Raw genomic sequence first — 115,343 nt, 5'->3', positions numbered from 1 at the left:
ATAGTAAACCTTGAGGATACTTTGAATTATTATTATGATGAAACAAACTTTGCAGACATTTTTATCCAATTCTCAAAAGTACCAGAGTCTGCATTAGATAAAGTAAAGAAGATTAATGGCGTTAGCGAAGTAGAAGGAAGGATAGTCTTCGATGTACAGATAAAAACAGAAGATAGTGATGAAAAGGTTAAAACTAGAATTGTTTCTCTACCTGATAATAATATGATAAACAAATTGTATATTAAGGAAGGTAATTACATCGAAGCAAAAGATAAAGACGTTTTAGTAATTGAGCAGTTTGCTAATGCAAGGAATATGAACATAAACGATACCATAAAACCTTATATAGAAGGAAAGACTTTCGATTTAAACATTAGCGGTATAGTAGCAAGTCCAGAGTATGTATACCTTATGGAAAATGAACAAAGTTTATTGCCTATGCCAGACAAATTCGGCATTATATTTGTTTCACAAGAATTTGCACTACAAAATTTTGGCTTTAAAGATAGCTATAACGAAATATTAGTTACAGTAGAAGATAAAGACCAAGTAGATATGGTAAAAGATAAGATTGAAAAAGAGTTAGACCAATATGGAATTAAGAGAATATATACCCGTGAAGAACAGTTAAGTAATCGTATGGTAGAAGAAGAAATAAGTGGAGTAAAGAAAACAACTAGCACAGTACCGGTGATATTCTTAGGAGTTGCAGCAATAATAATAGCAGCTATGCTATCAAGAATGATACGAAATGACAGAATGTCAATAGGGATACTTAAGGCACTTGGATACAGCAACATAAATGTCCTTATGCACTATACTAAATTCAGTATGATAATAGGCTTAATTGGTTCAATAATAGGAGTCATACTTGGTACTGCTTTATCAGGCAGTATAGCAAAATTGTATGCACAATTTTTTAATATACCTATGCTTAAATTCAAATTTTATTATGTATATATGTTTTCAGCTATCATTCTTTCAATTATATTTTGTACTATAGCAGGTATATGGGGAGCTAGAAAGGTATTAAAAATATTGCCAGCTGAATCAATGAGACCAGAACCTCCAAAGCAAGGTGGCAGAATTTTTTTAGATCGTGTTGATATATTGTGGAGGCGATTATCCTTTAGCTGGAAAATGGTATTGAGAAATATACTTAGGAATAAAAAGAGATTTATATTTATTACATTTGGGATATCAATGACATTTGCTATAACTCTTATACCTTCTTTAATGAATAATGCTATGCATGATATATTTGATGATCATTATTCTGAATTTCAAAAGATGGATTATAATATTAACTTCAGTAAACCTCTTACCACCAATGCAATAAATGAAATTAAACACATAGTAGATATAGAAAAAATCGAACCTAAGATAGAATTTCCATTTGAAATAGTATATGGTACTAATAAAATTGTTGCTAATATTATAGGTGTAAATAGAGACACAGAGTTTTATGGATTCAAAAACTTAAATAGAGAAAGTATAAATTTACCTAGTGAAGGGATCGTACTTTCAGAAGGTTTAGCAAGATTTTTAGGAGTTGAAAAAGGTGATAAGGTAAAAATAAATACTTTTATTCCTAATAAGGATGATATTTATATAGAAGTAAAAGAGATTGTAAAACAATCTTTAGGAACAAATGGATATATGGACATTGACACTATGAGCAGTCAGCTTCTAGATAAAGGACTTATTACAGGGGTGTATTTAGATTCTCATGATGATGTGAAAGGAAAACTTGAAAATGTAAAGAACATATCGTCAATACAGTCCTTAGAAGACATGAGGTCTATATTTGAAGAATTTGTTGAGCTTACACTATATTCTATAGGTACTATGATAATATTTGCAGGGATACTAGGTTTTGCAATAATATACAACTCAACTATTATGAATATAGCTGAGAGAAGACTAGAGTTCTCATCACTAAGAGTTATGGGATTTTCAAAAAAAGAAATTTTTAATATTATTTCCAAGGAAAATATACTAATGACTGTATTTGGGATAATATTAGGAATACCATTAGGTCAGTCAATGGTGTCATCATTAGAAAAAACTTTTAGCACTGAAATATACACTATAGAGATGAACCCTACTGTTTCAAATTTTATTATGACATCAATTCTTACTATAGCCTTTGTAGCCTTAGCACAATTAGCAACTTATAAAAAAATAAATAAGCTTGATTTTATAGAAGCTTTGAAAAATAGAATCTCTTAAGGAGGACTTCATATGAAAAAAGGTAAAATCGGTATTATAACCATAGGAATTTTAGCTGTAATAGGTATAGGAGCTTTTGTTGTGAAGAGTAATAGTAAAGTAGAAGTTGAAGCATATACGGTGAAAAAAGATAAAATAACAAGCTATGTAGATGAAAAAGCTACAGTAATGGCTAATAACCAAAGAATTATATATTCAAAAAGTGCTGGAGAGCTGCTTAAATTAAATATCAGTGCAGGTGATACTGTTAAAAAAGGAGATGTAATAGCAGTATTAAATACTGAAGAAACAGATTTACAGATAAAAAGTCTACAGGCAAAGAAAGATGCACTTCTAGCTTCATACGATGAGGCTAAAAAGCTTCCAGATGAAGAGATTATAAATACTGCAGAAGCTAATGTGAGAAGTGCAGAGGTTTTATTTGAAAATGCACAAAAAGATGCTGAAAAAGCAGAAAAATTGTATGAGGAAGGAGCAATAAGTGAAGATAATTATCAAAATGCATTGAATAACCTTAAAATTCAACAAGAAGCATTAGAAATAGCGAAAAATGAACTTGTAAATATTAAAAAAGGTCCATCTGAAAATATTAAAAAACAATATGAAGCACAAATAGCCGAATTAGATTATCAAATAGATATTTTGAACAAGAATAAGGGTAATGCTTTAATCCAATCACCTATAGATGGGATTATATTGGAAACATTCGTAAAAGAAGGGACTTATCTGCAGCCAGGAATGCAAGTTGCAGAAATCGGTAACGATAAAGACCTATACCTAGAATCAGATATCTTAGTAAGTGAAATAGGTGATGTAAAAGAAGGCGGGAAAGTTGTAGTATATAGTGATGATTTGGATTTAAGCAATATTACTGGAACGGTTACAAAAATATATCCTAAAGCTATCAGTAAGATATCAGACCTTGGAATAGAACAGAAAAGGGTAAAGATAGAGATAGATTTAGATAATAGCTCAGATATACTTAAAGTTGGCTACGATGTAAATGTAAAAATTATTATACAAGAGAAAAATGATGTTGTAATAGTACCTGACAGTGCTATTTTTGACTATGAAGACGGATATTATGTTTATGTCTTAGCTGGAAACAAAGCAAGTTTAAGAAAAGTGGAAATTGGTATAGAAGGAGAAGATACTGTTGAAATAGTATCTGGATTAAAAGAAGGAGAAAAAGTAATACTCAATCCAAATGAAGATATAAAAGAAGGGGTAGAAGTAAAATATTAAATGGAAGGTGTGTTTGTTTGTTTGAGAGTTTTGAGAATCTACCAAAGGAAAAGAAAAATAGAATAATAAACGCATGTATTAAGGAATTTGCAAAAAACGGTTATAAAAAGGGTTCTACAAATGAAATAATAAAAAAAGCAAATATATCAAAGGGAATACTGTTTCATTATTTTAAGAATAAAAAAAATCTATACTTTTATATAGTTGACTATGTGATAAATCATTTTTATAGCATAATTGTAAAACATATAAAAGATATGAAAAGTGGAGATATTTTTGACATAATAAGAGATATAACTTTGATAAAGTTAAAAATATTTGCACAAGCTCCAGAAATGTATGAATTTATGGCTAAAGCATTCTTAAATCCTGAAGAGGAAGTAGAAGAAGGTATAAGAAAAAGGTATATTGAGATATATAATGATAGTTTTAAAATACTGGTAGAAAAATTTGACACATCAATGTTGAGAGAAGATATAGATAAGAAAAGAGCTATTGAATTATTGTTTATTTCAATAGATGGGATATCCAATAAATATATCAAGGAGTACAAAGGAAGAGAGAAAGAAATGATTAAAGAAGCTGACAAGATAGTTAAGGAATTTGAAGAATATTTGCATATATTGAAGGTGGGGCTTTATAAATGATTTAACAAAATAACAACACTTACTTAACTAGTTCTTAACTTTAGTAAATTATAATGTACTTGAAATCATTATTTTATTGTTTCCCCCTTCAACGAGTTAAGGAACGTTTAATTACGTATCTTAGCTCTTTTTTATTTCCTCTAATAATTATGCTTTTTTAAAAATATAATATATATAAACAATTTCCTCAAATATAAAGGAGGGGTTTTATGAATTATAGTTTTAAAAAAGCTAATATATATAAAATAGCAAATCTGATATTTTATATTTTAACTGTTTTAGTAAATGTATTAGCTAATGCTATTCCAATCAATGGTAAAACTACTGGAGAAATAGCTGACTCATATCCTAATCTTTTTACGCCAGCGCCTTTTACTTTTACCATATGGGGAGTTATATATGTAAACATACCCTTTAGTATTTACTTAGCTTGGATTACTATAGCTACTATAGCTAATATAACAGTCTTTTTGGTGAGCATTATTTGGAATACTTTTTAAGCATTTAACTTTTTATGATGGAGAGTATAAGGGAATAATCGTTACCATAATTATATCTATGATTTTAATTTTAATAGGCAATATTGTTGTTTTAAGAGAAAAACAGTGATATAATTGTGTAAATTATGGAATTGGTCGGGTGAAATTTTATGTATATGTATTTTATTTTATATGGATTATAACAACTTATTAGAGCTCCTCCTGAAATTTGATTTTACAAGATAGCATAATTATTACAAGATTCAAATTTAAGGAGGAAGAGTGATGAAAAATAAAGAGATGTTTGATTTTTTGATAAATGAAATAAATGAAAATTTCGAAGGATGGGATTTTTCTTATATAAGTTCTACTGGAAGAATGCAAGAGTTTCCATTAAGGTGGAATTACAGAAATAAGATACTTCCTAAGGTGAGAAGCGTATCTTCAATGCTTGATATGGGTACAGGTGGAGGAGAATTTTTATCTTCTTTGAGCCCTTTACCTAAAAATACTTGTGCTACAGAAGCATATGTACCAAATGTTCAAGTCGCAAGAAATAGATTGGAACCTTTAGGGGTTAAGGTTTATGAAGTAAAAGATGATGATAATTTACCATTTAATGATGAAAGTTTTGAGCTAGTAATAAATAGGCATGAGTCTTATTCTCCTTCAGAGATAAATAGAATTTTAAAGCATAAGGGAACGTTTATAACTCAGCAAGTTGGAGGCTTAAATGACAAAGAGATAAACGAACTTTTAGAAGTGTCTAAAAGTGAATATTTTACTTGGAAATTAAAAGTAGCTGTTGATGCATTAAAATCTGTAGGATTAAATGTGCTAGAGCAAAAGGAGGATATAACCAAAACTAGATTTTACGATATAGGAGCCATAGTTTATTATTTAAAAGCAATACCATGGCAAGTACCAGATTTTACAGTTAAAAGGTATTTCAATAAATTAGTTAATATTCACAATATAATTGAAGAAAAAGGATACATTGATTTTACATGCCATAGATTTTTAATTATTGCTATAAAAGGATAGAACAAAAGCGGAGGTGTGAGCACCTTCGCTTTTAATGTGAATACAAATAATAATTTTTATATTTAGGAAATTGTGTAATTACTGATGAAGCAAACTTTATAAATTATTTTATTATGCAACTTCCTCTATTGATAAAAATGACACTTTTTGATATTATAAAAATAATTAATGTAAAATTTTGTTATAATAGGTCGTTATTTAATAAACTCGCAAATTTTCTTAAATATTTATCATGTAATTTTCTCATTTGGTTTTTTAATAAAATCTATGGGGAGAGGTATAATATGGATGGCTTTAATATTTTCAAAGAGGATGAAGCTATAAAAGAGGAAAAAAATAAAGTTGGTAAATTTAGGCTTATGGTTCAAGATGATGATTTTGAAATTTTTGAATCTTATATTAGGTCAGGACGTTCTGTGATTTGTCAACCATATGAATGTGAGGATTCTATGAATGCAGTTTTTGTTCTTAAAGGTAAGCTTTACCACGCTGCAACGAATACATATATATCATCAGGCGATTATTATACCTTTAAAAATTTGAAGGAAACACATTATCTAAGTGTAGAGGAAGATTCTTTACTTTTGATGATTAGAAAGAAAGGTTTTTTTATTGAGCAGGTTGCTAAGGCTAGTAAGATTGCAGAATTTATGGACAAAATACAGAAAAAGGATGATTATACAGAGGAACATTGTAATCGGACAGGCAATTTGGCTGGGAAAATTGCATCTTATTTAAAACTTCCTGACAAAGCTATTCAAAATGTTTTGTATGCAGGCAAAATTCACGATGTAGGAAAGATTGATGTTCCCGACGAAATATTAAACAAACCAGGGAAGCTGACTAAAGAAGAATTTGATTTAATAAAAAAACATCCACAGAGAGGACACGATATTATAGTTGAAGAGATAGAAGATGCTGAAATTGCTAATATTATTTTGCAGCATCACGAAAAAATTGATGGCAGTGGCTATCCTTTTGGACTTAAGGGTAATGAAATTTGTATAGAAGCAAAGATTATTATGGTTGCTGACAGCTTTGACGCTATGACATCAGAAAGACCATATAGAAAAGCTATGAAAATTGATGATGTTATTAGAGAGTTAAGGTATTATTCGGGAAAATGGTATGAAAAAGAGATTGTTGAGGCGTTAATTAAAGTTATTTGAGGAAATTGCATAATTGCTGCAGGGTCAAAATTTTGCAATTTTCTTAGGTAATAATTAAGAAAAGGTGAGATTATGAAGATAGAGGAAAAATTACTAAAACAGATTACTGAAACAAAGTACCTTACTGCTGAAAATGCTTGGAGATATAGAACAATATTAAGGTTTTTTTATTTACAATATGGTAAGATGAAATATTGGATGTACAAAGAAGAAATATTCGAGGAATTGAAAAAGCACAAACATTTTTCAGATTATACCATGGACATGTGCAAGCAGGATTTAGATGTACTCGTTGAATGGGGAAATCTTGTACCTGTTCAGGATACATCTAAGGCAGCAACGGTAGAAGAATTTAAGAATAAGCAATTTAGGTACCAGCTTTCAGAGTATAGTGTTGAAATAGAGCGTATGACTATAACTCTTGAAAATTTAAAAGTTGAAAGTGCATCATTAGAACCTTCATTATTAGACAGATTACGGATTGAGCTTAGTAAATTTAAGAATATGGTATATGAAGATGATAATGCTGTAGGTTCATGGTGGAATTCGCTAAATGAAGATTTTAAAAGACTTAATCAAAATTACCAAGACTATATTAGAGATCTATACAGTTTAAAAGCTGAAGAACTTATGAAAACTAGAGAATTTTTAGTATTTAAAGACAAATTTATTGACTACTTGAGAAATTTTATAAAAGGATTACAGCAGAATACTTATGCTGTAGAAGCAATATTAAAGGAAATAAATGAAGAAGAAGAGAAAAAGGTTTTAGAAAAAGTATTTGAATATAGTAAATCTATTCCACGAATAGATACTGAAATAGATTTTGAAGGGATATGGGATAATATTATAGGAAGATGGACAAACTTAAAAAAGTGGTTTTTATCTGAAGAAGGACGAGAAAGTGAAGTTACTAAGCTTTTTGATATTACTAATGAAATAATTAGGAAAATCACTAGATTTGCATTTCAAATATCAGAGACAAGAAATAGTGCAGCAAATAGGAAAGAGGAGTATAAAAAACTTTGTGAAATGTTTTTAAAATGTGATGATATAGACTGTGCACATAAATTGTCTTCAGTTGCTTTTGGTGTTTTTAATACAAAACATATTAAAGGGAATATAATAAGGCAAACGGAAAGCATAAATAGCAGTGTATATGATGAAAAGCCATATGAAGTTATTATAAAACCAAGAGTGAGAACTTACAGAGAAAAAAGAGCAAGAAATCCTATTTCTGATAATACTGAAAAAAAGAAGAATATGCTTAAAGAGGTAATAAGAAAAAGAGAAGAAGAAAGAGCTATAATGAATAGCTATATTGAGGGAAATACAATTGACTTTGCAAAACTACCCAAAATTGAGGCTCATGCGAGAGTAACGTTATTAAGATGGTTAAGCAAGGGTAATAGCTCTCCTAATGGCAGGGCAAAAACTGAAGATGGGAGAGTATATAAGGTGATATTACCAGATAAAAATAAATATTGTGTGCTGGACTGTGAAGATGGAAGACTTCATATGCCTGCATATATAATACAATTTGAATAGGAGTTATTAATGTGAAAGAACTTGATATTTTACTAGAAAGATATTGGATACTTAAAGAACAGGATAAAGAATTGTACTATCATATAAGAGATATTGTGTCAGAACTTCGTCCCTTTTTAACAGAAAAATTAGGTTATCAAATAATAGTTACTCCACAGCTTATTAAACTTGAAAAGCTTCCAGGAAAGTTAGAAAGTTGGATGGGAATAGAGACTTTTGACGATAAGATGGAATATTGCTTTTTATGTTTAATGCTGATGTTTTTAGAGGATAAAGGTAAGGAAGAACAGTTTCTATTATCTGAAGTTACTGAATTTATTGAGGGTAGTTTTCCGGGAGATGAAAAAGTAGATTGGACTTTATATAGACATAGAAGATATCTCATAAAGGTTTTAAGGTTTGTGATTAATATGGGAATGATTAAAGTAGATGATGGAGATGCTCAGGGATTTGCAAATACTAAAGATGTTGAGGTTTTATATGAAAATACTGGTATATCAAAGTATTTTATGAGAAATTTTATTGGTAATATTGTTGGTTATGATAATATTGAGGATTTAGAAAATGATGAATGGATAGATGCAGACAAAGATAGGGGAAGAATAAGAAGAAATAGGGTCTATAGAAGGATAATCATGTCTCCTGCTGTATATAATGAGGGAGTAGATGATGCTGATTATTTATACATTAAAAATTATAGAAATATGATACAAAATGACATAGAAAAGTATCTTCAGTCTGAATTGCACGTACATAAAAATGGTGCTTTCTTAGTATTAAATGATGATAAAAATTATAAAAATACTTTTCCTGAAAATAAGGCAATTAGTGATATAGTACTTCAAATAAATAAAACAATAGTTGATAAAATAAAAGAAGGCAATTTAGATAAAGCAGAAAACGATACTATAACAGTTTCAAAACAGTATTTTTACAAATTAGTAGAGGAAACAAGAGATAATTATGTTTTAGGATGGAGTAAAGAGTATAGAGAAATGAAAATTGACAAGCTTTACAATGAAGTAATGAAATATATGAAAGATTTCAATATGATTCAAATAGATGAAAGTTTTAATGAAATAAAGATTATGCCTTTAGTAGGTAAAATCGTAGGGAAATATCCAGATGATTTTGTAAAATCACAAAAAGAAGGTGAAGATTAAATGGACAATTACAGATGGGTTATGAATAGAGCAGGGTTGGTTAACTTTTGGTATTATGATGAAGAGGAATTTCATTTTTCAGATGGTAAGCTTTTGTTAAGAGGTTCAAATGGTTCTGGAAAATCTGTTACTATGCAGAGCTTTATACCGTTGTTATTAGATGGTAATAAAAGTCCTGAGAGATTAGATCCATTTGGTTCAAGAGCAAGAAAACTAGAAAACTATCTCCTTGGTGAAGAAGAAACTGGGAAAGATGAAAGCACTGGTTATATTTATTTAGAATTTAAAAAGGAAAAGAGCCAAAAATACCTTACTATAGGAATGGGACTAAATGCACGAAGAGGGAAAGCCTTAAGTTCATGGGGTTTTGTTATAACAGATGGAAGAAGAATAGGTAAAGATATATTGTTGTACAAAAACATGGGCGAAAAAATACCATTAAGTAAAAAAGAGTTTAAAAACAGAATTGCTGATGGTGGGGAAGTAAGTGAGAGCCAAAGGGAATATATGGCTTTGGTTAATAAATATTTGTTTGGGTTTGATGAAATAGAAGACTACGATGAACTTATAAAGCTTTTAATTCAGCTTAGGACACCTAAACTTTCGAAGGATTTTAAACCTACAGTAATATATGAGATAATGAACAACTCATTACAACCTCTTTCCGACGATGATTTAAGACCAATGTCAGAAGCCATAGAAAATATGGATAATATAAAGAGTAGACTTGAAGAATTAAAGATGAGTCATAAAGCAACAGAAAGGATAAAAAATTCTTATGACCAATACAACAGATATTTAATTTTTGAGAAAGCCAAAAATTTTATAAAATCACAAGATACATTAAAAAAATTGATAAAAGATAAAGAAGAGCTGCAGCATAAAAAAGACATATACAGCACAGAGCATAAAAATGAAGAAGAAAGAATAATTGATTTAGAAATACAACAGAAAACACTAGAAGAAAAGAAGAGAGAATTACAAAAACATGATAGTTATAGAATAAAGGAAGAGATATCAAGGATAGACAGTGATTTATCAGAACTAAGCAAAGAAAAAAAACAAAAAGAAGATACGCTTAATAAGAAAAAAGAAAAAGAGAGAGAACTCTATCAAGAGATAAAAGAACTTGAAAACAAAGAATCTTACCAGTTAAAAATTATAAATAATAAATTAGATGAGATGAATGAACTTGCTGATGATATTAAATTTGATGAACATTATTATATGAAAGATGAATTGATAAAGGATGCAAAGAAAGAATATGATTTTTCTTATGTAAATAATCAATTAAATTTATATAGAGATAAAATAATTAAGGCAAGAAAAGCTTTAAGTGAAGAAAAAATAAAAAACGATGAATATGATAAAGCTCTTTTAGAGCTTGAAAGAAGCAAAGAAGAAAGAGATAGGAGTAACAAAGGATTAGAAGAAACTAGGCTGTTATTTTCAGAAACAAAAGAAGAATTTATTGAAAAAATGTATAGTTGGGAGAAAGAAAATAAAGAGCTAAAGATTTCAAAAGATACAAAAATAGAAATAGCGAGAAAAGTAAATATGTACGGTATTAACATTACTTATGATGACATAATAAGTGATATTAGAAAAGAGTACAATGATATTGAAAGCTTTTACAATATGAAAATAAATAAATTGTTTACACAAAAAGGGGACTATCAAGAAAAACTTAAAGAAAAAGAAAAGTTGTTAATTGAGTGGAAGAACAAAAAAGATCCTGAACCTGTAAGGGAAGCAAAAGTAATTCTTAACAGGGAAAGGTTAGCCAAAGAAAATATACCATTTATACCTTTTTATATGGCTGTAGATTTTCAACAGGATTTAACTGAGGAGGAAAAGGGCAGATTAGAGGAAGCTTTGATAGATATGGGTATATTAGACGCCCTTATTATACCTGATAAATATAAAGGCAAGGTATTTGAGATGGACAAAGATATGGCAGATAAATACCTTTTTGCTTCTCCAAAGTATTTGATGCACGAATTATCTCTTAAATTAAAGGCTGAAAAGTCTAATGTAAAAGGAATAACTGAACAGGATGTTGAAAATGTATTAAAAAGTGTGTTAATAGATGAACAGAAAGAAGTGACGTATTTAAATGAAAAAGGAGAATTTGGGATAGGCCTTATTAGAGGTAAGGTTAGTAATACTTATATCCCTAAATTCATAGGTGCATCTGCAAGAAAGAGATTTAGAGATGAAATGATACAGCTAATATTGTCTGAAAAAGAAGAAATAGAAAAGATGATATTAAAAATTGAAACAGAAATGGATAATATTAATCAAAAACTTAATACTTTAAAGGAAGAATATTCGTTATTCCCTGGAAAAAAAGATTTAGAAACAGCTTACTCACAGTTAAGACAAGCAGAACTTTATTATGAAAATTGTTTAAAAGAAGTAGAAAAAAAAGAACAAATAGCAGAAAAAACATATGAAGTATTGCAGGAAATTCGTAAAAAGGTGTATTCTCTAACTCATAATTTAGAATTACCTGCAAATTTAGAAGCATTTGAAGAAGCTGAGGAAGATTCAAATAAATACAAAGAGATGCTTAGTGAGCTAGAAAAAGAGCATATGACATTATTGCAATATGTTAATAATAAGCAGGCTGCACTACTGCGAAAAGAAGATATAGATAATGATATAGACGAGTATAGTTATGATTTGACCAAAATAAGTAGAAAGATAAAACTGAGTGAAGAAAAAAAGAAAAACTTACTTAATCAGCTGCAAATTTCAGGTTTTGAAGAAATTCAAAAGGAAATTAATAAGTGTATCGAGTTATTAAATAAATTGCCTAAGGAAATCAAAGAAGCTTCAAGAAAAAGTGAAAGAGCAAAAGCAAGTTTTGACCAAATTTGTGAAAGATTAAAAACTCTAGACGAAGATATAGATTTTCAAATGAAGCTAAATGAAATATATAAAGAAGGATTTAAAGAAGAGTATATGTTGGAATATATTTTCAAGAAAGACGATGAAGAAGATTTGTATAAAAGTGCAAAGAGGATTTATAATGAACTAAAATATATGGAGAAACAAGATAAGAATAAAGATGATTATATAAAAAATTTACAAGATAAATATCACGACAATCGTCAATATATGACTGAATATAGTTTGAAAATCGAATATATATTTGTAAAATCAACAGAAAATCAAGATGAGCAATTATCTGAAGCCATCTTAAACCAGAAAAGACTTGAAATAATGGGTAGAGTTAGAGGAAAATATGTTAATTTTTATAATCTTATAGATTATATTGAAGAGGGAATTTTAGAAAATGAAAAGCTATTAAGGGATAGTGATAGACAGCTATTTGAGGATATACTTGCTAAGAATATCAGTAAAAAAATTAGGGCAAAGATTTATCATAGTGAGGAATGGGTTAAGAAAATGAATAACCTTATGGAGTCGATGAATACTTCAAGTGGTTTGTCTTTTAGTTTAAGCTGGAGGAATAAAAGTGCTGAATCTGAGGAACAATTGGATACCAAAGAGTTAGTACAATTATTAAGAAAAGACGGAAATCTTCTTACTGAGAATGAGATAAACAAGCTATCATCTCACTTTAGATCTAAGATATCTGAGGCCAGAAGGGAAGCAGAAGAAGGCAGTAAAACTTTAACTTTTCATTCCCTTATGAAAGAAGTATTAGATTACAGGAAGTGGTTTGAGTTTAGATTGTTCTTTAAAAAGACTAATGAAAATAGAAAAGAAATGACTAATAATGCATTTGATAAATTTAGTGGTGGGGAAAAAGCCATGGCTATGTATGTACCTCTTTTTTCTGCTGTATATGCAAAATATGAAGGTGCAAGGAAAGACTGCCCACGCATAATCTCTTTAGATGAGGCTTTTGCTGGGGTTGATGAAAACAATATCCGCGATATGTTTAGATTGTTAAGTGAACTTGAGCTTAACTTTATAGTAAATTCCCAAATATTGTGGGGAGATTATGATACAGTAAAATCTCTTTCTATTTGTGAGCTAGTAAGACCTAATAATGCTAATTTTGTAACAGTATTACGGTATAATTGGAATGGAAAAGTTAAAGAGTTGATAACGAATGAAGGTGAATATTATGAGCAAAAAGAAGTTGCTGCGACAATGCAGTGATTATTTTAAGAATAATCAAGGATTTAAAAGGGCTATGGTTGAGATAAGAAATAAGTATAAATCTCTAGGTAAAATTGGTGGTACTATAACTCTTAATAATTTGACTATAGATGAAAAGGAAGCCTTAACTGGCTTCCTTAAAAAAAATTATTATAAAGACTCTGTTCGTATTAAAGTTGAGAAATTTCAAGATGCATTAGAAGACACACCTTTTAGTGGAATTAATTTAGTTGATGTATTAAATGAATATTTTGGAGAAGAAATAATAACTAAGCGAGACGAAAAAATTATCTATGAAAAAGAAAAAGAAGAGTTTTTTATGGATATCATGAATAAAGCCAAGAATACTAAAGCATGTGAATGGATTCAATATGTGTTAGATAGTAAGAAAAACGCATATAACATTTTCATACAGAGATATGCTGTAGATAGAGAAAGTTTAAAACACGATTTACATTTAGTAATAGATGGCATAAATAACTTACCTTGCTTTAAAGGGAAAAAAGAGAGGTTGGCATTATTTTCATCGAGAATAAGCAAAAATCCTCATACATTTGATGAAGGTACTGAATGTGGAAAACTATTAATATATGCTATAACTTATCTTTTATCAACAGAATATCCTAAAAATGCAGAGGAAAGGGCAGAAGTATTTTATAAAGTAGGAATTATCAAAGATGAAATATCTAATTTTACTATATGTAGTGGGTTAATAGCATATGTAGGCAAAAATATTCATAAAGGGTGGGAAGGGTTTTATAGATCAAATGAACCTATTCTTATATCTTTATGGAATTTAAGTGAGATTGAAAAGGTTATAAGTCCTAATGGTAAAATTTTTGTATTTGAAAATCCTACAGTTTTTAGTGAAGTATTGTACAGAACATCAGGTAAAAAAGTATCATTAATGTGTACTTATGGTCAGGTAAAGCTAGCATCGCTAATTCTTCTTGATATGTTATTAAAGCAAGATACGCAGATATATTATGCAGGTGATTTTGATCCGGAAGGATTAATTATAGCTGATAAATTGAAGGCTAGATATGGAGAAAAATTGACACTATGGAAATATAATATAGAGGATTATGAGAGTTCTATTTCAGAAGAAATAATTAATCAGAAAAGGCTTAAATGGATAGAAAATCTTAAAGATGAAACATTAATAAATATAGCAAGATATATAAAAGAAACTAAGAAAGCAGGTTATCAAGAGCTTTTAATAGATCAATATGTTGATGAGATACAAAAATATGTGTTTGTATAAAAAACTACCTCCAGTAAATAATAATTATATAAACTGGAGGTGGTTATTTGAAAAAGTTATTATATATTCCTGTAAATTCAAAGCCAGAAGAATTGTCCACTAGTAAAACTGTGGGACGAGAGTTTGTTAATCGGTTTCTGAATAAAAATCCAGATTATCAGCTTATAGAATTAGACCTGTACAATGAATATATACCAGAATTAAATTATAAATATTTTAAATGTAGAGCAGAAACTGTCTCTGGAGCTGATTATGAAGCGTTATCACAGGAAGATAAGAAAGCTGTAGATAGGATTAATCAATTATGTGACCAATTTTTGAGTGCAGATACTTATGTTATTGCTGCACCTATGTGGAGTTTATCATTTCCTTCAAGGCTTAAGAGATATTTAGATTGTATTATACAAAACAATAAAGTGATAAGAGTATCCCCTAAAAAGGTTGAAGGACTTTTAGACGACAAAGAAAGAAATATGGTATATATACAATCCGCTGGTGGAGATTATCCTATGATTTTTTCAAAAAAGATTAACCACGGAGTAAGTTATTGCGAAGATATATTTAAATTTCTTGGTGTTAAAAGATTTGAAAAACTCTTAGTTGAAGGAGTAGATACACCTAAAATTGGCAGAGAAGCTGCTATAAAAAAAGCATATAAAGAAATGGACAGTATAATAGACAAGATTTCTAAGACTCCATTGATGGTATAGAAAGAGTAAGATAAAATAAATGCCTATATTAATATAGGCATTTATTTTTATTTAGGAAAATTTAATTTGCAAAATTTTATCAGAGTTAAAAAAGGCAATTGACAACTATGCTTAATTATTATATGCTAAAGCCATAGGAAATCACGAACGATATTCATATATATGAACGAAAATAAAAATATGCAAATCAATAGGTTAATATCAAGAACTGTAGATATATTAGAACTTATAATAATTTTGATGAATTATTAAGGAATTTAAAAGATATTAGAAAAGGGGATATGCTATCTACGCATATGAACATAGTTTACATATTCGAGTACAATATTAAAAAGGAAGGGAGGTTTGGCAATATGAAACACATTTGGTGTTTATATTAAAGAAATTGAACCAGTCAGAATTTTTAGAGGAAACATTAATGAATACGAAGAGAGAAATTTTTTAAATAGGAGGAATAGTATGTTTGATGTAATTACTATAGGCGAACCTATGGTGGTTTTTATTGCAGATGAAGTAGGGGAACTTAAGGAAGTGACCAAATTTTCGAAAGGATTAGCAGGTGCTGAGCTTAATTTTTCTATTGGGTTATCTCGTTTGGGACATACTGTTTCATACGTTACACAGCTAGGAAAAGACCCGTTTGGAGAGTATATTTATGATTGTATTAAAAATGAAGGCAACATAAATATGGATTACATTAAGATGACATCTAAATATACTACGGGATTTTATATGAAATCTAAAGTGCGCAATGGAGATCCAAGTATATTTTATTATCGTAAAAACTCTGCTGCAGCAAATACAAATATGGAATTGGTTAAAAGTATAGATTTAAATGTACATAAACATTTGCATGTAACTGGTATTACACCGTCATTGTCAACTACTATGCGTGAAAACGTTATGCTGTTAATAAGGAATGCAAAAGAAAAAGGATTGTCTATATCTTTTGACCCTAACCTTAGACCTCAACTTTGGACAAGCAAAGAAGACATGGTAGAAACTATAAATTTCATTGCATCCTTTGCAGATTATATTACACCAAATATTGAAGAAGGAGAAATATTAACTGGTAAAACAGACCCAGAAGAAATAGCAGATTTTTACTTACAAAAAGGAGTTAAAAATGTGATAGTAAAGCTAGGCCCAAGAGGTTCTTACGTGAAGAATAATAGCATAAATACTATTGTTAAAGGTTTTGTTGTAGATAAAGTAGTTGATACAGTGGGAGCTGGGGATGCATTTGCAGCAGGAGTTATTAGTGGGGTATTAGAAGGAAAATCCATTGTAGATTCAGCTACTATTGGCAATGCTATGGGAGCAATAGCTGTTATGAATAAAGGTGACAATGAAGGTTTACCTACTTTATCTGAGTTGAAAAAGTTTATGTTGTCACAAGGGAGAAGTTATTAAGAAATTATAATTAGTATTAGGATAATTTTGTAAGATGAACAACTGAAACATTGGAATCATAATGTCTTGAAAAATATACTTTCATTGCAACTTATTCAAGTGCTATCATAATATATATTACACTAAATAGTACTTGGATAATGGAGCATAGAAAGTATATTTTTTTATTAAAACTTAAATATTTGAGCTTTGTTTGTCATAATTGCTTTTTAATGGTTAATATAGTAAAATAAAAATATTAGAGTTTTTTAGATAGCTGGGGAAATTGTCTATTAAATAGTACATATTGTAGTAATAATGCAATTTTCTCTACTTAATAAACTAAAGGGGGAACTTCTATGAATGTGCGTAAAGCTATTATACCTGCAGCAGGATTAGGAACGAGGTTTTTGCCTGCTACAAAAGCTCAACCTAAAGAAATGCTACCTATAGTAGATAAACCTACGCTTCAATATATAATTGAAGAGGCTGTAAATTCAGGTATAGAAGATATATTGATTATAACTGGGAGAAATAAGACTTCTATTGAAAATCATTTTGATAGATCTGTAGAATTAGAGCTTATTTTAGAAAAAAAGGGTAAAACTGATTTGCTTGAAGAAGTGAGAAAGATTTCAGACATGGTAAATATTCATTATATAAGACAGAAAGAGCCTAAGGGGCTAGGGCATGCTATTTATTGTGCTAAAACTTTTATAGGCGATGAACCTTTTGCAGTATTGTTGGGTGATGATATAGTTTACGCAGAAAAGCCTTGCCTTAAACAGATGATAGAAGTTTATAATAAATATAAGACAACTATATTGGGAGTACAAGAAGTTCCTAGTGATGATGTAAATAAATATGGTATTGTTGATGGAATGTATATAGAAGATAGGATATATAAGGTAAAGGGAATGGTAGAAAAACCAAATGTAGAAGAAGCACCATCAAATATTGCTATATTAGGAAGATATATCATTAATCCAACTATATTTGAAATATTAGAACATACTAAGCCTGGAAAAGGTGGAGAGATACAGCTAACAGATGCTTTAAAGGAGCTTGCAGAAAAAGAAGATATGTATGCGTATAATTTTGAAGGAAGAAGATATGATGTAGGTAATAAACAAGGATTTTTAGAAGCAACAGTTGAGTATGCCCTTAGAAGAGAAGATTTAAGAGAAGACTTTTTAAATTATTTATTAAAAATCACAGAAAAAGAAATAGAAGCAAAAGTATAAAGAAAGTAGGATTTTATGAAAAAGTTATTTTGGTTTATGATGATATTATGGATGGGAGTAATATTTTATTTTTCTCATCAACCTGGTAATATTTCTTCTATGCAATCTGGAAGAGTATTGGAGAAGATGGATTTAGTTACTATGGAACAGGTAGAAAACCATGATAGTGATATACGAGATTTACAATTTATGATAAGAAAGTTTGCTCATTTTACAATATATTTTATATTAGGGATATTTATTATTTTGGCTTTTAAATCAAGTAATTTTAATAAATATACTGTTAAATCATTTATCGTAGGAATTATATATGCTGTTTCTGATGAAGTACATCAGCATTTTATCCCTGGCAGGGACATGAAGGTGTTAGATATTTGTATAGACTCTATTGGAATATTAGTTGGTATATGTTTTATTATTTTTATTTTAAAAAGAAAGAGAATTTGCTTAAAGAGGGATTAAAAGAGTGTATTGTATCTTTTAATCCCTCTTTTATGTTTATTATTGTATTTATCTATATTTATGAGCAAAACTATAAATAAATACAATAATGTCTTAAATCCTCTAAAATATCAACTTAAGGTATATAAATATATCTTTAATATAATAGATTTTAATATTTTTAAACCTTAAAATCGATATAATATAGTACAATTTATGTATACTTGTATTTTCCCTTACTTGAGTTATTATGTAATTTTCTCATATAATGTTTTCACTTAAAAAGAAAGAAGTGATACAGTGATTTCAATAATAGTACCTGTATTGAATGAAGAAAGAAGTATTGAAAAGATACTTTCTCAACTAAACAATCTTGATGGAGAAAAAGAGATAATCGTAGTTGATGGTGGTAGTAGTGATAATACTGTAGAGATAGCTTCAAAATATAGTATTGTAGTACAAAGTAAAAAGGGAAGAGCAAAACAGATGAATAAAGGGGCTGAAGTGGCTAAAGGAGATATACTGTGGTTTGTTCATTCTGATTCAATAATATGTGAAGATTCATTGTTATGCATAGAAAATACTATTAAAAAAGGCTATATTGGTGGGGGATTTTCCCTATATTTTTATGATTACAATACTAGATTTATGAGATTTGTTTCAAAAACTTCTAATATGCGGGCAAGATATCTTGGGTTATATTTTGGAGACCAAGGAATATTTGTAAGAAAAGATATTTTTGATAAAATTGGTAGATATAAAGAGATTGAATTAATGGAGGATTGGGAGCTTTCTGAGAGACTTCGTAAAATTGGGAAGATGAAATTACTTGATATTAAAATAGGTACTTCAGCAAGAAAGTTTAAAACTGAAGGACAGTTTAAGACATTGTTACTTATGCATAAAATAAAAGCCCTTTATGTATTAGGAGTATCACCTTCAAAGCTAAATAGAATGTACAGGGAGGTAAGGTAATGAAAGCACTTATACTTATGACTAGAATACCTATACCTAATAGGACAAAAACTAGGTTAATGGATATTTTTTCAGGGAAAGAATGTGCAGAAATTCACGAATGTTTTCTTTTGGACTTATTTAATATGTTTAATTATATTAAAGACTATGTAGATGTTTTTTTAACATATACTCCAGAAGATAGCCTAAAAATAATAGATGATATTATACCTGAATATATTAGATGTTTTCCGCAACTAGGGGATGACCTTGGTGAGAGAATGAGAAATTCTATAGATAAGGTTTTAAAGATGGGGTACAAAGAAGTAATATTGATAGGCTCAGATGTACCTGATATACAGCCAAATGAAATAGAGAAGGCATTTTATGAGCTTAAAAATAATGATGTGTGCTTAGGTCCTACATTTGATGGCGGATACTATCTTATTGGTATGAAAAAATTACATAGAGAGTTATTCGACGGAAAGTTAAAGTGGGGTAAAAAATCTGTTTTTGAAGGAACTATAGATATAGCAAATAGTATAGGATTACAAGTTGGATTAGCAGTTAAGCATATGGATATTGATACCAAAGAAGATCTTTTTGAGTTTATAAAAAATGTACAAAAAGAAAAATTTTCATATAAGATTATACCTAAAAATACTATAAAATATTTAGGCAGATTATGGGGTGAGGCACTATATGCTGAGAGATAAACTCATAAATCAGATAAGTAAGTATATTGAAAGTGGTAAATTGAAAGGCATAATTTCCAAAGACAGCTATAAGATAAGTTTTCTAGCTCAAGGAGAATATAATATTAATTTTTTAGCAGAAACTGAAGAGGAAAAATATGTATTCAGGGTGAATACAGGAAGTCAGTTGCACTTAGACAATCAAATTAAATATGAATATGATGCCCTTAAGGCATTAGAAATAAGCAAAGTTACTCCTAAAGTTTTTTATGTAGATGATACTAAAAAATATTTTGATTATGGTATTTTAGTAATGGAATTTCTAGAAGGAAGACCTTTAGAATATGATAAGGATTTGAATAGGGCAGCAAATATCTTTGCTTGTATTCACTCAATAGATTTATCAAAAATTGATACTAGTTCATTCATAATCGAAGACAATATTTTTAACGATAGAATTAAAGAAGGGAAAAGACTTTTAAAGGATTTTTTTGTTTCTCCAATTATACAAAAAGAACTTAAATCTTTTTTTTATGACTTTTTAAATTGGGCTGAAAAGAATAAATATAAGGAAAAATATTTTTTAGATAATAAATGTCATGTTATAAACAACACAGAAGTTAATTCTCGAAACTTTATAATAGCTGAAGAAGAAAGCTACTTGATAGATTGGGAAAAACCTGTCATAAGTGACCCATGTCAAGACTTAACCCATTTTTTGTCTCCTACAACTACTTTGTGGAAAACTGATTATATTTTGAGTAAAGAAGAAAAGGATAGGTTTCTTAACGCTTATATCAAAGGAATTGGCGGGAAGGAAAATGATATAAAAGAAAGAGTCCGTTTATATACCCCATACTTATATTTAAGGGCTTTGTCGTGGTGTGCATATGCGTATTTAGAGTATCATAAACCTGATAAAGAAATAAAAAACAAAGATACATTTATAAAAATAAAACAGTATCTTGATATAGACTTTATGAGTAGTTTGTTAAATGAGGAGATTGCATAATTATTTTAGCATAAGAGTTTATTTTATTATGCAATTTCTTCAAATGATTATTAATATTTTTGATAGTGAGTAATACTATCATAGATAAATGCAATTATATTTATCTTAATTATTATGTTAAAATAACTCTGGTATATCGGGAAAGTTGAAGAAATTGTGTAATTGTACAAAAATAAGAGAAAACTTAAAGGAGATGATAATATGAAACGTTCTGTAATGATTTTTATTTTAACAATTGTATTAGTATTAAGTATTAGTGGATGTACAAATAATGAGGGCAATAAAGATACAGGAGTATCTACATATGAAGGATTTGCTGATACTAGTTATATAGTTAATGCTGATTGGTTAAATGATAATTTAGGAAAAGATGGTTTACTTATATTAGATGCTAGAGGAGAAAAAGCATACTCTAAAGGGCATGTACCAGGAGCTATAGCTATTACTTGGCAAGACTTTGCAGATATGTCAGGTGCACCAGGAGAAAATCCTAACTGGGGAACTGTACTTGAACCAACAGCATTATCAGAGAAATTATCGAACTTTGGAATAAGCAAGGATAAAGAAATTGTAGTATATACTACTACAGATGGTGGATGGGGCGAAGATGGAAGAATAGTATGGATGCTTAAAAGAGCAGGATTTGATAATGTAAAGATGTTAGATGGTGGATTTGAATATTGGAAATCAAGAGATTATGAAGTATCAAAGGAGTCTGTCAATATTACTCCAGAAAATGTTGAAATTACAGAATTAGATGAATCAACTAATATTGATACTTCAGATTTAGCAAATAAATTAGGTGAGGTAGTTATAATAGATACAAGAGAAGAAGACGAATATAATGGTGCTCAAAAATATGGTGAAGCAAGGGGTGGACATTTACCTGGAGCAATAAATATACCATTTACTAAATTTTTAAATGAAAATGGCACTTTGAAATCTGCACAAGAAATAAAAGCAATTCTTGATGAAAATGGAATTAGTAAAGATGATGAAATAGTAACGTACTGTACTGCTGGTATTCGATCTGCTCATATGCAAGTAGTATTAAGTATGATGGGATATGACAATGCTAAGAATTATGACGCAAGTTTTTATGCTTGGGCAGGAAATAAAGATTTAGACTTAGAATAAGGTCAAAATACTTTTCTAGAAAGGCTGTTGATAATTTGAAGACTTTAAGAAATGTTAAGAGGTCAACATTGATTAAAATCGGGGTAATTGTTGCTTTGATTTGTATTTATTTATTTGTTACTCCTGTAAAGGTAACTATAAATAAAGTTATATTTATTTTCAGTATGCTAGATGTAGAAGTAATAAAAGAATATATACTTTCTTTTGGCATATGGGCACCGGTTATATCGTTTTTTCTTATGATATTCCAATCATTGGCTGCACCTTTGCCTGCATTTTTGATAACATTTGCAAATGCAGCGTTGTTTGGATGGGTTAAGGGAGCTATTCTTTCTTGGTCATCTGCAATGGCTGGTGCAGTATTATGTTTTTATATAGCTAGAATATATGGGAGAAATACTGTCGAAAAGTTAACAAACAAGTTTGCATTAAAAGAAGTTGATAACTTTTTTGAAAGATATGGTAATTATGCTATTTTAATAGCCAGGTTACTTCCTTTTATGTCCTTTGATATAGTAAGCTATGCTGCTGGACTTACTCCTATGGGATTATGGTCCTTTTTCTGGGCTACAGGGCTTGGACAGCTTCCAGCAACTATTGTCTATTCGTATGTTGGAGGTATGCTAACTGGTGGTGCAAAGACTTTTGTAACTGGGTTACTTATATTATTCTCAGTAAGCATTCTAGTATTTTTATTAAAGAAAGTTTGGAATGAAAAAAATAAGAAGAATGTGGAATAAAGTTTCACAAAAGGGTGTTTTAGTTTGAAAATAAGTGAAAAAACCATGAAAAAAATAGTAGAAGAACAAAAATGTGTTGGATGTAATGCTTGCATGAAGGGCTGTCCTATGCTTGATAAATTTTGTGATTCTCCAAAGGATTTATTAAAAGAGCTATTGGACACGAAAACATTTGACTATAAATTACCTTATTCATGTATGCTCTGTGGTTATTGCACTAAGGTGTGCCCTAAAGGAGTAGATTTAAAGCAGCTATTTTTAGAATTGAGAAAAGATGTAGTTAACCAGAATAAAGGTAAACTGCCTAAAGAACTAGGAGTATCTTCTGTAGAATTGCATCAAAAACTTAGTTTTTCTAACTTTTTTACATCTGACATACAAAATCTTAAATCTGATACTATATTTTTTCCCGGATGTGCACTTATGTCATATAGCCCGGAAATCGTTAGAAATACTTATGATTATCTTAAAGAAAAGATATATGGCATTGGAATATACAATAAGTGTTGTGGTAATCCTACTAGAAGTTTAGGAAAAGAAGATAAGTTTAAAGAGTATTTTTCATTAATAGAAGAAGAATTCAAAAATAAAAAAGTTAAAAGAGTAATTACTGGATGTCAAAATTGTTTTATGACAATATCCAATAATACCAATATTGTAGAAGTAGTATCTTTATGGGAGATTTTAGCATCTGTTGGTATTCCAGAAGATAAAATAGGCATTGGAAAAAATATAGACCATGTATTTACAATTCACGATCCTTGTCCAACTAGAGATATAGATGTAATTCACGAATCTGTCAGAAGTATTATATCTCAACTTGGGCTTAACACAAAAGAAATGAAGTACAATCGGGGTCAAACACTTTGTTGTGGTTCTGGAGGAATGGTTTCTGTTACTCAAAAAGATGTTGCTAATTCACATACAAGAAGAAGAGCCAATGAAGCGTCAACAAATTATATAATAACATATTGTCGAGAATGTGTGGAATCTATGAAAAGTGGAGGGAAGGAGTCATTTCATATTCTTGATTTCTTATTTAGTGAAGATTATAATCACATAGATAGGAAACATAAAGGTTTGATAACAAAGTGGGTAAATAGATATAAATTAAAAAAATTATAGATTTGTATTATTGAGGAAATTGCATAATTATCACAGTGTAAAAATTTTACAATCTATAAAATATTTTATTATGCAATTTTTCTTTTTAAATATAAGGATGTGAACCATGAAAAAAAACGATAGCTTTATTAAATCATTAATAATAATTGGATTAATAATTATTTTTGCGCTATTGATTAATAAATTCAATATTTTTAAAGGGTATGGTCCAAATGAAATCAAGGCTTTTATTAATAGTAAGGGAGCTATGGCACCAATCATATATGTTGTAATATTGTCTTTATTACCACTATTATTATTTCCAGACTCAGTTTTAGTTATTGCAGGAGGAATGTTATTTGGGCTTTGGGAAGGTGTTGTTCTAACATCTATAGGTTCATTATTAGGAGGTATTATCGCATTTCTTATTTCAAGGGTATTAGGAAAAGCAGTTGTTAAAAAAATAATAAAAAGGGACATAGTTATATTTGACGGCAGTAGTAAGAAAAGTGCATTTTTTATAATTTTGATGATGAGATTGATACCTTTATTTCCTTTTAAAGTAGTAAGTTATAGTGCAGGACTTACAGATATGAAATTAAGAGATTATGCTCTAGCAACTTTTATAGGTTCACTTCCTGGTATAATTGTGTATACAAATCTTGGTGATAAAACTACTATGTTTGGAAGCAAAGATTTTTATATTTCTGTTTCGTTATTAATTGTTTTATTTATAGTTTCTTTTATACTAAAAAAATATTTCAATAAAAATAAAGGCATAAATAGTTAAATTGAGAAGCATACGAGTATTTTGTAAAAATAATAAGGTTATTATTTTGAAGCTTTTTTATTGAGTTTCAAGATAATAACCTTTTAATTTGTAGAATATATTTTATATATGCTTTTTTTTAATCAGCATTTCAATTTTAGTACGTGCTTCATTAAGAAGATTTATTATTAATTTTTCTTTTTCTTTATTATATCTGAAAGTTGGAATGGCAACACTCAATGCAGCAATATTTTCATCGTTGTTATTTATTGGTACAGCTATACATCGAATCATAAGGGCATTTTCTTCAGATTCCATTGCAATTCCAGTTTTACGAATTTCATAAAGTTGTTCCATTAAAACATCTATATCAGTTATTGTATTTTTAGTAACAGGAGTAAGTCCTTCAGGATATAGTTTAAGTATTTCTTCTTTTGTTTTATATGCCAGCATTGCTTTGCCCATTGCAGTAGAATAAGCAGGTAGTCTTCTGCCTGGAGCAGAAAACATTCGTACAGGTTCAGGTGAATCTACTTTCATCAAACAAAAAGCATCTCCACCTTTAAGCTCTGCAAAATTACAAGACTCAGAGCACTGTTTTACAATATTACGCATAATATTGAGAATATCGTCATGAATTCCAGATTGATTAGCATATTTCATACCAATTTCGAATGCTTTAAAACCAAGACTATATTTTAAACTATTGTTATCATAGCTTAAATATTCCCGGGCAGCAAGAGTATGTACTAATGGGAATATACTGCTTTTTGGAGCGTTTAATGCTTTAGAAATTTCACCTAGAGTAAAACTACCAGCATCGTCTCTAGCCATAAGTTCTAATATATCTAGTATACGTTCAGTAGTACGATGAGTTTTTTGCTCTTTCATAAAAATACTCCTTTCATTTATATAATTTTATTATTTCTATTACTGCATTAAATACGATGATATTATAGACCAGTGAAAATATTTATGCAACATTCTATATAGAAATATTTGCTAATATCAAAATTAATTATAACATCTTTTGATCCTTTTTATAATATTTTAAGAAATTTTCGCCTTATAGTAATTATGTAATTTTTAAATTTAAATAAATTGCATATAAAATATCCTTTTAAATTGTATAAATATATTGACAATTGTATAACAGTATAGTAAAATATAATCGTAATTAAGTACGGCGTTCATAAATAAGAACGAATAGATTTTAGGGAGGTAGTATTATGAAAGCATTAGTTTATGCTGCTCCAAATAAAGTAGAAGTCCGGGAAGTAGCTGACCCAAAACCACGACAAGGATATGCTAAAATTAAAATTAAATATTGTGGTGTTTGTGGTGGGGATAAAGGTATAGTAGCAGGTACTCATCCTAGAGCAAAAGCTCCTTTAATTGTAGGACACGAGTTCGTAGGTATAGTTGAAGAAATTTCCAATGGCAATAAAGAAATAAAAGTTGGAGATAGAGTAGTACCTTATCCATTAATATCATGTGGACATTGTTTTTCTTGTAGAACTGGAAATCCACATATTTGTCAGACATTAAAACTTCTTGGGATTGATGTAGATGGTGGCATGGCAGAATATGCTTATGTTGATGAAAACGTTCTTTTTAAGGTTGATGATAGCGTTTCCGATAAGGCTGCAGCATTAATTGAACCATTAGCTGTAATTGTAAGAGCAATACATCAGTCTGAATTTAAGCTACTTGATTCTACAGTAGTTATGGGGGCTGGCCCTATTGGAATATTAACTGCTATGGTATTAAAACATGCAGGTGCTTCAAAAATAGTAATTTCAGATATAGACCAATTTCGTCTAGATTTGTGCAAGGACTTAGGATTTAGGACAGTTAATATTAAAGAGGAAAATCTAAAAGAAGTAGTAGAAAAAATGACTAATGGAGATGGAGCAGATATTGTATTTGAATGTAGTGGAACTGAACCAGCAACTTTTGAAAGCACTGAATTGGCAAGAGTAGGAGGAACTATATGTATGACTGGAATTCACAAGGCTCCTCATAAGTTTAATTTTCCACAATTTAGTTTTAAAGAACAGAAAATAGTTGCAACAAGAGTTTATACAAAACGTGAATTTGAACAAGCTGTAGATTTGGCAAAAGAAATGGGTGATAGTCTTGAAAAACTTGTAAGTCATGTAGTTCCTTTAAAAGAAGGATATAAAGCTTTTGATTATATTAATGATCCAAAGGTTAACACTATAAAAGTGTTGCTTGATTGTACTGAAGTATAGTTAATAGACATAAAAAAATAGGAATCGATAAGGGGGAAAGTTACTGATATGGACCTTTTCAATGTTAAAGGTAAGAAAGCAATTGTAACAGGAGGATCTCGTGGGCTAGGCAGAGGCATGGCAGAAGCACTTTTAGAAGCAGGTGCAGAAGTAGTATTATTTGCAACTACTCCCAAAATTAAAGAAATAGCAAAGGAGTATGTGGATAAAGGCTTAAGTTGTCATGGTATTTCAGTTGACTTAGGAAAAAAAGAAGATAGAGAAAATGCATTTAATGAAGCATTAGAACTTTTAGGAGGACGTCTTGATATTTTAGTTAATGCAGCTGGTGTTCAGAGAAGACATAAAAGTGAAGAGTTCCCTATGGAAGATTGGGAGACAGTTATCAATGTTAATCTTACAGCAGTATTTGCTTTATGCCAATTAGCTGCTAGAGTGATGATAAATCAAAAAAGTGGTAAAATCATAAACATTGCGTCTATGCTTAGCTTTTTTGGTGGATATACTGTACCAGCATATGCAGCTAGTAAAGGAGGAGTTGCCCAACTTACTAAAGCTTTTGCTAATGAATGGGCAAGTTATGGAATTAATGTAAATGCAATAGCTCCTGGATATATGGCTACAGATATGAATACAGCTTTAATTAATGATAAAGTAAGAAATGAAGAAATACTTAATAGAATTCCAGCAAAAAGATGGGGTAAACCAGAAGATATGGCAGGAGTAGTATTGTTTTTAGCATCATCTGCATCTGATTATTTAAATGGTGCAATAATACCAGTTGATGGTGGATACTTAAGTAGATAGAAAATTAGGAGGAAAGAAAATGAAAGTCATTATAACTGATTGTGATCACGAAAATATAGATATAGAAACCAAAATATTAAATGAAGCTAATTTGCCATTTGAATTACTTCAATGCAAAACTGAACAAGATTTGATAGACAATTGTAAAGGAGCTAATATTCTCATTAATCAATATGCACCAATTACGGAAAAGGTCATGAAAGAACTTTTACCTGAATTAAAGCAAGTTGTTCGTTATGGTGTTGGAATAGATAATGTTGATGTAGATGCAGCAACTAAATTAGGAGTAACAGTTTGTAATGTTCCTGATTATGGTGTAAATGAAGTGGCTGATCATGCATTAGCTTTAATGCTTGCAATACAAAGGAAAATTGTATTGATGCACAATTATACAAAAAATGAAAAATGGGACTATGTTAGAGCTATACCAATTCATAGACTTAAGACATTAACAGTAGGTATAATAGGCATTGGCCGTATAGGAAAAGCCTTTGCTAAACGAGTAAAAGCACTTGGATGTAAAGTAATAGCATGTGATATTAATTTTGAGAAAAAAATTGATGAATCTACAAGATTTATCGAAGGCGTTACCATGGAAGAACTGTTAGAAAAGTCAGATATTATATCAATACATTGTCCTTTAGACGGTAATGTAGGGCTTATAAATGATGAGTCATTTGATCGTATGAAGAAAACTGCTTATATTATCAATACAGCACGAGGTGGAATTATAGATGAAGATGCTTTAGATAGAGCCTTATCTCAAGGGAAGATAGCTGGTGCAGCTTTAGATGTAGCTGAAAATGAACCTATGTTACCAGGATCAAAACTTTTACGTCATGAAAATCTAATATGTACTCCTCATATGGCTTGGTATTCAGAGGAAGCAGCATTAGAACTAAAGCGAAAAGTTGCAGAGGAAGCAGTTAGATTTTCAAAAGGGGAGCAGGTTTTCTATCCTGTAAATAAAATTAATTAATTATTATTTTTACACCTATTTTCTTACCGGTAGCTTTAGCATTAAATGTAAATGCTATTCACTTTGGCGTTATGATGGTTCTTAATACTGCAATAGGAACTATAACTCCACCTGTAGGACCAATATTATTTACCGGTTGTAAAGTAGCAAATCTTCGTATTGAAGATATAGTAAGGTATTTGTTGCCGTACTTTATTGCATTGGTTGTATTGTTGTTATTTGTTACATTTGTTCCATCATTAACATTGACATTACCAGGGTTAGCTGGGTATTTATAAAATAGAGAGAAGGTGTTTTTATGAATGAAATAATTAAGAAAATATCAGATTATGGGATATTACCTGTTATCAAGATTAATGATGCAGAAAAAGCTGTACCATTGGCAAAAGCTTTAATTGACGGTGGACTTCCATTGGCTGAAATTACATTTCGTACAGATGAAGCTGAAGAATCTATAAAAAATATAATTAGAGAATTCCCCGAAATGCTAGTTGGTGCAGGGACAGTATTGACTATCGATCAATTAAATAGAGCTATAGAAGCAGGTGCAAAGTTTATAGTTAGTCCAGGATTTAATCCTAAAATTGTAAGTTACTGTATTGACAAAGGAATTACCGTAATACCAGGTGTTTCAAATCCTAGTGATATGGAATTAGCCATGGAAATGGGCTTAGAGGTTGTTAAATTTTTCCCTGCAGAATTGAGTGGAGGAGTAGATTACCTTAAATCTGTTGGAGACCCTTATAGAAAACTAAAATTCATACCAACTGGTGGTATTAATACTAAGAACTTAAACGATTATTTATCACAAAAGAATGTTATAGCTTGTGGTGGTACATGGATAGTTAAGGAAAATTTAATATCGGAAGAAAAATATGAGACTATCACTAACTTAACTAAAGAAGCAATTAAGACTATGCTAGGATTTAAGATTGGACATGTAGGAATTAATGCTGAAAATGATAAAGAAGCTCAAAAAATAGCACAGGCTTTTGTATCACTATTTGATTTTGAATATCGTCCTGGCAGTTCTTCAATATTTACAGGAGAAGAAGTTGAGGTAATGAAATCTCCTTATCTCGGCAAGAATGGACATATTGCAATTAAAACTAATTCAGTTGAAAGAGCGATGGCTTACTTAAAAGCTAAAGGAGTAAAATTTAATGAAAGTACACGAAATGTTGATGAAACAGGTAAAATCAATGCTATATACTTAGAAGGAGAAATAGGAGGTTTTGCAGTTCATCTAAAAAAATAGGTTAATAATTTATAAAAAAAGGGAGCTTTTTTAGCTTCCTTTTTTTAAGCTGGTAAAACGTTTATCAGAAAATGATATAATATTATTAAAAGGTTGTTATAGAGTAATTATTGCTATAATCAAAGTTATTACTATGGGATAATTATATATACTTGAAAAGGAGTGAATAAATTGACTAAAGAAATAAAGATTACTGATATTGAAGGTATTAAAATAGGACATGCTCAAGACTTAGATGCTGCTACAGGTTGTACGGTAATAATATGTGAAAAAGGTGCTACTGCAGGGGTAGATGTTAGAGGAGGTTCTCCAGGTACTAGAGAAACTGATTTATTAAATCCTACTAATTTTGTTCAGCAAATTCATGCTGTAGTGCTAAGTGGTGGAAGTGCATTTGGTTTAGATTCTGCATCTGGAGTAATGCAATATTTGGAGGAAAATGATATTGGGTTTGATGTACAGGTTACAAAAGTACCTATAGTCTGTGGTGCAGTATTATTTGATTTGATGTGTGGCGATTATAAAGTAAGACCTGATAAAGAGATGGGTTATAAGGCTTGTTTAAATGCAACAAATAATGAATGTCTTAATGGAAATATAGGGGCAGGTACAGGTGCAACTGTTGGTAAGATTTTAGGGCCTGAATGGGCAATGAAAGGTGGCTTAGGTACTTATGCAGTACAAGTTGGAAATTTAAAAGTAGGTGCAATAGTAGCAGTAAATTGTCTTGGTGACGTAATAGACCCTGAAACTGGAGAAATAATAGCAGGAGTGTTAAATGAAGACAAAAAAAGTTTTGCTTCTACTGAAAAGATAATGGAAGAAAGATATGATAGTAAGAAGAACATATTTAGCGGAAATACAACTATAGGTGCAATTATTACAAATGGTAAATTTGATAAATCTCAAATGAATAAAGTAGCATCTATGGCTCATAATGGGTACGCAAGGTCTATGAGGCCAGCTCATTCAATATTTGACGGAGATACGATATTTACTATGGCCACAGGGGAAATAGAAGCGGATATAACTGTGGTAGGATTTTTAGCTGCTAGAGTAATGGAAAAAGCAGTAGTAAATGCAGTTAAGAAAACTAAATCATTGCATGGCTATAAAGCATACTGTGACTTAAAAAAATAGATTTCATTTCTTTTATATTTGAAAAATTATATAATTTAGAAAATTGCATAATTACTACAGGGTTAAAATTTTGCAAGTTATAAATTTTTAAAATTTAAACTTGCAAAATTTGATAATACATATTGTTAAATTGGTTGTATACCTAAACCTATTGCTTCGTGTTCAAATCCCCTTCGTGGTGAGCCAATTTGACCATATAATACTATGGATAACCATGTACCTGAGGATTTATCACCTGCCACAAGATTGCCCCTTACTATAGTAAATACAAGCCCTGTAGTTCTAAGTACATCTCCTAGCACTATCTGCCCCCTGCAATAACCACTAAAAGCTTCCATTATTGTATGATAAAGAGTATGTTCTTCATGATAATTTTCTCTTATTAAGTTTTCTCTAAAAGCTGATGTTTCTATGGCTGCTACTATTTTTTTCACATCCATTGCACCAGCTTGACCTTTGTAAAGCATATAACCCTTTTTTTCATATTTTTTAATATAGTTCTCATCATCGTCAGTAAGTGCGAAAAGTAATGCAATCTTGCCTATACCAATATTATCCATAGTAACCTCCTAATATTTTTACTATAATTCTAATATCTGCAAAAGCAAGAAACCATGTTTTTTATAATTCTTTACAAATTTGTGCTACATCCCTTATTAATTTTTCACTTGCAATTAATTCTTCGCATTTTCTTATGTCTTCGTACATTACTCTATCTTTTTCCACTTTTTTTATCTCTTTTCTGACAGAGTTGTAAGCTACTTCTGTACCTTTACCAAGTTTCTTTTTACCTCTTAAATCTATAGCTTGGCATGCTGCCATTATTTCCATAGCTATAACATTTCTTGAATTTTTTAATATTTCTCTTGCTTTTCTTGCACCAATTGTACCCATAGACACATGGTCTTCTTGGTTTGCTGAAGATGGTATGCTATCTACACTTGATGGATGTGAGAGGACTTTGTTTTCTGAAACCAATGATGCTGCAGAATATTGTACTATCATAAACCCTGAGTTTAGTCCTCCGTTTTCAACTAAAAATGCTGGTAAGCCACTTAATGCAGGGTTTACTAATCTTTCAAGCCTTCTTTCTGATATATTGCCTATTTCCGATAATGCTATACTCATAAAATCAAAGCATAATGCCATAGGCTGACCGTGAAAATTACCCCCTGATATGGCCTCTAGTGTATCTTTAAATATTAATGGATTGTCAGTAGCAGAATTCATCTCAATTTCTATTTTTTCTTTAACATAATTTATAGCATCTTTGCTTGCTCCATGAACCTGTGGTGTACACCTTAACGAATAAGCATCTTGAACTCTAAGTTCTCCCTGTGATGTTGTCATCTCGCTTCCTTCAAGTAATTCAAGCATAATTTTAGCAGTATCTATTTGTCCTTTATGTGGTCTAACTTCATGCACCTTTTTATCTAAAGCTGTAATGATTCCATTTTGAGCTTCAAAGGATAAACTTGCTGCTATATCTGCTGCTTTTAATAAATTAATAGCATCGTAAACTGTTAATGCTCCTATAGATGTCATTACTTGAGTTCCATTAATGAGTGCTAATCCTTCTTTTGATGTTAACTCTACAATTTCTATACCTGCCTTTTCCATAGCTTCTTTTCCTGTCATCCTTTGGCCTTTATACAAAGCCTCTCCAAGTCCAATCATAACTAATACCATATGTGCTAATGGTGCAAGGTCTCCGCTAGCACCTAAAGACCCTTTTTCAGGTATTACGGGGTGCACTCCTTTATTGAGCATTTGTAAAAGCGTTTCCAATGTAGATAATCTTATTCCTGAGTACCCTTTTGCTAAAGCATTTGCTCTAAGTAGCATGATACCTCTTACTATTTCTTCATCTAAAATATCTCCTACACCTACAGCGTGACTCATAATAAGATTTTTTTGTAACTGTTTTGTTTCTTCTTTTGAAATCATTACATCACTAAATTTTCCAAAACCTGTAGTTATACCATATACTATTTTCCCTTGATCTACAAAATCATCTACTACTTTTCTAGATTTGATTACATTTTCTTTTGCTTCATCACTTAACTCAACTTCTACATTTTTCCTGCATACCTCAACGAACTGTTCTAGAGTCAAACTATTACCATCGATCACTACTTTTTGCATTTATAAACCTCCTATCATTATTTTAAAAAACAAAAAAGCGAATTTCAACACTATAAAATGTTAAAATTCGCCTCCTAATATCTTAAACATCTTTAGACGAAAGTTATTTAGTTAAGAAATTGAATAAATTAATTTGTTCAATTTTAACTCACAGTATTTTTGCCCTTTAGTTTCACAACCCATTCTCTAATTATATTTTAATATATAATTTTTATTAAGTCAACATATGAAAACTAGATAAGGAACCTGCAAAATCTTTTAAAATATTTATTATTTAAATTCTTAAATTTAATAATAATTTAAAAAAGGACAAAAATTGTCCACTATACGATATAAAATAAAATTATATTAAATACTTAAATAATTTAGAGCAGGGGGTTTAAAATGAGGTATAGGAAATTATCTAGGTCGGAGGTATTAAGAATATTAAGACAAAAAGATAGAATTATAAAAAAACTATATAGAGAGAAACAAGAACTAAAGCATTATGCATCATTTGATAGTATGACTCATGCTTTAAATAGAGGAATTGGTATTAATATTTTGAAAAAAAAGATGATAAAAGCGAAAATTACTGGTGATAAATTAACGGTATGTTTTATTGATGTTGATGAACTTAAAAAAATTAATGATAATTTTGGACACAGTGAAGGAGATAGGCTTTTAATAAATATAGTAAAAATCATTAAGGGAAATATTAGAAAGAATGATTTTATAATTAGACTTGGCGGAGATGAATTTTTAATAGTATTTCCTCAGACTGATATAAAATGTGCTCGGGGCATCTTAAAAAGAATTTGTGATAAAATAACTAAAATAAATAGCAAGGGAACAAATAATTATAAAATGTCTATAAGTTACGGGTTTGCTCAATTTAATCCTAACAGTCAATTGAATGTAAAAAAACTAATCGACAAAGCAGACGAAGAAATGTACAAAAAAAGTAAAAAAATAAAGGATTTTAAACATAAATGTCAAAATAAAACGATATTATAAAAATTTTATGAAGCAAGGTGGCAAATTATATCATGGAAAGAAATAGGGCACAAGGAGTTATTTTTTTATTTGATATATTGCTGAAAGGAGGAATAGTAAATAAGCAAGATGTAGCAGAAAAGTTAGGAGTTAGTACAAAGAGTATATCTAGATATATTAGTGATTTAAATTCGTATTTTACTAATGAAGGTATACAAAGACGTGTAAAGTATAGTAGGCAAAAAAGAGGATATGTGCTTGAAACAACAGAAGAAAATATATTTACTAAAAAAGAGATACTTGCAATATCAAAAGTGCTTTTAGAAAGTAGAGGGTTTAATAAAAAAGAAATAAATATAATTATAGAAAAACTTTTAAACAATTGTGTTCATAAAGATAAATCATACATACGACAAGTCATAGGAAATGAGTTAAACAATTATGTTCCACCGAAACATAATGAAGATTTAATAGATAAGTTGTGGAATTTAAGTGAAGCCATTGTTAAACAAAAAAAAATTAAAATTGAATATACCAAAATAATAGATAAAGGAAAAATAAGTTTTGATTCCATAGAGAGAATATTAATTCCTCAAGGTTTATTGTTTTCTGAATATTATTTTTATTTAATAGCTTTTATTGATGGCAAAAATTATGAATATCCTGGTATTTATAGGTTAGATAGGATTAAAAGTTATCATGTTTTAGAAGAAGGATTTAGAATTAATTATAGAGATAGATTTAAAGAAGGGGAGTTTAGGAATCATATTCAATTTATGCAATCAGGGAAATTACAGACGATTAAGTTTAAATTTAAAGGTAAATCTATTGAAGCGGTTTTAGATAGATTGCCTACAGCTGAGATTATTAGCGAAAATAATGGCGAGTATCTTATAAAAGCAAAAGTTTTTGGAAAAGGTATTAAAATGTGGCTTTTAAGCCAGGGAGAAGCTATTGAAGTTATAGAACCTAGAGAATTTAGAGAAGATATGAAAATGACTATTTGCAATATGCTATATGCATATAATAATGAAAATAACTTTAATTAGATACAAATTTATAAATTATGGCAAAACTCCTGAAAATCTTATGAAACTATCAAAGGAGAATATAATTAATTTTATTATATTTTATGCATTAAAATAGTATTTTGGCAATAATTTTAATTATAGAGTATTATGCTCATTTATTAATGTGTTATATAGTATATTTGTTTTTATATTGGTTTATATGCTTCAAGGTAGCCTAAAAAGCTGAATTAAAGCATATAAACCAATAGGGATCTATAATTCATTTATGTACAACTTATGTTTTTTATTAAAAAAGAATACTCCTACTCCACCAATACCCAAATGTGAACCAAGTACACTACCTATTTTATCTATTAATATTTTATTATTTCCTATCTTTTTAATAATCATATCTTTAATTTCTAAAGCAGTTTCTAAATCATCTGCATGACTTATTCCTATAATTTGGTTTGGAAATTCTTTAATTCTTTGTTGAACTATATCTACAACTCTATTTAACGATTTTTTTCTACCTCTAATTTTTTCTATTACTTCCATTTTACCATCTCTAACGTGAAGAATAGGTTTTATGTTGAGCAAATTTCCTATTATAGCTTGACTTTTATTTATTCTTCCACCCTTTAAAAGCCAACTTAAATCGTTAATAGTAAAGATATGTTCTATATGCTCTGAATACTCCTTAGATGCTTTAATTATATTGTTAAAACTAGCACCTGCTTGAGCTAATTTAGCACCCTGCAATGTGATCAATCCTGAGCCTATAGCACCAGCTTTTGTGTCTATTATTTCCATCTTAACATTAGGGTACTGTTCTTTAAGTTCTTTAATAATCATAGCAGCTGTTTGATATGTGCTAGAAAGTTTTGAAGAAAATGAATAAAAAATGAAATCTGTACCTTTAGAAGCATATTTTTTAAATAAATCGTATGTTTCCTTAGGATTTGGCAGCGAAGTTTTAGGAAGTATTCCATTTTTCATGGCATTATATACTTCTTCAACTTTTATTGTAACTTTATCCCAAAATTCTTTTCCATTTATGTATACCCTAAGTGGTAAAACCTTTATACCATATTTGTCTATAATATGTTTTGGCAAATCACATGTGCTGTCAACTATTATTTTAGTCATACCATTTATCTCTCCTTATACTTTAATAATACCATAAAAGTTATTTTACCAAACAGCGATATATCCATCACAGCGTGATTCTGTTCCTCCGCACAATGTACCTTCTTCTGTTTTCCAGATAATTTGACCTCTTCCAAAGTTACCTGGTTCAGGGTCAATAACTATATCATGGCCTTTTGCAGTTAATTCTTGGATTATATCGCTAGGGAAATTCTTTTCTACTTTTATCGTTTTATCTTTTATCCACTGCCATCTAGGAGCATCTAGTGCATCCTGTGGATTAAGGGCAAAATCTATTGTATTTGTTATTACTTGAAGGTGACCTTGAGGCTGCATAAATCCACCCATAACTCCAAATGGACCAACTGCTTCTCCATCTTTCATTAAAAAGCCTGGTATAATGGTATGATAAGGTTTCTTTCTACCTTCAATACAATTAGGATGGCCTGGTTTAATGTTAAAATTTTTACCCCTATTATGTAATGCTATACCTGTTTCTGGTATAACTATCCCTGATCCAAAGCCTATATAGTTGCTTTGTATATATGAGACCATGTTACCTTCATTGTCTGCAGTACATAGATATACAGTTCCACCTGACTGTGGAGTACCTACAGTAGGCTGTAAGGCTGTATTACTTATTAATGAAGCTCTTTCTTTTGCATATTTTTCAGATAATAGATCTTCACAGCTATAATTCATATAGTTTATATCAGCAACGTATTCTTTAGTATCGATAAAAGCTAATTTCATTGATTCTATAAGTTTGTGGTAAGTATCAGCATTCTCTTTGTTAGACACTTCAAAATTTTTAAATATATTCAAGGCCATCAAAGCACTTATACCGTGACCATTAGGAGGAATTTCATATACTTCATAACCTTTATAATCTATTTTTATAGGTTCTACCCACTCTGGATAATAAGATGCTAAATCTTCTTTTCTAATGTATCCATTGTACTTTCTACTGAAGCTGTCAATCTTATCGGCAAGTTTTCCTCTATAAAATGATTCTGATTTTGTCTTTGCAATCTCTTCTAAAGTCTGTGCATGTAATTCAGATTTCCATACTTCACCTGGTTTTGGAGCATGTCCATTTGGGGTAAAAACCTTAAACCAGTTTTTGTACTCTTCTCCATTTAGCGACTTTTTATATATTTTGTAAGCTATATTCCAAAATCTAGATACTGTAGGAGTGACGGCATATCCATTTCTTGCTGTAATAATAGCTGGCTGTAGGAGTTTTTCAAATGGTAGTTTTCCGAACTTTTTTGATAATTCTGCCCATGCAGCTGGTACGCCTGGTACAGTAACTGGTATTAGCCCGTATTTAGGTATCTCGCTATAACCTTTTTCGATGAGTTTTTTTGATGAGATGAGGCTTGGGGCATATCCGCTGCTATTTAATCCGTGAAGTTTACCATTTGCCCATACTAATGCAAAGGCATCGCCTCCTATACCGTTTGAAGTAGGTTCTACAACTGTTAACATAGCTGCTGCTGCTACAGCAGCGTCTATAGCATTGCCACCTTTTTTTATAATTTCAAGACCTGCTTGAGCAGCAAGAGGTTGAGAAGTTGCGACCATAGCGTTTTTAGCATAAAGCAAATTTCGTATAGATGGATACTTTTTTGTTAGAGCATTAAATTTCATAACAAACAATCCTTTCTTATACTATTGAAGAAATTGCAAAGTTTTGAGTTTGTAGCAATTATTCAAATTTCTCTATTGTTAATAGAAGAGAGTAAAATTTCATGACATTACTTAATAATATTATACATCATAATAAAAGAAAAAGTGAGAAAAATTGAGCAATTTTTATATAGATGTGTAAACCACTTGACAAATTATATGGATTTGATAAATTATAATTAGCACTCCTCTTAATAGAGTGCTAACAATTTGGAAAAATCTTGGTGAAGGGAGAAGATTTATATGGAAAAAAAGGAATTTAAAGCAGAATCGAAACGACTGTTGAATTTGATGATTAATTCCATTTATACTCATAAGGAAATATTTTTAAGAGAGTTAATTTCCAATGCAAGTGATGCTATTGATAAAATTTATTATAAAGCTTTAACAGATGAAAATTTAACATTTAATAAAGACGATTATTACATAAAGATTATACCTGACAAAGAAAATAGGACATTAACAGTGCTTGATACAGGAATTGGGATGACTAAAGAAGAGTTAGAAGAAAACCTAGGGGTAATAGCTAAAAGCGGTTCTCTTGCATTTAAGAAAGAAAATGAAATGAAAGACGGCTTTGATATTATAGGACAATTTGGAGTAGGTTTTTATTCAGCATTCATGGTTGCTAAATCAGTTACAGTTATAAGTAAGGCTTTTGGTAGCGATCAAGCATATAAATGGGAATCACAAGGGGCTGATGGATATACTATTGAGCCTTGTGAAAAGGAACATTTTGGTACAGAAATAATATTAAAGATAAAAGATAATACTGAAGATGAGAAATATGATGAATTCTTAGAAGAATATAGATTAAGGTCTATTATTAAAAAATATTCAGATTTCATAAGATACCCTATAAAAATGGATGTTACAGAATCAAAACTTAAAGAAGGTTCAAAAGATGAATATGAAGATGTAGTGGTAGAAAAAGTTATTAATAGCATGGTACCAATTTGGAGAAAAAATAAAAATGAGCTTACTAAAGAAGACTATGAGAATTTTTATTCAGAAAAACGTTATGGCTTTGATAAACCTTTAAAATACATTCATATAAAAGCTGAAGGTTTAATAAGGTACAATGCTATATTATTCATACCAGAAAATATGCCTTATAATTTTTACACTACTGAATATGAAAAGGGATTAGAGCTGTACTCAAATGGTGTTTTAATAATGAATAAATGTCCAGATTTACTTCCTGATTATTTTAGCTTTGTAAAGGGTATGGTGGATTCTGAAGATTTGTCATTAAACATTTCTAGGGAAATGCTTCAGCATGATAGACAGTTAAAAGTAATCGCTAAAAATATAAAAGATAAGATAAAAAATGAGTTAGAGTTGCTTCTTAAAAATGATAGAGAAAAATATGAATCATTTTATAAGAATTTTGGTAGACAGTTAAAGTATGGTGTTTATAGTGATTTTGGACAGCACAAAGAAGATTTACAAGATTTATTGATGTTCTATTCATCAAAAGAGAAAAAAATGGTAACCTTAAGCGAATATGTAGATAGGATGAAAGAAGATCAAAAGTATATTTACTATGCTTCTGGAGACTCTGTAGATAGAATTGATAAAATGCCTCAAATAGAGCTTTTGTCGGACAAAGGATATGAAATATTGTATTTTACTGATGATATAGACGAATTTGCTATTCGCATGTTAATGAAATATAAAGATAAAGAATTTAAGTCTGTATCTAGTGGAGACTTAGGAATAGATGAAAAAGATGAAAAAGAGGAGAAAAATGATGAAACAGAAGAAAATAAGAAAATATTTGAATTTATGAAAAATACTTTAGGGGATAAGGTTAAGGATGTAAGACCATCAAAAAGGTTAAAAAATCATCCAGTATGTATTGCTACCGATGGGGAATTGACTTTGGAAATGGAAAAGGTATTAAATGCTATGCCAAATAATCAAAAAATAAAAGCAGAAAAGGTACTTGAAATCAATGTAAATCATGAAGTATTTAATGCTTTAAAAAATGCATTTAACAATGATAAAGAAAAGTTAAAGATTTATACTAATGTTCTTTATAACCAAGCTTTGCTTATTGAAGGATTAGCTGTAGAAGACCCTGTAGAATTTACAGATAATATATGTAAATTGATGAAATAATATGTTAGATTGTGCCATGTTAAAGGTTAAGAAAGCCTGTGGAAAATCTACTTCCCCTGCTCCGGTATTCAAGCACTATTTAGGGTATAATATTAGGGTAGTGCTTGAATAAGTCGCAATGAAAGTAGATTTTCCAAGGCATAATAATTAAAGTATTGAAATTGTTTACCTATAGAAGCTGTGTAACTTTTAAATTGATTTTTTTGATAAGCATATTGTACATTTAAATTATATATGATAAAATATGCGTGTAAATTAATAAAAGTGAATATACCTGCATCTATAAAAAGAGACATAAAGGGGACTGAGTAGGGTTTTATTATTATTTCAGTAACCTTTTTTTATTTTTTTCATATTTCATCTAAAAATATACTTTCTGCTTTGGTATTTAAGCAATATTCAGGGAAAAATACTAGAGTGATGTCTAAATGAATGGCAGGCTATAAACTTTATATTTAGAGGTACATAATAAAATGTAAAGTTGTTTATCTATATATTATGTAATTTCTTTAAATAATAAAAATCTTAGGAGGGTATTATGGAAAAGAAAAATTTACTCTATGAAGGTAAAGCAAAGAAGGTTTATAAGACAGATCGAGAAGACGCTTATATTGTAGAATACAAAGACGATGCAACTGCATTTAATGGTTTAAAGAAGGGGACTATTTATGAAAAGGGCATAGTAAACAACCGTATGTCTAATCACATATTTAAGCTTTTAGAAAGTCATGGCATTAAGACTCACTATATAGAAGAATTAAGTGATAGGGAAACTTTAGTACATAAAGTTGAAATAATACCTATTGAAGTAATAATAAGAAATGTTGCAGCAGGAAGTTTTTCAAAGAGATATGGAATTGAAGAAGGGAGAAAGCTTAAATGCCCTTCTCTTGAATTTAGCTACAAGGATGATGACCTTGGAGATCCTTTTACTAATAGTTATCATATGATTTCTTTAGGATATGCAACAAAAGAAGATTTAGATACTATTTCAGAACTAGCTTTTAAAATTAATGATATTTTAGTTGATTATTTTAAAAAGATTAATATTACACTTGTTGATTTTAAACTAGAATTTGGACGTTGTCCTGCTTTAAATGGAGAAATCATTTTAGCAGATGAAATATCTCCTGATACTTGCCGTCTATGGGATGCTAATACTAACCAAAAACTAGATAAGGACCGCTTCCGTAGAGATATGGGAGATGTAGAAGATGCATATTGGGAGATATTTAAAAGATTAGGATTAGATAAATAGTATTAGAAATAGTATTAATTGTAGATTTGGAGGAATATAAATATGAAGGATTTTTATGAAAGCCCTTTAAATACAAGATATGCCAGTGAAGAGATGAAAAAATTATTTTCTCCTGATACAAAATTTCGCACTTGGCGTAAATTGTGGATTGCTCTTGCTGAAGCTGAAATGGAGTTAGGACTTGATATATCTAAAGAGCAAATAGATGAGCTGAAAGCTTTTCAAGATGATATAAATTATGATGTAGCAGAGAAAAGAGAGGCAGAAGTGAGACATGATGTTATGGCTCATGTATATGCATATGGAAAACAATGCCCTTTAGCTAAGCCAATAATTCACTTAGGAGCTACTTCATGTTATGTTGGCGATAATACAGATATTATTTTAATGCGTAAAGGGCTTATGTTGATAAAGGCTAAGGTTATAAATGTTATAGATGCTTTATCAAAATTTGCAGATAAATATAAAGATATGCCTACTTTAGGATTTACTCACTTTCAACCTGCGCAACCTACTACTGTGGGTAAAAGGGCGTGTCTTTGGATTTGGGATTTGATACTTGATCTTCAAGATATAGACCATCAGCTTTCGAAAGTTATGTTCCTTGGTTCTAAAGGAACTACAGGTACTCAAGCAAGCTTTTTAGAGCTATTTAATGGAGATCATGATAAAGTAAGAAAGCTTGACCAACTGATAGCAGAAAAGATGGGGTTTGACAAAGTATGTCCTGTTTCTGGGCAGACATACTCTCGTAAAATTGATAGTCAATTTGCCAATGTCCTAAGCGGTATAGCACAAAGTGCTCATAAATTTAGCAATGACATTAGACTTCTTCAGCATCTTAAGGAGATAGAAGAACCATTTGAGGAAAAGCAAATTGGTTCATCTGCAATGGCATATAAAAGAAATCCTATGAGATGTGAGAGGATGGCTTCACTTGCTAGGTATGTGATGGTAAATTCATTAAACCCTGCTATTACTGCAGCTAATCAGTGGTTTGAAAGGACATTAGATGATTCGGCAAACAAGCGTATAAGCATTCCTGAAGCCTTTTTGGCAACAGATGCTATTTTGAATATTTACTTAAATGTTGCTAGTGGGTTGGTAGTATATCCAAAGGTTATAGCTAAAAGATTAGAAAATGAGTTGCCATTTATGGCTACAGAAAATATAATGATGGATGCTGTAAAAAAAGGTGGAGACCGCCAAGAAATACATGAAAGTATTAGGAAACATTCAATAGAAGCTGGACGAAGAATTAAGGCTTTAGGGGAAGAAAATCAGCTTATATCGATGATAGCAAAGGATAAATCTTTTGGATTAGATTTAAAAGAATTACAAAATCTTTTAAAGGCTGAAAAATATGTTGGAAGAGCTCCTGAACAAGTTACTGAGTTTTTGGACGAATGGGTAAAACCAATTTTAAACGAAAACAAGGACTTATTAGGGGCAAAAGCTGAACTTAGAGTGTAATTTATATTTTAGGAGGAATATTATGATTAGAGCAATAGTTGGAGCTAATTGGGGAGATGAAGGTAAAGGTAAGATTACTGATATGTTTGCTGAGGAATCGGATATAGTTATCAGATTTCAAGGAGGAAGCAATGCAGGACATACTATAATCAATGAATATGGCAAGTTTGCATTACATTTATTACCATCAGGAGTATTTTTTGATCATGTTACTAATATTATAGGTAATGGTGTAGCATTAAACATTCCTTATTTTTTGGAAGAGATAAATTCTCTTAAGGAAAAAGGTATTAACCCAAATGTATTGATTTCAGATAGAGCTCAGGTTCTTATGCCTTATCACATTCTTTTTGATAGATATGAAGAGGAAAGGCTTAAAGAAAAGAAATTTGGCTCAACTAAATCTGGTATAGCACCATTTTATTCAGATAAATATGCCAAAATAGGAATACAAATATCCGAATTGTTTTATCCTGAAAAGCTTAAAGAAAAATTGGAGATGATTTGTGAGATTAAAAATGTGTTGTTAAAACATTTATATCATAAACCTCTTCTTGATCCAGACATATTGTTTGATGAGCTTATGGGTTATAAGGAAAAGATTGAACCATATGTTTGCAATACATTTGATTATTTGCAAAAAGCAATTTCTGAAAACAAAAACATTCTTCTCGAAGGACAATTAGGTGCGTTAAAAGATCCTGATTTTGGGATATATCCATTTACTACATCATCATCTACTTTGGCTGGCTTTGCTACAGTTGGAGCAGGCATTCCTCCATACAAAATTGATAAGGTAGTAGCCGTTGTTAAAGCATATTCAAGTGCTGTAGGAGCAGGACCTTTTGTTAGTGAAATATTTGGAGATGAAGCAGAAGAACTTAGACAAAGAGGTGGAGATGCAGGAGAATATGGAGCAACTACAGGAAGGCCTAGAAGAATGGGATGGTTTGATGTTGTGGCTTCTAGATATGGCTGCCAAGTTCAGGGGGCTACAGATGTAGCATTAACAGTATTAGATGCTTTAAGTTATCTTGATGTTATTCCAGTATGTGTAGCCTATGAAATAGATGGAAAGGTTACAGATAGTTTTTCAACTAATGCTGTTTTAGAAAAGGCTAAACCTGTCTTAGAATATTTACCTGGTTGGAAAGAAGATATTCGTGGTATAACTGATTTTGATAAGTTGCCTCAAAATTGTAAGAACTATGTATTGTATATAGAAAAGGCATTGGGAATACCAGTTACGATTGTTACAAATGGTCCAAAAAGACATGAGGTAATTAAGAGGTAGAAATTTATAGGCTGCTGGTAATAAAATATCCAGCAGCTTTTTTAAAGTTTTGCAAGTTATAAATTTTTTAACTCCGGTTTTTTGGACTTTTAATTGAATTTAAAAGGAAAAAAGTCCAAAAAAAGTCGTACAAAAATTTAAACTTGTAAAATTTTGTTACCTAGAAAGAAAGGAGTGTGAAGATGAGAGAAATAGATGTAAGACGTATAAAAAAATTGGTAGCACAAAAATGTATATCTTCAAATATATACATAGAAAAGGATGTGGAAGAATCAATAATAAATGCAAAAGATAGAGAAACATCTTCAGTTGGCAAGATGGTTCTAGATATGATAGTGAAAAATGCAGAAGTGGCTAGAAAAAATAATATAGCTTTATGTCAGGATACAGGGATGGTAGTTGCTTTTGTAGAAGTCGGCCAAGATGTTCATTTTGTAAATGGGAATATTACAGATGCCATAAATAACGGCGTTATAGAAGGATATAAAGAAGGGTATTTAAGGAAATCAGTAGTTGAAGACCCCCTTATAAGAAACAATACGAAAAATAATTCCCCAGCAGTTATATATTACGATATAGTATCTGGAGATAGGGTTAAAATTGATCTTATGTTTAAAGGATTTGGCAGTGAAAATATGAGTCGTATAAAGATGCTCAAGCCTTCTGATGGAGTAGATGGTGTAATAGACTTTGTACTAGATACAGTAAAAAAAGCAGGACCTAATCCATGTCCTCCTATAATTGTAGGAGTAGGCATTGGTGGAACAATGGACAAAGCCGCTAATTTATCAAAACGTGCATTAATAAGAAAAATAGGTTCAAGGAATAAATTAAAGCATTTAGCAGAGCTAGAAGATAAACTTTTAAAAGAAATTAATTCTTTAGGGATAGGACCTCAAGGATTAGGAGGAAATACGACTGCTTTAGATGTACATATAGAGTCTTATCCTACTCATATAGCTGGTTTACCTGTTGCAGTAAATATTAATTGTCATTCTTCAAGGCATAGCACAATAATTATATAAAATATAAATATGAGAGGTGTAAGTATGGATTTAAAACAGATAAAAACTCCTTTAGATAAGGAAACTATAAGACAGCTTAGAGCAGGAGATATAGTATCCTTGACAGGAGAAATATATACAGCAAGAGATGCTGCTCACAAACGAATGATGAATGCACTGAGTAAAGGTGAAAAGTTACCATTTGATATAAAGGATGCCATAATATATTATGCTGGACCAACTCCTGCAAGACCTGGAAATCCAATTGGTTCTGTTGGACCGACAACGAGTTATAGAATGGACAATATGACTGTTCCTTTGCTAAAATTAGGATTGTCAGGTATGATAGGGAAGGGTTTTAGAAGTAAAGAAGTAATAGAAGGTATGAAAGAGAATGAAGCAGTATATTTTGTAGCAGTTGGAGGAGCTGGTGCATTAATTGCTAGTTCAGTAAAAAAAAGTGAAGTAATAGCATACGAAGATTTGGGGACTGAAGCTATAAGAAGATTAACAGTAGAAAACTTACCTCTTATAGTTTGTATAGATATTTATGGAAATAATTTATACGATATTTCAAAATAGGGTAAGGAGGATAAATCAAATGAAGGATTACAATAAATTGTCTTTAGAAATGCATAGAAATAACAAAGGTAAGGTTAGCATACAAAGCAAGGTTAAAATAGAAACAAAGGATGATTTATCTACAGCATATACACCTGGAGTTGCAGAGCCTTGCAGAGAAATAGAAAAATGTAAAGATAAAGTTTATGAATACACTTTTAAAGGAAATTCTGTGGCAGTCATAAGTGATGGAACTGCTGTATTAGGATTAGGAGATATAGGACCTTATGGAGCTATTCCTGTAATGGAAGGAAAAGCTGTATTATTTAAGACATATGCGGATATAGACGCATTTCCAATATGTTTGAATACTAAAGATGTAGAAGAAATAATAAAAACTGTAAAAATGCTAGAACCAGTATTTGGAGGAATAAATCTAGAAGATATAGCAGCACCTAAATGTTTTGAAATAGAAAAAAGATTAGATGAAGAATTGGATATACCAGTTTTTCATGACGACCAACATGGTACAGCAGTAGTAGTATTAGCTGCACTGATTAATGCATTAAAATTGGCAAAAAAGCAATTTAGTGATTTAGAAATAGTTATCAACGGTGCAGGTTCAGCAGGAATAGCAATAGCAAAGCTGTTATTGAATGTAGGAGTAAAAAATATAATATTATGTGATAGAAAGGGAGCTATATCAGTAAAAAGACAGGATTTAAACCCTATTAAGAGAGAAATAGCTGAGATGACAAATAAAAATTTAGAAGAAGGTAAGCTAAAAGATATAATAAAAAATAGAGATGTTTTTATAGGAGTTTCATCAGCAAATTGCTTAACAAAAGAAATGGTAAAAACCATGAATGAAAAGCCTATTATTTTTGCTATGGCAAACCCTATACCTGAGATTATGCCAGAGGATGCGAAAGAAGCTGGAGCTTTTATTGTTGGTACTGGAAGGTCCGATTTTCCTAATCAAATAAATAATGTACTGGCATTTCCTGGAATTTTTAGAGGAGCATTAGATATAAGGGCTAAAAAAATAACAGAGAAGATGAAAATACAAGCTGCTTATGCTATAGCAAATGTAGTTAAAGAAGAAGAGTTAAATGTTGACATGATTATACCAAGTCCCTTTAATAAGGAAGTCGTAAGAGCAGTAGCAGACGCTGTAAAAAAGACTGAGGCATGATTTTGTTTATTTTTAATATAAATAAATAAAATCATGTGGTATAATATGCATAATGAGAAATCAATTGGTGATCAAATATAATAACAAAAATACAGAAGGGGACAGTTTTTATGGAAAAGAAGTCAAAGACATTTTTATTATTATTAATTGATACTATTTTAATTAGCTTTTCTTATTATGCAGCTTTTTATTTAAGATTTGATGGTAATATAGATGCTCAATACATACATACATTTTTACAAAATGTATTTGCTATTACAGTTATAAAGATTAGCGTTTTTTATTTCTTTAATTTATATAATAGCCTTTGGAGATATGCTAGTGTAGAAGAACTAATAAAAGTGATTGCTTCAATAATCATATCAAATGCTGGCGTTATTAGTTATTTATATCTATACAGTGTTCATTTTCCTCGTAGTATATATGTAATAGCTACGTTACTTGATATGGTATTTATAGGGGGTAGTAGATTTAGCTATAGGGCTATGAAAAGGATAAGACAAAATGATATTATACATGCTCCTGGTAGAAAAAAACTTAAAAAAGTAATGATAATAGGCGGTGGTGACGCTGGCGCTTTAGTAATAAGAGAGCTTAAGAACCATGTACAATTAAACAGTGAGCCTGTAGCAGTTATAGATGATGATATTAAAAAGCAAGGCAAAATGATAAATGGAGTTCCTGTATTAGGTACAAGACTAGATATTCCTAGTGTAGCTGTAAAAAAAAGTATTGATGAGATTATTATTGCTATACCATCAGCTAGCAGAAAAGAAATACGTCAAATAGTTGAAGAAAGTAAAAAAACAAGATGCAAGTTAAAAATATTGCCGGGGATGTATGAACTTATAGACGGTAAGGTTAGTGTTAGTCAAATAAGAGATGTAGAGATAGAAGATTTATTAGGAAGAGAGCCAGTTAAGCTTGATATTGAAGAAATAAGCGGTTATTTAAAAGGTAAAAAGGTGTTAGTTACTGGAGGAGGAGGGTCTATAGGTTCTGAGCTATGTAGGCAAATAGCTAAATTTCATCCATCACAGCTAGTTATATTAGATATATATGAAAATAATGCTTATGAAATACAAAATGAGCTTAAATCGATCTATAATATACATAATGAAGGAGATGAAGGATTGAATTTGAAGGTTGTAATAGCTTCTATTAGAGATAAAGAGAGGATAGAAGAGATATTTAGAGAAATAAGTCCAGATGTAGTATTTCATGCAGCTGCTCATAAGCATGTACCACTGATGGAGGATAATCCAAAGGAAGCAATAAAAAATAATGTATTTGGGACGTTAAATGTTGCTCAAGCTGCTAATAAATATGGTGTTAAAAGGTTTGTTATGATATCTACTGATAAGGCTGTAAATCCTACTAATATAATGGGAGCCTCAAAGAGAATGTGTGAAATGATCATACAATCTATGAATACTGTAAGTGAAACGGAATTTGTCGCTGTAAGGTTTGGAAATGTGTTGGGAAGCAATGGAAGTGTTATACCATTATTTAAAAAGCAGATAGCGAAAGGTGGGCCTGTGACTGTTACTCATGAGGAAGTGATAAGGTACTTTATGACTATACCTGAGGCAGCACAATTAGTTATCCAAGCTGGTGCTATGGCAAAGGGTGGTGAAATATTTATACTTGATATGGGTGAGCCAGTTAAGATATTAGACCTTGCAAAAGATTTGATTCGCCTTTCAGGATTTGAACCAAATGTGGATATTCCTATAGAGATAATAGGATTGAGGCCTGGTGAGAAGTTGTTTGAAGAATTATTGTTAGATGAAGAGGGTATTAAATCTACTGATCATAAAAAAATATTCATAGGTAAGCCTGTATTTACTGATTATAAGCTTCTAATGAAATCATTAGAACAATTAAAAGGTGTTATTAATGAATGTAGTGTAGAAGAGCTTAAAGATTACATAGAAGAGATTGTACCAACTTACATAAGAAACAATGATAAAATAAACTGTAAATTTTGTAGTGAAATAGCAGCTGCCAAAGATGAATAATGGAGTATAATAAATTAAGAGTTAAAGTCATTTTCCTATAGGGATAACAAGTTTAAAAGTTTATTATATAATTTCATAATTTTACTAAAAAAAACAAGAGGTAATTTTTAGGTTAGTAGAATACCTCTTGTTTTTTATTTTTTGAAATTTGTGCGAATAATTAATATTTGTATGACATATATATGTACAAGTTATAAGATATCATTTTATTTTAAAAAATTAATAAAAAGTCTTATTGTACAAGGAGGTATTTAAATGAAAAGAAAAATTGTTATTATTATTTTATGTATTTCATTATTAGTAGCTGGAGTTAGTATTGGGACATTTGCATATTATACATCAACTTTTACGAGCAATAATAATGTATTTAGAACAGCAAAATTTACTGTTAAGGCAGTAAACAAGGAAGGAAATTTAATTGGAGATGCAGAATTTAATTTTGAAAATAAACCTTTGTATCCAGGAATAGAACCATTCGAGGCATTTTATTTTGAAGTAGATAAAACAGGTACTGAAGTACCAGTTAAGTATAATATACAATTGTATAAAGACGGCGAATTATTTCCAGAAGATAGTTCTAGTCCTGTAATGGTTGAGATAAAGAGACTTGTAAATGAAGAATGGGTATTGTTAGAGGAAAATGAATTTATTCCTGATTTAGATGTAGAAAAGTTTAAGATAGAAGTTAGCTGGCCTCATTCTGATAACGATATAGAATTTCAAGGTAAAACAGGAAACGTAAAGATAGAAATATTTGCTACTCAAATAGATGATGAAGACTCAAATACATTAGGAGAAGCTGTAGCTGAACTTGTAGAGTTTAAAGGAACACCAAATGGTAAAACATTTAGTATTCCTAATTTATCAGTTGCATATTACATAAATGAAAATGGAGCTAAAGTTATAGAAGTATCAAAAGAAGGCAACAATGATGAGGATTATGATAAATGGGTAGGCAATTTTAGATTAACAGAAGAATTAGACAATCAAGGATATTACTTATTAGTTGCAGATGGAACACATAGGACAGTATTCCCTTATAGAATTAAATTTTCAGGTATTGATGGGAATATTGTAAAGTTTGATGGTGCATTAAATAAGCATATTTATATTACATGTAAAGAATTAGCAGATTGGATATCTAAATAATATAATTAAGATAATTGAGGAAATTTCTTAAATTTTTAGGTCTTTACTTAAAAGATTTTATATAGAATTAACTAAATTAAAAGAGGATATTTATAATAAATATAGAAGTATTAAATATACTTCTATATTTATTAATTGGTTAAATTACATAATTATATATATTATTAAATATTAGGTAATTGTGTAATTTTTTTATTTAAATTTTAATTAAAAGGGAGGATTAATAATGAGTTTTGGCAACAAAAAATTATTTTCATTTATTTTATCTATTGCATTAGTATTAAGTATGCTTATCATTCCTATTCAAGGAACAGTTTTTGCTGAAGATGCTGAAGCAACAAGTACTATAACTATAGTTCATACCAATGATACTCATGCTAGATTATTAGAAGGCAAGTATGATGGAATGGGGTTTGCTAAAATAGCAACTAAGGTAAAAGAAATTAAAGCTAATAATCCTAATGTACTTTTCTTAGATGCTGGTGATACATTGCACGGATTACCTATAGCTACAATTTCAAAAGGTGAAAAAGTAGTAGAACTTATGAATCTTATGGGATATGACGCTATGGTACCAGGAAATCACGACTTCAATTATGGTGCTGATAGATTATTAGAATTAGCTGAAAAAGCAGAATTTCCAGTATTAGCAGCTAATGTTAAAAAGCAAGAAGATGGTTCAACTATATTAAAACCATACATAATTAAAGAATTAGGTGGAATGAAGATAGGTATATTTGGAGTAACTACTCCAGAAACAAAATATAAATCTCATCCTAAAAATACAGAAGGATTAGATATATTAGACCCAGTAGAAACTGCAAAAGAAATAGTTAAAGAATTAAAAGAGCAAGAAGTAGATATGATAATATGTTTATCTCACGTGGGATTAGATGAAGACAGCGAAGTTAAAAGTTCTGATATAGCAAAAAATGTAGAAGGAATAGATGTCATCGTTGATGGTCACAGCCATAGTGTATTACCAGAAGGGGAATTAGTTGGTGATACATTAATAGTACAAACTGGAGAATATGACAAAAACTTAGGAATAGTAAATATAGAAATAAAAGACGGGAAAGTAGTAAATAAAACTGCAAGTTTATTTACTAAGGAAGAAGCAGCAGAATTAGAAGAAGACGCTGAAGTTAAAGCATTTATCGAAGGCATAGAAGAAGCAAATAACGAAATAACTTCAGTTGAAATAGGTGAAACTAAAGTAAAATTAGATGGTGAAAGAGAACATGTAAGAGCAGGAGAAACTAATCTAGCAAACATTATAACAGATGCAATGATTAAAGCAAGTGGTGCTGATCTTGCTATAACAAATGGTGGAGGAATAAGAGCATCTATAGAAGCAGGGAAAATAACTAAACTTGATGTCATAACAGTTTTACCATTTGGGAACCAGTTAACAGTATTAGAAGTAAAAGGTGAAGATATAGTAAAGGCTTTAGAGCACGGTACATCATCATACCCTGAAACAAAAGGAGCTTTCCCACAAGTTGGAGGAATGACATTTACACTAGACTTATCAAAGGAAGTTGGAAATAGAGTAACAGATGTTAAGATACAAGGAGAACCTATTGATTTAAATAAAAATTATAAATTAGCTACAAATGATTTTATGGCAGCAGGTGGAGATGGATATGAAATGTTTGTAGGATGCAAAGAAATTGCATTATATCCAGCACTAGACGAAATAGTTATGGACTATATTAGCGAATTAGGCGTTATAGATCAAACTGTAGAAGGAAGATTTACTGTAAAAGAAGCACCTGAAGTAGTAGAGGAACCTGTAGTTGAGCCAGTAGAAGAAGTAACAGAACAAGTTAAAGAAGAAACTTATGTAGTAAAAGCTGGAGATGTATTGTGGAAGATTGCTGAGAAATTTAATACTACATGGGAAAAATTAGCTGAATATAACAAGCTTACTAACCCACACTTAATATTCCCAGGACAAAAGATACTAGTTCCTGTAGAATAAAATCAGAATAAAAACTGGGGACGGTTCCGATGATATATTTATATCATCAGAGCCGTCTTTTTGATTTGTACTTGATTAAATTAATATTTTTGATAATATATTAATTAAGAAATTGGAATAATCATAACAAGTGGGTAGCAAGCAAGAACCGTCCCCACTTGCTAGTTGAACTGGAGGAATGAAAATGAAAAAGAATATTGTTAAGCCTTCTATTTTACCGGGTTTTATGGAACTATTGCCAGCTGATCAGATTTTGTTTAATAAGATGAAAGATACTATAAGAGATAATTATGAAAAATGTGGGTTTATTCCTTTAGATACACCTGTTATAGAAAAGGCTGAGGTATTGCTTGCTAAAGGTGGTGGAGAAACAGAAAAGCAGATATATGAATTTACTAAGGGTGGTACAGACATGGCTCTTAGATTTGATTTGACTGTGCCCTTAGCTCGATACGTATCACAGCATATGCCTGATATTACTTTTCCTTTTAGAAGGTATCAAATTGGAAAGGTATATAGGGGAGAGAGAAGCCAAAAAGGTAGATATCGTGAGTTTTATCAATGTGATATAGATATTATAGGAAATGGAAGTTTGAGTATTATCAATGACGCTGAAATACCTAGTATAATATATTCTACCTTTAAAGACCTAGGCTTTAAATCTTTTACTATTCACATTAATAACAGGAAGATATTGAACGGATTTTTTAATTATTTAGGTATAGATAATAAAGCAGATGTATTGAGGATAATAGATAAGATAGACAAAATAGGGGCAGAATCTGTAAAAGAAGAATTACATAAAATAGGAGTAGAAGATGAAGCTATATCAAAGATAATGGAATTTATTGCGATAAAGGGAAGTAATGACGATATATTACTTAACTTAAATAAACTAGGAATTTCATCTTCAGAGTTTGAACTTGGATTAGAAGAATTGTCAAAAACTGTACATTATATAAGAACTTTTGGAGTACCCGAGGAGAACTTTGTTATTGATTTAAAAATAGCTAGAGGATTAGACTATTATACTGGTACAGTTTATGAAACATTCTTAAATGACCATCCAGAAATAGGCTCAGTATGTTCAGGAGGAAGATATGATAATCTAGCAGAATACTATACTAAGCAAAAGTTACCTGGCGTAGGCATATCTATAGGTCTTACTAGACTTTTCTCTCAGCTTAAGGAAACAGGTATCTTAGGAGATCTTATGAATTTGCCTTCTACCATGACTGAGGTTTTAGTAGTACCAATGGATGAGGATTGTGTAGATTATTCTATTAGTGTAGCAGGTAAACTTAGAAATAGCAAAATAGTATCTGAAGTATATATGGAAAATGTTAAGCTAAAGAAAAAACTTAATTATGCTAACAAACTAGGCATACCGTATGTTATAATCATTGGTGAAGAAGAAGTTAATAGTAATATGTTAACTCTTAAAGAAATGAGTACTGGTGAACAGTCAAAGCTTTCAGTAGATGAGGTAGTTGAGAAATTAATGAATAAATAGGAAAATGAAATAAGATTAAGAATATAAACGGATATTTCCACACATTATTTGTGGGAGATATCCGTTTTTTATAAATTGTAGAATTGTGTTTTAAAGTATTTTATTAAACCTTTCAAATTTCTTCCTTATATAAAAATAATATATTTGGATATCTTTACTAAAATTATTGATGGTGCTATAATACAAGTGAGATATTAACTAATGATATTCACAAAATTCTACAAAAATCGTTATATATACATAACATAATAATGAATAATAGTAAAGAATTTAACAAAATTACTACAAAGACAATATTTTGTAGTAAGATTTTTATATATTAAAATATTATATAATACAAATGTTTTCATAAAATGATTAAATTAAAGTCTAAAAGAAAAGTTTTTTATAAAGCCAGCACAAAAACGCAAAAAAGCACAATACATATTATTCATCGTTAAAACATTAGATGTGATCAATAAATATTGATTATCGTCTAATTTTTTATCTAAATCTTTGATTAGATGTAGCCTTCTGCATGCTAGTTAAAGATTGGGCAAGGAGATGAAAATATATGGGAGCTGTTCTATATAATGAATTAAGTTTAAGAAAAGAAATTGAAGACTGTTTCAAATCATTTATGGCCAAAAATTTCAATAAAGGCCCTAGGTTAGCTAAAGTAATTACTTCAGATGACTATGCTATAGTATATTGTAAAGATTATCTTACTCCATTAGAGAAAAATGTTGCAGTAGATGATGAAGGTAAATATTATATTAAAATGATAAGAAGAAAAATAGTTAATGAATATAAAGATATGATAAAAAAAGAAATTGAGGAAAAAACAAATAGGAAAATATCTAAGATTTACTTTGATTGTGATATAGAAGATGATAGCTTATGCTGTACAATGTTTTTTGAGAAAAATTCTTAGAATGGCAGGTGGAAAGAAGCACTTTGCAGCTTGAAGCAAGCCTTACTCGTAATACTTTATGAGTGAGGCTTGTTTTTTTGAGGAGGTGATGGACAAAATAATTAAATATATTTATCTTAGACCAACATAACAAAAAATAAAAAGGAAGGAGTAATGTCAATGCATAATAAGATTTTTAGAAAAATTTTTTCTGTATTACTTTCATTGATTATGGTCTTATCAATGAGTATAGTATCATTTGCAGACATACCAGATATTTCTAATCATTGGGCAAAAAATGAAATCGAATATCTAACATCAAAGGGAGTAATATCAGGATATCCAGATGGTGAATTTAAACCTGACAAGACTATTACAAGGGCAGAATTTTTTAAGATTATAAACAAGGTATTTGGCTATTCTGATAAGGCTAAAATATCTTTTAGTGATGTAAAGAATACTGATTGGTACTATGGTGAAATACAGAAAGCTATAGAGGCTGGATATGTTAATGGATATCCAGACAATACCATAAGACCTAATGGTGAAATAACAAGACAAGAAGCAGCAAAGGTTATGGCTATTGCCTTTGGACTTGATGAAGAAAAATCATATTCATGGGCTATATTTAAAGACAATGGTAGTATAGCTACTTGGGCAAAAAACTATGTAGGCGTAATATGTGATAAAGGTTTTGTATCAGGTTACAAAGATGGAACATTTAGACCTGAAAACAAACTTACTCGTGCTGAAGCAGTAAAAATGATATCAAATGCAGCATCAGCATTGTACAATGTATCAGGTAGTTATACAGAAAATGTAAATGGAAATGTTGTAGTAAATACAACAGATGTAACTTTAAAAGATATGACAATAAACGGTGATTTGTATTTAGCAGAAGGAATTGGTGATGGAGATGTAACCCTTGATGGAGTTACAGTAAAAGGAAAGACTTTTGTAAGAGGTGGAGGAGAAAATAGTATACACATAAACAATTCTTCTCTTGGTGAAATAAAAGTAGCTAAAACTAAGAAAAATGTAAGAATAGTATTAAGTGGAGATATGACTATTCCTAGTTTAATAGTAGATGAAAATACAATAGTAGTTATAGGTGAAGGAGTAACTATAGAAAACTTACAAATAAACGGGCGAGCAAATATTGAACTAGCTGAGGGTGCTACTATAGAAAATGCAGTAGTAAATGCTCCTGATGTTGAAATAACTGGTGAAGGGAATATAGAAAGCCTTCAAGCAAACGAAGATGTAGTAGTAAATGGTGAAGAAGTAGAAAAAGGTAAAGAAATAGCAATTGAAGAAGGCAAAGAAGCTGATGAAGAAGAAAAGTCTAGTGGTAGAAGTAGTTCTTCAGGTGGAGGTAGTTCTTCAGGTGGAGGATCAACACCTTCAGAAGAAGTAAAAGTAACAGGAGTAACATTAAATAAGACATCAGCAGAATTAACAGTAGGAGAGACATTACAATTAGAAGCAACAGTAGAACCAAGCAATGCAGATAACAAAGCAGTAACATGGTCAAGCAGTGATGAGAATGTAGCAACAGTAAGCAACGATGGATTAGTAACAGCAGTAGGTGTAGGTGAAGCAACAATCACAGTAACAACAGAAGATGGAAATAAGACAGCTACATGTAAAGTAGTAGTAATTCCAGAAAGTCCTACAATTGTACCTTTAAAAGAACAAACTGATGAAAGATGGCATGATGGTATATTGACCAAAGAAGAATTAGCCTCAATAACTGGAATTGACGGATGTGAAGAATGTAGGGATATATTCTTAGATATAAAAATACCATATGGTATTGGTACAGGTAGAGACATAAAGGACGAAGATGGGAAATATAGGTTAGATGGATACGAGGTAGTTCTCTACTTTAAAGATATTGAACGCAATATATTATATGAAACACATTCTTCTATAGATAAAGAAGATATAGCTGACAATAATATTATGAAAACACCTATTTTTGTTAATGATTTAGAGAAAATGTTTGAAGAAAGAGAGAACGGAGAAATATATCGTATCTATGCAAGTATAGTATATGGTAAAGATGGCCTGGAATTTGAAAGTGATCTTTCAGAAAAAGTTAAAGTTCAATATATAGAAGAAGCAGCAGTAGAAACACACGATGTTACATTCACAGCCATGTCTAAAGTATATGACCAAACAGTTGCAGATGAAATATATTATTATATACCAGGTGCGAAAATAACAATTGATGGTAACGGAATAAATAATGAAACAATATTTACAGATGATGATGGTAAGGCAACAATAAAACTTGCAAGTGGAACATATAACTATACAGTAACACATGAAGCTTATAAGGCTATTACAGATAATAATACATTTACAGTAGAAGATAAAGATATTGATATAAAAGTAATTATGGAAGAAAAAGAAGAGGATGAAGATGAAGTCCCAATAAGTAGTATTAGTATTAATCCTTCAAAATTGACACTTACAGTAGGCGAAACAAAAACTTTAACAGCAACAATTAAGCCTGAAAATGCAACAAATAAGAATGTAACATGGTCAAGCGATAATCCAGATATAGCAAAAGTAGACAATAACGGAAAAGTAACAGCAGTAGGTGTAGGTGAAGCAACAATCACAATAACAACAGAAGATGGAAATAAGACAGCTACATGTGAAGTAACAGTAATTCCAGAAAGTCCTACAATTGTACCTTTAAAAGAACAAACTGATGAAAGATGGCATGATGGTATATTGACCAAAGAAGAATTAGCTTCAATAACAGGAGAACCTGAAGAAGATAGGGCTATATACTTAGATGTAAAATTACCAAAAGGCATTGGTACAGGTAGAGAAATAAAGGATGAAGATGGAGAATCCAGGTTAGATGGATACGATGTAGTTCTCTACTTTTTTAAAGATATTGGATACAATAAATTATACGTAGCACATATTGGAATATGTGAAGAAGATATAAATAATAATATGAAGAGAATGCGTATTTCTGTTAAAAAATTAGAGAAAGTATTAAAGGATGGTAAAACATATCGTATCTATGCAAGTATAGTATATGGTAAAGATGATTTAGTATTACAAAGTGACCTTTCAGAAAAAGTTGAAGTTAAATATAGTGAAGAAATAATACCAGTAGAAACACACAATGTTACATTCACAGTTAAGTCTGAAGTATATGACCAAACTGCTGCAGATAAAGTGTACTATTATATACCAAATGCAGAAATAACAATTGAAGGAATTAATGATGACCCAATATCTACTGATGATAATGGTAAGGCAACAATAGAACTTGCAAGTGGAACATATAGCTATGCAGTAACACATGATGTATATAAAACTTATAGGGACGATTTCACAATAAACGATAAAGATATTGATATAGAAGTAATTATGAAAGAAGGAAATAAAGATGAAGTTCCAGTAAATAGTGTTAGTATTAGTATTGAAAAATTGACACTTAAAGTGGGCAAAACAAAAACTTTAACAGCAACAATTGAGCCTGAAAATGCAACAAATAAGAATATAATATGGTCAAGCAGTGATGAAAGTGTAGCAACAGTAAGTGACGATGGGTTAGTAACAGCAGTAGCTCTAGGTGAAGCAACCATAACAGTAACAACTGAAGATGGAAACAAGAAAGTTACGTGTGAAGTAACAGTAATACCAGAAAGTCCTACAATCGTACCTTTAGAAAATCAAACTGATAAAATATGGCATGATGGTGTATTAACCAAAGAAGAATTAGACTCAGTAACTGGCGAATGTGAAGAATGCAGGGTTATATTCTTAGATGTAGAATTACCAAAAGGCACTGGTACAGGTGGAGTCATAAAGGATGAAAATGGAGAATACAGGTTAGATGGCTATAATGTAGTTCTCTACATTTTTAAAGATATTGCCCATGATATATTATACACATACAAAATTCATACTAGTATATATCAAGAAGATATAGATAATAAAATGATAAAAATACCTTTTAATGTTAATTATTTAGAAAAAATATTTGAGAATGGTGAAACATATAGTATATATGTACTTATACAGTATGATAAAGATGGTTTGGAATTAGAAAGCGACCTTTCAAATGAAGTTAAAGTTGAATATAAAAAATAAATAATACCAGTAGAAATATACAATGTTACATTCACAGTTATGTTTGAAGTATATAACTAAACTGTTGCAGATGAATTGTACTATTATATACTAAATGCAGAAATAACAATTGAAGGAATTAATGATAGCTCAATATTTACTGACAATAATGGTGAGGCAATAATAAAACTTACAAGTGGAGAATATAACTATACAGTAACACATGATGTATATAAAACTGTTACAGACACATTCCAAATAGATAATGAAGATATTGAAACAGTAATTATGAGAGAAAAAGATGAAGAAGAAATTACAGTAGGTAAAACAGAAACATTAACAGCAACAATTGAGCCTGAAAATGCAACAAATAAGAGTGTGACATGGTCAAGCAGTTATAAAAGTGTAGCAACAGCAAGCGACGGGTTAGTAACAGCAATATCTCCAGGTGAAGCAACAATAACAGTAACAACAGAAGATGGTGGCAAAACAGCTACATGTGAAGTAACAGTAAAATCGAAAGCACCAGCAAAAGAAGCAAGCTTAGAATCAATAGAAAGCTATGGAATGCACGAAGGAGTAATCTATGAAGGTTACAGGTTAAAAGATAACTAAGGAAAACAAATAGGCTTAGTAGCAAGTAACATTGAGAGCATGACAGTATTAGAACCAAATGCAACAGAAGTAAAAGCACTAACCGTAGGAGACGACAATGATCATATCTATGGTTTAACGTAGAAAAAGAAGAAGGAGACTACGTATACATAGTAGTAACAACAGAAATAGTAGTAACAACAGAAGGAGAAACATACACAGCAACATTAGATTGGAATAAAGAAATAAATGCAGTAGAATTCACAGCAACAGGAAAAGAAGGAAATAGACCAGGTACTAATGACACATGTGTAGAATACGAATTAAAAGATGGCGAAGATAGAGTATCCTTAAAAGAAGAAGTAAAGCTAATAGCACAAAAAGACAGTGAAGGTAAATGAGTAGAATTAACACCAAACACAGACGAAACATTGTGGTTTAAGAAATATAAAGCAAGTGGAACCTATGAGTTTTTCGTAGTAATCAACGAAGGCTCAATGTACAAAGTAACATTAACATTAAATTATAAACTTGATATAAATGGATACATTACAGGAGAAGCTAAAAGAAATCTAGAAGCACAAAGACCGGGTGAAGGTGGAACACTAGGCGTTGGTTATTATGCAGTAGGTGTGGCACGCCCAAGTGAAAATGCAACTTATGTTAAATGGAGCGGGAAATTAAGTTGGGTACCAGACTATGATTATAGTGGAGTACAAGAAGTGAGTAAATTTACAGGCAATACAGGAGTATATTGGTATCATAAAGTAGCAAAAGAAGTGGATGAGAATGGAGAATTTAAAGAAGGCACGGGTAATTGGATACCTATATCTTCTGAAACTAGTTATGAATACACAATAGAGTGGTATGATGGAAACCTAGAAGATAATGGAAAATTAATATCAATAGACACATTTACAGTTAAAGTAGTAAATGAATCAAATGAAGTTTAGAATTTAAAAGAGCCCTATGGGTAAAGTTGAACTAGACTTACCTGTGGGGTTTTTTAGTGCACTTTTATTTCACCACAAAAAAATTACACCCAACAAACAAAAACTGTTATAATAATATTGTTCGTATATTTAGAGTATCTAAACTTAAAAAAATGGGGGCTATGATATGATTCAGGCACATTTTGGAGAAATTACAGCACTTATTACTGCAGTGTTTTGGACTATTACTGCTACTTCGTTTGAGTTAGCTGGTAGGAAGGTAGGATCATTATCAGTAAATTATATAAGACTGATAATAGGATTTATTTTAATCAGTTTGTATACGACTTTTACGCGAGGGATGTTTTTACCATTAGATGCTGCACCTAAAGCATGGTTTTATCTTAGTTTATCTGGACTTGTAGGTTTTGTAATTGGGGATATGTTTTTATTTCAAGCATATGTGGAAATTGGTTCTAGGATTTCTATGCTTATAATGGCTTTAGTACCACCTATTACAGCATTTTTAGGATATATAACTATGGGAGAAGTACTTACAACTTTAAATCTCATAGGTATGATTATAACTATTTCGGGTATTGCTTTAGTTGTTTTAATGAGAAATCCAGAAGGGAAGAATTTAAAGTTTTCATATTCTGTAAAAGGCATATCTTATGCATTTATAGGTGCACTGGGGCAATCTTCAGGATTAGTGCTCAGTAAGATGGGGATGGAAAATTATAATCCCTTTGCTGCTACACAAATCCGTATAATAACAGGGATCATAGGATTTACTGTAGTTTTCTTTTGTATGAAAAGATGGGACAAGTTAAAAGAAGCTTTAAAAAATAAAAATGCTATGAAGTATATAACAATAGGATCTATATTTGGACCATTTTTAGGGGTGTCTTTTAATTTGTTAGCTATACAGTATACCACTACAGGAATTGTTTCTACCATAACATCTATAGTTCCAGTACTTATCATACCTTCCTCAATACTTATTTTGAAAGAAAAAGTATCACCTAAAGAGATATTTGGAGCAGTTGTTACAGTATTAGGGGTATCGTTGCTTTTCATATAAGAAGAATTAATCACGGGCAACCACAGTAAAAGGAGGGGATGGTTGTGAGTAATCCAATAAATTTATCTTTTTTAGGTGGGGCTTATGAAATAGGGGCAAGCTGTATACTTGTTCAAATTAACAATAAAAATATTTTATTAGATTGTGGAATAAGACAAAGCAATACTAAGGATGTGCTTCCTGATTTTAGGACTATTCAAGAAAAAGGTGGAATAGACGCTATTATTATAAGTCACGCTCATATGGACCATACAGGTGCATTGCCTGTTATAAGCAAAGAATATCCAGATGCTAGAATATATATGAACAATATGACTAAGGATTTAGTAAGGGTTTTACTTTATGATAGTTTAAAGATAATGAACAATAGAGAATCTGAGATACCTTTATATGCTGAATCAGATGTACTAAATATGTTATCTAGGGTTTATACAATTAATTATGCAGTGGAGAGAGAAATACTAGAGGGAGTAAGACTTATCTTTTATCCTGCTGGACACATAGCAGGGGCAAGTGCAGTATATATAACTACAGAAAGAGGAAGCTTATTTTATTCGGGAGATTTTTCATTAATACCTCAAAAAACTGTAGATGGTGCTAAAATTCCTAAGTTAAGGCCAGATGTTGCCATACTTGAATCAACTTATGGAGATAAGCTCCACAGTAATAGGCAAGTAGAGGAAGATAGACTTGTTGATACAGTAAAAAAATGTATAGATAATAATGGAAAAGTACTTATTCCTGCATTTGCATTAGGAAGAGCTCAAGAAGTTTTGCTTATACTTAAAAAAGCTATCAACACTAAAAAAATTAAAGCTGTAAAAGTATATGTAGATGGTATGATAAAAGAGATAAATAGGATGTACAAATACAACCCTTTGTACTTAAAAAGTAGTTTAGGCAAAAAGATATTAAAAGGTATAGAACCTTTTTATGATGACAATATAGAACCTGTGCTAAAAAAAGAAGACAGAGAAAAAATAGTTAAAAAAGATGGACCTTGTATTATTGTATCTAGTTCAGGTATGTTAACAGGTGGACCTAGCCAATACTATGCAGAATATATAGCTTCTATGGAGAATGGACATATTATCATTACAGGATATCAAGATGAGGAATCTCCAGGTAAGAGGCTTTTAGAATTATTAAATGATGATGAAAAAGAGAAGTCCTTAGAGATTAACGATAAGATAATTCCTGTAAAATGCAAAATAGAAAAGGTAGGCTTATCAGCTCATGGTGATAAAAATGAAATCAAAGCGTTAATAAATAATTTAAGACCTAAGAATATTTTCTTTGTACATGGAGACCAAAGTATAATAGAGGAATTGTCTGGAGAGGTTCAAAAAGAATATTTTGGTAGAGTATATGCTCCTAGATGTGGTGAACATATAGAATTAGGGATAAATATACCAAGAAAACAAATAAAAAAGAGACTAGAATTTAAACTAAGAGAAAAAGAAGAAATAAGCGAAGTAAATATAGAAAAATTGTGGAAATTTGTTTTAGAAAATTATAAAGGCAGACTTTTTACTGTTGAAGAGCTTTTAATTATATGGAAAGGAAATATAAATATAACAAAAGATGAAATAGAAAATTTACAACATATATTAATAGATAGTGTATATTTTGAAAATGATTTGAGAAGGTTTTTTATGTTTAAGGCGAAAAGCAGGTCTGATGTAGAAGAACTATTAAAGCCTAGAGAACTAAAACCAAATGAGATTACAGAACTAGTTAATCAATATTTTAGTGGATATGATTACAAGAAAGCAAGTATTATGTATGATACAAACACTATAGTACTTAACTTTGATTTCCCAAAAGCTGTACCTTCATCTATTTTTGAAGTAATTGGTAAATTTCAAGATAGCGTTCCAAATTGGAAGGTAAAAATAAATGAAAATACTAATATCAATGCTGCAGAAGATATAATAAAGGAAATTATAGAAAATGATGCTATAAAGAAAATTTCTCATTATATTAATGAAAATAAAGTAGTAGTAAAACTTAAAACATTGGATAAGGATTATCAAAAGGAAAAAGAAGACTTTAAGAAAAGAACGGGAATTGATTTAGTTTTATTTGATGATAATAAAAAAGATGTATTAGAAGAAAATGAGTCTAATATCTTTAAAAGTGGAAATACAAATAAAATGGAACAAAATCAAGCAATGGCATATATTGATGATAGCTTTTTTGAAGAAGAATTTAAGCCATATAAAAAAAGTATAAAGGGTAAAAATTATATGGAACTTTCTTTTATATCACCTGTTGTAGGTAAAAGATATAGCGACAAGATAGCTAAGCTGGCAAAAGAAACTGGATGGGATATAAGTATTTCTAATTCAGTAAATCAAAATGAAGTTATTTCTTGTGCTAATAGATTGTGCAATAAAATAGGCATATCTTTGAAAAAAAATCCTTCTTTCATACCAAGCAATTTAAAGGTAGTTATAAAACCAAATGATATAGATGAAAATAAGCTAAAGGAAATAAAAAAGATATTTGACTATATTACAGGATGTAGTTTAGAATGGTAGCATTGCCATAGGGGTGCCAGGGGTGTCACGGGTGTCATGGGGACGGTTCTTCTGGTCTGACCAGAAGAGCCGTCCCCGTGGCAAAAAAACTATGGTAAAAGTATCCATTCTTTTTTTATTTCCCATAAGCTAGCTTGAAATGGTTCGGAAGGTAGCCCTTGTTCTTTTATTAATTTATCAAACCTGAATAAGTTGTCCCAGCTTTTTTTTACTTCTGATTTTAAGTGAGGATAAAAAGGTTTAGTGAAAATATCTGCTTCATTTTTAATATTATATACCTCAAGTTTTTTATTAAATCTTTCCTCATCTTTGTTGTCTTTAGGCAAATATTTCAGGTTTAAAATTTTATTCCAATCTTCCATTTTGAAAAAAATTACTTCTTCTATAGGAACCTCTAAAGTAATTAAGTAGGCGTTATCATAATTACCAGCGTATTTAGATTCTGTAAATGCCCATACTGGATATTCTGCATTTTCAGGTTTAGTAACAATAGCTTGAGCTTTATTTTTAAACCAATCATAACATTCTAAAAATATATGTGAAACTTCTTTGTATTTTCTTTCTATGAATTCTCTTTTTACATAGCTAACGCCATTTTTTTCGATAGTTTCTATAACTACAGGGGATTGAGAAGTATATAATTTTATTTTATTATATTTACTATCCATTCTTTTTTTACCTCCCAAATAGTACCTTGCCTTAGATCAGACAAATAATATGAATTATCAAATAATCTATCCCAGCTTTTGATTATTTCCCTCTTAAGCACAGGATAAAAATTACTCATATACGCTTTTGAGTCATCAGATAATCCATATTTCTTCAATTTTTTGTCATGTTCTTCTTCATCTTGTTTGCTAGTAGGGACATACCAGTAGTTAACAATCCTATCCCATTTTTCAACATCCATTATAATCAATTTGTCTTCATCAACTAATAATTCTAATATAACATTTCCTTCAACAGGCTGAAGCATATAGTCATTACTTACAGAAACCCATATAGGGTACTTAACGTCGTCAGGCTTTGGAACGATATTTTGTGCTTTTCTTGTATACCAATTATAAACATCTAAATATAAATGAGAGCAATCTTCCATCTTTTTAGTGATATATTCTTCTTTTACGATATATCGACCTTCTTTTTCTAATATATTTAGTATATCTTCATGCTGCCTTGTCCAAACTTTTACTTTATTTCCCATATTGCAACCTCCTTACTTTAATTACAATGCTCTGAAATATAAACTTTTAGGGAGACTTATTTAAGTCTTATTATCATAAATAGTGCTTAAATACTGGAACAGGCAAAGTTTATATTTCATAACAATCTAAAAATTTTAACTTGTTTATCTATATTTTATTCTAATTTACTGGTTTGTATCAATAAGGAAATTGTATAGTAATATAGGTAAACAAGTTTTAAGTGCTTTAAGGAAAAGTATTAAAATCGTGCTTGAAATAGTCAAAATTGTCATATTAGTTGTAACATTTATATTTTTATACTATAATTTATTTAGATGCTCGAAATAAAATCAAAGGGGGTATATGTATGAGTAATGTATTGTTAGAAAGAAAAGATGTGGATAAGAAATTTACATGGGATTTATCAGCTATTTTTAAAACAGAAGAAGAATATAATGAATCTATAAAAAAGATTCAAAAACTTACGGAAGAGATTGAAAATGAATTTAAAGGAAATTTAAAAACTGCAGAAAAAATTAATGCTTGCTTAGATAAGATGAGAGTATTGTACCAAATAGTTAATCTTGCAGGTGCTTATTGTCACCTTGCAGTTTCAGTAGACCAAACTGATGCAGAAAATTTAGAAAGAAAGGCTAAATTTTCAAATATATCATCAAATATTATGAGTAAAATAAGTTTTGTAGAGTCTGAAATAATACAAACTGACGACAAGATAATTGAAGAAGCTATTGAAAAGTCAGCGGATAATGCTAATTATTTAAAGGAAATAATGAGGAAAAAGAAACATGCACTCCATCCTGAAGTAGAAAAGACATTATCTGCACTTTCTAGTACTTTAGATTCTCCTTATCAAATATACAATATGGCAAAATTGGCAGATATGGATTTTGGAACCTTTGAAGTAGACGGTAAGGAATATCCATTAAGTTTCGTATTATTTGAAGGAAAGTGGGAATTTGAAAGCGATACTAAAATTAGAAGAGCTGCTTTTGAAGCATTTTCTAAAAAATTAAGGGAATATCAGCATACAATCGCTGCTGCTTATCAAACCCAAGTGCAGAAAGAAAAAACTTTAGCAACAATTAGAGGCTTTGACTCAGTTATAGATAGCTTGCTATTCCCTCAAAAAGTAGACAGGGAATTGTACAATAGACAAATTGACTTGATAACAGAGTATTTAGCACCTCATATGAGAAAATTTGCTAAACTAATTCAAAAAATTCACGGGCTAGAAGAAATGACTTTTGCAGACTTAAAATTAGAGGTAGACCCAGAATTTGAGCCTGAGATAACTGTTGATGAAGCAAGAAAGTATATAGAAGAGGCACTATCTGTTCTAGGGGACGATTATTTACAGATGGTTAAGAGAGCATTTAATGAGAGATGGATAGATTTTGTTCAAAACAAAGGAAAATCTACAGGAGCATTTTGTTCAAGCCCATATGGAACCCATCCATACATATTGATCTCTTGGACTAAGAAGATGAGGGAAGTGTTTGTATTATCCCACGAATTAGGACATGCAGGGCATTTTTATTTAGCACATCAAAATCAAAATATATTTAATACAAGGCCTTCATTATATTTTATAGAATCACCATCTACAATGAATGAAATGCTGATGGCAAACTATTTAATGAAAAATACTGAAGATAAAAGAATGAAAAGATGGGTATTATCATCAATGATATCTCGTACCTATTATCATAACTTTGTAACTCATCTATTAGAAGCAGCTTATCAGAGAGAAGTTTATAAGATAATTGATAATGGTGGTTCTGTTCAAGCACCTGTATTAAATAAAATAAAGAGAGAAACATTGGAAAAATTCTGGGGAGATGCTGTTAAAATCAACGATGGTGCAGAACTTACGTGGATGAGACAACCGCATTATTACATGGGATTATATTCATATACATATAGTGCAGGGCTTACCATAGCTACGCAAGTAAATAAGAGATTTTTATCAGAAGGGCAAAGTGTTCTAGAAGAGTGGAAAGAAGTATTAAAAGCAGGAGGTACTAAGACACCTATAGAATTAGCTAAAATGGTTGGAGTAGATATAACAACTGATAAACCATTATTAGATACCATAGAACATATAGGCAATATAATAGATGAAATAATATCATTAACCGAAGAATTAGAGAAATAAAGAGGGTATTAGCAATAATATCCTCTTTATTTTCTTATATAAAATCCGTTGCAAAAATTTCACATTAGTAGATATATTTAATAATGAATTTTAGTAATATGTCTATAATTAAAGAAATTGCATAATTATTATAAGATTAAATTATTTTATTATGCAATTTTTTTATTTGATTTAAATTATATATTATTGGTAAATATAATAGTATAACAAATAAAAATTTAGAGGATGAGGTGTATATATGGAATATAGGATAGTAGCAGATAGTAGTTGTGATTTAAATGAAGAACTAAAGGAAAAATTAAATATTGGATTAGTTCCTTTAAAGATAAATATTGGGGAAAAACATTTTGTTGATGACGAATCCTTAGATGTTAAGGAATTATTATTTGATATGAAGAATAGTTTAGAACCGCTTAGAACTTCATGCCCTTCACCTATGGATTTTATTAAAGAATATGAAAAAGCTGACAATATTTTTGTTGTAACATTATCTTCCCAATTAAGCAATACATATAATAATGCTATTCTTGCGAAAAAAATGGTTTTGGAGAGTAAGGAGAAATTTATACATGTATTTGATTCATTAAGTGCTTCAATAGGCGAAACATTAGTAAGCATGAAAATAGCTGAGCTTATAGAGGCAAAATGCAATAATTCTGATATAGTAGAGAAAGTAGAGGATTACATAAAAAAAATGAAGACATATTTTATATTAGAATCATTAAATAATCTTGTTAAAGCTGGTAGAATAAATAAAGTTAAGGCGAAAATTGCTTCTATTTTATCAATAACTCCTATTATGGGTTCAGATGAGAATGGAGATATTAAATTAGTTCAAAAAGTAAGAGGTAGAAAAAAAGCATTTAGCAGACTTGTTGAAATAATTGGAGAGGAAGTTTTGAATCAAGAAGAAAAGATATTAGGTATAGCCCATTGTAATGCTCCTGAGAAAGCTAAAAGTTTAAAGGAAAAGATACAGAAAAAATACAATTTTAAAGATGTAATAATTGTTGAAACTGGAGGCTTAAGCACTGCTTATGCTGATGATGGAGGCATAATAATATCATGTTAAAACACATGGGATTTCCCATGTGTTTTTATACTCTTTTAGTTTCCCAAGTACCTTTTTTATATGAAGCAGTTATTACTATCATTTCTACTATATCAGCTATTAAGAAGCTGACCCATACATATATTACCGATAGGTTAAATACTCTAGTTACAAGGTAAAGCAGTGGTACCTGTACAACCCATCTAGAAAGAATACTAGATATCAGGAAAGGTATATTGTGGCCTGAACCTGAAAAAACTGAAGCTAATCCCATTGCGATACCAATAAGTACGAGTGCTGGTATCATTATACGTATCATTGATATACCAATTTGTATTACATTTATATCGTCAATAAATATTTTCATTACTTTTTGAGGAAAAGAAACTGCAAGTATTGTCAATGTACTTAGTATTACAAAATTTATAAAAGCAGCAAATTTTGCTGTTTCCTTTGCCCTGTCTATATTATTTGCCCCTAAGCATTGGCCTACTATAGTACTTGCACCCATTACAATTCCCATAATTGGCATAAATGCAAAATTAAATAGTCTTCCTCCTATTCCCATAGCAGCAACTGCGTCAGTTCCATATACAGATATGAATTTTAGCGTAAATACGCTAGCTAGATTTCTGCAGAGCATTTCTATGCCTGTTGGTAACCCTATAGTTAGAAGTTTTTTGTCTATATCCCAATGAAGTTTAAAAAGTCCTTTTAGGCTGATTTTAACCATAGATTTTCCTTTCAATAATATTATAAATCCTAAGGAGAAAGCTATTATTGTTGATATAACTGTAGCTAATGCTGCACCAAATACTCCCATATTCAAACCTTTAATTCCTATTAATGGAATTGTATCGAATATAAATACTGGGTCTAATATTATATTTATTATTGAAGAAGTAAACATGATGTGCATAGGTGTTTTAGCGTCACCAAGGCACCTTAATGCAGTATTTACTGAATAAGATGAAAACATTATAGGTAAAAAGAAAATTCTTATGTATCCATAGTCTAATGCAGCATTTATTACTTCTTGTTCACTTGAAAAAAAAGTCAACAGTGGTCTTAAAAATAGTATCATTATTACAGATGAGATTATTGCTACAAGTGCTTTAAAAGTTAGTGTTTGTTCTACAGATTTGGTTGTTCTTTCTTTATCTCCTTTACCATAACTTTGAGATATAAGTGAAATAGAGCTAGTTCCTATGATTTCATTTAGTATTTCAACTAACCAAAAAACTGTTGAAAAGATAGTAACGCCTGCTACAGCTGAGGAAGAAATTCTTCCAATCCATATCATATCAACTATATCGTATACTGATTGCATTACAAATCCCATCATAGTAGGAAGAGATAATCTGATCAGGTTTTTCTTTACATTTCCTGTAATCAAGCTATTATTTTCTATATTGTTCATTGCTACACTCCTTAAGTCAAAATTTAGAATCACTAAATACCTATTATAAATATATTATTATATTTGTTTGAATGCTTCAATAAGACTACGAAAATGTAAAATGCAGTATCCCTCAGAAAATAGTATTTAAAATAATGTATGGAAAGCAAAAAGAATATGAAGAGCAATTAAAAAAAGTTGGGTTAAAGGATAAGAAAGCCTTTACTTGTACATGCTATTTACCTGAAGTAGGCAATATACCAAAAAAAGGAGATATATTGTCCTGGGCTGAGTCTTCGGCTGTTGTTTTTGCAAATTCTGTATTAGGTGCAAGAAGCAATAGAAATTCTGGGGTTATAGAGCTTTTATCAGGTATAATAGGAAAAACACCTGAATTTGGTTTGCTTACTGATGAAGGTAGAAAAGCCAATTGGCTTATTGAATTAAAAACATCAAAACTGCCTAATGCTCAGGTTTTAGGAAGTGCAATTGGTATGAAGGTTATGGAAGATGTTCCTTATGTAGTTGGTTTAGACAGATTTCTAGGTTCAGGTATTAATGATACTACTATTAATTATCTTAAAGATTTTGGAGCTGCTAGTGCTTCAAATGGAGCAGTTGGGCTTTATCATATAGAAAACATTACTCCAGAAGCAGTAGAACAAGGAAGAAAGTTATTGAAACAAGATTATAGAGTTTATACTATAGATGATGATGAAATCAAAAGAGTTATAGATAGTTATCCTGTAATTTGGAAGGATAAGAATGCAAAACCTAAAATTTGTTTTATTGGATGTCCTCATTTGTCATTATCTCAAATTTATCAGTGGACAGATGATATTTACAATGCTCTTAAGAAGAAAGGCAGAAACAAGGTAAAAATAAGAACAATTTTAAGTGCTGCACCAAATGTGATTGACAAATTTAAAACAAATGAGAATTATTATAAGAAATTATTAAGTACAGGAGCAAAGTTAACTTATATTTGCCCATTGATGTATATGAATAATCCTTTATGTGCAAAGCAACCAGTTATTACAAATTCAAATAAATTGAGAACATATACTACAGCTAGGTTTTTCTTAGATGATGAAATATTAGATTTAATCACAGAAAATTAAGGGAATTGCGTAATAAAATATTTTACTACGTAGTCTCTTAATCATAAAGGAGGAGATAATTTTGGAAAAAGTATTTAAAGGAAGACCTGTTTTACCTGGAGATATAATAGGCGAAGCAGTAGTTACACACGAAGGGTTAAATATTCTAGCTACATTTCAGAAAAGTGCATTAAAAAAATCTAATAAGGCCATATGTGCGGACCAAAACAATAAAGATTTATATAATAAGGATTTAACGGATAAAATTATTTGTTTGCCTAAGACTATTGGTTCTACAACAGGAGGGATGGTTTTAGAAACAATAGCAAAGCTCGGCATAGGACCAAAGGCTATGCTTTTTTCTGAACACATTGATTCTCTTGCTGCAGCAGGAGTAATATTAACTGATGTGTGGATTGGTAAGAGGATTGTAACTGTTGACCAGCTTGGCGATGAATTTCTTAACTATGTAAAGGATGGATATAATATTGAGATTAAAGAAGATGGTATGATAATAATAAGAAATGAGGAGGAATAGTCTTATGTACAAAAAATTATTTGAACCAGAGTATATAGGACGGTGTAAAGTAAAGAATAGGATCATTATGGCTCCTATGGGGAATATCAATATGGCAGACCCTATAGGAAGACCTTTGCCCAAAATGATAGATTATTTTGCTGAAAGAGCAAAGGGAGGCACAGGACTGTTAATAACTGGATTGATTCCTGTATCCCAAGGGATAGACCCTACAGTAATTGAAGACAACGATACAACATATTTTCCCAGGATAGATGGTTCTTCTAGGACAAGGCTAGCTGGATGGAGGGACTTGGCTTCTACTGTTCACTCTTATGATTCAAAAATTTTCATACAGTTAACTGCAGGTCTTGGAAGGGTTGGTTCTCCTGAACCTGCTCTTAAAGGAAAGATATTAAAGTCAGCTTCCATAAATAAGAATTTTTATGTTCCACAATTACCTCACTTTCCTTTTACTGACAGAGCAATTAGAAAGATTGTCAAGAGCTTTGGCCAAAGTGCTATTAATGCTAAGGTTTCAGGCCTAGATGGTGTACAATTGCATGGGCATGAAGGATATTTAATGGATCAGCTTACATCATCTCCTTGGAATAGAAGAAAATTTGGAAGGTATAGGAATAAATTTCAATTTGCTATAGATGTTGTAGAGGAGATAAAGAAAAGATGTGGAGATGATTTTCCTATTATATATAGAGTTGATTTAACACAAGCATTAAGAGAGTCATATGGTGATGAAGTTTTTAATAAAAAGTTTAAGGGTATGGAGAGAACTATTGAAGAAGGATTAGAATTTTGCAAAGCTTTAGCAGAAGCAGGAGTAGACGCTTTTGATGTAGACAAAGGGTGTTATGATAACTGGTTTTATCCACATCCGCCGGCATACTTTAATGATATACCTTATGTTGAAGAAATAGCTGGAAGGCTTAAAAAATATTTTGAAAAAGAAAATATTAGTGCAAAAGTTATTGCTGTAGGGAAAATGGGAGATCCTAATAAAGCGGTGGAGGTTTTAGATAATAACTGGGCAGATTTTATCATGCTAGGGCGTCCTCTATTGGCAGACCCATATTGGCCACAAAAAGTAAAAGAAGGTAGGATAAAGGAAATAAATCACTGTATAGGAGATCAAGAAGGTTGTATACAGTCATTCATACTAGGTGGACATCCTTGTTGTACTGTTAATCCATATACTGGATTTGAAGATACAAAAAAGCTTGAAATAGCTACTAAAGTTAAAAATATTGCAATAATTGGTGGAGGACCTGGTGGGTGCGAGGCTGCAAAAACATTATTTAAGAGAGGACACAATGTTACATTATTTGAAAAGAAAGATAAATTAGGAGGACAATTATATTTAGGCGGTAAACCTAAAATTAAACATGATGTAGCAAAATATATAAATAATCTTCAATATCAAATGGGTCTTCTTGAAAAAGAAGGATTAAAGATAGTATATAACAAAGAAGTAAAAGTAGAAGATTTAAAGGATAAATATGATGTGATAATTTGCAGCAATGGTCTTAAACCTTTTGTGCCTAATATTGAAGGGATGAAAGATATAAGATATATAGAGTCTAGAGAATTTTTAGAAAAGGACATGGCATTACCTGAAGATGTGAAAAAGGTAACTATAATAGGCGGAGGGGTAGTTGGTTGTGAGATTGGCTATACATTAGCATATGAAAAAGAAATAGATGTAACCATAGTAGAGATGCTTCCAAACCTTATGACAGGGGTTGTTCATGCAAATAGAGCTATGATGCTTTGGATGATGATGGGCAAAGGAAGTCCTTCAGGGAAAAAAGAAGATGCTATAAAGAAGCCTATTACAGTATATACAGCATCAAAAGCTGTAAAGTTTGAAAAAGGTAAAGTATATATAAAGGCTAACAAAAAAAGAGAAGATCCTTACCAGCCTTGGAAAACATTAGTACCAGAGAACATACATAATCCTTTTGATAAAAAACTAGACCCTGAAGATGTAGAAGATATTATCATAGATACAGATTATGTTATATTTGCAACAGGTGGCAAGGCTGATGACTCATTGTACTATAGTTTATTAAAAGAAAATGCAGCTAAAGAAATTTATTGTATTGGAGATGCGAGGGAACCAGGTAAAGCATGGGAAGCAATAAACTCTGCTAATGAGATCGCTAGATTTATCTAAATATTAATTATTATTCTTTTAGTAGTTGTGGGTATTGTTACTTTAGGATTAGCAACTATATTTATATACAAACAAGTTTTTGAATGACAAAATTCAGAAGCTAAGGGAGAGTTCAGAAATAATTTCAAATGAAGTAATGTCTATATCAAGTGTTACTGAAGAAACTTCTGCTTCTGTGGAACAAGTGACAGCTAGTGTAGCAGAACAAAATGGAAGAATAAATAAAATAGTTGCAGACTTTAAAGAATTAGAAGTATTAAGCGAAAAGCTGGATAGATTAGTTAATGAGGATAATTAAATAGAGAAAAATAAGTTGTTTTAAACAAATAATAGCAGGTAGATTTTTTTATATCTGCTATTTTGTATGTACGCCCAGCATGGGCGCAACAAGTCAAAGTCCAATAACTACTCGGAATTAACTGTAGTTTATGTGGCAGATGTATGGAGAGGAAGATTGCGCTCTTACCTTGGGAGGTATCATGGACATAACGGGAGCAATACAAAATTTGCGGTTATGGTTTTCGACCGAAATGAGGTGCACACGATGCACTGAAACTATGCTAGAAGAATATAAATGATGGTTATGTATATGTCGTAGACATGGATTTAGAGAAATTTTTTGATACAGTATGTCAAAGCAAACTTATTGAAGTATTATCACGTACCATAGATACAAAGGGAAATGTGAACTAAGAGTACACCTAAAATCAATAAAGAAAATGAAAGCGAAATTAAAAGAACTCACATCAAGAAATAAAGGATGGGTGAACTACTTTGTGATGGTAGATATAAAACAATTGCTTAAGAGTACAGATGAATGGCTACGCCGTAAAATAAGGGCAATTTATTGGAAACAATTAAACATTCATGAAAAAGTTCAATAAAATACTATTGAATTTATTGATGCTTATGTGTATATTATAAGTATAAGAATCATATAATGAAGGAGAGAGAAGAAAATGAAACAAGATGTTGTTATGAATAATTTAGAAAGGAAGAATATTTTTATGTCAGATAAAACAATAGGAAATTTAAAGCATATTATAAATAAATTTATTTCTATATCTGATTTAAGTCGAGGCAAAGCTTCGAAAGTAGTACAAAATGTAGTGAAAAATGAAGATCAATGTATAATCATAAAAAATAATAAGCCAGAGGCAATTATACTTTCTCTAAACGAATATTTGGAGCTCATTGAAATTAAGGAAAAATTACATGAATTAGAGGAAAATATTGAACTTATTCAAATGGCTAATGAAAGAATTGAAAAATATACTTCTAGCGACACTATATCACATGAAGAAGTTTTAGACAGATATGATTTAAGTGAAGAAGAAATAAATAGATTAATGGATTCTGTGGAGATAGAATAATATGTGGCATGTTAAGTATATCGATGAAGCTATAAAGGACCTAGATAGTCTAGACTTTTATTTAAGAAAAATGGTTTTGGCTGGTATCAAAAAAGTAAGTGAAAACCCACTACCTCAAAATGAAGGCGGATATGGCAAGCCATTAGGAAACAAGAATGGGAATAACTTAACAGGGTTTTTCAAAATTAAATATAAAAAAATCGGTATAAGAGTAGTTTATACTTTGGTTAGGGATAAAGAAATAATGAATATAATTGTTGTTTCTAAACGTAAAGATGATGTTTGTTATAAGGAAGCAGAAAAAAGAAAGAATAAATTTAAAGATAAATTATTTAAAGATTTGTTTCATAGTATAGCTAAAGAATAAGAGTCAAAGTGTAATAAAGTATGCTTTGTCTCTTTTTTCTTTAAGTGAGGAAATTGCATAATAAAATAATTCAAGAAATTTTGCAATTTCCTCAAGTATCAAAGCCTTTATTGAAGATACAAATTATTATATACTTATAGCAGTAAATATTTTTAACGAGGTGTGAATATGGGAAAAGCAAAAAAACATGTTTTAGCAATAATAGCGATAACTGTAGCTTCTCAAATAGATTTATCTTTATTTACGCATGACTTTATGATTTCCGGAGGAATTATCGCATTTTCAATAATTTATTATTTTTACAGAAAATTAAATACAATAATTACTGGTGTTATATCAGGAATATTTGTTTATATATTAAGAGTGCTAGTCTTTATGATAGGAGGAGGAACATTAGGACAAGGGTTGATATCATTTTTCCCTGAAGTATTTTTTTACATAGTTTTTGGAACTTCTATAAATGTGCTTATGGGAAAAGGTTTTACGTCGAAATTAAATAATATGCTTTATATAGTTTTTATAAGCGATATTCTTTCTAATGGAACAGAAATGTTTATGAGAGCTCAAGTAGGACTAATAAAGTTAAATTATGGCATTATGTGGACACTATTAATTGTTGCAATAATCAGATCTTTTATAGTATGGATTATATTAAATGGATTAAAATATTACAAGATATTACTCATTAATAGAGAAAATGCTGAAAGGTATAGAAAATTTTTAGTAATTTCTTCTAAACTAAAATCTGAAATGTATTTAATGGAGAAAAATATGGATTATATTGAAAAAGTTATGTCAAGAGCATATGGACTTTATGAAAAGATTATTAATAAAAGAGAAGAAGATACTTGGATAGAAGATTCTATCAATATAGCTAAAGATATTCATGAGATAAAAAAGGATTATCAACTAGTTCTTTACGGGGTAAAAGAGATAACTGAAATAGGAGTAAAAAGTGATGGAATGAATTTTAATGATATTATTGACATACTTAGTGAAGGAATGGTGAATTTTACTAAAGACAAGAGTATAAAAGTTAAATTTCAAGTTAAAGAGGGTGAAAATTTTTTTACATCATCACATTTTTATCTAATATCTATATTTAGGAATCTTCTAATGAATGCTTTAGATGCAGTACGTGAAAAAGGTGAAAAAGGGGAGATTTACTTAGTTCATAAAACTAATGAAGATAATCATATTTTTAAAATTACAGATAATGGTACAGGTATAAAAGACGAGGATTTAAAACACATATTCTCTCCCGGTTTTTCTACTAAAATAGATTATAATACAGGCAATATAAATAGAGGATTAGGACTGACCATTGCTAAAGATATAGTAGAAAACAGGCTAAAAGGTAATATAAAGGTATATTCGAGTATAGGAGATGGGACTACATTTGAGGTTAGTATTCCAAGAAAATCTTTGGAGGTGGATAATAGTTGAATATATACATTGCTGAAGATGATTTGAACATTGTAAATATATTAAGAAGGATTATAAACGATAGAAATTTAGGTAATGTTGTGGGGTTTGCTATGGATGGAATATCTGCCAAAAAGGAGATACTAGAGCTAAATCTAGATATAGTATTAGTTGATTTGCTCATGCCAGGTAAAGATGGAATTCATCTTGTTAAAGAAATAAAAGAAGTGAAAAGTGATATTGAGTTTATCATGATTTCTCAGGTTTCATCTAAGGATATGATTGGTAAAGCATATCAACATGGTGTTGAATACTATGTATATAAACCTATAAATGCTTTAGAGATTGAAAATATTATAAGAAAAGTATCTGAAAGAATAAATCTTAAGAGAGCTATAGGTCAGATTCAAAGGCTTGTAAAAGTTGATGATATAAAACCTAGTAAAGTTAATAATAATAAAAATGACGAAAATAAAATAGAATGGAAAATAAACAAAATAATGCAAAGGGTAGGGATTATTGGAGAGGCTGGAAGTAAGGATATAATAGATGTTGTAAGCTATCTTGTTAAAAATCATAAAAACATGAATGATTTTACTATTACAGAGCTTTTAGAAAATTTTACTGACCAGACAAAGTCAATGGAACAAAGGATACGAAGAACAGCAACAGTTGGTTTGATTAACCTAGCTAATTTAGGTATTGAGGATTATATGAATGAGACATTTGTTGAGTATTCAAACGGACTTTATAGTTTTGAACAAGTTAAAATTGAGATGGATTATATAAGAGGTAAAGGAAGGAAAAGAGGAAAGGTAAATTTGAAAAAATTTTTGGATGGAATGGTATTTTATATTATAGAAGATTAGAAGTATGGGGCTTTAGCTCTTTTTTTTTATGCAATTTCCTCAACTGATAAAAAATTAACAATTTTAAATTATAATTTGATACTTTTTGAAACTTCACGTAACTAAGAATATATACTCTAATTAAAGGAAATCAAGAACCAATAAAAAATAAATTCCACATTAAAATTTTATAACTTTACTTATTTTCTCAACTAATTAAATCTACTATTAGGAGGTAAAAAATGAATAGTGATGCGTTATTAACCTTTATTAAAAGTATTAATTCTTTTTTGTGGGGCCCAGTATTACTTATAGCATTATTAGGAACAGGAATTTTATTTACTTTTAAGCTTAAGTTTATACAAGTAACTAAATTAAAAACTGCTATGAGGCAAATATTTAGCAAGCAGGAAAACGAATCCAAAGAAGTAGGTTTGTCATCATTTCAATCATTAGCTACTGCAATAGCAGCACAAGTTGGTACAGGTAACTTAGCTGGTGTAGCTACTGCTATAGTATCTGGTGGACCAGGTGCTATATTTTGGATGTGGATAAGTGGTTTTTTTGGTATGGGAACGATATTTGCTGAAGCTGTATTAGCTCAGTTATTTAGGAAAAGTGATAATGGGGAATTAGTTGGTGGTCCGGCATACTATATTAAATATGGACTAAAAAGTAAGTTTTTAGCAGGATTTTTTGCTGTAACAATAATTCTTGCATTAGGTTTTATGGGAAATATGGTTCAGTCAAATTCTATAGCGTTAGCAGTAAATAGCGCATTTAATACTCCTAGAATTATCGTGGGAATATTTATTGCAATTCTTGCTTTTATGATATTTTCAGGTGGTGTAAAACGTATAGGTTCATTTACAGAAAAAGTTGTACCTTTTATGGCTGTATTATATATAATTGGAGCACTTATTATTATTTTTATTAATTACTCAAATATCATTCCAGCATTTAAGATGATTGTATATGGTGCATTTAACCCAAAAGCTGCTACAGGCGGATTTATTGGCGCTACTGTTAAGGAATCTATAAGATATGGAGTAGCTAGAGGATTATTTTCTAATGAAGCAGGAATGGGTTCAACACCACATGCTCATGCTGTAGCAAAAGTTAAAGATCCAGTACAACAAGGACTTGTAGCAATATTAGGTGTTATAGTTGATACTGGAATAGTATGTACACTTACTGCACTTGTAATATTAACTACAGGCGTATTAAATACAGGATTAACTGGAGCAGAATTAACTCAAAAAGGATTTGAAGTAGGTTTTAGTAGTTTAGGAAATATAGGAAGTTATTTTATAGCAATTTCACTGTTTTTCTTTGCATTTTCAACTATAATTGGTTGGTATTTCTTTGGAGAGATGAATATTAAGTATTTGTTTGGAGTAAAGTTTGTTAAGTATTATAGAATAATTGTACCTATTATGATTGTTTTAGGAACAACTTTAAAAGTTGATTTTGTTTGGGAGCTTGCAGATACCTTTAACGCCCTTATGGTAATTCCAAACTTGATTGCTTTAGTTGGACTTTCAGGATTGGTTGTTAAAGCTGTAAATAGTTTTGAAAGTAAAAATTAATATATTAAGTTTATTATTTGCAAAGTGGAGATGCTGATAAAGCTATCTCCACTTTGTTTTAGAAATTTTCTTTAAACAATTTTATAGTTGCTGTTATTTTTTCGATTGTTTTTACTGGCAAAGTATCTACTTCTTGAAAGAGCTTTTCTAAAGCTTTATTTTTTTCATATTCATACTTTTCTGACATTTCTTTTATTCTCCCAAAGTTAAGATATGTATTAAATTTTTTATCATTAATTTTTATTCTTACATTTGATAAACCTAATAAGTAATCTAATGAAACATCAAAGAAATTTGCAAGCTTAATTAAAAATTTTTCATCATTTGGAAATCTCAATCCATTTTCGTAATTGCTTATGGACTGTCGGCTTACATTTAAGATTTTTCCTAATTCCTCTTGTTTTAGTTCTCTTTCCTCTCTTAATTGTTTTAGTCTATTGCCAAATGACATTTAAATCACCTCGTAGATAATCCTAGCATAGGATATATATGTTATTATTGAAATGCTGCAAAATGGGGAATTTTATGATAAAATAATTACAAAGTCCTACATAGGGGGAGATATTGTGTTTGACAAACTAAAAAAAGAACTAATGAAAGACATTATACATCAAAATGGAGAAAAGAATGAAGAAAAAATTTATGATAAATTAGATTATGTTTTAGAAATGGCTAGTAAAGATATAGTTTATGACCATCTTATATTTCAAAAAGATGTAACATATGAAAAATTTGTAGATATTCTAAAAAAGTTAATTTAAAAAGTAAAATAAATGTACATATGCCAAATAAGTTAGATTTTAGTTGTATCTAGTTTTAAAATGTGATAAAATCCTTTATGAAATTTAAACAATTTTTACAATATATAAAGGATGTGTAGTGGCATGTTTTCTGAGGTTAAAACTAAAATAGAGGAGGATATATATATAAGAAAAGGAGTAAGGATTGATGTCACAGAAGAAGAAATGTCACAAGCCCTCGAACAGATAGGAAGAGACCTAGTCTATAATTACTTATTATATAAAAAAGATGTAACATATGAAATATTTATTGATAATCTTTTTATTTATTTAAATCTTCTTAAACCTCATGAATTGCAGGTTAATCATAACACCCATTATAACTGTAATCCAAAAAATTAGATTGAAAAAATTATATATATTTATTAATAATACGGTCGGGGAGGCAAATTTATGTTAAAGAGGCTATTTAGTTTTGTTTTGAGTTTTATATTTGTATTTGCCTTTATTAATAGTCATGTTTATGGACAAAATACATATACCAATCCTCCTAGAGAAGAACTTGAGAAAAAAATTGAAGATGTAGCTAAAAGAAGAGGCATTCCAAGTGTTATTCTTAAATCTATTGCTAGGGTTGAGAGTGTATTTAAGCAATATAATTCAGATGGTTCGGTATATACTGGAAGTAGAGGCAGTATAGGGCTTATGCAGATTTATAATAAAAACGGTATTTTTGATGATAATAGACTTAAGTATGATATCGATTATAATATAGAAGCTGGAGCAGAGGTTCTTCTATCCAAATGGGCTATGGCTAATGAGATATTGCCTAAAATAGGGAATATGGATCCAAATATATTAGAACACTGGTATTTTGCTTTATGGGCATACAATGGATGGGCTGATAGCAATAATCCTAATACTAATAAAAAGAAGTATACATTTCAACAGTTAGTATATATGGTGGCAAAAAATGAATACGGTCAAGAAATAACACCTATAGATTCTAGCTTATTACCTAAAGAAGGATTGCCAAGTAAAGATATGAGTTTTGAAACACCAGAACAATTCCATGAGGGAGATATAATTAAATATAATATTGGAGATAGGGTAAAAGTAGATACAAACGGTAACTTAAGATTACGAGATGTTCCTGGAGGTAGCCAAATAGCTTTATTAAAAGGTGGTACGATTCTTGATATAGCGGAAGGACCTGTTTTAAAAAATGGATATTATTGGTATAAAGTTCAAAATGAAGAAGATAATATTAACGGCTGGGTTGTAGGAAATTGGATAATTAAAACTTCTGATGATGAATATCCTTTTAAAGATATAAAAAATAATAAGGATAAAGAGTACATATTAAAACTTTATAATGCTGGAATAGTAACTGGAATTGATGGATATTTTTATCCAGATAAATATATCAATAGAGAAGAATTAAGTGTTGTTATTGCTAAGGCATTAAAATTAGACCCAGAGGGTTATTTGATTGATTATAATGATATATATAAAGTTTCTAAATGGGCGTTAAATAGTGTAATTTCTGTAAGTAATCATGGAATAATAAAAGGGTATGAAGACAATACCTTTAGACCTAAAAACTGTGTTACGAGGGAAGAAGCAGCGATTATAGCAACTAGAATTTTAGGCGAGGTAGATATTGATAATGAGGTAGATATTGATAATATTGATAAGAAAATAGATTTGTTAGATAAAGAACAAATTTCTTCAGAAGAAGGGCTAAATAGTATAAGAAGTGTTTTATCAAGAGAAATGATGGAGACTACTGATGGTAAGTTTAGACCATCTGATTATTTGACTAGAGGTGAAGCTTGTAGATTAGTTTCTAAATTGTATGATCTTATAAATGTAGATATCGGTGAATGAGAGTACAATATAATGTGCTCTCTTTTTTAAAATGCGTAAAAAAAGCTTTCTGCTATAGTTTCAGCCATGTCTAAGATGAAAGAAAGTCTTATGTTTTGAAGACTTTGTTTAAAGTCATTTTTAGCACTCCCTATGATACCTACTATAGATATGTCACCTAAAGAAGGAAGTAGCTTTCCTACTCCTTTTCCTGGAACAATAGGTGATTTTTTTATTTGAATTGTCCCTATATTATCTGTTTTCCCCAAGCACGCATCGATAGCTACCACCAATGCAGAAGAATGTTTTGCAGTTATTTCTGCTAATTTTTCTTCAATATTAAGTGCATGGATAGGTTCATGAAGTGTTCCATATACATGAAGTGGTAATCCTCTTCTTTTAAGAATTGTCCCTATTATAGGGCCTAGAGAATCGCCTATACATTTGTCTGTTCCTATACAAAGAATTATAGTATTTTCATCTAATGTATTTCTTAAATACTCTCCAATAATTATTGAGCTTGCGAAATCCTTATAATATATTTCTAGTTGATCAAATTTATTCAAGAACATATCCTCCTTATATAAGGAAACTAGTTTTAAATTTAATAGAAAGTATACTTTCTCTGTTCCTATTTCTTTAATTAATAGAATATATGAGAAAACGAAAGATAATATAACCAAAATAGATAAGTATAAATATAAGACAAATGTAAATACTATAAAATAGTGAAAAAATTGTATGATGGAATTGTAAGATTTTTTGATTATAAGAGATATGAAAGGAGAATAAGATTTGAAAAATAGGAGGGTATTTTATACTTTATTAATTCTTGTGCTTACTATATTTACTGTTGGGACAATACTTACATTGAGAATTAAATCAGAAGATATAGATGTTTATGAAGATATAAAATATGGGTGTAATGATTACACCCATATTTTATGATCAATATTATTCATATAGAGGCAAAATTTCGTAAGTTATATCTCCATTGTTTACGGTAAATTGTATATATTTTAAATCAAATATTTCAGAAGTATTTTGAGGTATCTTATTTTCTATTGACATATACCTTATTCCGTCTCTTAACTCTACATCTGTAGTATCTCCTTGATATATCACCCATATATCTTTACCCTTAAGCTTGTATTCAGAGAGAATTTCATGCAATAAATCTGCTTCCATTTTATCAGTAAAACCTTTATCTCCAAATATAGGTTTTGGCATAAGAAGAAAGATATTTTTTTCAGATGCATTTTCAAGTGAGTTTTTAAGTTCAATCCATTGTGTTGGATTTGTAGATCTTATTCCTCCTTCAGTATCGTCCAATTGGATAAATAATGTATCTTTATGAGTAAATTTAAAGTAACCATTTGTTACTTGAGAAGTAGGATTACTGATTTCTTGTAAAAATTTATTATTTAAATTTCCCATAAATATTGCTAAATCTGATTCATTTGCTTCATCTTTTATTTTATTGGCAATTTGATATTTTAACAAATTATCAAGATTGTCTATTCCGTTAGTCAATATAAATTTGTATCCATTTTCTTCTACTTCTACCTTCTTATTTTTTTCGTCTTCTACCTTAGTTGATATTGGAAGTACCATAGTATTAAATGATGATGGGTAAAGAGCTTTAAGGTCATCAACATATATTTTGCTTTCGTCTTTATGCATTGGGTTTATTTCTACTACATATATTCTATTTAATGTTATAGGGGAAGTTATATGTGCAGGGATATCAGCTGTAACCCACTTCCAACCTTTCCAGTCAATATGGCTTGTAAAATCTATATTATAAGTTTTGTTGTTACTATCAGTTATAGTTCCTCTTAACCAGTTTCCATTTTCATATCCGTAGACCCACATACCTATCTTTTGTGGCACATTCTTTAATTGTATGCCGTCATCTCCAAACTTAATATAAGCAGCTCTAGTAGCATCTGTTTCAGTAAAATCATATTGAAGTTTCACAGACTTTTTACCTTCTTTTGACTTACTACTAAGGGAGATTTTTCCTGTAACATTTTCAGGATATGTTGTGAGTTTTATATTATCTAAATCATCAAAGTCTTCAAGTTGTATTTCTTTATATCCTACGGATACTAGTATACTCTCTACTCCCTTTTGTATTTTTGCAGTTATTGCACCAGCTCCTGCTTTGTCACTGCTATAAAAGATGCCGTCTTTTACACTACCTATATTTCCTGTTATAGTCCAGTCTATATCATTTGGCTCTATTATTGCTGTATAGCCTTCTTTATCTTTACCATATATTGTTCCAAGATCTTTTTCGCTAGATGTATTTATAGAAAATTTATCTGCTGCAAACTCAATGTCTTCTATTTCATCAAGTACTTGTATTTGTATTTCATCAGTTTTTGATCCATATTTTGCTTTTACAGTACCTATGCCTGGTTTAAGTGCAATTAACTTATTATCGTCAAAATCACCTTCTATTCCTTCAATATAAAATTTCACTTTATCTTCATTTATTTCTACAGGGTTATGATATTTATCATATCCTTTTACATAAAATGTTCTAGTAGTGTTTACAAACATTTTTGTATCTTCAGTAAAGATTTTTATGTAGCTTAAAGAGCTTTGAGGTGCATTGTTAAATACCCCTAAACCATTTACTATACTTCGCTCGCTACCGTCAGAAGGTTTATTTACTATTTTTGGATTTTCATCTTCTATTGATTTAACAGCCATAGTTGTAGAACCGCCGCCGTCAAAATTTATTGCATCATAAGCTCCTAATGATATCATAATATCTGCTAAAACTTCTTGACTAACTCCTTTAAAAGAAGTATCTCTGCCATCTATTGTAACTAGCATAAGTTTTTTCTTATCTTTAGTTATACCTAAAGCTGTTCTTGGATGATTTCCTTTTATATTTATTTTAAAATCAGATATTTTACCGTCTTTAACTAATATTGATCCACCGCCGATTGCTGCAGCAATTTTTTCATAATTTGGATTTGTATTTATTTCTAATTTCACATTTTGTCCTATTTTAAAATTATTTAAAAGGGTGTCCTTTACTTTTCCTCTTCCTGAAAGTACATATCCATTTTCAGGTATTTCAACAGGTTCTTGTCCTATTTTTACATCTTTTACAATATCATCTACGATTACTATTTCAATCATATCGTTAAAAGATATATTTCCTAAAGACTTTAAACCCCAATTTTTATCATATAATATGATTTCTTCATGAAATTTGCTTTCTTTATTTACTGCTGATAGAATTATTGGTTCGCCTCCTTCAGGAATGGCCATTAATGTCATATCCCAGTATGAAATAAGTGGATTTTTATCTTTGTCCAATGAAAAAACAGGTAATGCATATTGAGGATTGTTTGGTGAAGATATGAGTTTACCGTTGTTGACAGTAGCTCCTAAGGGGCTTGAATGATTATTAAGAGTATCAAAAAAATCACCATTTATTGCTGCAACTGCATTTTCTTTTTTCATCATATCAGTTAATTTTTCACGGGAAGATATTCCTTTACTACTAATAAGAGTTCCTAATTCTGTGTACTCATCATCTAAGTCTATCCAAAGTACATTTATATTCCACCAACCTTGGGCTCTAAACTGCTGAATATGTTCATGTACTATGCCGCTAGAAATATTTTCTATATTTCGTCTGTCATAAATTAAGAAATTATTATCTGCAAAGCTGTATGTAAAACTTGAAAATAACAAAGACAGAGATGTGATGCCTATTGCTATTTTCTTGATATACCTATTCATGATATCAGCTCCTTATATTTTATTCCCATAGTTTAACTTGGTCTTTATTTCTTATTGCAGTCATTATTCTTTCCCTAGCTTCAGGGATTTCTTTATATATATCTTTTAACATTAATTTTATTTCTTCCCTTTTAGTTTTTTTATCCATAGGGCATGGACTTTTTATTACTGGTATTTTGTATTTTTCTATTGCACCTATAACCTGATGTTCTGTTAGATATATCATAGGCCTAATAGCGTGTATATCTTTTCTTGAGAGATAGGTTTTAGGTAAAAAAGTATTAATCCTTCCTTCATAAAACATACTTATAAAAAGGGTTTCTATGACATCATCACTGTGATGGCCTAGTGCAACCTTATTACAGTTTTTTTCTTTTATAGCATTGTGAAGAGCTCCTCTCCTCATTTTTGCACAAAGTGAACAAGGATTTTTTTCATTCCTCAAATCAAATACTACTTTTCCTATATGAGTTTTAATTATTGTATAAGGAACATCTATCTTTGTACAAAATTCTTCTACAGGTGATAAATCAAAGCCTTCAAATCCCATGTCTATAGTAAAGGCTTCCAAATCAAATTTGTAAGGACTAAAGCCTTGGAATAATTTCAATCCATATAATAGTAGCATACTATCCTTACCTCCAGATAGGCCTACTCCTATTTTGTCTCCGTCTTCTATTAGTTTGTACTCTTCTATAGCTTTTCTCATAGCTCCTAATATTCTCTTCATTATATCCTTCCTTTTCTTTTGCAGATTTTAACCTTATATGTATTATATAATACTTATTTATTAAATAAGATTATATTTTCATTACAAATGTATTACATGAGGAAAAAGTCAAAAAAAAGAAAAAACAGCATTCATGCTGTTTTTTCTTTTTGGTCGGGGTGGAGGGACTCGAACCCCCGGCCCCATGGTCCCAAACCACGTGCGCTACCAAACTGCGCTACACCCCGCTGCTTACAAATTGATATTATATAGTAATACGCAACTTATTTCAAAGCTTAATATCTGCTAAATATCAATGGATTTTAAGAAATAGTGTCATAATATAAGAAATATCTCATATTTTCTTATATATGCACTATTTTTTATTAGATTGAGAAAATAGCATAATTACTATGTCGTACAAAAATTTAACCTTGCTAAATTTTTTAAATTATTTTATTATGCAATTTCCTAGATTTATTAAAAAATAATGCATATTAAATCTAAATATTATTAAAGAATAGGGAGCAAAATCTTTATATTATCCGTCTAATAATATATAATAAATATCAGCAGAATTTATTTATACGGAGGTAAATATGGGGGAGATATTAGAGGTTATTAAAGATGAGTTTTTGGTTATAGCTCTTGCTGCAGCACCTATATCAGAACTAAGAGGGGCAATACCTTTTGGCATAAAGCTTGGCTTTAGTCCTTTACATAGTACAATATTAAGCATTATAGGGAATTTATTAATTGTTCCTGTATTATTATTATGTTTAAAACCGATATTTAGATTTTTAGGGAAATTTAAAATATTTGAAGGAATATTAGCATGGATAAGAAAAAGGACTATTAGGAGAAGTGCAAAAGTAAAGAAATATAGTACATTAGGGTTATTTCTTCTTGTAGCTATTCCTCTTCCAACTACCGGAGCTTGGACTGGGTGTCTAGCAGCGACTTTTTTTAATATTGATTTCAAGAGTGCATTGTTGGCTATATCTAGTGGGGTTATAGCTGCAGGTATTATTGTCTTTAGCATTAGCTATCGAGTAACAACATTATTATAGGATGTTTATTATCGACTTATGTGTCAAAATAAATGTTGACATGCTGTATATTTGTGATATAATACTCTTGAGATAAAAGTGAATAAAAATCTTGATTACCTTATCAAGAGTGGTGGAGGGAATGGGCCCTTTGAAACCCGGCAACCAGGAAGATTTTATTCCAAGGTGCTAAATCCCACAGGATGTAAATTCTGAAAGATGAGGTTTATGAGAATTATGCCTTTTCCTTTTGGAAGAGGCTTTTTTAATATTAAAATATGGGAGGAGTATTATATGAGAAAATGGTTATTTACATCAGAGTCTGTTACTGAAGGTCATCCTGATAAAATATGCGACCAAATATCTGATGCTATACTTGATGCTATAATGGAAAAGGATCCCAATGGTAGGGTGGCTTGTGAAACATCTGTTTCTACTGGCTTAGTTTTAATATCTGGTGAGATTACAACTGAGCATTATGTAGATATTCCAAGTATTGTAAGACAAACTATAAAAGATATTGGATATACTAGGGCAAAATATGGATTTGATGGTGATACATGTGCAGTGTTAACTTCTATAGATGAACAGTCACCTGATATCGCTATGGGAGTTAATAGAGCATTGGAGCATAGGGAAAATGGTGAGGACGAATTAGATTTAATAGGAGCTGGAGACCAAGGTATAATGTTTGGCTTTGCTTGCAATGAAACTCCAGAGCTAATGCCTATGCCTATATCATTGGCTCATAAACTTGCAAAAAAACTAGCAGATGTAAGAAAGAATGGCACACTTGATTATTTAAGGCCAGATGGAAAAACTCAAGTTACAATTGAATATCATGATGATAAACCTGTAAGAGTAGACACTATAGTTATTTCTACACAACATAGTCCAGATGTGGACTTAAAGACTATAGAAAGAGACTTAAAAGAGCATGTTATTAAAAAAGTAATACCTGATAAGTTGTTAGATGAAAAAACTAGGTATCTTGTAAATCCTACAGGTAGGTTTGTTGTTGGAGGGCCTCATGGAGACGCTGGGCTAACTGGAAGAAAGATTATTGTAGATACTTATGGTGGATATGCACGTCACGGTGGCGGAGCATTTTCAGGAAAGGATCCAACAAAGGTAGATAGGTCTGCTACATATGCTGCAAGGTATGTAGCTAAAAATATAGTGGCAGCAGGATTAGCAGATAAATGCGAAGTACAAATTGCCTATGCTATAGGTGTTGCTAGACCAGTATCAGTATTGATAGATACTTTTGGTACAAACAAAATTGAAGAAAGTAAGATACAAGAACTTGTTAATAAACATTTTGATTTAAGACCTGCAGCTATTATTAGGGATTTAGACTTGAGAAGGCCAATATACAAACAAGTAGCTGCTTATGGACATTTTGGTAGAACGGATATTGATTTACCATGGGAAAAGACTGATAAAGCTGAGATACTTAAAAAGGAAGCTGAATTATAAAATAAAACCTGGGAGCATGATAAATGTTCTCAGGTTTTTTAGCATTAGTAACAATTATTGGCAATTACGAATAATATATAATAATATTTTTAAGCCAATATGAGATAGGTGATAGCAATGCTTTTATTTATTTTTACAGTTGTAGTATATATATTTTTTGTTTATGGAGTCATAGAATTTTTTAGAAAGTTATATTGGGATATCTTAAATAAAAAAGGAATTTTTACTGAAAAGAAAATAAATGTACTAATAGATGGTATAAATGATATAGAATATACAGTAAGACTTTTAAAAAAAGATTTTCATTATATATGCCTTATAGATAAAGAATATAGGGAAGAAATAGAAAATATAGTTGAGAATTTATCACATGATATGTACGTTGAATATATGACTTTAGAAGAAATAAGGAAAAAAGATAGTTCCTAAAAGGACTTTTTCTTTTTCCTTATTTTTTTATGTTTTAATTTTAGACAAGGAAATTGCTTGAACACAGAAGTATGAAAAGTTTACAATTTACAAAATTTTTTTAAGAACAAGGCTTGTTTATATATATAAGTATATAAGATTTGTAGATATTCTTGATTTTTATATAGCATTGATATCGTTTATTATATATTCACCGGTAAATTTTGAGAGGTACCTCTCTTTAGGAGAGGAAAGTAGTGAATGATGAAATACAGGTTTTATTGATTAAATCTTTAAGAGGAAACAATAAAGCAAAAGAAAAACTACTAAATAAGCTTAAACCAGCTATATTATCAGCTATAAAGAGATATTATAATGTTTGTCAAGAATACGATGACTTAATACAAGAGGGATATGAACTGATTTTAAAGTGTATGAAGGAATACGATTTTGATAAAAATGTTCATTTTTTATGGTTTGTTAAACTAAGGCTTAAATATTATTATTTAGATAAAAATAAAAAACAAATAGGATGTGTTTCATTAAACAGTCCTGTTTTTTCTGATAATGAAAATATAGAGCTTATAGATATTATTGCTGATGAGAAGCCTAACCATGAGGAAATAGTGATTAAAAATGAAAATATTAGAAAACTTTGTTATGGTATAAAAAATCTAACTCAAAGACAGAAAGATATAATTTTAAGGTATTATTTCAAAAATCAACCTATGAAGGATATAGCTCGGGAAATGGGTATATCATATAGAACGGTAGTAAATCTAAAGACTAAAGGTATAAATAAACTCAAAAAAATAATATAAAACTTTTTTTATTCGAGAAAATTGCATAATAAAATAATTTTACTTTAAAATTTTGACTTTTATGTATAGTAAATTTTATTTATCCCTTCTATGTAAGTAGTAGAAGGGAGGTGAATTAAATGGCAGTAAATACAGTGCCTCAACATTCTAAGCTTAAAATTCAGTACGATGCAGGCTTAGACAAAAAAGGAAACCAAATAGTTAAGTCAAAGACCTATTCAAGGATAAAAGCATCAGCAACAAATGAGGACGTTTATTCTGTAGCTGCATCTCTAACAGGATTGCAGGAGCTACCTTTAATAAGCGTTACAAGAATAGATGAAACTGAAATTGTAGAAGAATAGGTTGAAAGTGATTACTTTACTAATTTTCAAGTATAGGAGGTGAGCTTATGGAAACAAAGAGGTTAGAGATGACATTTAAAAATGCTTCAGATACAACTATGAAATTATCTGTGGACAATCCAAAGGAAGATCTTACTGACGCAGAAGTTAAAGCTGCTATGGAAAATATAGTAGCAAAGAATCTTTTTGATTCTACGGGAGGAGATTTAGTTGCAGTAGCTGGAGCGAGAATAGTAAGTACAAATATTGAAGATTTAGATGTAGTAAGTTAATTGAAAGTTTGAAAAGATGATTTGAATACTTGGCAGCGACGTAAGTCGCTGCTTATTTCATATGCATTAATCTAAGGAGGTGTTACTATGGAGGAAATTTATAGCAGCATAGCAAATCTAGGCTTTCCTATAGCTGTATCAATTTATCTTTTGGTGCGAATAGAAGGAAAACTAGATAGCTTAACACAAAGCATAAATGAACTCTCCAATGTAATAGCCAAAAAATAGATTATATAATTCCAAACATATCTTGACATCGAACATATGTTCGATTTATAATTATAGTATAATATAGCAGATTTAGGAGAGATATACAATGAAGGATATTGAAAAACTTATAGACAATGGAATTATGGCTATCATACCAGTGTATTTAGATATTAAAGGGAACAGTACAAAAGTTGTAACACTAAAAGAAGGATATATTTATATATATAAAACAATACAGACAGTAATCAAGTTGATAGCCCGATATTTTACTGTAGATTTGCAGTCTGTTAGAAAATATTATGGAGGTATGATAGGAGCAAAAAATATTGTTCCTATCCCTTTTAATAAGCAAAACATATACGTACCTATTAAAGTAAGGAAACCGATATCAAAAAATGATGGTTCAATGGCGTATTTCAATTTAAAAAGCATTGAAAGGATTGAAGATCAAGGATGCAATACATTTATTATTTTAAATGGGGGTGTAAAAGTAAAGACATTGCAAAAGAAAAACTCTGTAGAAAAGCAAATAATTCGTGGAAATCTAGTAGAAAAAATGTATAATGGTAAGATTGGAATTTCTGTTTGTGAAGACAGTATAGATTTTTACGAAGAATCAAGCAAATTAGCTACAAAGGCAGATATTGCTGTTATTAGAAATGAATTACTAGATATAAAAAGTAAACTGTAGCTGAAGTAAATTTGATTTTATTTATAACTATAGTATAATTTAATTAGGAGGGGAAAGAATGGAGAGAGAAATTTTAGAAATCTTAAAAAACATTGAAAAGGACATTAGCTCAATAAAAGGTGAAATAACATTGATGAAAGGCGAAATGGCATCAATGAAAGATGATATCACTACTATGAAAGGCGAAATGGCATCAATGAAAGATGATATCATTACTATGAAAGATGAAATTACTTCAATTAAAACTACCATTAATGAACATACTGAGATTCTTAGAGCTTTACAGCACTCTGCAGAAGTGAATAAAGCTGAACATGATAAAATGTCAAATGATATAGATCATATAAAAGGTGATGTTGAAACTATAAAGAAAGAGTTAAGACAAGTAGAAATGGTTACAGCAAATAACTGGGCTGATATTTCTAAATTAAAGTCATTAATGATATAATTTAAGTCAAGGATAACTCCTTGGCTTTTTTGTTTATAGCCTAGGATAAACTATGTCATACATGCTATAATAATGTTATAGAGGAAAATATTTTAACACTTTAATTATACTGCCTTCAGGCAAATTTTGAGAATAAGTTTTGTTTACCTATAGCATTAAAACTCGGGGGTATTAAATTGATTACTTTGCAAGGTACGGTTGAGGAGATAATTTTCCAAAATGAATCTAATGGGTATACTGTAGCAATATTGGAAACAGATGATGATGTGGTGACTATAGTAGGGTATATTCCGATACTTAACATAGGCGAAACCATTAAGGTAGAAGGAGATTGGGAAAATCATCAGAACTATGGGCAGCAGTTTAAGGTGACGAACTATTCTAGTGTTGTTCCTGCTACACTAAATGGAATAGAAAAGTATCTTGCCTCAGGATTGATTCCGGGAATAGGACCTAAAACTGCTAAAAAAATAGTTGAGAAATTTGGGGAGGATTCCATAGATATACTTCAATATAACCCACAAAGGCTTACAGAAGTAGAGGGCATAGGAGAAAAAAAGGTAACAAAGATAGCTGCTGCTTTTGAGGAACAACGAGAGCTTAGAGATGTGATGATATTTCTTCAAAGCTATGGTATAAGCCCTGGATATGGAGTAAAAATATACAAGAAATATGGCAGTGAAACGGTAAATAAGATAAAGGAAAATCCTTATAGGTTATCAGAAGATATATACGGCATAGGGTTTAAAATGGCAGATAAAATAGCTCAAAGTATGGGTATTGACCCAAATTCCATGTATAGAATATCCGCTGGAATAAAATTTAAATTGATGGAGTTTTCTGGATCAGGCCATACTTATGTACCAAAAGAGATACTCGTTAAACAATCAGTCAATCTTCTACAAGTACAAAAAGAACTTGTAGAAGAAGGAATAACAAGATTAGCTATAAATCAAGAAATACATATAGAAGTTTTTGATGATATTCAGTGCATATACTATATGCCATTTTACTATGCTGAAGCTAATGTAAGTAAAAAAATTATAGAAATATCCCAAGCTAATGTTGAAAAATTGGATGTAGACATAGACAATGAAATAAAAAGAATAGAGAAAGAAGAAAATATAACACTTGCTAAAAATCAGAGAGAAGCTATAAAACAATCTGTAGAGAACGGAGTTTTAGTTATTACTGGAGGGCCAGGTACAGGAAAAACTACTACAATAAACTGCATCATAAAACTATTTGAAGATAATGGATATACCATAACTTTAGCCGCACCTACAGGTAGGGCAGCAAAGAGAATGAGCGAAGCAACAGGTAGAGAAGCTAAAACTATACATAGGCTTTTAGAATATAGCTTCATAGATGATGAAATAGGTATGGCCTTTTCAAAAGACGAAGGTTCTCCTTTAGAATCTGATGTTGTAATTATAGATGAAGTGTCTATGGTAGATATTTTACTTATGAATAATTTAACCAAAGCAATATTACCAGGCACAAGACTAATACTTGTTGGAGATATAGACCAGCTGCCTTCAGTAGGACCAGGAAATGTTTTACGTGATATTATAAATTGTGGAATTATAAAAGTTGTAACTTTAGATGAGATATTTAGACAAGCAAGAGAGAGCATGATAGTAGTAAATGCCCACAGAATAAATAAGGGACAAAAACCTATATTGAACACGAAAGGTAAAGACTTTTTTTTCATAACAAAAACTAATAACAAAGATATAGAAGATACTATAATTGGACTTAGCAAAGAGAGATTGCCTAAGTTTAATGGATACGACCCAGTCAAGGACATACAAATATTATCACCAATGAAAAAAGGAGATGTAGGAGTAAATAGTTTAAATCAGAAACTGCAGCAGGCTTTAAATCCTAAAAGCCCTGATAAAGCAGAAAAAAAGGTTGGAGAGTTTATATACAGGGTTGGCGACAAGGTTATGCAGATTAAAAATAATTACAGAGCTAAGTGGAAGATTATAGAAAATAACATAAAAATAGAGGAAGGAGAAGGAGTATTTAACGGAGATATAGGTTATATAATTGATATAGACGAAGAAGAAAGTGAAGTGAAAGTGTTATTTGATGACAATAAAGAGGTAGTATATAGCTTTAGTCAGTTAGACGAGCTAAGACTTGCCTATGCAACAACTATACATAAAAGTCAGGGAAGTGAGTTTCCTGTAGTTATCATACCTGCTACTTGGGGACCACCTATGCTCCTTACTAGAAATTTACTTTACACAGCTATTACTAGAGCAAGAGAATTAGTAGTTATAGTTGGAATGGAAAAATATTTATACACTATGATTAACAATAATCGTATCACCATGAGGTATTCAGGATTAAGCAAGAGAATAGGTAAGGTATTTGATTCTTTGATAGGTGGTGATATAGCCAAATCTCACCATAATAATGGGGAATTGGGAAATGTTGAAAATTAAGTCTATTTTAAAAGAAATCTATTTAACTTTTTTGGATTTACTTTATCCTGAAAAAAATATTTGTTTTATTTGTGAAGAGCATGATAGTAGTGCAAAAAATGCTCATATATGCTACAATTGTTTACAAGAGATGACTTTTTTAAAAGGACCAAGGTGTTCTATTTGTGGTAAACCACTTGGAAAAGGATATTTGCAAGATAAATGTCATGAATGTATAAATGAAAAGCATTATTTTACTAAGGCTATTTCACCTTTAGAATATACTGGAATAGTCAAAGAAGCAATATATAAGTATAAATATGGGAAAAAGAGCTATATGTACAAAGCATTAGGCCATATTTTAGTACAAGCCCTTCAAGACGAACCTTTTGATTACGTAGACATCATAGTACCAGTACCATTGCATAAAAAGAAAATGCAAAAAAGAGGATTTAACCAATCTGAACTTTTAGCCCAGTATATTTCAAAATCTTTGAATATTCCGTTAAATAAAAAAGATTTAGTTAGAGTAAGAAATACAGATACTCAAAATAAACTGGGAAAAAGTGAAAGGTACAAAAATGTCAAAGGAGCTTTTAAGGTACAAAATAATCAAGCTTTTAACGGTTTAACAGTATTACTTATAGACGATATACTAACCACAGGAGCTACTGCAGATGAATGCTCAAAGGTATTAATAAAATCAGGAGCAAAAAAAGTTTATGTTCTAGCATTAGCAACTGGAAGAAATCAGGGATGAGTACATTCCCATATCTTAATTTACAAGGAGGTTCGAATATGGATATTAGGAATTGCAGAATATGCGGGAAAATTTACGCATATGACGGATTTGATATTTGTTTATCTTGCAGAAGAAAAGAAGATGAAGAATTTAAAAAAGTAAAAGCATATATATATGATAACCCTAATGCTTCTATACAGGAAGTTTCAGAAGGAACAGGTGTAAGTGTAAAGAAAATATTAAGGTTTTTAAGAGAAGGTAAACTTGAATTGAAAGATGAAAATATTAATCTAATACTTGACTGTGAAAGATGTGGAGCACCTATTAAAACAGGGAGATTTTGCGATAAATGTAAAATTGAATTAGAAAGAGAGCTTAGAGCTTCAATATCGAACAATGTTAATAAGCGGGGTGAATACGAGAAAGGAGAAATGTATACTGCCCATAGACATATAAATAAAAATAAATAAATTCTTAAAGTTATACCTCATTTCTTCCGATAATATTTGTAGAAACAAGGAGAGAGATGGGGTGTTTTTATGAAGATTTATAATAATAAAGTGGCAAGGGCTTTAAGTATATATAATAAACAGGGGATAAATAAAAAAGGAAGGGTGAAAAGCAACAATAATTTAAAAAAGGATTCAGTAGAGCTATCAGGAAGAGCAAAAGATTTTCAAGTAGCAATGGAAGCATTAAAAAATGTGCCTGATGTTAGGCAAGACAAAGTTGATGAAATAAAAAAACAGATTAGTTCTGGGACCTATGTTGTTGATTCAGGTAAGATAGTTGAGAAGATATTTGAAAGCATAACTATAGATAAAAAAGTATAATTAGGTGGTGAAGAGATGAATCCTTTGATCGAAGAACTTAAGCAAGTTCTTACCGAAGAGCTAGAAATCTATAAAACTATACATGAATATGCGTTAAAAAAGACAGATATAATTACATCAGGGAAAATAAATGAACTAGACAAGTTAACTCAGATAGAGCAAACTCTAATAATAAAGATTGGAAAATTAGAAGATAAAAGGGAAGAAGTTATAGAAAAAATAGGAAAGAAGTTAAATTTAAAAAAAGATGTTAATCTATCTGCTATTATGCCTTATATAGATAAAAAAGATGAAAAAGAAATAAATGCTATTAGAGATGAATTTGTAAATTTGTTAAACAAACTTAAGGATAGAAATCAAATAAATAGTGTTCTCATAAAGGATTCATTAGAATATATAAACTTTAATATAAATCTATTAACTCAATCGACTTCTATAGAAGGAGCTACATATAGCAAAGATAAGGGAAAAGACGGATCAATTCAAAATAGAAATTTATTCGACAAAAAAGTATAAACAGCTATAAGCGAGGTGAATTAAATGAGCAACGGATTTTCAGGATTATCTATTTCATTATCTGGAATATACGCTAACAAAAAAGCATTAGATACTGTATCTCATAACATTGCTAATGTGAATAACAGTTACTATGTAAGGCAACAAGCAATACATGCTTTTTCTAGCTATAGCGATACATCAATAGGGGGATTTCAAGTAGGAACAGGAGTAGATGTTCAACAGATAAGACAGATAAGGGATGAATTTTTAGACATAAAATATAGACAAGAATCAAAAAAATATGGCTATTGGGAACAAAAAAACAAAGTTTATGAAGAAGTAGAAATAATATTAGATGAAATATCAGAAAATGGTTTGCAAAAGGTTATGGATCAGTTTTGGGATGGATGGAATGAGCTTGCTAAAGAACCAGACAGTCTTACTGTAAGGGCATTGCTTCACGAAAGGGCTGTTGCATTTACTGAAACAGTGAATAGGATAAGTGAACAGTTAGATAATTTGCAACTTAATTTAAATAAAGATATTTATAATAAAGTCGCTGAAGTCAACAAACTGACAGGAAAAATAGCAGAACTAAATGAGAAAATAGCTAGCTATGAAGTAATAGGTACTAAAGTTAGTGCCAATGATTATCGGGATACTAGAAATAATTTATTGGATGAATTATCAAAAATAGTTCCTATACAATATTATGAAGATAACAGAGGATATGTAACTGTTTCTATGGAAGGGAGAACTCTTGTTAGTGAAGATTATTGCACTACTATAACAACAAAACAAGATAATAAAGGATATGCACATATATATTGGGAGGATATAGATGAAAAGATAGACTTTAGTAAAAATGGCAGTAAAAATGGTCAGTTAGCAGGGTTAATAGAAGCTAGAGATGTGGATGTTGAAAACGTACGAAATAGGTTAAATGAGCTTGTTAAGAATATAGCAGGAAAAGTTAATGAAAAACATAAAGAAGGATATGATTTATTAGGCAATAATGAAAAAATTCCTTTCTTTGTTACTGAAGGCACATATAGTGAAAGTGATATAGACGCTTCAAACATTATCATAAATCCAGCATTAAATGATTTTAACAAAATAGCTGCAGGAAAAACTGAAGCTAAAGGGGATGGACAAATAGCTGAAGAGATAGTTAAATTAAGGTATCAACCTATGATTGGGGATATGACTAGCGATGATTACTATAGAGATATTATTTCTGAATTAGGAGTAAATTCACAGGAAGCAGCAAGTGGTATGGAGAGTCAAGGGATACTTCTTTTGCAGATAGATAATAACAGAAAAGCAATTTCTGGTGTATCTCTAGACGAAGAAATGGCAGACATGCTTAAATACCAGCATTCATATGAGGCAAATGCAAGAGTAGTAAATGCTATAGATGAAATGTTAGATAATATTATAAATAAAATGGGTATAGTAGGAAGATAGTGAGGTGAAAAAATGATAGGGTTTAATTCAGCAGTTTCAGGACTTTTAGCAAGCCAAAGAGCAATTTATGTTACTAATCACAATATTGATAACGCAAATACTGAGGGCTATTCTAGACAAGAAGCACTACAAAGGGCAACTAGTCCTATGTATTTACCTGGGATAGGTTTTTTAGGAACTGGAACTGAGATTTATGACATAATAAGGCATAGGGATTCCTATATAGATTTTAAATATTGGAATGAGAATGCACCTACTGGTGAATGGAATGTTAAGAGAGAAACACTAGTTGAACTGGAAAATCTCTTTGGAGAACCATCAGACAGTAGTTTTAGAAAATATATGGATGAATTTTTCAGTTCATTAGAGGATTTAAGTAAAAATCCTTCAGATTATTCTTATAGAGCAGCAGTAAGGGAAAAAGCAAAAGCTCTTACTATGCATATAAGAGAAACAGCAGAAAGATTGGACAACCTTATGGAAGAAACTGATTTTTCTATAAGTACAAAAGTAAATCAGATAAATAATATTGCAGATCAGATAAAGAACCTTAATGAACAAATTTATTCCCTTGAACTTGATGGAACCAAAGCTAATGACTTAAGGGACAGAAGAGAGCTTCTTGTAGATCAATTGTCTGAAATAATAAATGTACAAGTAAGTGAAAGTGATGATGGAAAATTTAGAGTAGGAATAGGTGGTATGGCTTTAGTTGACCACATCTATGTAAATGAGCTTAAATACGAAGCAAAAGATTCTAGTAAACCAGATGAAAAAGAAGTAATGTGGGAAAATGGAAATAGTCTCAAATTTAAGTCAGGAGAGCTTAAAGGTTTAATTGATGTACTGTATAGTGATGGAGAAGAGAGTACATATAGAGGTATACCTTTTTATAAAGAAAAGCTAAACACATTTGCTAGACAGTTGATAAGCAAGGTAAATGATGTTCATAGAAATGGATATGGGTTAAATGGAAGTTATGAGAAAGAATTTTTCACAGGCGAAGATGCTAATACTATTTCATTATCAGATGCCATACTAGACAATCTAGACAATATAGCTGCAGCTTATGTTGAAAAAGGAGAATTTAATGGTGAAGCTGAAAATAATAAAAATTTATTAAAATTAATAGCATTAAGAGAAAACAAGAAATTCTTCGAAGGAGGTAATTCACAAGGAACTCCAGATGATTTTATAAAATCAATATTATCCAATTTATCTGTAGATAGCCAGCAGGCAAGCAGAATGTCTGACACCCAAGGACTTATCATGGATAATATCGTACAAAAAAGAGATTCAGAATCAGGTGTAGAACTAAATGAAGAAATGACAAATATGATTAAATATCAGCATTCATACAATGCAGCAGCAAGAATGATAACAACCATAGATGCAATATTAAATGTAACAATAAATGGCATGGGCTTAGTAGGAAGATAGAAGGTGGTGATTAAAAATGAGAATAACAAATAACATGATTATAAACAACATTATGAGAAATTTAAATAACAATCTTAAACGAATGAATGATGTAAATCAACAATTATCAACAGGTAAAAAGTTTAAACTTCCATCTGATGACCCTATTGGCGTTTCCAAAAGTTTAAAATTAAATACAGATTTATCTAAGATAGAGCAGTATAAGAGAAATGCAGATGATGCATTATCTTGGATGGAAGTTACAGAATCAGCTGTAGCTGAAATAGGAGAGGTATTACAGAGAGCAAGAGAACTTGCTGTAGATGCAGCTAATGGCACTAAAACTCCAGATGACTTAAAAAAGATATCTTCTGAAATAGGGCAGTTGAAAGATCACATTATAAAGGTTGCAAATACAACTTATGCTGGGAGATACATATTTTCAGGATATAAAACAGACCAAGAGCTGTTAGTCGATGATGGAAAATATAACTTTGATCTAAAACAAGGTGAAGTATCTGTTTACAACGTAGGAGTTGCAGAAAATATAGAAGTAAATACAGTTGGACTAAAAATCTTTGGCACTGGAGATAGTGACTACTCTAGTGATGCTTCTGAAAATGATAAAAGCTATCTTATAGACGTATTTGATAAATTTGAGGACGCATTAAACAATGACGATAGCACAGTTATACAAGAAAGCATAGATAAAATAGATGGATGTATGAATCAATTATTGCAAGTAAGAGCAGACATTGGAGCAAAAACTAACAGACTTGAGCTTACAAAGAGCAAACTAGAGTCTCAGACGCTAACCTTTACAGAGCTTTTATCAAATAATGAAGATGTGGACATGGCAGAAGCTATCATGAATCTTAATGTAGAGCAAAATATTTATAGAGCATCTTTAGCTGCAGGAGCACAATCTATACAACCAAGCTTAATAGATTTTCTACGATAAAATTAGATCATTTTTTTAGTATTAGCAGCGAATTCATTCGCTGATTACCTAAATTAGGAGCCAAGGAATAGAATTAGGGACATACTTCAACTAACATAGAATTAGGGACATTCCTCAACAGGATAAGCTAGACCTCAAAAAGAGGTGTGTACCCATACCTTAATATTAATAAAAAGCCTATGGAAAATATACTTTCCCTGCTCCAGTATTCAAGCACTATTTAGGGTAAAGTATTAAGGTAGTGCTTAAATAAGTCGCGATGAAAGTAGATTTTCCAAGATATAACAATTAAAAAGTAACAGCGAATTTATTCGCTGATTACCTAAATCAAGGGCCATTGGGGACATTTCTCATCAGAATTAGCTAGACTTCAAAAAGAGATGTGTCCCTTTACCTTAATTAGAGGTGATAAATATGCCTTTTCAAATACAGTCACAACAAGCTAAAATTGGCATAAATACTGTAAAAGGTTCATTTTACATGAGGCAGCCTAAAGGAGAATTAAATATAGAAACTACTAAAACTAAAATGAACGTAGACAGAAAGCTTCCAATGGTAATTATAGACCAGCATCAATGTTTTGCAGAGGCTGGTCTTAAAAGTGTATTTGAATTAACTAGAGAATATGCTCAAATGGGAAGACAAAAAGTTTTAGAAGCAATTGCAAACATGAACCAAGAAGGAGATAGGTTGTCAGATATACGCGAAAATATGCCACCAGCTATACCTGAAATAGCTAAGAGCAAGATAGGCGGTGAAGAAAAGCAATTTAACATAGATACAATACCTAAAAGTAGACCTAAAATAGATGTAGAGGGCTATTTAAATATTTCTTGGGAAATAGGAGGAACAAATATCAACTATATTTCCCAAAAGCCTATCATTAACATAGAGAAAAATAAGGTAGAAATATATTTAAGACAAAGACCAAAGTTAGATATAAGATACATTGATGAAAGAGTATGATAAGACTGGGAACATTCCTTAACTACACATAGAATCGGGGACATTCCTCAGCTACAAAGGTTAGCTTAAAAGAGAGGTGTGTCCCCATACCTTAATCATATAAATTACCTATAGAAAAAATACTTTCCCTGCTCCGGTATTTAAGCACTAATTAGAGCTATATGTTAGGGTAGTGCTTAAATAAGTTGCGATGAAAGTATTTTTCCCAAGGCATAATTATTAACAGTAGGAGCGAATTCATTTGCTGTTTACCTTAATCTAGAATTATTAGAGATATTTTTCGAAGTAGCAGCGAATTTATTCGCTGATTACCTTAATTTGAAATGACTGAGGACATTTCTCAACAGAATTAGCTAGGCTTCAAAAAGAGATGTGTCCCCTTACCTTAATAAAAGGAGCGGTTACATGAAACTAAACACTAAACACTTCGGTGAAATAGAAATAAACGAAGAAGAAATATTATTTTTCCCAGATGGAATACTAGCTTTTGAAGAATACAAAAAATTTATTATCCTAGATACAACTGATAAAGATAACCCTTTTCAATGGCTACAATGCGTAGATCACCCAAATCTAGCTTTCGTCATAATAAATCCATTTTTATTTAAGAAGGATTATGAATTTGACATTCCTCAATCAGTAATAGACAAGCTTGAAATAGAAAAAACAGAGGATGTAGTAGTATATACTATAGTAGTTGTACCTGATGATATAAAAAAAATGACTGCAAATCTTTCAGGTCCCCTTATAATCAATGCAAGTAGCTCGTTGCAAAATACTACAACTAGCATAAATACTACATTTAAATCTATTGAAATGGATGGTTTTCCCCCATTTTTGGGTATATATATAATAAGAAATTGTTAATAACTCAAAGAAAGGAGAAAACCATGCCAGTTCAAGCTAAACAATTAAACTTTTGTGATATTTCTTCTGATTTTGATGTTTTTTTTAATCAAAACCAAAGTGATTTACTTTCTTTATTTGATCAATTTATTGATATTTCTAAATATATTCCTTTTTCTTTTTATCAAAAGTATTATTCTAATAAAGGTACTAGTAGGTATTTTTCTCTTGAATCTATGCTTTTAGCTTTTGTTCTTAAAAATATTTTATCTATCCCTACTATTGACCTTTTAATTTCTTTTTTACATATTTCTTCTGAGATGCGTAGCTTTTGTGGTTTCCTTAGAATTCCTCATAAGTCACAGTTCTCTAGGTTTAAATCTACTTTCTCTGATGAGTTAAGAGAAATGTTTCATTGTCTTGTTGATGTCACTGATGAATTAGCTAAAGATGTTAGCCCTTTTCTTTCTTCTATTTTAATTACTGATACTACTGGCTTTGAACCTTATGTGACTGAAAATAATCCTAAGTTTTATCAGTCTCAGCTACGTAAAGCGAAAGCTTATGATAAATCTATTAATAAAGGTAATCCTAATTCTAATTTTGATATCGAAAAATATGCTCAAAGTCTAATGCCTAAATCGGCATCTTCTAATAAAGACGCTAAGTTTTGTTACCTTAATGGTCATTTTGGTTATTATCAAAAAGCTGTTATTTCTACTAATGGTTTTGGCCTTATTAGAGATGTTAATTTTTATGACTCTGATAATAGTTTGTCTTTTGACCTTACTCCACAAGGGATTAAGGATTTATATGATGCTAAATCTCTAATTCCTTCTCTTGAAACTTTTTTTAGTATTCATCCTAATTTTAATTATAAATACTTTATTGGAGATTCTGGTTTTGATGCTGATGATAATTATGCTTATCTACATTCTAAAAATATTATGCCTATTATCAACATTAATCCTAGAAATTCTCCTAGTTTACCTCAACCTGGTTTTAATGAACTTGGTGTTCCTCTTTGCCCTATAAACCCTTCTTTACCTATGGTCTACGACGGTATTACTAGAGAAAAAGGTCGTGCTGATAGAATTAAGTATATCTGCCCTAAGGTAAAGAAAACCATTATAAATGGTAAAACTACCTATATTCTTAATTGTGATAATCCCTGCACCAAGTCAAAATGTGGGCGGATTAAACAACTTACTATCCATCATAGTTACAGATTTAATGCTTCTTTTCCTCGCGATAGCTTGAAATGGACTTTACTTTTCAAGCGAAGGACCATTATTGAAAGGTCGATATCGCAAATTAAAAATTTTATGCAGTTAAAAGTTACAAAAGTTCGTAATACAGTTTCCTTGAAATCTGATATTTTATTGGCTTGTATATCTCAATTAATTGCTTTCATACTTCTGTTTAAAACTCAAGAAAATCACGATAATCCTCTAGCGATAAAAACATTAATAGCATAATTTGAACATAATTGAATATTGATAAAAATTAAAGGTTTAATTAACCTTCGGTTTCTTATGCTCTTTTTTGTGGATTTTCTTATGCTATCGCATCTTTTATCTTGTTTTTCTGTGGATAAGTTCATTTTTTTATTCTGCAACTACCTAATCAATGCAAGAAAAAGGATGGGAAAGCAAATAATATTAGATAATAAAAATTACTCAACAAAGTATCTAATATTACAAAATAGTTCCAATAAGGGACAGGAGGAATAGTCATGCTTATACTCACAAGAAAAAAAGACGAAAGCATTGTCATAGGGGATAACATAGAAATAAAGGTTGTAAGCATAGAAGACGGAAAAGTAAAGCTAGGAATAAACGCACCAAAAAACATAGACATCCACAGAAAAGAAATATACGAAGAAATACAAAAAGAAAACAAAACTGCAGCAAATGTAGAAGGATTAGATCTAGAAGAGTTAAAAAAGCTTCTCTAGTGAAAATTTTTCTAAAGTTTTTTTAAACGACTGGGGACATTTCTCAACAGTATAAGCTAGACCTCAAAAAGAGATGTGTCCCCATACCATAATATAAAATTGGGTACATTTTCCAAATACAGAGATTAGCTTTAGTTATATCATAAGCTATCATCTACTGTAGCAGCGACTTCAGTCGATGTTATACTTAAATAAAAATTTTTCTAAAGTTTCCATATATCTTGTCGATATATATATTGAAAGCATAAAAGAAGTAAAAAAAACTCTGGCCAGAGCAAAAACTAAATTGGCAAGGATGCCAAAAAACAAAAATCAAGGAGGAGATTTCATGAGAATTAATCACAATTTAATGGCAATGAATACTCATCGTCAATTGGGTATCACAAACTCAGCTACTACAAAAGCAATGGAGAAATTATCTTCAGGCTTAAGAATTAACAGAGCTGGAGACGATGCTGCAGGTCTTGCAATATCTGAAAAAATGAGAGGGCAAATTAGAGGACTCACACAAGCATCTAGAAATGCACAAGACGGTATTTCTTTAGTTCAAACTGCAGAAGGTGCCTTGCAAGAAACTCAGGCTATACTTCAAAGAATGAGAGAATTAGCTGTACAGTCTGCTTCTGACACTAATGTAAATACAGATAGAAAAGCTATCCAGAGTGAAATTGATCAATTAGTTACAGAAATTGATAGAATATCAACTACTACAGAATTCAATACTCAGAAACTACTTGATGGTTCATTTAATGGTACCTTCCAGATTGGTGCTAATGAAACTCATACGATGGATTTGGCGATTACTGCAATTAATTCTTCTTCTTTAGGATTGGCTTCAAGTGTTACAATTGAAAACACAGCAGCCCCTACGGGTCTTCAAGATGGGGTATATACTATAGATGGATCTGCAATAAAAAATGCAGCAGGCGATGAAGTGGGTGTTGTAACAGATGATACTACATTAACATTAGCTAATGGATCAACAACTATCAAAATTGACAACAGAGTTAATGAAGGTGATGTTCTTACAGTAACTGATTCTTCAACAAAAATGACAATTACTAAGAACCTTGAAAGTGGACAAACAAATGATGTCTTAGCTGCAGGCAATTATACTTTAACGAGTAATGGTACAAACCTTGATGTAAACAAAGATGGTGTTAAAATTGGTACTGCAACTGCTTCAAGTTCAACAATTACACTCAATGATGGTACTACAACTATTGATGTAAATGCAGTGTTTGGTATTGAAGCCGCTGATATTGCTGCAGGGTACGAATTTAAAGTGAATGGTGCAGATGTTTCTACTCAATCTGCTGCTGAAGGTTCAATTTCTTCAATTAATGATGCTTTAGAATTTGTTTCAGCAGAAAGAGCTAAGCTTGGTGCTGTTCAAAATCGTCTTGAGCATACGATTAAGAATCTTGATACTACTTCAGAAAACTTACAGGCATCTGAATCAAGAATCAGAGACGTAGATATGGCAAAAGAAATGATGGAATTCACTAAGAATAATATTCTTCAACAAGCAGCTCAAGCTATGTTGGCTCAAGCACAGCAAAATCCTCAAGGAGTATTACAGCTATTAAGGTAATTTTTCTTAATGTTGTAGAAGCGAATTTATTCGCTTGTAAATTACCATATCATGATGTAATTTACCACATTAAGTAGTAGGTTCGAATTCATTCGAACAATACCATATAACAACGAGGAATTTGTTAAACAGGGTCCATTAGAGAGAAATCTCTAATAGCAAATCGGGTGAATTGCTGGAACTTCCTAAAGCCTTCTTCCCTACAACGTAACTGGAAACGGTAAGCGTGAAAAGAGTCAAAGGCTAAAAAGAAGAAGGATGAAACAATGGATAATCAGCAGCCGAGCTCCTGTATCGAAAGATTGGAGAAGGTTCAACGACTAAGGTAAACCACCTAAACAAAAGGTAATCAATTGTATGGTGATGAAACCTGTAGGGGCAGAGGTGCCTTCGAAGTACCCGACAACCATTTTCCACATATCGTAGAAACGAATTTATTTGTCGGTTGGGATTTATTCGTAGATAAATTGGTTGAAGATATAGTCTGGCAGATAGCGAAAGCTATTTGATGGTCCGCAAGCTAACCAAGCACCTCAAGGAGTATTACAATTATTAAGATAATTAAGCAGTGAACTAATTTTAGTGTATTTCTAAAATTGATTGAATCGCTTACTCAGCGACCGAAAGGGCGGCGAGTTACCTTATTATTGAAATTTAACTAATTTAAATAATAAGAACAATAACAATAGGGGGTCAGAGGAACTTTTTCTCTGGCTCTTTTTTAAAATGTTAAACTAAAATAAAGTAGGAGCTAGAAATGAAAAAATCAAAAATATGTAAGATTATAGATTATTACGAAAGATGCAATATGAATGATTTAGAATACAAAAAAGAATTAATTTATCAAAAACATTTGTGTAATACTTATGAGAGTGAAGCGAATATATTGTTTCTTCTTCTAATTGCTTTAATTTCAATAAGTACTGCACTATATGTTTCCGAATATCAAGAAATGGATGTATATATATCATGTATAATTATTATTATGGGAATTTTCTTTGGAATTGCATATTTACTTATAAGAGAAAAGCAAAGTGTTGCATTTTTAAGAATGATTATACTCATTGAACTTGAATGTAGTATTCGTAAAGATATTAATAGCAAGATTGCTTACGAAGCTGAAGACTCATTTTATATTGATAACAGTGCTAGAATTAAGTCATATGTTGTAACAATTAATGAAAAGAATTAAATTTTGGTCACTTTTAAAATCACGAAATTTGATAGGTGGATTACCATTTATATATGAATGCAAACTCAAGAAAAAAGATTTCCCTAGATATGATAAACGATACTACTTGCATTTTGACGAAACTTGTTAAAATGCAAGATTATTCCCTCATCAACCACTAATGTACTATAACGAGAGTACTTCTCACTAAAAATAGAACTATTTGAAATATAACAAAAGAAAGAAGCTGTTCCTATAGGCATAAGAAAATTATCAATGAATTTAAGCCAAATGAAAGTAGCCTAGTAATCTTTTCTCTAGGCCTTTTATGATATGTTTTTCATCCTTCTTATCTTATCAGTTATTCCCCAATAGCTTCTACCTAGAGTATCAGCAATTTCTTTATAAGTACGACCCTTTGATTTCATTTCTACTATAAGCTTTTCTTCTTCCTTAGTATAAGAATTATCTTTTATTTTTAATGAACAAATGATAATTTCTTTTTCAGGGTATTTTTCAATCAGTTCACTTTGCTTTTCTTTAAGTCTATCTAATACATTTACTTTATAATGCATACATGGAATTTCCAATACATATTTCTTAACTATATCAATGAATTTCATAAGCTCATTTCTTTTATTTAACTGAAGTATATAATGATTACCATCTGGTCTTTTCTTTAAAATAAAAGTAATTCCAAATGTATCTTTTATATGCTTTATCAATAATTCATTTTCAGATTTAGTGAAATTTAATGTATATATAGATATATGAGGAGATAAATAGATTTTTCCTCTTTTTTTAGAAGGATTAATAACTAATGTACCATCATCCATATAAAGACAAGCTAGGCCTATGGGATGGTCCAATAACTTAATATTATTTGAGTTAATAATTTTTACACCGTTTTTGTAAAAAATGTTATATAAATTTGTATATATAGGATGACTGGGAGAACTTAATTTTCCGTACTTACAATTATCATTAAACTTAAAGTCTAAATTAGATAGTTGTTTTGCTTTCCATATTCTATATTCTCTTTGTGAATCAGAACCATGTTCTCTATAATAGGCATTTTTACTTCTACCATATATTGCTAAGCTGCCATCCCCTAAAAGACTACCGACTATTATATTTCTTTCTATATTAGTTAATGAATAATTTTTTAAATTGATATTATATTTTACTTTTCTTTGTTCTAACAAATTTTTATGAAGTTTTTCCATATATGATTTACTTTTCTTAACGCCATATTTAGATGCACGCCTTATGACAGTACTAACAGAAATACCTAAATTTTTTGCGATTATTTCATTTTGAGTATTAGGGTAATGAGTGATTATATAATTTTTTAGTTCTTTTTCTGACAAAGACATAAAATTCACCCTCTTTAAAGAACATATGTTCTATTGATATTATACTATTTTAGTTAGAATAAGTAAATAAATCTATTCAAGATTTGTTCGAAGGGTTTTTGAGCCAATAGTGTAATATTAGCTTATTTTGCAATTCCCTCATTTAATAAAGTTAAACAATATTAATAAATATTTCATAATATGACAAGGAATTTCCAATTTTGTGTTGAATTTTTATAATACAGATATTAAAATAGTAAAAATTGAATTGTTTAGTTTTTTAGTAATGAAGATAAATACAACTTTAAAAACAAATAAAAGCTTATATTCTAAATGGCATTCATTTTCATTAAAGTTAATGAGAGAATTGAGAGAAGATCTATATAAAAAACCAGTTAATCAGATGAATATACTGATTGAGAAAGGAATTAAAAAAAGTGTTAAAAAGAGTTTTGATAAATATAAGTATATACCAGAAGGCTTTTTAAATGATGATATATATAATCCAGTTGTAAGAAGGTCAGTAAATCAAAGTATAAAAATCATTAATGCTATAATAAAAAAATATGGTGATCTTGAGGCTATTGTAATTGAGATGCCAAGAGAAACAAATAATGAAATTGAAAAAAAGAAAAAAATGAAGCATTAACTAGGGCAAGAAATGAGTATGAAATTAAGAAAGAACAGCTATATAAAGATAAAGGTTTGCTAACAAAAATTAGATTGTGGTACCAACGGGATGGGAGATGTATATATACGGGTAAAGTCATTTCTATACAAGACTTGGTTAACAATCCATATATGTTTGAAATAGATCATATCATACCTAAATCAATATCATTAGATGATAGCTTAAATAATAAAGTATTATGATATCATAATGCAAATCAGTTAAAAGGACAAAGAACATCATTTAGCGCTTTTTCGATTAACTGTAAAAATATAAATTATATTGAAATAAAAGAAAGAGCATTGCATCTATTTAAAAATAAAAAAATTAGCAAATTAAAATATGATTTATTAACATTCGAAGAAGATATTAATAAATATGAAGTAAGGCAAAAATTTATTAATAGGAATTTAAACGACACTAGATATGCTTCAAAAGTAATTTTGAACGGATTAGATGAATCATCTGCTTATCATGGAGTTGACGCAATAATTATAGCAGCTTCTTATTTATTAGGTCAAAGTGATGGTACTAAAAGAAGTTCTTTTTTGAAAAAAATTAGTAAAAAAAATAGACAACTATGGAAAGTGATTAGTAATAATAAATATGATGAAGATGTATATAAATTACCTTGGGCAAGTTTTATTAATGATTTAAATGATGCAATAAGTAAAATAAAATATTCGCATAAAGTTTATACTAAAGCTAATAGAGCTATTTCTAATGCAACTATATATTCTACTAGAAAAATTGAAGGTGAAGATTATATAGTAGAAAAATACAAGAATATTTATGATAATGCTATTTCAAAAAAAGTAATCAAGAAAATAAAAGATGATTTAAAAAAATATGAAAATGACGATGATAGTAAAATATTAATGAGAAAGCATTACCCAAAAACATTTGAAAAATTAGTGAAAATAATTGAAGAATATTCAGGAGAAAAACCTAATCCTTTTGAGGGATATAGAAGTTTTAGTATTCTAAGAAATTAAGCTATTGTAAAACTCAAAAACAATTTATACTAAAGGAGAAATTAATCTATGAAGAAAAGTGTTCTTGAAGATGTAGGACCAATTTATAAATTTTGGTTCTATGTTTTTGATTTATTAGAGAATATTCTACCTTTCTCACTTTCTAGAAAATTTATTTTTAAAAAGACAAGAGGGTTTTCAGATAAATGGGTAATGGTTCATACCATTATGAGTATTGTTTTTGCAATGATTTTACATAAATATTCTTTCAAAATATTAAGTAATATAATAGTTATATATGCATTTATACGTATTTTAGAAATTGTAGTATATCAAATCAATGTGTTGCTATTTCATCCATATAAGAAGATAATTGTTGAAGGGAAACCCAATTACAAATTGCAGAGTACTTATCGTTCGGTTGTATTATTAGGACATAATTTTCTTGAGGTAATTTTCTGGTTTACTTGTGTCACAGAATATTTTGGGGAAAATAATACGCCATTATTACTATCTATAATGGATAATACTTTAAGAATTTTTACATTTAATTATCAGTTTGAAGGAGGAAATATAAACAATACAGTTCAAATTGTATTCTTTATCGAAGTAATTTGTGGAATAATACTAACTATCATTTCATTAGCTAAATTTATAGGTGAATTACCACATATTAATATTGAAGTTGAAGAAGATGATGAAGATTAATATTGTGTTGACAGTGTCAAGGAAACAGAATATCTAACAATATCCATGAAATAATTGTTAAAGTTTAGCTTTCATATTCATTAACACTATTTCAAAGCATTTATATATGATATAATAAAGCTACAATAAAGTTATATTTAAATATGGCAATACCCTGAAAAAGCAGGGGGGGATTTTTATTGATTACCGATCAGAAAAAGCATTTGAAAACATTAAATAATATAACAAAACAGCTAGTGGATAAATATGATATAGAGAAAATTATTTTATTTGGATCTTTAGCAAAAGGGGTTATTCATAAAGATAGTGATTTAGACCTTTGCGTCGTTATGGAAACAAATGATAAAAAGAGTTTATTGCAAGATATGTACATATCTATAGAAAGCGATATTTCCTTTGATATTAAGCTTTATACAAAAAAAGAGTGGGAAAAGAATATAACTGACAAAACTAGTTTTGCTTATAAAATTTTAAGCGAAGGGGTATTATTATATGGTTGATAGTAAGCGATAAGGTCTATTTTAAGGCCTTATTTTTTTACACCATTTCAGTATTAATTTCTATATATTAAAGGAAATTCGACGAAATAATAGAATACATAGTGTGTAATATATTGCTTAAAAATTCTCAAATTTCACAACACCAAAAAGGATGGTGAATTATGGATAAAGATTCTGATAAAAACCAATTAATAATAGGAAAGAAAACATTCTTATCGTCAGTATTGATACTATTAGCATTGATGATCATTTCTGGAATACTTACTAGAGTAGTACCTACAGGAAGCTATGAACGCATGGTGGTGGACGGAAAGACAGTAGTTAACCCTGAATCCTTTCGCTACATCAATGAAGCACCTCTTTCTATATGGAACAAGAAAACAGGTTTTCAAATGTAATGTATCCAACTAATGCAGTGTTATTGATATGTTTAGGATTTAGTGTGGTTAGTTATCCAAAGTGGCTTAAATGGAGCATAAAAATACAATTAATTACCATGGCTATTGTAATGCTATTTTTGATTTTTGCTGTAGCTATTGGTTATGGACCAATATAGGGGAAGGGATGAATTTTATTAGGATATTGGATATAATTAGAATGTAGGATGAAAAAATAGTAGGTGAGATTATGACAAACTTAATGAAAGAAAAAATAGATATGTTTTTAAAACAAGCAGAAGAAATTTGCAAGATAAATTTTGCTTATATTTTTGGTTCATATGCAAGAGGTGAGCAAAATGATAATAGCGATATAGACATTGCTATTATGCCTAGTTTAATAGATAATGATATGATGACAGAATTATTTATAAGAGGAAATTTAATAGAAATAGGCAAGGTTATATTTAAAAAGGATGTGGATATAGTATTTTTAAATATAGATTCTATATTTTTGAAGTATGAGGTAATTAATGATGGAATAGTTATTAAAGATAGCGATGACAGAGTTTCTTTTGAGTCTTTAGTTCTTAGGCAATATTTCGATTTTAAATATTATAGCGATTTTTATAATAATGAAATATTAAGTTTCATAAAAAACAGGAGCGTATGATTATGGTTAGAATAGATGTTATTTTAACTAGAATAAGTAAATTAAATGAATATATTAATTTTCTATATAAAATAAAAAAATATTCTAAAGATGAGTATATAAGTGATCCAATGATATATGGTTCAGCTGAGAGATTTCTACATTTGGCGATAGAATGTGTTATTGATATTGCAAACCATATTATTATTGATATGAAATATAGAAAACCTAATAGCAATAGAGAAGTATTTGAGATTTTATTCGAAAATAAAATAATAGATAGTGATTTAGAAGTAAATTTATGCAATATGGCTGGTTTTAGAAATATATTAGTACATGACTATATAAAGTTAGATAGGGAAATAGTGTATAATATAATAAAAAATAATCTAAAAGACATAGAAAAATTTAGGGATATAGCAGTAGAATACATATAAATTTTGATGGAATAGAATGATTAATGCAGGGCACAATTTAATAGTTTATTTTATTATGTAAATTTGTCAATTATTAGAAAAGGTCTATTTTAAGGACCTTATTTTTTACAATTAATTACTAAGTATATGTAATGATATTTTTTAATTTTGTTGTATTTTTATATTATGGATAAACAAGTATTAGAAAACTAAGTTGTTATTATAAGGTATGAGTAGTAAAGATTATTTAATAAATATAGAAGGATTTTCCAAAAAAATGTCGAAATAAATATTTATATTATTTTTTATCGTTTTAGGGAGGACTACTTTATGGGTCATTCTAAATTAGGGATTTTGATTTGGTGGATAGTGAATAAAGTGAGTAAGGTTTTCAATTTTAGTGATGTATTTAGTATTGTTATTATTGTTATAGCTATTTTTTCATTTTGGAAAGTACATAAAGAGCAATATAAAAACATTAGAGCAATTAAAATTTTTATAAACAATAAAGAAAATATAAAAGGTGACCCGTTAAAAAAATTACATATTATTAAAGAAAAAGATTTTTTTAATAAAAATAATTACTTATATGATTTATGGGATAAATATATAGTTTATGCTATGAATAACAGTATTCAAGGACGATATCCAGATATATCAAATTATTTTAATAAGTTTAATATAATAGATTTGCCTGGTAAAAGAAAAATAGCTGAAATTATTCCAGGAATACTTACTGCTTTAGGAATACTAGGTACTTTTTTAGGTCTTCAAGAAGGAATTAGTTATATAAACACTGATAGTCCTGAAAAAGTTAAAGAAAGTATTAGATTTCTTACTTCTGGTATGTCAATGGCTTTTATTACTTCTATAGTAGGAATTATTTGCTCAACAATATGGTCTAGATTAGATAAAATGATATATGAAAGAAGTATTAGGGTTTTAAATAAGTTTTATTCAACATTTAGAGAGAAATATCGTGTATATAATTCGGAATATTTTTTTAATGAAATTCTAGAGTTAGAAAAAAGCTCCACAGATGCAATAAAACATATGGCTACAGACTTGTCTTTAGAATTGTCAAAGGTATTATCTAAGAGTATAAATGAAACTATAATTCCTAATATTGATGCATCAATTAATAATATTGTAAATAGAGATTTAAAACCGACATTTGAAACTATGAGTGATATGGTAGACAATTTTACGAGTAAAGTTTCTGAAAACCAAATGGATGGTATTAATAACATGACTACCGCATTTTTGGAAAAATTAAATTCTGCGATTAATATAGAGTTTGACAATTTAGCTAATGCAATAGATGAAATAACTAAATGGAATATTGAGACTAAAAATAGTTTAGAGGAATTATTGGAAGAAATAAAAGAAACGGTATTAAATCAACAAGAGATAAAAGTTAGTTCAGAAGAAATTATTTCTAGATATAGTGAATTATTTGATAGATTTATGCAAACTAATGATATTTTAGAAAAGAATTTAAGAAATATTAATGAAACTGTGGAGAAAATTGAGGAAATATTTATTCAAAGCGTGGATGTATCAGAACAATTAAGTACTATTCAAAAAGATTCGTACAATCTAATAGAACTTATTAAAAATAATATAGAAGGGTTAAGGGAAAATTGGGATAATTCGAAAGCAAGTTTAGAAATTATAAATGAGAAATTAGATGAATCTGCTATAACTTTTTCTGAAAGCTTAAAGGATGGATTGGATGCAACATTTAATGCATTTGATGAAGGACTATCTGAAATTTCTAAAAGGCTTAGTGGAAGCATTTTAGAAATTCAAGAAACAGTTGATGAATTGCCTAGAGTTGTGTCGCTGTTAACAAAAGAATTAGATAATGCAACAGTAAAGTTAAATAATTCTGTAGAAGATATAAATTCATTTTATAAAGAGATTATTAATAGAATTAATGAATTAAAAGGTGATGAATTAGCTTGATGGATAATAAAAATATTTATGATGAGGAAGAAAAGTCTACAGAGTATTGGATGTCTTTTTCGGATATGATGTCTGGCCTTTTGATGGTATTTATATTATTTCTAACTATGGCTATGTATCAAGTTAGTGTACAAGAAAAGCTTCTTTTACAAAAAGAAGAAGAGGTTAATAAAATAATTGGAGTTAGAAAAATGATAATTGAAGAGTTGAAGGAAGAATTTGAAAACTCAGATCTTCAAATCGAAATAGACGTTGAAACAGGAGCAATAACTTTTAGCAATGGAATTTTCTTTGATTATGATAAGTATGATATTAAAGACATGGGAAAAGAATATTTAAAAAAGTTTATTCCGCAATATATTAAAGTGTTGCTAAATGATAGGAATAAGGAATATATATCTGAGATTATTATTGAAGGGCATACTGATAAGTCAGGCACATATATTTATAATTTAGAACTTTCTCAGAAAAGAGCTTTTGAAGTAGCTAAATATATATTAAGTGATGAATTTAATGAGATAAGTATTAATGAAAAAGAGAAATTA

At 30.0% G+C, this 115,343-nt stretch carries 110 protein-coding genes, 1 tRNA gene and 1 riboswitch (2 of these 112 cut by a window edge); of the genes, 96 read left to right on the top strand and 15 right to left on the bottom strand.

Annotation, left to right across the window (positions count from 1 at the left end; genetic code table 11):
* The 21 genes from ACZ41D_RS12130 to ACZ41D_RS12030 form a co-directional block, all read left to right on the top strand.
* Positions 1–2,232, top strand: partial view of an ABC transporter permease gene (locus ACZ41D_RS12130; protein WP_464151675.1) — the 3' portion only. It extends 117 nt beyond the left edge of the window; only the last 2,232 of its 2,349 coding nucleotides appear in the window; its start codon lies beyond the left edge, outside the window; the stop codon is at positions 2,230–2,232.
* A gap of 12 nt (positions 2,233–2,244) precedes the next feature.
* Complete coding sequence (locus ACZ41D_RS12125) at positions 2,245–3,477, top strand: efflux RND transporter periplasmic adaptor subunit (RefSeq protein WP_464151674.1); 1,233 nt, start codon at positions 2,245–2,247, stop codon at positions 3,475–3,477.
* 17 nt (positions 3,478–3,494) lie between these two features.
* Positions 3,495–4,124 (top strand): TetR/AcrR family transcriptional regulator, encoded by a 630-nt coding sequence (locus tag ACZ41D_RS12120; RefSeq protein ID WP_464151673.1) that lies wholly within the window; start codon positions 3,495–3,497, stop codon positions 4,122–4,124.
* Positions 4,125–4,333: 209 nt separating this feature from the next.
* A complete protein-coding gene (locus ACZ41D_RS12115; RefSeq protein WP_464151672.1) occupies positions 4,334–4,624 on the top strand; it encodes a hypothetical protein in 291 nt (96 codons plus the stop codon).
* Positions 4,625–4,888: 264 nt separating this feature from the next.
* Positions 4,889–5,647, top strand: a complete 759-nt coding sequence (locus ACZ41D_RS12110; protein ID WP_464151671.1) for a class I SAM-dependent methyltransferase — start codon at positions 4,889–4,891, stop codon at positions 5,645–5,647.
* Between the two features lie 284 nt (positions 5,648–5,931).
* Complete coding sequence (locus ACZ41D_RS12105; RefSeq protein WP_464151670.1) at positions 5,932–6,816, top strand: HD-GYP domain-containing protein; 885 nt, start codon at positions 5,932–5,934, stop codon at positions 6,814–6,816.
* A 72-nt stretch (positions 6,817–6,888) separates the two neighbouring features.
* Entirely contained in the window at positions 6,889–8,364 is a 1,476-nt protein-coding gene (locus tag ACZ41D_RS12100; RefSeq protein WP_464151669.1) for a TIGR02677 family protein, read from the top strand.
* An 11-nt stretch (positions 8,365–8,375) separates the two neighbouring features.
* On the top strand, positions 8,376–9,527 hold the full coding sequence (locus ACZ41D_RS12095) for a TIGR02678 family protein (RefSeq protein ID WP_464151668.1): 1,152 nt from the start codon (positions 8,376–8,378) through the stop codon (positions 9,525–9,527).
* Complete coding sequence (locus ACZ41D_RS12090) at positions 9,528–13,664, top strand: TIGR02680 family protein (protein ID WP_464151667.1); 4,137 nt, start codon at positions 9,528–9,530, stop codon at positions 13,662–13,664.
* Positions 13,630–14,928, top strand: a complete 1,299-nt coding sequence (locus ACZ41D_RS12085) for a TIGR02679 family protein (RefSeq protein WP_464151666.1) — start codon at positions 13,630–13,632, stop codon at positions 14,926–14,928. The genes ACZ41D_RS12090 and ACZ41D_RS12085 overlap by 35 nt, the downstream gene beginning before the upstream one ends.
* Before the next feature lie 47 nt (positions 14,929–14,975).
* Positions 14,976–15,638 carry an FMN-dependent NADH-azoreductase gene (locus ACZ41D_RS12080; RefSeq protein WP_464151665.1) on the top strand — a complete coding sequence of 221 codons (663 nt, stop codon included), beginning with the start codon at positions 14,976–14,978 and terminating at the stop codon, positions 15,636–15,638.
* A gap of 459 nt (positions 15,639–16,097) precedes the next feature.
* Complete coding sequence (locus tag ACZ41D_RS12075) at positions 16,098–17,051, top strand: sugar kinase (RefSeq protein WP_464151664.1); 954 nt, start codon at positions 16,098–16,100, stop codon at positions 17,049–17,051.
* A 338-nt stretch (positions 17,052–17,389) separates the two neighbouring features.
* Complete coding sequence (gene galU, locus ACZ41D_RS12070) at positions 17,390–18,274, top strand: UTP--glucose-1-phosphate uridylyltransferase GalU (protein WP_464151663.1); 885 nt, start codon at positions 17,390–17,392, stop codon at positions 18,272–18,274.
* A 15-nt stretch (positions 18,275–18,289) separates the two neighbouring features.
* Positions 18,290–18,736 (top strand): VanZ family protein, encoded by a 447-nt coding sequence (locus ACZ41D_RS12065; protein ID WP_464151662.1) that lies wholly within the window; start codon positions 18,290–18,292, stop codon positions 18,734–18,736.
* Positions 18,737–19,015: 279 nt separating this feature from the next.
* Positions 19,016–19,690, top strand: coding sequence for a TIGR04283 family arsenosugar biosynthesis glycosyltransferase (locus ACZ41D_RS12060; RefSeq protein ID WP_464151661.1), 675 nt, complete (start codon positions 19,016–19,018; stop codon positions 19,688–19,690).
* The gene (locus ACZ41D_RS12055; RefSeq protein WP_464151660.1) at positions 19,690–20,385 is read left to right on the top strand and encodes a TIGR04282 family arsenosugar biosynthesis glycosyltransferase; all 696 of its coding nucleotides are present in this window, start codon (positions 19,690–19,692) and stop codon (positions 20,383–20,385) included. Before ACZ41D_RS12060 ends, ACZ41D_RS12055 begins: the two co-directional genes overlap by 1 nt.
* A complete protein-coding gene (locus ACZ41D_RS12050; RefSeq protein ID WP_464151659.1) occupies positions 20,372–21,376 on the top strand; it encodes a phosphotransferase in 1,005 nt (334 codons plus the stop codon). Before ACZ41D_RS12055 ends, ACZ41D_RS12050 begins: the two co-directional genes overlap by 14 nt.
* A 162-nt stretch (positions 21,377–21,538) precedes the next feature.
* Positions 21,539–22,513: a sulfurtransferase gene (locus ACZ41D_RS12045; RefSeq protein ID WP_464151658.1), complete on the top strand. Its 975-nt coding sequence runs from the start codon at positions 21,539–21,541 to the stop codon at positions 22,511–22,513.
* 68 nt (positions 22,514–22,581) lie between these two features.
* Positions 22,582–23,253, top strand: a complete 672-nt coding sequence (locus tag ACZ41D_RS12040; protein WP_464151657.1) for a TVP38/TMEM64 family protein — start codon at positions 22,582–22,584, stop codon at positions 23,251–23,253.
* A 45-nt stretch (positions 23,254–23,298) separates the two neighbouring features.
* Positions 23,299–24,378 carry a (Fe-S)-binding protein gene (locus tag ACZ41D_RS12035; RefSeq protein ID WP_464151656.1) on the top strand — a complete coding sequence of 360 codons (1,080 nt, stop codon included), beginning with the start codon at positions 23,299–23,301 and terminating at the stop codon, positions 24,376–24,378.
* Positions 24,379–24,484: 106 nt separating this feature from the next.
* A complete protein-coding gene (locus ACZ41D_RS12030) occupies positions 24,485–25,147 on the top strand; it encodes a TVP38/TMEM64 family protein (protein ID WP_464151655.1) in 663 nt (220 codons plus the stop codon).
* A gap of 102 nt (positions 25,148–25,249) precedes the next feature.
* Here ACZ41D_RS12030 and ACZ41D_RS12025 read toward each other — a convergent pair whose 3' ends face one another.
* Positions 25,250–26,017: an IclR family transcriptional regulator gene (locus ACZ41D_RS12025; protein ID WP_464151654.1), complete on the bottom strand. Its 768-nt coding sequence runs from the start codon at positions 26,015–26,017 to the stop codon at positions 25,250–25,252.
* Positions 26,018–26,355: 338 nt separating this feature from the next.
* Between ACZ41D_RS12025 and ACZ41D_RS12020 the strand changes: the two genes are divergently transcribed.
* The 6 genes from ACZ41D_RS12020 to ACZ41D_RS11995 all read left to right on the top strand — a co-directional run bounded on the left by ACZ41D_RS12020 (position 26,356) and on the right by ACZ41D_RS11995 (position 31,565).
* Positions 26,356–27,381 carry a zinc-dependent alcohol dehydrogenase gene (locus ACZ41D_RS12020; RefSeq protein ID WP_464151653.1) on the top strand — a complete coding sequence of 342 codons (1,026 nt, stop codon included), beginning with the start codon at positions 26,356–26,358 and terminating at the stop codon, positions 27,379–27,381.
* Between the two features lie 48 nt (positions 27,382–27,429).
* Positions 27,430–28,188: an SDR family oxidoreductase gene (locus ACZ41D_RS12015; protein WP_464151652.1), complete on the top strand. Its 759-nt coding sequence runs from the start codon at positions 27,430–27,432 to the stop codon at positions 28,186–28,188.
* A 19-nt stretch (positions 28,189–28,207) separates the two neighbouring features.
* A complete protein-coding gene (locus tag ACZ41D_RS12010) occupies positions 28,208–29,167 on the top strand; it encodes a C-terminal binding protein (RefSeq protein WP_464151651.1) in 960 nt (319 codons plus the stop codon).
* Positions 29,167–29,445 carry a TRAP transporter large permease subunit gene (locus ACZ41D_RS12005; protein WP_464153144.1) on the top strand — a complete coding sequence of 93 codons (279 nt, stop codon included), beginning with the start codon at positions 29,167–29,169 and terminating at the stop codon, positions 29,443–29,445. The genes ACZ41D_RS12010 and ACZ41D_RS12005 overlap by 1 nt, the downstream gene beginning before the upstream one ends.
* Positions 29,446–29,465: 20 nt before the next feature.
* Positions 29,466–30,425: a bifunctional 4-hydroxy-2-oxoglutarate aldolase/2-dehydro-3-deoxy-phosphogluconate aldolase gene (locus ACZ41D_RS12000; protein WP_464151649.1), complete on the top strand. Its 960-nt coding sequence runs from the start codon at positions 29,466–29,468 to the stop codon at positions 30,423–30,425.
* A gap of 171 nt (positions 30,426–30,596) precedes the next feature.
* Positions 30,597–31,565, top strand: a complete 969-nt coding sequence (locus ACZ41D_RS11995; protein ID WP_464151648.1) for a P1 family peptidase — start codon at positions 30,597–30,599, stop codon at positions 31,563–31,565.
* Positions 31,566–31,690: 125 nt separating this feature from the next.
* Here ACZ41D_RS11995 and ACZ41D_RS11990 read toward each other — a convergent pair whose 3' ends face one another.
* The gene (locus ACZ41D_RS11990; protein ID WP_464151647.1) at positions 31,691–32,125 is read right to left on the bottom strand and encodes a HutP family protein; all 435 of its coding nucleotides are present in this window, start codon (positions 32,123–32,125) and stop codon (positions 31,691–31,693) included.
* A 61-nt stretch (positions 32,126–32,186) separates the two neighbouring features.
* Complete coding sequence (gene hutH, locus ACZ41D_RS11985) at positions 32,187–33,710, bottom strand: histidine ammonia-lyase (RefSeq protein WP_464151646.1); 1,524 nt, start codon at positions 33,708–33,710, stop codon at positions 32,187–32,189.
* Positions 33,711–34,094: 384 nt separating this feature from the next.
* Between hutH and ACZ41D_RS11980 the strand changes: the two genes are divergently transcribed.
* A complete protein-coding gene (locus ACZ41D_RS11980) occupies positions 34,095–34,706 on the top strand; it encodes a GGDEF domain-containing protein (protein ID WP_464151645.1) in 612 nt (203 codons plus the stop codon).
* Between the two features lie 32 nt (positions 34,707–34,738).
* Positions 34,739–35,734 carry a helix-turn-helix transcriptional regulator gene (locus tag ACZ41D_RS11975; RefSeq protein ID WP_464151644.1) on the top strand — a complete coding sequence of 332 codons (996 nt, stop codon included), beginning with the start codon at positions 34,739–34,741 and terminating at the stop codon, positions 35,732–35,734.
* A 234-nt stretch (positions 35,735–35,968) separates the two neighbouring features.
* Here ACZ41D_RS11975 and ACZ41D_RS11970 read toward each other — a convergent pair whose 3' ends face one another.
* Complete coding sequence (locus tag ACZ41D_RS11970; protein ID WP_464151643.1) at positions 35,969–36,844, bottom strand: DegV family protein; 876 nt, start codon at positions 36,842–36,844, stop codon at positions 35,969–35,971.
* Between the two features lie 45 nt (positions 36,845–36,889).
* Positions 36,890–38,497, bottom strand: a complete 1,608-nt coding sequence (gene ggt / locus ACZ41D_RS11965) for a gamma-glutamyltransferase (protein ID WP_464151642.1) — start codon at positions 38,495–38,497, stop codon at positions 36,890–36,892.
* Positions 38,498–38,779: 282 nt separating this feature from the next.
* Here ggt and htpG point away from each other — a divergent pair, with 282 nt between their 5' ends.
* From htpG to ACZ41D_RS11895, 14 genes are all read left to right on the top strand, one after another.
* Positions 38,780–40,660, top strand: coding sequence for a molecular chaperone HtpG (htpG, locus tag ACZ41D_RS11960; RefSeq protein ID WP_464151641.1), 1,881 nt, complete (start codon positions 38,780–38,782; stop codon positions 40,658–40,660).
* 538 nt (positions 40,661–41,198) lie between these two features.
* Positions 41,199–41,918: a phosphoribosylaminoimidazolesuccinocarboxamide synthase gene (gene purC / locus ACZ41D_RS11955; protein ID WP_464151639.1), complete on the top strand. Its 720-nt coding sequence runs from the start codon at positions 41,199–41,201 to the stop codon at positions 41,916–41,918.
* Positions 41,919–41,960: 42 nt separating this feature from the next.
* A complete protein-coding gene (gene purB, locus ACZ41D_RS11950) occupies positions 41,961–43,391 on the top strand; it encodes an adenylosuccinate lyase (protein WP_464151638.1) in 1,431 nt (476 codons plus the stop codon).
* A 22-nt stretch (positions 43,392–43,413) separates the two neighbouring features.
* Positions 43,414–44,685, top strand: a complete 1,272-nt coding sequence (locus ACZ41D_RS11945) for an adenylosuccinate synthase (RefSeq protein ID WP_464151637.1) — start codon at positions 43,414–43,416, stop codon at positions 44,683–44,685.
* 182 nt (positions 44,686–44,867) lie between these two features.
* The gene (locus ACZ41D_RS11940; protein ID WP_464151636.1) at positions 44,868–45,710 is read left to right on the top strand and encodes a fumarate hydratase; all 843 of its coding nucleotides are present in this window, start codon (positions 44,868–44,870) and stop codon (positions 45,708–45,710) included.
* Between the two features lie 24 nt (positions 45,711–45,734).
* Positions 45,735–46,271 carry a Fe-S-containing hydro-lyase gene (locus tag ACZ41D_RS11935; protein WP_464151635.1) on the top strand — a complete coding sequence of 179 codons (537 nt, stop codon included), beginning with the start codon at positions 45,735–45,737 and terminating at the stop codon, positions 46,269–46,271.
* Between the two features lie 19 nt (positions 46,272–46,290).
* Positions 46,291–47,445 carry an NAD(P)-dependent malic enzyme gene (locus ACZ41D_RS11930; RefSeq protein ID WP_464151634.1) on the top strand — a complete coding sequence of 385 codons (1,155 nt, stop codon included), beginning with the start codon at positions 46,291–46,293 and terminating at the stop codon, positions 47,443–47,445.
* 110 nt (positions 47,446–47,555) lie between these two features.
* On the top strand, positions 47,556–49,466 hold the full coding sequence (locus ACZ41D_RS11925) for a polysaccharide biosynthesis protein (protein ID WP_464151633.1): 1,911 nt from the start codon (positions 47,556–47,558) through the stop codon (positions 49,464–49,466).
* A gap of 255 nt (positions 49,467–49,721) precedes the next feature.
* Positions 49,722–50,615 carry a hypothetical protein gene (locus ACZ41D_RS11920; RefSeq protein WP_464151632.1) on the top strand — a complete coding sequence of 298 codons (894 nt, stop codon included), beginning with the start codon at positions 49,722–49,724 and terminating at the stop codon, positions 50,613–50,615.
* Positions 50,616–50,841: 226 nt separating this feature from the next.
* Positions 50,842–52,599: a 5'-nucleotidase C-terminal domain-containing protein gene (locus ACZ41D_RS11915; RefSeq protein WP_464151631.1), complete on the top strand. Its 1,758-nt coding sequence runs from the start codon at positions 50,842–50,844 to the stop codon at positions 52,597–52,599.
* Between the two features lie 184 nt (positions 52,600–52,783).
* A complete protein-coding gene (gene hisS, locus ACZ41D_RS11910) occupies positions 52,784–54,112 on the top strand; it encodes a histidine--tRNA ligase (RefSeq protein WP_464151630.1) in 1,329 nt (442 codons plus the stop codon).
* 553 nt (positions 54,113–54,665) lie between these two features.
* Complete coding sequence (locus ACZ41D_RS11905) at positions 54,666–55,025, top strand: Na-translocating system protein MpsC family protein (RefSeq protein ID WP_464151629.1); 360 nt, start codon at positions 54,666–54,668, stop codon at positions 55,023–55,025.
* Positions 55,026–55,184: 159 nt separating this feature from the next.
* Positions 55,185–59,129 carry an Ig-like domain-containing protein gene (locus ACZ41D_RS11900; RefSeq protein ID WP_464151627.1) on the top strand — a complete coding sequence of 1,315 codons (3,945 nt, stop codon included), beginning with the start codon at positions 55,185–55,187 and terminating at the stop codon, positions 59,127–59,129.
* Between the two features lie 75 nt (positions 59,130–59,204).
* A complete protein-coding gene (locus ACZ41D_RS11895; protein WP_464151626.1) occupies positions 59,205–59,723 on the top strand; it encodes an Ig-like domain-containing protein in 519 nt (172 codons plus the stop codon).
* A gap of 139 nt (positions 59,724–59,862) precedes the next feature.
* On the opposite strand, the gene ACZ41D_RS11890 is transcribed toward ACZ41D_RS11895, so the two are convergent.
* Positions 59,863–60,123: a hypothetical protein gene (locus ACZ41D_RS11890; RefSeq protein WP_464151625.1), complete on the bottom strand. Its 261-nt coding sequence runs from the start codon at positions 60,121–60,123 to the stop codon at positions 59,863–59,865.
* 10 nt (positions 60,124–60,133) lie between these two features.
* Here ACZ41D_RS11890 and ACZ41D_RS11885 point away from each other — a divergent pair, with 10 nt between their 5' ends.
* The 3 genes from ACZ41D_RS11885 (at position 60,134) to ACZ41D_RS11875 (ending at position 64,261) form a co-directional block, all read left to right on the top strand.
* Positions 60,134–60,655 carry a hypothetical protein gene (locus ACZ41D_RS11885; RefSeq protein WP_464151624.1) on the top strand — a complete coding sequence of 174 codons (522 nt, stop codon included), beginning with the start codon at positions 60,134–60,136 and terminating at the stop codon, positions 60,653–60,655.
* A 166-nt stretch (positions 60,656–60,821) separates the two neighbouring features.
* Positions 60,822–61,718, top strand: coding sequence for a DMT family transporter (locus ACZ41D_RS11880; RefSeq protein WP_464151623.1), 897 nt, complete (start codon positions 60,822–60,824; stop codon positions 61,716–61,718).
* Between the two features lie 44 nt (positions 61,719–61,762).
* Positions 61,763–64,261: an MBL fold metallo-hydrolase gene (locus tag ACZ41D_RS11875; protein WP_464151622.1), complete on the top strand. Its 2,499-nt coding sequence runs from the start codon at positions 61,763–61,765 to the stop codon at positions 64,259–64,261.
* 89 nt (positions 64,262–64,350) lie between these two features.
* On the opposite strand, the gene ACZ41D_RS11870 is transcribed toward ACZ41D_RS11875, so the two are convergent.
* Both ACZ41D_RS11870 and ACZ41D_RS11865 read right to left on the bottom strand, forming a co-directional pair.
* Positions 64,351–64,929: a DUF3841 domain-containing protein gene (locus ACZ41D_RS11870; RefSeq protein ID WP_464151621.1), complete on the bottom strand. Its 579-nt coding sequence runs from the start codon at positions 64,927–64,929 to the stop codon at positions 64,351–64,353.
* Positions 64,905–65,465 carry a DUF3841 domain-containing protein gene (locus tag ACZ41D_RS11865; RefSeq protein ID WP_464151620.1) on the bottom strand — a complete coding sequence of 187 codons (561 nt, stop codon included), beginning with the start codon at positions 65,463–65,465 and terminating at the stop codon, positions 64,905–64,907. Before ACZ41D_RS11865 ends, ACZ41D_RS11870 begins: the two co-directional genes overlap by 25 nt.
* Before the next feature lie 347 nt (positions 65,466–65,812).
* Between ACZ41D_RS11865 and pepF the strand changes: the two genes are divergently transcribed.
* Both pepF and ACZ41D_RS11855 read left to right on the top strand, forming a co-directional pair.
* Positions 65,813–67,621, top strand: a complete 1,809-nt coding sequence (gene pepF, locus ACZ41D_RS11860) for an oligoendopeptidase F (RefSeq protein WP_464151619.1) — start codon at positions 65,813–65,815, stop codon at positions 67,619–67,621.
* A gap of 238 nt (positions 67,622–67,859) precedes the next feature.
* Positions 67,860–68,693 (top strand): DegV family protein, encoded by an 834-nt coding sequence (locus ACZ41D_RS11855; RefSeq protein ID WP_464151618.1) that lies wholly within the window; start codon positions 67,860–67,862, stop codon positions 68,691–68,693.
* A gap of 25 nt (positions 68,694–68,718) precedes the next feature.
* On the opposite strand, the gene ACZ41D_RS11850 is transcribed toward ACZ41D_RS11855, so the two are convergent.
* Positions 68,719–70,092, bottom strand: coding sequence for an MATE family efflux transporter (locus ACZ41D_RS11850; RefSeq protein WP_464151617.1), 1,374 nt, complete (start codon positions 70,090–70,092; stop codon positions 68,719–68,721).
* A 134-nt stretch (positions 70,093–70,226) separates the two neighbouring features.
* Between ACZ41D_RS11850 and ACZ41D_RS11845 the strand changes: the two genes are divergently transcribed.
* The 10 genes from ACZ41D_RS11845 (at position 70,227) to ACZ41D_RS11800 (ending at position 79,481) form a co-directional block, all read left to right on the top strand.
* On the top strand, positions 70,227–71,192 hold the full coding sequence (locus tag ACZ41D_RS11845; RefSeq protein ID WP_464151616.1) for an aconitase X: 966 nt from the start codon (positions 70,227–70,229) through the stop codon (positions 71,190–71,192).
* Positions 71,193–71,253: 61 nt separating this feature from the next.
* The gene (locus tag ACZ41D_RS11840) at positions 71,254–71,709 is read left to right on the top strand and encodes an aconitase X swivel domain-containing protein (protein ID WP_464151615.1); all 456 of its coding nucleotides are present in this window, start codon (positions 71,254–71,256) and stop codon (positions 71,707–71,709) included.
* A 4-nt stretch (positions 71,710–71,713) separates the two neighbouring features.
* Positions 71,714–73,879: an oxidoreductase gene (locus tag ACZ41D_RS11835; RefSeq protein WP_464151614.1), complete on the top strand. Its 2,166-nt coding sequence runs from the start codon at positions 71,714–71,716 to the stop codon at positions 73,877–73,879.
* A 136-nt stretch (positions 73,880–74,015) separates the two neighbouring features.
* Complete coding sequence (locus tag ACZ41D_RS11830; protein WP_464151613.1) at positions 74,016–74,177, top strand: hypothetical protein; 162 nt, start codon at positions 74,016–74,018, stop codon at positions 74,175–74,177.
* Between the two features lie 421 nt (positions 74,178–74,598).
* Positions 74,599–74,763 carry a group II intron maturase-specific domain-containing protein gene (locus tag ACZ41D_RS11825; RefSeq protein WP_464151612.1) on the top strand — a complete coding sequence of 55 codons (165 nt, stop codon included), beginning with the start codon at positions 74,599–74,601 and terminating at the stop codon, positions 74,761–74,763.
* 75 nt (positions 74,764–74,838) lie between these two features.
* Positions 74,839–75,252, top strand: coding sequence for a type II toxin-antitoxin system Phd/YefM family antitoxin (locus ACZ41D_RS11820; RefSeq protein WP_464151611.1), 414 nt, complete (start codon positions 74,839–74,841; stop codon positions 75,250–75,252).
* A 1-nt stretch (position 75,253) separates the two neighbouring features.
* Entirely contained in the window at positions 75,254–75,619 is a 366-nt protein-coding gene (locus tag ACZ41D_RS11815) for a type II toxin-antitoxin system RelE family toxin (RefSeq protein ID WP_464151610.1), read from the top strand.
* A gap of 168 nt (positions 75,620–75,787) precedes the next feature.
* Positions 75,788–77,065 carry an ATP-binding protein gene (locus ACZ41D_RS11810; protein WP_464151609.1) on the top strand — a complete coding sequence of 426 codons (1,278 nt, stop codon included), beginning with the start codon at positions 75,788–75,790 and terminating at the stop codon, positions 77,063–77,065.
* Complete coding sequence (locus ACZ41D_RS11805; RefSeq protein ID WP_464151608.1) at positions 77,062–77,913, top strand: response regulator; 852 nt, start codon at positions 77,062–77,064, stop codon at positions 77,911–77,913. The genes ACZ41D_RS11810 and ACZ41D_RS11805 overlap by 4 nt, the downstream gene beginning before the upstream one ends.
* A gap of 221 nt (positions 77,914–78,134) precedes the next feature.
* Complete coding sequence (locus ACZ41D_RS11800; RefSeq protein WP_464151607.1) at positions 78,135–79,481, top strand: alanine/glycine:cation symporter family protein; 1,347 nt, start codon at positions 78,135–78,137, stop codon at positions 79,479–79,481.
* A 58-nt stretch (positions 79,482–79,539) separates the two neighbouring features.
* Here the strand turns inward: ACZ41D_RS11800 and ACZ41D_RS11795 are convergent, their stop codons facing one another.
* Positions 79,540–79,932 carry a helix-turn-helix domain-containing protein gene (locus tag ACZ41D_RS11795; protein ID WP_464151606.1) on the bottom strand — a complete coding sequence of 131 codons (393 nt, stop codon included), beginning with the start codon at positions 79,930–79,932 and terminating at the stop codon, positions 79,540–79,542.
* A gap of 115 nt (positions 79,933–80,047) precedes the next feature.
* On the opposite strand from ACZ41D_RS11795, the gene ACZ41D_RS11790 reads away from it, so the two are divergent.
* From ACZ41D_RS11790 to ACZ41D_RS11780, 3 genes are all read left to right on the top strand, one after another.
* Positions 80,048–80,242 (top strand): hypothetical protein, encoded by a 195-nt coding sequence (locus tag ACZ41D_RS11790; RefSeq protein WP_464151605.1) that lies wholly within the window; start codon positions 80,048–80,050, stop codon positions 80,240–80,242.
* A gap of 123 nt (positions 80,243–80,365) precedes the next feature.
* On the top strand, positions 80,366–80,623 hold the full coding sequence (locus ACZ41D_RS11785) for a hypothetical protein (protein WP_464151604.1): 258 nt from the start codon (positions 80,366–80,368) through the stop codon (positions 80,621–80,623).
* Between the two features lie 51 nt (positions 80,624–80,674).
* A complete protein-coding gene (locus tag ACZ41D_RS11780; protein ID WP_464151603.1) occupies positions 80,675–82,111 on the top strand; it encodes an S-layer homology domain-containing protein in 1,437 nt (478 codons plus the stop codon).
* A gap of 26 nt (positions 82,112–82,137) precedes the next feature.
* Here the strand turns inward: ACZ41D_RS11780 and yyaC are convergent, their stop codons facing one another.
* Entirely contained in the window at positions 82,138–82,656 is a 519-nt protein-coding gene (gene yyaC, locus ACZ41D_RS11775) for a spore protease YyaC (protein ID WP_464151602.1), read from the bottom strand.
* A gap of 229 nt (positions 82,657–82,885) precedes the next feature.
* On the opposite strand from yyaC, the gene ACZ41D_RS11770 reads away from it, so the two are divergent.
* A complete protein-coding gene (locus tag ACZ41D_RS11770; protein WP_464151601.1) occupies positions 82,886–83,038 on the top strand; it encodes a hypothetical protein in 153 nt (50 codons plus the stop codon).
* 6 nt (positions 83,039–83,044) lie between these two features.
* On the opposite strand, the gene ACZ41D_RS11765 is transcribed toward ACZ41D_RS11770, so the two are convergent.
* The 3 genes from ACZ41D_RS11765 to ACZ41D_RS11755 all read right to left on the bottom strand — a co-directional run bounded on the left by ACZ41D_RS11765 (position 83,045) and on the right by ACZ41D_RS11755 (position 86,815).
* A complete protein-coding gene (locus ACZ41D_RS11765; protein WP_464151600.1) occupies positions 83,045–85,858 on the bottom strand; it encodes a phosphodiester glycosidase family protein in 2,814 nt (937 codons plus the stop codon).
* A gap of 19 nt (positions 85,859–85,877) precedes the next feature.
* Complete coding sequence (locus tag ACZ41D_RS11760) at positions 85,878–86,588, bottom strand: tRNA 2-thiocytidine biosynthesis TtcA family protein (protein ID WP_464151599.1); 711 nt, start codon at positions 86,586–86,588, stop codon at positions 85,878–85,880.
* A 150-nt stretch (positions 86,589–86,738) separates the two neighbouring features.
* Positions 86,739–86,815: transfer RNA gene (locus tag ACZ41D_RS11755), tRNA-Pro, on the bottom strand.
* Between the two features lie 351 nt (positions 86,816–87,166).
* Between ACZ41D_RS11755 and ACZ41D_RS11750 the strand changes: the two genes are divergently transcribed.
* From ACZ41D_RS11750 to ACZ41D_RS11640, 23 genes are all read left to right on the top strand, one after another.
* A complete protein-coding gene (locus ACZ41D_RS11750) occupies positions 87,167–87,637 on the top strand; it encodes a COG2426 family protein (RefSeq protein WP_464151598.1) in 471 nt (156 codons plus the stop codon).
* Positions 87,638–87,734: 97 nt separating this feature from the next.
* Positions 87,735–87,842: riboswitch (SAM riboswitch) on the top strand.
* Positions 87,843–87,910: 68 nt separating this feature from the next.
* The gene (metK, locus tag ACZ41D_RS11745; protein WP_464151597.1) at positions 87,911–89,095 is read left to right on the top strand and encodes a methionine adenosyltransferase; all 1,185 of its coding nucleotides are present in this window, start codon (positions 87,911–87,913) and stop codon (positions 89,093–89,095) included.
* A 117-nt stretch (positions 89,096–89,212) separates the two neighbouring features.
* Positions 89,213–89,524 carry a hypothetical protein gene (locus ACZ41D_RS11740; protein ID WP_464151596.1) on the top strand — a complete coding sequence of 104 codons (312 nt, stop codon included), beginning with the start codon at positions 89,213–89,215 and terminating at the stop codon, positions 89,522–89,524.
* Positions 89,525–89,760: 236 nt separating this feature from the next.
* The gene (locus ACZ41D_RS11735) at positions 89,761–90,324 is read left to right on the top strand and encodes a sigma-70 family RNA polymerase sigma factor (protein WP_464151595.1); all 564 of its coding nucleotides are present in this window, start codon (positions 89,761–89,763) and stop codon (positions 90,322–90,324) included.
* Positions 90,325–90,443: 119 nt separating this feature from the next.
* Positions 90,444–90,668 carry a DUF1659 domain-containing protein gene (locus ACZ41D_RS11730; RefSeq protein ID WP_464151594.1) on the top strand — a complete coding sequence of 75 codons (225 nt, stop codon included), beginning with the start codon at positions 90,444–90,446 and terminating at the stop codon, positions 90,666–90,668.
* 47 nt (positions 90,669–90,715) lie between these two features.
* Positions 90,716–90,940, top strand: coding sequence for a DUF2922 domain-containing protein (locus tag ACZ41D_RS11725; protein WP_464151593.1), 225 nt, complete (start codon positions 90,716–90,718; stop codon positions 90,938–90,940).
* Positions 90,941–91,027: 87 nt separating this feature from the next.
* Entirely contained in the window at positions 91,028–91,168 is a 141-nt protein-coding gene (locus ACZ41D_RS11720; RefSeq protein WP_464151592.1) for a YvrJ family protein, read from the top strand.
* Between the two features lie 88 nt (positions 91,169–91,256).
* Positions 91,257–91,841 (top strand): competence protein ComK, encoded by a 585-nt coding sequence (locus tag ACZ41D_RS11715; protein WP_464151591.1) that lies wholly within the window; start codon positions 91,257–91,259, stop codon positions 91,839–91,841.
* 58 nt (positions 91,842–91,899) lie between these two features.
* Positions 91,900–92,289, top strand: coding sequence for a hypothetical protein (locus ACZ41D_RS11710; RefSeq protein WP_464151590.1), 390 nt, complete (start codon positions 91,900–91,902; stop codon positions 92,287–92,289).
* A 176-nt stretch (positions 92,290–92,465) separates the two neighbouring features.
* Positions 92,466–94,745 carry an SF1B family DNA helicase RecD2 gene (gene recD2, locus ACZ41D_RS11705; protein WP_464151589.1) on the top strand — a complete coding sequence of 760 codons (2,280 nt, stop codon included), beginning with the start codon at positions 92,466–92,468 and terminating at the stop codon, positions 94,743–94,745.
* Entirely contained in the window at positions 94,732–95,484 is a 753-nt protein-coding gene (locus tag ACZ41D_RS11700) for a double zinc ribbon domain-containing protein (protein WP_464151588.1), read from the top strand. Before recD2 ends, ACZ41D_RS11700 begins: the two co-directional genes overlap by 14 nt.
* Before the next feature lie 38 nt (positions 95,485–95,522).
* On the top strand, positions 95,523–95,936 hold the full coding sequence (locus ACZ41D_RS11695) for a TIGR03826 family flagellar region protein (RefSeq protein ID WP_464151587.1): 414 nt from the start codon (positions 95,523–95,525) through the stop codon (positions 95,934–95,936).
* A gap of 69 nt (positions 95,937–96,005) precedes the next feature.
* Positions 96,006–96,299 carry a flagellar biosynthesis anti-sigma factor FlgM gene (flgM, locus tag ACZ41D_RS11690; protein WP_464151586.1) on the top strand — a complete coding sequence of 98 codons (294 nt, stop codon included), beginning with the start codon at positions 96,006–96,008 and terminating at the stop codon, positions 96,297–96,299.
* A gap of 15 nt (positions 96,300–96,314) precedes the next feature.
* On the top strand, positions 96,315–96,815 hold the full coding sequence (locus ACZ41D_RS11685) for a flagellar protein FlgN (protein ID WP_464151585.1): 501 nt from the start codon (positions 96,315–96,317) through the stop codon (positions 96,813–96,815).
* 24 nt (positions 96,816–96,839) lie between these two features.
* Positions 96,840–98,264: a flagellar hook-associated protein FlgK gene (gene flgK / locus ACZ41D_RS11680; protein ID WP_464151584.1), complete on the top strand. Its 1,425-nt coding sequence runs from the start codon at positions 96,840–96,842 to the stop codon at positions 98,262–98,264.
* Positions 98,265–98,276: 12 nt separating this feature from the next.
* A complete protein-coding gene (flgK, locus tag ACZ41D_RS11675) occupies positions 98,277–99,704 on the top strand; it encodes a flagellar hook-associated protein FlgK (protein WP_464151583.1) in 1,428 nt (475 codons plus the stop codon).
* 16 nt (positions 99,705–99,720) lie between these two features.
* A complete protein-coding gene (flgL, locus tag ACZ41D_RS11670) occupies positions 99,721–100,644 on the top strand; it encodes a flagellar hook-associated protein FlgL (protein WP_464151582.1) in 924 nt (307 codons plus the stop codon).
* Positions 100,645–101,058: 414 nt separating this feature from the next.
* On the top strand, positions 101,059–101,610 hold the full coding sequence (locus ACZ41D_RS11665; RefSeq protein WP_464151581.1) for a DUF6470 family protein: 552 nt from the start codon (positions 101,059–101,061) through the stop codon (positions 101,608–101,610).
* A 405-nt stretch (positions 101,611–102,015) separates the two neighbouring features.
* Positions 102,016–102,477 (top strand): flagellar assembly protein FliW, encoded by a 462-nt coding sequence (gene fliW / locus ACZ41D_RS11660; protein WP_464151580.1) that lies wholly within the window; start codon positions 102,016–102,018, stop codon positions 102,475–102,477.
* A 23-nt stretch (positions 102,478–102,500) separates the two neighbouring features.
* Positions 102,501–103,934 (top strand): transposase, encoded by a 1,434-nt coding sequence (locus ACZ41D_RS11655; RefSeq protein ID WP_464151579.1) that lies wholly within the window; start codon positions 102,501–102,503, stop codon positions 103,932–103,934.
* A gap of 257 nt (positions 103,935–104,191) precedes the next feature.
* Entirely contained in the window at positions 104,192–104,413 is a 222-nt protein-coding gene (gene csrA / locus ACZ41D_RS11650; RefSeq protein WP_464151578.1) for a carbon storage regulator CsrA, read from the top strand.
* 178 nt (positions 104,414–104,591) lie between these two features.
* On the top strand, positions 104,592–106,007 hold the full coding sequence (locus ACZ41D_RS11645) for a flagellin N-terminal helical domain-containing protein (protein WP_464151577.1): 1,416 nt from the start codon (positions 104,592–104,594) through the stop codon (positions 106,005–106,007).
* A gap of 757 nt (positions 106,008–106,764) precedes the next feature.
* On the top strand, positions 106,765–107,199 hold the full coding sequence (locus ACZ41D_RS11640) for a hypothetical protein (RefSeq protein WP_464151576.1): 435 nt from the start codon (positions 106,765–106,767) through the stop codon (positions 107,197–107,199).
* 305 nt (positions 107,200–107,504) lie between these two features.
* Here ACZ41D_RS11640 and ACZ41D_RS11635 read toward each other — a convergent pair whose 3' ends face one another.
* Positions 107,505–108,554: a hypothetical protein gene (locus tag ACZ41D_RS11635; RefSeq protein ID WP_464151575.1), complete on the bottom strand. Its 1,050-nt coding sequence runs from the start codon at positions 108,552–108,554 to the stop codon at positions 107,505–107,507.
* A 265-nt stretch (positions 108,555–108,819) separates the two neighbouring features.
* On the opposite strand from ACZ41D_RS11635, the gene ACZ41D_RS11630 reads away from it, so the two are divergent.
* The 11 genes from ACZ41D_RS11630 to ACZ41D_RS11580 form a co-directional block, all read left to right on the top strand.
* On the top strand, positions 108,820–109,182 hold the full coding sequence (locus tag ACZ41D_RS11630) for a hypothetical protein (RefSeq protein ID WP_464151574.1): 363 nt from the start codon (positions 108,820–108,822) through the stop codon (positions 109,180–109,182).
* A gap of 74 nt (positions 109,183–109,256) precedes the next feature.
* Entirely contained in the window at positions 109,257–109,406 is a 150-nt protein-coding gene (locus tag ACZ41D_RS11625) for an HNH endonuclease domain-containing protein (protein ID WP_464151573.1), read from the top strand.
* Between the two features lie 99 nt (positions 109,407–109,505).
* The gene (locus ACZ41D_RS11620) at positions 109,506–110,198 is read left to right on the top strand and encodes a hypothetical protein (protein ID WP_464151572.1); all 693 of its coding nucleotides are present in this window, start codon (positions 109,506–109,508) and stop codon (positions 110,196–110,198) included.
* A 48-nt stretch (positions 110,199–110,246) separates the two neighbouring features.
* Entirely contained in the window at positions 110,247–110,885 is a 639-nt protein-coding gene (locus tag ACZ41D_RS11615) for a hypothetical protein (protein WP_464151571.1), read from the top strand.
* A gap of 179 nt (positions 110,886–111,064) precedes the next feature.
* The gene (locus ACZ41D_RS11610; RefSeq protein ID WP_464151570.1) at positions 111,065–111,385 is read left to right on the top strand and encodes a nucleotidyltransferase family protein; all 321 of its coding nucleotides are present in this window, start codon (positions 111,065–111,067) and stop codon (positions 111,383–111,385) included.
* 161 nt (positions 111,386–111,546) lie between these two features.
* On the top strand, positions 111,547–111,783 hold the full coding sequence (locus ACZ41D_RS11605; RefSeq protein WP_464151569.1) for a hypothetical protein: 237 nt from the start codon (positions 111,547–111,549) through the stop codon (positions 111,781–111,783).
* Positions 111,783–111,941 carry a hypothetical protein gene (locus ACZ41D_RS11600; RefSeq protein ID WP_464151568.1) on the top strand — a complete coding sequence of 53 codons (159 nt, stop codon included), beginning with the start codon at positions 111,783–111,785 and terminating at the stop codon, positions 111,939–111,941. The genes ACZ41D_RS11605 and ACZ41D_RS11600 overlap by 1 nt, the downstream gene beginning before the upstream one ends.
* A gap of 71 nt (positions 111,942–112,012) precedes the next feature.
* Positions 112,013–112,435: a type VII toxin-antitoxin system MntA family adenylyltransferase antitoxin gene (gene mntA / locus ACZ41D_RS11595; RefSeq protein ID WP_464151567.1), complete on the top strand. Its 423-nt coding sequence runs from the start codon at positions 112,013–112,015 to the stop codon at positions 112,433–112,435.
* 2 nt (positions 112,436–112,437) lie between these two features.
* Entirely contained in the window at positions 112,438–112,851 is a 414-nt protein-coding gene (hepT, locus tag ACZ41D_RS11590; RefSeq protein ID WP_464151566.1) for a type VII toxin-antitoxin system HepT family RNase toxin, read from the top strand.
* 309 nt (positions 112,852–113,160) lie between these two features.
* On the top strand, positions 113,161–114,798 hold the full coding sequence (locus tag ACZ41D_RS11585) for a hypothetical protein (protein ID WP_464151565.1): 1,638 nt from the start codon (positions 113,161–113,163) through the stop codon (positions 114,796–114,798).
* Positions 114,798–115,343, top strand: partial view of an OmpA family protein gene (locus ACZ41D_RS11580; RefSeq protein WP_464151564.1) — the 5' portion only. 168 nt of this gene lie beyond the right edge of the window; 546 of the gene's 714 nt are visible here — the first part of the coding sequence; its start codon is at positions 114,798–114,800; the stop codon falls past the right edge of the window. The genes ACZ41D_RS11585 and ACZ41D_RS11580 overlap by 1 nt, the downstream gene beginning before the upstream one ends.

This window comes from Brassicibacter thermophilus, from assembly GCF_055378355.1.
The sequence above is the reverse complement of the archived record's forward strand: the minus strand, read 5'-3'. Positions and strand labels throughout refer to the sequence as shown.

What these genes read in the sequence shown, in the direction of transcription:
- ACZ41D_RS12125 (WP_464151674.1), top strand. Translation starts at nt 2,245, where the DNA reads ATGAAAAAAGGTAAAATCGGTATTATAACCATAGGAATTTTAGCTGTA.
- ACZ41D_RS12115 (WP_464151672.1), top strand. Translation starts at nt 4,334, where the DNA reads ATGAATTATAGTTTTAAAAAAGCTAATATATATAAAATAGCAAATCTG.
- ACZ41D_RS12110 (WP_464151671.1), top strand. Translation starts at nt 4,889, where the DNA reads ATGAAAAATAAAGAGATGTTTGATTTTTTGATAAATGAAATAAATGAA.
- ACZ41D_RS12105 (WP_464151670.1), top strand. Translation starts at nt 5,932, where the DNA reads ATGGATGGCTTTAATATTTTCAAAGAGGATGAAGCTATAAAAGAGGAA.
- ACZ41D_RS12100 (WP_464151669.1), top strand. Translation starts at nt 6,889, where the DNA reads ATGAAGATAGAGGAAAAATTACTAAAACAGATTACTGAAACAAAGTAC.
- ACZ41D_RS12090 (WP_464151667.1), top strand. Translation starts at nt 9,528, where the DNA reads ATGGACAATTACAGATGGGTTATGAATAGAGCAGGGTTGGTTAACTTT.
- ACZ41D_RS12085 (WP_464151666.1), top strand. Translation starts at nt 13,630, where the DNA reads ATGAGCAAAAAGAAGTTGCTGCGACAATGCAGTGATTATTTTAAGAAT.
- ACZ41D_RS12075 (WP_464151664.1), top strand. Translation starts at nt 16,098, where the DNA reads ATGTTTGATGTAATTACTATAGGCGAACCTATGGTGGTTTTTATTGCA.
- galU (WP_464151663.1), top strand. Translation starts at nt 17,390, where the DNA reads ATGAATGTGCGTAAAGCTATTATACCTGCAGCAGGATTAGGAACGAGG.
- ACZ41D_RS12065 (WP_464151662.1), top strand. Translation starts at nt 18,290, where the DNA reads ATGAAAAAGTTATTTTGGTTTATGATGATATTATGGATGGGAGTAATA.
- ACZ41D_RS12055 (WP_464151660.1), top strand. Translation starts at nt 19,690, where the DNA reads ATGAAAGCACTTATACTTATGACTAGAATACCTATACCTAATAGGACA.
- ACZ41D_RS12050 (WP_464151659.1), top strand. Translation starts at nt 20,372, where the DNA reads ATGCTGAGAGATAAACTCATAAATCAGATAAGTAAGTATATTGAAAGT.
- ACZ41D_RS12035 (WP_464151656.1), top strand. Translation starts at nt 23,299, where the DNA reads ATGAAAAAAATAGTAGAAGAACAAAAATGTGTTGGATGTAATGCTTGC.
- ACZ41D_RS12030 (WP_464151655.1), top strand. Translation starts at nt 24,485, where the DNA reads ATGAAAAAAAACGATAGCTTTATTAAATCATTAATAATAATTGGATTA.
- ACZ41D_RS12025 (WP_464151654.1), bottom strand. Translation starts at nt 26,017, where the DNA reads ATGAAAGAGCAAAAAACTCATCGTACTACTGAACGTATACTAGATATA.
- ACZ41D_RS12020 (WP_464151653.1), top strand. Translation starts at nt 26,356, where the DNA reads ATGAAAGCATTAGTTTATGCTGCTCCAAATAAAGTAGAAGTCCGGGAA.
- ACZ41D_RS12015 (WP_464151652.1), top strand. Translation starts at nt 27,430, where the DNA reads ATGGACCTTTTCAATGTTAAAGGTAAGAAAGCAATTGTAACAGGAGGA.
- ACZ41D_RS12010 (WP_464151651.1), top strand. Translation starts at nt 28,208, where the DNA reads ATGAAAGTCATTATAACTGATTGTGATCACGAAAATATAGATATAGAA.
- ACZ41D_RS12000 (WP_464151649.1), top strand. Translation starts at nt 29,466, where the DNA reads ATGAATGAAATAATTAAGAAAATATCAGATTATGGGATATTACCTGTT.
- ACZ41D_RS11990 (WP_464151647.1), bottom strand. Translation starts at nt 32,125, where the DNA reads ATGGATAATATTGGTATAGGCAAGATTGCATTACTTTTCGCACTTACT.
- hutH (WP_464151646.1), bottom strand. Translation starts at nt 33,710, where the DNA reads ATGCAAAAAGTAGTGATCGATGGTAATAGTTTGACTCTAGAACAGTTC.
- ACZ41D_RS11980 (WP_464151645.1), top strand. Translation starts at nt 34,095, where the DNA reads ATGAGGTATAGGAAATTATCTAGGTCGGAGGTATTAAGAATATTAAGA.
- ACZ41D_RS11975 (WP_464151644.1), top strand. Translation starts at nt 34,739, where the DNA reads ATGGAAAGAAATAGGGCACAAGGAGTTATTTTTTTATTTGATATATTG.
- ACZ41D_RS11970 (WP_464151643.1), bottom strand. Translation starts at nt 36,844, where the DNA reads ATGACTAAAATAATAGTTGACAGCACATGTGATTTGCCAAAACATATT.
- ggt (WP_464151642.1), bottom strand. Translation starts at nt 38,497, where the DNA reads ATGAAATTTAATGCTCTAACAAAAAAGTATCCATCTATACGAAATTTG.
- htpG (WP_464151641.1), top strand. Translation starts at nt 38,780, where the DNA reads ATGGAAAAAAAGGAATTTAAAGCAGAATCGAAACGACTGTTGAATTTG.
- purC (WP_464151639.1), top strand. Translation starts at nt 41,199, where the DNA reads ATGGAAAAGAAAAATTTACTCTATGAAGGTAAAGCAAAGAAGGTTTAT.
- purB (WP_464151638.1), top strand. Translation starts at nt 41,961, where the DNA reads ATGAAGGATTTTTATGAAAGCCCTTTAAATACAAGATATGCCAGTGAA.
- ACZ41D_RS11945 (WP_464151637.1), top strand. Translation starts at nt 43,414, where the DNA reads ATGATTAGAGCAATAGTTGGAGCTAATTGGGGAGATGAAGGTAAAGGT.
- ACZ41D_RS11940 (WP_464151636.1), top strand. Translation starts at nt 44,868, where the DNA reads ATGAGAGAAATAGATGTAAGACGTATAAAAAAATTGGTAGCACAAAAA.
- ACZ41D_RS11935 (WP_464151635.1), top strand. Translation starts at nt 45,735, where the DNA reads ATGGATTTAAAACAGATAAAAACTCCTTTAGATAAGGAAACTATAAGA.
- ACZ41D_RS11930 (WP_464151634.1), top strand. Translation starts at nt 46,291, where the DNA reads ATGAAGGATTACAATAAATTGTCTTTAGAAATGCATAGAAATAACAAA.
- ACZ41D_RS11925 (WP_464151633.1), top strand. Translation starts at nt 47,556, where the DNA reads ATGGAAAAGAAGTCAAAGACATTTTTATTATTATTAATTGATACTATT.
- ACZ41D_RS11920 (WP_464151632.1), top strand. Translation starts at nt 49,722, where the DNA reads ATGAAAAGAAAAATTGTTATTATTATTTTATGTATTTCATTATTAGTA.
- ACZ41D_RS11915 (WP_464151631.1), top strand. Translation starts at nt 50,842, where the DNA reads ATGAGTTTTGGCAACAAAAAATTATTTTCATTTATTTTATCTATTGCA.
- hisS (WP_464151630.1), top strand. Translation starts at nt 52,784, where the DNA reads ATGAAAAAGAATATTGTTAAGCCTTCTATTTTACCGGGTTTTATGGAA.
- ACZ41D_RS11905 (WP_464151629.1), top strand. Translation starts at nt 54,666, where the DNA reads ATGGGAGCTGTTCTATATAATGAATTAAGTTTAAGAAAAGAAATTGAA.
- ACZ41D_RS11900 (WP_464151627.1), top strand. Translation starts at nt 55,185, where the DNA reads ATGCATAATAAGATTTTTAGAAAAATTTTTTCTGTATTACTTTCATTG.
- ACZ41D_RS11880 (WP_464151623.1), top strand. Translation starts at nt 60,822, where the DNA reads ATGATTCAGGCACATTTTGGAGAAATTACAGCACTTATTACTGCAGTG.
- ACZ41D_RS11870 (WP_464151621.1), bottom strand. Translation starts at nt 64,929, where the DNA reads ATGGATAGTAAATATAATAAAATAAAATTATATACTTCTCAATCCCCT.
- ACZ41D_RS11865 (WP_464151620.1), bottom strand. Translation starts at nt 65,465, where the DNA reads ATGGGAAATAAAGTAAAAGTTTGGACAAGGCAGCATGAAGATATACTA.
- pepF (WP_464151619.1), top strand. Translation starts at nt 65,813, where the DNA reads ATGAGTAATGTATTGTTAGAAAGAAAAGATGTGGATAAGAAATTTACA.
- ACZ41D_RS11855 (WP_464151618.1), top strand. Translation starts at nt 67,860, where the DNA reads ATGGAATATAGGATAGTAGCAGATAGTAGTTGTGATTTAAATGAAGAA.
- ACZ41D_RS11850 (WP_464151617.1), bottom strand. Translation starts at nt 70,092, where the DNA reads ATGAACAATATAGAAAATAATAGCTTGATTACAGGAAATGTAAAGAAA.
- ACZ41D_RS11845 (WP_464151616.1), top strand. Translation starts at nt 70,227, where the DNA reads ATGTATGGAAAGCAAAAAGAATATGAAGAGCAATTAAAAAAAGTTGGG.
- ACZ41D_RS11835 (WP_464151614.1), top strand. Translation starts at nt 71,714, where the DNA reads ATGTACAAAAAATTATTTGAACCAGAGTATATAGGACGGTGTAAAGTA.
- ACZ41D_RS11830 (WP_464151613.1), top strand. Translation starts at nt 74,016, where the DNA reads ATGTCTATATCAAGTGTTACTGAAGAAACTTCTGCTTCTGTGGAACAA.
- ACZ41D_RS11825 (WP_464151612.1), top strand. Translation starts at nt 74,599, where the DNA reads ATGAAAGCGAAATTAAAAGAACTCACATCAAGAAATAAAGGATGGGTG.
- ACZ41D_RS11820 (WP_464151611.1), top strand. Translation starts at nt 74,839, where the DNA reads ATGAAACAAGATGTTGTTATGAATAATTTAGAAAGGAAGAATATTTTT.
- ACZ41D_RS11815 (WP_464151610.1), top strand. Translation starts at nt 75,254, where the DNA reads ATGTGGCATGTTAAGTATATCGATGAAGCTATAAAGGACCTAGATAGT.
- ACZ41D_RS11810 (WP_464151609.1), top strand. Translation starts at nt 75,788, where the DNA reads ATGGGAAAAGCAAAAAAACATGTTTTAGCAATAATAGCGATAACTGTA.
- ACZ41D_RS11800 (WP_464151607.1), top strand. Translation starts at nt 78,135, where the DNA reads ATGAATAGTGATGCGTTATTAACCTTTATTAAAAGTATTAATTCTTTT.
- ACZ41D_RS11795 (WP_464151606.1), bottom strand. Translation starts at nt 79,932, where the DNA reads ATGTCATTTGGCAATAGACTAAAACAATTAAGAGAGGAAAGAGAACTA.
- ACZ41D_RS11785 (WP_464151604.1), top strand. Translation starts at nt 80,366, where the DNA reads ATGTTTTCTGAGGTTAAAACTAAAATAGAGGAGGATATATATATAAGA.
- ACZ41D_RS11780 (WP_464151603.1), top strand. Translation starts at nt 80,675, where the DNA reads ATGTTAAAGAGGCTATTTAGTTTTGTTTTGAGTTTTATATTTGTATTT.
- ACZ41D_RS11765 (WP_464151600.1), bottom strand. Translation starts at nt 85,858, where the DNA reads ATGAATAGGTATATCAAGAAAATAGCAATAGGCATCACATCTCTGTCT.
- ACZ41D_RS11760 (WP_464151599.1), bottom strand. Translation starts at nt 86,588, where the DNA reads ATGAAGAGAATATTAGGAGCTATGAGAAAAGCTATAGAAGAGTACAAA.
- ACZ41D_RS11750 (WP_464151598.1), top strand. Translation starts at nt 87,167, where the DNA reads ATGGGGGAGATATTAGAGGTTATTAAAGATGAGTTTTTGGTTATAGCT.
- metK (WP_464151597.1), top strand. Translation starts at nt 87,911, where the DNA reads ATGAGAAAATGGTTATTTACATCAGAGTCTGTTACTGAAGGTCATCCT.
- ACZ41D_RS11740 (WP_464151596.1), top strand. Translation starts at nt 89,213, where the DNA reads ATGCTTTTATTTATTTTTACAGTTGTAGTATATATATTTTTTGTTTAT.
- ACZ41D_RS11730 (WP_464151594.1), top strand. Translation starts at nt 90,444, where the DNA reads ATGGCAGTAAATACAGTGCCTCAACATTCTAAGCTTAAAATTCAGTAC.
- ACZ41D_RS11725 (WP_464151593.1), top strand. Translation starts at nt 90,716, where the DNA reads ATGGAAACAAAGAGGTTAGAGATGACATTTAAAAATGCTTCAGATACA.
- ACZ41D_RS11720 (WP_464151592.1), top strand. Translation starts at nt 91,028, where the DNA reads ATGGAGGAAATTTATAGCAGCATAGCAAATCTAGGCTTTCCTATAGCT.
- ACZ41D_RS11715 (WP_464151591.1), top strand. Translation starts at nt 91,257, where the DNA reads ATGAAGGATATTGAAAAACTTATAGACAATGGAATTATGGCTATCATA.
- ACZ41D_RS11710 (WP_464151590.1), top strand. Translation starts at nt 91,900, where the DNA reads ATGGAGAGAGAAATTTTAGAAATCTTAAAAAACATTGAAAAGGACATT.
- ACZ41D_RS11700 (WP_464151588.1), top strand. Translation starts at nt 94,732, where the DNA reads ATGTTGAAAATTAAGTCTATTTTAAAAGAAATCTATTTAACTTTTTTG.
- ACZ41D_RS11695 (WP_464151587.1), top strand. Translation starts at nt 95,523, where the DNA reads ATGGATATTAGGAATTGCAGAATATGCGGGAAAATTTACGCATATGAC.
- flgM (WP_464151586.1), top strand. Translation starts at nt 96,006, where the DNA reads ATGAAGATTTATAATAATAAAGTGGCAAGGGCTTTAAGTATATATAAT.
- ACZ41D_RS11685 (WP_464151585.1), top strand. Translation starts at nt 96,315, where the DNA reads ATGAATCCTTTGATCGAAGAACTTAAGCAAGTTCTTACCGAAGAGCTA.
- flgK (WP_464151584.1), top strand. Translation starts at nt 96,840, where the DNA reads ATGAGCAACGGATTTTCAGGATTATCTATTTCATTATCTGGAATATAC.
- flgK (WP_464151583.1), top strand. Translation starts at nt 98,277, where the DNA reads ATGATAGGGTTTAATTCAGCAGTTTCAGGACTTTTAGCAAGCCAAAGA.
- flgL (WP_464151582.1), top strand. Translation starts at nt 99,721, where the DNA reads ATGAGAATAACAAATAACATGATTATAAACAACATTATGAGAAATTTA.
- ACZ41D_RS11665 (WP_464151581.1), top strand. Translation starts at nt 101,059, where the DNA reads ATGCCTTTTCAAATACAGTCACAACAAGCTAAAATTGGCATAAATACT.
- fliW (WP_464151580.1), top strand. Translation starts at nt 102,016, where the DNA reads ATGAAACTAAACACTAAACACTTCGGTGAAATAGAAATAAACGAAGAA.
- ACZ41D_RS11655 (WP_464151579.1), top strand. Translation starts at nt 102,501, where the DNA reads ATGCCAGTTCAAGCTAAACAATTAAACTTTTGTGATATTTCTTCTGAT.
- csrA (WP_464151578.1), top strand. Translation starts at nt 104,192, where the DNA reads ATGCTTATACTCACAAGAAAAAAAGACGAAAGCATTGTCATAGGGGAT.
- ACZ41D_RS11645 (WP_464151577.1), top strand. Translation starts at nt 104,592, where the DNA reads ATGTTATACTTAAATAAAAATTTTTCTAAAGTTTCCATATATCTTGTC.
- ACZ41D_RS11640 (WP_464151576.1), top strand. Translation starts at nt 106,765, where the DNA reads ATGAAAAAATCAAAAATATGTAAGATTATAGATTATTACGAAAGATGC.
- ACZ41D_RS11635 (WP_464151575.1), bottom strand. Translation starts at nt 108,554, where the DNA reads ATGTCTTTGTCAGAAAAAGAACTAAAAAATTATATAATCACTCATTAC.
- ACZ41D_RS11630 (WP_464151574.1), top strand. Translation starts at nt 108,820, where the DNA reads ATGAAGATAAATACAACTTTAAAAACAAATAAAAGCTTATATTCTAAA.
- ACZ41D_RS11615 (WP_464151571.1), top strand. Translation starts at nt 110,247, where the DNA reads ATGAAGAAAAGTGTTCTTGAAGATGTAGGACCAATTTATAAATTTTGG.
- ACZ41D_RS11605 (WP_464151569.1), top strand. Translation starts at nt 111,547, where the DNA reads ATGGATAAAGATTCTGATAAAAACCAATTAATAATAGGAAAGAAAACA.
- ACZ41D_RS11600 (WP_464151568.1), top strand. Translation starts at nt 111,783, where the DNA reads ATGTATCCAACTAATGCAGTGTTATTGATATGTTTAGGATTTAGTGTG.
- mntA (WP_464151567.1), top strand. Translation starts at nt 112,013, where the DNA reads ATGACAAACTTAATGAAAGAAAAAATAGATATGTTTTTAAAACAAGCA.
- hepT (WP_464151566.1), top strand. Translation starts at nt 112,438, where the DNA reads ATGGTTAGAATAGATGTTATTTTAACTAGAATAAGTAAATTAAATGAA.
- ACZ41D_RS11585 (WP_464151565.1), top strand. Translation starts at nt 113,161, where the DNA reads ATGGGTCATTCTAAATTAGGGATTTTGATTTGGTGGATAGTGAATAAA.